Source organism: Afipia sp. Root123D2 (assembly GCF_001425835.1).
Lineage (GTDB): Bacteria > Pseudomonadota > Alphaproteobacteria > Rhizobiales > Xanthobacteraceae > Afipia.
In genome coordinates this window covers 693,977-804,951 of the sequence record NZ_LMDP01000003.1, presented here as the reverse complement: position 1 = coordinate 804,951, position 110,975 = coordinate 693,977, and the positions used below count along the sequence as shown (strand labels likewise).

Sequence of the window (110,975 nt, the reverse complement as noted above, 5' to 3'; positions counted from 1 at the left end):
GCCGCCGGATGCGAACCGGTGTTCCTGCCGACCACGCGCGACAACGGGTTCCTGCCCGATCTCGATGCGCTCGGCGACGATCTCCTCGCGCGCACGGTGGCGTTCTATATCGCCTCGCCCGCCAACCCGCAGGGCTCGGTGGCCTCAAACGCCTATTTCGCGCGGATCAAGCAACTCGCGGATCGCCACGGCTTCATCGTACTGAGCGATGAGTGCTATTCGGAAATCTACACACGGACCGCGCCGGGCAGCATCCTTGAGAATGCCGGTCCCGACTTCACCAACGTCGTCGCGTTCCAGTCGCTGTCGAAACGCTCGAACCTGCCGGGCATGCGGGTCGGCTTCGTCGCCGGCGACAAAAGTTTTCTCGCGCGCTTTCATGAACTGCGCAACGTCGCTGCGCCGCAGGTGCCGATGCCGCTGCAGCACGTCGCGATCGCGGCCTATGACGACGAGACCCATGTCGATGAGAACCGGCGGCTTTACAAGATCAAGTTCGATCTTGCCGACCAGATTCTCGGCAATCGCTTCGGCTATCAGCGCCCGGACGGCGGCTTCTGCCTGTGGCTCGACGTTTCCGCCTGCGGCGGCGACGAGCAGGCCGCGGTGAATCTGTTCAAGGACGGCGGCGTGCGAGTGCTGCCGGGAAGTTATCTGGCGCGCGTGCAGCCGGGCGCGGACAATCCCGGCGCCGGCTACATTCGCGTGGCGCTGGTGCAGGACAGCGAGACAACAGCCGAGGCATTGCACCGCATGGTTCAGGTCTTGAGTGAGCAGCGGAGCTGACCGAATGCCAGCGATCGAGCGCGTCATTCCCCTTGTCGGACAATTGTCCGATCCCATTCGCGAGATGCTGACGCGACGGCTGCGCGAACTCGCTGGGCTCGGCGTGCTGTCGCTGTCGGGCGTCGCCGCAGCCGCGCTGATGACTTGGTCGGTGCAGGATCCCAGCCTGAGCCACGCGACATCGGGCAAGATCAGAAACCTGATCGGCTGGCCGGGCGCGATCGGCTCCGATCTTCTGATGCAGATTCTCGGCCTCGGCGCGATCATGCTGATCCTGCCGGTGGCGGTGTGGGGCTGGCGTCTTTTGACTCACCGTCATTTCGATCGCGAAGCGATGCGGATCGCCTGCTGGGTGCTGTGCGCCGCGATCGCCTCGGGCTTCGCAAGCTGCTGGCCGCATGGCGGATCGTGGCCGCTGCCGACCGGCCTCGGCGGCGTCGTCGGCGATGCCATCGTGCGTGTGCCTGCAGTCGTGTTCGGCCCGCCGGGCATCATCTACCGGATCGTTCTCGGGCTTATCCTTTGCGCCGCCATGATCTTCACCTTCGCGATCGCCAGCGGCGTCGGCTCACAGGAAAAGATCGCCGAGCGCGACATCGCGCAGATCGACGACGCGGATGATGATTTCACAGAGGATGACGACGACCGCCGCGCGGTGTCGCTGGGCTTCCTGGCCCACGCCGCGATGAGCGCCAAGGCCCGCCTTGGCCGGATGCTGACCGCGCTGTTCGCTCTGGCCGTCGGACGCAGTGAATCTTCACGCGCCGCAACGTTCGAGCGCACCGAGCCGACCCTCGGCAGCCGCAAGAGTCCGTCGCTGGTGCCGCAATCCGACGCCGACCTCGAGGAAGATTACGAAGAGGAAGACGACGAGGAGGAAGAAGAAGAGGCCCCCGCGCCGCGCAAGCGCGCCGCTGCCCGCACGCCGTCGCGCAAATCGTCAGGCGCCTTCGTGCTGCCGCCGCTCTCGGTGCTCGCCGCGCCGAAGGCGTCCGACCGGATGACGCTGAGCAAGGACGAACTGGAAGAAAACTCGCGCACCCTCGAGGGCGTGCTGCAGGATTTCGGCGTTCGCGGCGAAATCACCAAGGCCAACCCCGGCCCCGTCGTCACGCTGTATGAACTGGAGCCCGCGCCGGGCATCAAGTCGTCGCGCGTCATCGGTCTGGCCGACGACATCGCCCGCTCGATGAGCGCGCTGTCCGCCCGCGTTGCCGTCGTTCCCGGACGCAACGCGATCGGCATTGAACTGCCGAACGAACACCGCGAAAAAGTCTACCTGCGTGAAATGCTCGCCGCCAAGGAAGGCGCCGAATCGTCGGCCAAGCTGCCGCTCTGCCTCGGCAAGACCATCGGCGGCACGCCGGTGATCGTCGATCTCACGCGGATGCCGCATCTGTTGATCGCTGGTACCACCGGCTCCGGCAAATCGGTCGCGATCAACACCATGATCCTCAGCCTCGTCTATCGGCTGCGTCCCGATCAGTGCCGCCTGATCATGGTCGATCCCAAAATGCTCGAACTGTCGGTCTATGACGGCATCCCGCATCTGCTGACGCCGGTCGTCACCGATCCGAAGAAGGCCGTGGTCGCACTCAAGTGGGCGGTGCGCGAGATGGAGCAGCGCTACAAGAGCATGTCCAAGCTCGGCGTCCGCAACATCGACGGCTACAACGCGCGCGTCGCCGAAGCCAAGGCCAAGGGCGAGGAACTGACCCGCACCATTCATACCGGCTTCGACAAGGAAAGCGGCAAGGCGATCTACGAGGAAGAAAAGCTCGAACTCGAACCGCTGCCGTTCATCGTCATCATCGTCGACGAAATGGCCGACCTGATGATGGTCGCCGGCAAGGACATCGAAGGCACCGTACAGCGCCTCGCGCAGATGGCGCGCGCTGCCGGCCTGCACGTGATCCTCGCCACCCAGCGTCCGTCGGTCGATGTCATCACCGGCACCATCAAGGCCAACTTCCCGACCCGCATTTCCTTCCAGGTGACGTCGAAGATCGACAGCCGCACCATTCTCGGCGAGATGGGCGCGGAACAACTGCTCGGCCAGGGCGACATGCTGTACATGGCGGGCGGCGGCCGCATCAGCCGCGTCCACGGGCCTTTTGTGTCCGACGAGGAAGTCGAGAAAATCGTTCGCCATCTCAAGTCGCAGGGCCAGCCGGAATATCTCGAAGCGGTCACCGCCGAGGAAGAGACCGAAGAAGATGGCGCGGTGTTCGACTCCACCGGGATGGGCGGCGGCGAGAGCGACCTGTTCTCGCAGGCGGTTGCGATCGTCAAACGCGACCGCAAGGCTTCGACCAGCTACATCCAGCGCCGCCTTCAGATCGGCTACAATCGCGCCGCGACGCTGATGGAGCGGATGGAACAGGAAGGCATTGTCGGCCAGCCCAACCACGCCGGAAAACGTGAGATTCTGATCCCTGAGGAAGAAGAACGTTTCTGATAGAGTGCCGGAGGCGTTTTCGGCGGAGTGCAGAAGGTTTGCCTTCCGGGAGCTTTTCGGACAGTCATTTACCGTCGTCCGCGCCATTGCGCACCAGTTCAAACAGGTTGCGATACGCAGCTTAGGATACAAAAGGCTTACGACAGACAAGGCCGTGAAATCGCCATAGCTTGCGACTACCCGACCACAGAATGGATGGCGATGACCTTCGGACAATTTGAAAGCTATTTGATGCGCGCATGGAGATTTCGACGGAATGGCTCGCGTCCGGCAATCAGACTGTCCGCAGCGCTGCTGGCGACAAGTCTTCTGACGTCACCCGTTTTCGCCGAGACCGTTCCTCTTCCGAAGCCGGCGCCGAAAGCGCGGGCAGCGGTAGAACAAGCCCCCATCGACATCACGCGGCCGGCGGCTCCCGCTACGGTCCCAGTGCCGCGAACGAGCGAACCCCCGGTGCAGGCCCAGCAACAGCAATCATCGCCGGGCCTTCCCGACCTTCGCAACCTGTTTGGACTGGGTACGCCGACCCGCGCCTTTGACGACAAGCAGCGCGCCCTGGCGAGCAAGGTCAGCGCCTACCTGTCCTCGATCCAGACCATGACCGGAAATTTCGTTCAGGTCGGTCCGGACGGCAGCCGCACCACCGGCGATTTCTACATTCAGAAGCCGGGCAAGGTGCGCTTCCAGTACAACCCTCCGAGCACGATCGCCGTCGTCTCCGACGGAACGACGATGGTGGTGCGCGACCGCAAGCTCGCCACCCAGGATGTCTATCCGCTATCGCAGACGCCGCTGCGCTTTCTGCTGTCGGATCGCATCGACCTGATGCGGGACACCAATCTGGTGAACGTCAGCGCCGACGATTCGTATGTCAGCGTCACGATCGAGGAAAAGCAGCCGCTGATCGGCACCAGCCGGCTGATGCTGATGCTCGGCGCCAAGGACAACCAGCTCAAGCAGTGGACCGTCACCGACCCGCAGGGCTACGACACCACGGTCGCGGTCTCCAATCTCGATACGTCGAAGAGGATCGATCCGAATCTGTTCAAGATCGATTTCACCAACTACCAGTCTCCACCCAACAACTAGGCTGTCCGGGGTGACACGCCGCGGCGTGGACATGGCCGCCGCATCCGGGCTAAGGATTTGGCCTGCGCCGGTTGTTGTGCGGGCGCGGCCCTCCTTGTCCGGATTCCGATGCGCTTCACTGTCACCACCTGGAATATCAACTCGGTGCGCCTGCGCATCGAGCTCGTCGCCAAGTTTCTCAAGGCGGTGCGCCCCGACGTGTTGTGCCTGCAGGAAACCAAATGTCCGGACGATGCGTTTCCGCTGAAGCGGCTGAAGCGCCTCGGCTACGAGCACATCGCGCTCAACGGCCAAAAAGGTTATCACGGCGTCGCCATCGTCTCGAAGCTGCCGCTCGAGAGCAGCGATGTCCGGACCTTCTGCAACAAGCTCGATTCGCGCCACATCGCCGCGACGTTCGGCACCGGCGCCGGCCTGTCCGAGCCGCTGACGATTCACAATTTCTATGTCCCCGCCGGCGGCGACATTCCCGATCCCGATCTCAATCCGAAGTTCGCGCACAAGCTCTCGTTCCTCGACGAGATGAAGGATTGCGCGCCGCTCCATCCCAAGGCGCGCGACCGTCACATCCTTGTCGGCGACCTCAACGTCGCGCCGCATGAGGACGATGTCTGGTCGCACAAGCAGCTTTTGAAAGTGGTGTCTCACACGCCGATCGAGTGCGAGAAGCTGATCGCGGTGAGGGATCACGGGCAATGGATCGACATCGCGCGCCAGAGAATTCCGGAGCCCGAAAAAATCTACACCTGGTGGAGCTATCGCGCCGCCGACTGGACCGCCGCCAATCGCGGGCGGCGGCTCGACCACGTCTGGGTGTCGCCGGCGCTGGGCGACAGCGTTCGCGATTTCAGGATCACCCGCGATGCCCGAAGCTGGGAGCGTCCCTCGGACCACGTTCCGGTCACGGCGACGTTCGATCTCTAGATTTTGCCTTGATGCGCTTTCTTGAAGCGAGCCGGTCCCCACACCCGGGTCGAGCCCGAGTGCATGCTTCGCTCGAAAACGCTATGAAGTGGCTCAGATCAGTTTCGGCGTGAGGCGCGAAATCGCGCTGGTGGCGCTGTTGGTGCGATCGGCCAGATCGTCGCGAAGACGGCGCGCCGCTTCCGGATGACTTTCGAGCACGCGCTGAAACAGGCTGCGGGAAATACGCACCACCGATGAGCGTTCGAGCGCCGTGGCGGTGCCCGGCCGGTCCATCTGGATCAGAAGGGCGAGTTCGCCGATCAGGCAGGCCGGATCCGCGACAATGTCCGGAATGCCGTCGGCGACGATGCGAAACGAGCCCGAGCGCACGACAAATCCGCAGTCCGCGGCATCGCCGGCACGAAACAGCTGATCGCCGTATTCGAAATCGCGTTGCTCGGCTCCGATCGCCAGCACCTGAATGGCGGACATGCCCAACAGGTTCAACGTTGGAACCCGCGAAAGCAGGGCAATATCGTCCTCAATCGACATGAAATGCCGCGCTGACCCGTGTTCTGTGCCGACTCATGGGACGAGTTTGTAGCCGCCCGATTCGGTGACCAGGATTTCCGGACAGGCTGCGTCCTTCTCGATCTTCTGGCGCAGCCGATAGATATGGGTTTCCAGCGTATGTGTGGTCACGCCGGAATTATAACCCCAGACTTCCTGCAAAAGAGTTTCGCGCGTCACCGGCTGCTGGCCGGCGCGATACAGAAAGCGCAGAATCGCGGTTTCCTTTTCCGTGAGGCGAACCTTCTTGGCGTTGGCGCCGGTCAGCATCTTTGAACCGGGCCGGAAGCTGTAGGGGCCGACCGAGAACACCGCGTCTTCACTGGCTTCATGCTGACGCAGCTGCGCGCGAATCCGCGCCAGCAGCACCGCGAACCGGAACGGCTTGGCGACGTAATCATTGGCGCCCGATTCGAGGCCGAGAATGGTATCCGAGTCAGTATCGTGGCCGGTCAGCATGATGATCGGTGCCTTGAAGCCGCCCTTGCGCAGGCTGCGCACGACTTCGCGGCCATCGGTGTCGGGCAGACCGACGTCCATCAACACCAGATCGGGTGAGTGGGTTTTGGCGGCGTGGGCGCCCTTGGCGCCGGTATCGGCAGCGGAGGCTTCGAACTCCTCATGGAGAGACAATTGCTCCATCAGGGCCTCGCGCAGATCGTTATCGTCATCCACGATCAGGATCTTGCGAGCGTTGGCCATTGTGTCCAATCCTTTGACAACCGTTTACGGCGATTATTCGGACAAACTGCCGAAAGAATATTGCCGGAATAGAGCATTTGCGGCGAAAAGCGCAAGGTGGGGTCTTCAGAGAGCATGGGAAGCGCCGTTTTTCCAATAACTTACCGCACAAGCTTCCGTGATCGGCCGCTTTCCACGATCCGGATTCGTGCTGCGCCGGGCAACCCCCGGCGCGGTTGGCTGGTCGCCGGCCACCAGATGATTCCGGTCGCGCTGGGGCGGGGCGGAATCACGACCAACAAGCGCGAGGGCGACGGTGGGACGCCGCGAGGCATCTTTCGACCTCTCCGCCTGTGGTGGCGCGCCGACCGCCATCCCAGGCCACCCAGCTTCCTGCCGATTCGCGCCATCACGCCCGCAGATGCCTGGTGCGAAAACCCCGGCGACCGGCATTACAACCAGCCGATTCGCCTGACGCAGGATACGCCCGGCGATCGCCTGACGCGCGCCGACCATCTCTATGATTTCATCATCGAGATCGATCACAACACCCGGCCGCGCATCGCCGGTCGCGGCAGCGCCGTCTTCCTTCATCTGGCGCGCGACAATTTCGCGCCGACCGCCGGATGTGTCGGCATGACGAGATCCGCAATGCTGCAACTTCTCGCGCGCATCGGACCGCAAACGCGAATCGTGATCGGGTGAAACCGATTCGATGACCTTCATGGTGAGGAGGCACGTCTTACGCGCCGTCTCGAACCATGAGACGCGTCGTCCTTTTATCTTCTTCCTCATCCTTCGAGACGCACGCAAGAGCGTGCTCCTCAGGATGAGGTCGCTATCGCTTTCCGAAAATCGCCGAGCCGACGCGAACATGGGTCGCGCCGAATTCGATCGCCACCGCGAAGTCGGCACTCATGCCCATCGACAACAGTTTCACCCCGTTGCGTGCGGCGATTTTCGCGGTCAGCGCGAAATGCGGTGCCGGCGCATCGTCCAGCGGCGGAATGCACATCAGGCCGGAAATCGTCAGCCCATAAGTGTCACGGCAGGCAGCGATAAAAGCGTCTGCCTCCAGCGGCGAAATGCCCGCCTTCTGCGGCTCCTCGCCGGTATTGAGCTGGACGAACAACAACGGATTGCGTTGCTGCGCCTTGATCTCCTTGGCGAGCGCCTCGCAAATGCTCGGCCGGTCGACGGAATGGATGGCATCGAACAGCGCCACCGCGTCTTTCGCCTTGTTGGATTGCAACGGGCCGATGAGATGAAGCGCAAGGCCGGGATGCGCGGCCGTCAGCGCCGGCCATTTCGCCTTGGCCTCCTGTACGCGATTTTCACCGAACACACGTTGTCCCGCAGCGATAACCGGTTCGATCGCGGCAGCTTCGAATGTCTTGGAGACCGCGATCAGTTCGACCGACGCACGCTCTCTCTTTGCGTCAGCGCAAGCCCGCACGATCTCGTTTTCCACTTCGACAAGTCCGTGTGGTGAATCGGACGTTACCAACGCGTTTTTTTCCGCTGTCATCGATCTGATTGTCGCTCAATGTTTGGGGATTGCTTGAATTTTAGCAAATCGAAGAAAGGCTTTTTGAACCCTTCTCCTTAGTGTCGCGGCGGGGTCAGGGGGATCCCGTTGCAATGTCACGTATTAGTTTCGGTCGTCACACCTTAAAACTCAAGGCGCTTCTGGGTATTCGTTCCCGGCTGATTCTGCTCGCCTTGATTCTCGTGGTTCCGCTGATGCTGGATCGCGTGCGGATTCTTGAGAACAGCCGCACCCAGCAGATCACGACCGCCGCGGCTGAATTGTCGCAGCTCGCGAACCATGCCGCCGACGCGCAACGCGAGATCATTTCCACCGTTCAGGCGGTTCTCAAGTCGTCGGCCTATATTTATGGCGCGGCGCATGAGGTCGGCCGCGGATGCGCCATCATGCGTGCGAGCCTTCGCGTCGACCTGCCGTGGATCCGCAGCCTGTCGGTGCTCGGACCTGACGGCAAAATCCAGTGCTCGACCAATCCGCAAATTGTCGGCATGGACCTCGGCGATCGCGGATATTTCAGACAGGCGCTGGAAACCCATGAGTTCGTGCTGAGCGACTACATCTTCAGCCGCGCCGCCAATCTGCCCACCATCCTGGCGGCCTATCCGACATCGGCTGTCGAAGGCGGCACGGATCGGGTCATCCTCGCGGCCATCGATCTCAAATGGCTGTCGCAACTGATGGCCCATCGTAGCGGCCGCGCCGGCATCTCGGCCTATCTCGTCGACGGTAACGGCGTGATCCTGGCCGGACAATCCGAAAACGCCGATCTCGTTGGGCAGCGGCTGAAGGAAACGTCGCTGCTCGAAGCGGTGGCGTTGCGCGAAATCAATCTCGACCGCGAATCCGGATCGATCTCGTTCATGTCGGCCGACGGCGAGAAGCAGGTGGTGAATTTCGCCCGCGTCTCGGGAACGCGCGCGCGCATGATCGTCAGCATCAAGGAGTCCACGCTGCTCGGCGACATCGACCGCGACATCCGGACCGCTTATGCCCAGCTTGCTCTGGTGGCTCTGATGGCGCTGCTCGGCGCATGGTTCGTCGGCGAGCGGCTGATCATCAATCCGATTCGAGTCCTGACCGGAATGGCGCGGCGATTCGGACAGGGTGACCTGTCGGCGCGCGCGTCGAACGCGCGTCTGCCGCGCGAGTTCAAGCCTCTCGCAAGGGCTTTCAACTACATGGCGGCGCAACTTTCCGAGCGCGAGCGCGATCTGGTCGCGACCAACGACCGCCTCACCGTGATGGCGTCGGTCGACATGGTGTCGGGCCTCGCCAACCGCCGCGGCTTCCAGAGCCGGCTCGAGTTCGAATGGCTCAAGGCCGAACAGGACGGCCGGGGATTGGCCCTGCTGATGATCGACGTCGATCATTTCAAGCTGTTCAACGATACCTACGGCCATCCCGAAGGCGACGCCTGTCTTGGCCGCGTCGGCGAGGCGCTGGCCTCGATCGCCAACGAGACGATCAGCTTCGCCGCGCGCTATGGCGGCGAGGAATTCTGCCTCATCATCCCCAACGCCGATTCCGACCAGGCGTTGCACGCCGGCGAACTGGTCCGCGCCACGGTCGAAAACCTCGGCATCGTGCATCAAGGAAGCGCTTTCCGGTCGGTGACCGTCAGCGTCGGCGTCGCGGCGGTCCGGCCGAGCGCCCTGTTGAGTCCGGACGATCTGGTCGAAGCCGCCGACGCCGCCCTTTACGCCGCAAAGCGTCGGGGCCGGAACCTGGTGGTTGAACATGCCCTGATGCGGGCCCCGACCGCGGCCATCTCGCTGGCCGGCTGAGGCTAATCAGCGCACAGGCAGGCCAAAGCCGGCAACGCCGGCCCCGCGCCACGCAGCCTCGGCGTTGAAAATCACGCCCCGACAGCAAGATAAGCCGCTTTTCCGGGGTTCAGGCGGTTTCAACTTCTGTGGAAAACACGTAAGAGTCGGCCGCCTTTCAACGACATGCAGACCTAAATCCACGATGAGCAACGATCGCTACAACGCCCGCGAATCCGAACCGCGCTGGCAGCGCGTATGGGATGAGCAGGCGATTTTCGCCACCCGCAACGACGACCCCCGGCCGAAATACTACGTGCTTGAGATGTTCCCCTATCCGTCGGGGCGCATCCACATGGGTCACGTGCGCAACTACACGATGGGCGACGTGGTGGCGCGCTACATGCGCGCCAAGGGCTACAACGTTCTGCATCCGATGGGATGGGATGCGTTCGGCATGCCGGCGGAAAACGCCGCGATGCAGAACAAGACCCATCCGGCGAAATGGACCTACGCCAACATCGCCACCATGAAGGCGCAGCTCAAATCGATGGGCCTGTCGCTGGACTGGAGCCGCGAGATCGCAACCTGCGATCCGAGCTACTACAAGCATCAGCAGCGGATGTTCCTCGATTTCCTCAAGGCGGGACTGGTCGAGCGCAAGCAATCGAAGGTGAACTGGGACCCTGTCGATCAGACCGTGCTCGCCAACGAGCAGGTGATCGACGGCCGCGGCTGGCGCTCCGGCGCGCTGGTCGAGCAGCGCGAGCTGACCCAGTGGTTTTTCAAGATCAGCAAATACTCCGAGGAATTGCTGGCGGCGCTCGATACGCTCGATCGCTGGCCGGACAAGGTCCGCCTGATGCAGCGCAACTGGATCGGCCGCTCGGAAGGCCTGCTGATCCGCTTCGCGCTCGATGCCGCGACCACACCGGCGCAGGAAACCGAGGTCGAGGTTTTCACCACCCGTCCCGACACGCTGTTCGGCGCGAAGTTCGTCGCGCTGTCGCCGGATCATCCGTTGGCGGCGGAAGCCGCGAAAAAGAATCCGGCGCTGGCAACCTTCATCGAGGAATGCCGCCGTCACGGAACCGCGCTGGCAGAAATCGAGACCGCCGAAAAGCAGGGCTTCGACACCGGCATCAAGGCGGTGCATCCGCTCGATCCGAGCTGGACGTTGCCGGTCTATGTCGCGAACTTCGTGCTGATGGACTACGGCACCGGCGCGATCTTCGGCTGCCCGGCGCACGACCAGCGCGACCTCGACTTCGTCAACAAATACGGCCTCGGCAACACGCCGGTGGTCTGCCCCGAAGGCCAAGACCCGAACAGCTTCGTCATCACCGACACCGCCTATGACGGCGACGGGCGGATGATCAATTCGCGTTTTCTCGACGGCATGACCATCGACCAGGCCAAGGAAGACGTTGCCAAGCGGCTGGAGAGCGCAACATTCGGCAATCGTCCGGTGGCGCAGCGCCAGGTCAACTTCCGCCTGCGCGACTGGGGTATTTCGCGACAGCGCTATTGGGGTTGCCCGATCCCGATCATCCACTGCGAAACCTGCGGCGTGGTGCCGGTGCCGATCAAGGACCTGCCGGTGAAATTGCCGGACGACATCGAGTTCGATCGCCCCGGCAATCCGCTGGATCGTCACACCAAATGGAAGACGGTCGCCTGTCCGCAATGCGGCAACGCTCATGCGCGGCGCGAAACCGACACCATGGACACCTTCGTCGATTCGTCGTGGTACTTCGCGCGCTTCACCGATCCATGGAACGAGACATCGCCGACCACGCGCAACGTCGTCGACAAGATGATGCCGGTCGATCAGTACATCGGCGGTGTCGAGCACGCGATTCTGCATCTTCTGTATTCGCGCTTCTTCACCCGCGCGATGAAGGCGACCGGCCACATCGGCATGGACGAGCCGTTCGCCGGCATGTTCACGCAAGGCATGGTGGTCCACGAAACCTACAGGAAGAACGACGGCACCTTCGCCTCGCCTGCGGAAATCAAAATCGAGAGCGACGGCGACAAGCGGCGTGCCGCGCTGCTCGACTCGAACGAGACGGTCGAGATCGGCCCGATCGAAAAAATGTCGAAGTCGAAGCGCAACACTGTCGATCCCGACGACATCATCGGCAGCTACGGCGCCGACACCGCGCGCTGGTTCATGCTGTCCGATTCACCGCCGGACCGCGACGTGATCTGGAGCGAGGAAGGCGTGCAGGGCGCCGGCCGTTTCGTGCAGCGCATCTGGCGGCTGGTGAACATCGCGGCACCGCACTTGCCGAAAGCCGGCACCGTTGCCGCGCATGGCGACAATGCCGACGCCAAGGCCCTGCGGATGGCGGCGCACCGCACGCTGGCCGATGTCTCGGCCGCAATTGAGCGGCTGCGTTTCAACACCGCGATCGCCAAGCTCTACAGCTTCGTCGGCGCCCTCGCCGAGATCGCCGACAAGCCGGAAAAATTGACAACCGACCCGGTCCTCGCTGCCGCCGCGCGCGAAGCCTTCGACATCCTGGTGCGGCTGATCTCGCCGATGATGCCGCATCTGGCCGAACAGTGCTGGACGGTGCTGGGCGGAGCAGGGCTGGTGTCTGAAGCCCAGTGGCCTGAACCGGAGGCCGCTCTGCTGGTCGATGACACAATTACGCTGCCGGTGCAGGTTAACGGCAAGAAGCGCGGCGATGTCACAGTCGCCCGGGATGCCCCCAATCCGGAAATTGAGGCTGCCGTTTTGACGCTCGATACGGTAAAACTGGCCCTGGACGGGAAGGCTCCCCGCAAGATCATCATTGTTCCGCAGAGGATCGTGAATGTCGTGGTTTAATCTCCGCATCGTGGCGCGACTGGCGGCCGTGATGGCCCTCGCCGCGCTGACGGCCGGCTGCTTTCAGCCGATGTACGCGGAAAAGGCGCCCGATGGCGGCCCGGGGCTGCGCGAGAAGCTGTCCACCGTCGAATTCCCGCCGCTGAACGTGCCGAACGGGTCGCGCGAAGCGCGGCTCGGCGTCGCGATCCGCAACGAGCTGATGTTCAAGGCCTATGGCGGCGCCACCGGCGCCCCGCCGCTCTATTCGCTCACCATGCGCCTGAGGTCGTCGCGAACGTCGGTCATTCTCGACGCGGCAACAGCCCGGCCCGACGTCGAGAACTACGGCATCGATGCAACCTACGAGCTGAAGGATATCACCACCGGCAAGACCGTGATGACTGGCAGCACCACGGCGCGGGTGTCCTACGACATTCCGGGCCAGGAGCAGCGGTTCGCGCGCGATCGCGGATTGCGTGACGCCGAGGACCGGGCGGCGAAGGAAATCGCCGACAACATCTCGACACGGCTGGCGTCGTATCTCTACTCCAAGATCTGACCGGCCGGCACTGTCGTGACAGCCCTGCGCAACAAGGATGTCGCCAGCTTTCTCGCCCGGCCGGACCCTGCCCGGCCGGTGATCCTGCTCTACGGTCCGGACGCCGGGCTGGTGCGTGAGCGCGCCGACGCCCTGATGGCATCCGCGGTCGACGATCCCAACGATCCGTTTTCACTGGTGCGCATGGACGGCGACGAGCTTGCCGCCGAGCCGTCGCTGCTGGTCGAGGAAGCGATGACGGTGCCGCTGTTCGGCGGCCGGCGCGCGATCCGCGTTCGCGCCGGCGGCAAGAATTTTTCGAGCGCGATCGATACGCTGGCGACGATGTCGCCGAAGGATTGCCGCATCGTCATCGAAGCCGGTGAACTGCGCGCCGAAGCGCCGCTGCGCAAAGCCTGCGAACGCTCCAAGGCGGCTGTCGCCATCGCCTGCTATGCCGATACCCAGCGCGACCTCGCGAGCCTGATCGACGACGAATTGCGCGCCGCGAATCTGAAAATCGCATCGGATGCGCGCGCCGCCCTCACCGCTCTGCTCGGCGGCGACCGGCAAGCCTCGCGCAACGAACTTCGCAAGCTCGCTCTGTATGCCCACGGCGCGCGTGAGATCACGCTGGCCGATGTCGCGGCGATCGTCACCGATGCGTCGGGCCTCAGCCTTGACCCGATCGTCGACGGCGCCTTCGCCGGCCGCGTCGCCGATGTCGAGACAACGTTTGCCAAGGCGATGGCGGCAGGCATCCATCCAGGGCAGATCATCATGGCGGCGCAACGTCACGCCGCGCTGCTGCACAAGGCGCGATTGTTCGTCGATGAAGGGCGCAGCGAAAGCGAAGCGGTGAAAAGCGGATTTCCGCGCCTGCATTTCTCGCGCGAAGAGCTTGTTGCGACGGCGTTGCGCAATTCGGGCTCGGACCGGCTGACGAAAATCATCGCGCAACTCGCCGACGCGGCGCTCGAGATGCGCAAGCAATCCAGCCTCGCGGCCGTGATCGCGCAGCGCGCGCTGCTGGCGGTCGCGGTCAACGCTCGGCGGCGGGGCTAGAGATCGGCGTTTAATCTCTCCCCGAGTCGTCCCCGCGCAGGCGGGGACACAGACTTTTCAAGCTCTCGCCCGAGTTGATGCGCGGATCGTTGATCGGCCCACCATGCGAAGTATCCCGCCGAGCCTTGAACGTTACTGGGTCCCCGCCTGCGCGGGGACGACATTGAATATGGCTCGCCCTTCAGGACGAATAGCCCGTTAAGGGGTCCGGAGAAGAAATCTACCGTCCGGCTTCGAGCCGCCGCAGGATGTCGTCGAGCTGATCGAGATCGCTATACTTGATCTGGACCATGCCGCCGGGATTGCGGTGATCGACGCTGACTTTCAATCCCAGAATATCGCTGATGCGTTTTTCCAGCGCGATGGTGTCGGCGTCCTTGGCCGGCTTGTCCGCACCGCCGCGAGTCTTCTGCGGCTTGCGTTGCGGCAGGCCCTCGTCATGCGCCAGTGCTTCGGTCTGGCGCACGCTGAGCCCTTCCTCGACCGCGCGCTTCGCGGCGGCGGCAGGGTCCGGCAGATTGATCAGCGCACGTGCGTGACCGGCTGACAACTTTCCTTCAGCGATATAGGCCTGCACGCTGTCCGGCAGCTTGGTGAGGCGCATCATGTTGGCGACATGGCTGCGGCTCTTGCCGACGATTTTCGCGATGTCGTCCTGGCTGCGTTTGAACTCGGCGGCAAGCGCGTGATAGCCCTGCGCTTCTTCCATCGCATTCAAATCGGAACGCTGGACGTTTTCGATGATCGCGATTTCGAGCGCGTCGCTGTCGTTAACGTCGACAGTGACGATCGGCACTTCATGCAGACCGGCGCGCTGCGATGCGCGCCAGCGCCGCTCGCCGGCGATGATTTCGAAGCGATCCTGCGCGCCCTTGACCGGCCGCACCACGATCGGCTGGATCACGCCATGCTGCTTGATCGACGCCGACAGTTCATCGAGTTCGCTATCGGAAAACATCCGGCGCGGGTTGCGCGGATTGGCCTTGAGGAATTCGATCGGCACCTTGCGCGGCGTGCGGGCCGGGCGCTCGACATGCGCGGCTTCGCCGCCGACATCGCCGATCAGGCTTGCAAGACCGCGACCCAGTCGCGAACGCGCTTCATCGGCCATCGCCGCCTCTCCCCTTGAGCTCAACGCAAGCACTCCCGCAACTCGTCATGTCAATTCACCGAACGATCTCCGCGGAGCATCGTTCGCGCCGGCTTAGTGCGCGCGCAATTCCCGCTCGCGCTGGATCACTTCGGTGGCGAGCTTGAGATAGGCTTCGCTGCCGACGCATTTCAGATCGTAGACCAGCACCGGCTTGCCGTAGGACGGCGCTTCGGAAATCCGCACGTTGCGCGGGATCATGGTGTCGTAGACTTTCTTGCCCATGAACTGGCGCACGTCGGCGACGACCTGGTTCGACAGGTTGTTGCGCGAGTCGAACATCGTCAGCACGATGCCGTGAATCGTCAGGCCCGGATTGAGTGTCGAGCGCACCTGCTCGACGGTCTGCAGCAACTGCGACAATCCTTCGAGCGCGAAGAACTCGCATTGCAGCGGCACCAGGATCGCGTGCGATGCCGCCATCGCGTTGACGGTGATGAGATTGAGCGACGGTGGGCAATCGACCAGCACATAGGTATAGTCGGTGTCTTCGGGCACATCGACATTGAGATCGGCGATGGCGTCGCGCAGGCGGAAAGCGCGATCGCGGGCGTTGCCGAGTTCAAGTTCGAGCCCGGACAGGTCCATCGTTGACGCCGCGATGTGCAGGCGCGGCACGGCGGTCGGCACGATGGCGTCGCGCAGCTTGGCCTCGCCGATCAGCACGTCATAGGTCGAGCAGTTGCGGTCGCGGCGGTCGATGCCGAGGCCGGTCGAAGCGTTGCCCTGCGGATCGAGATCGATCACCAGCACTCGTTCGCCGATCGCGGCCAGCGCGGTGCCAAGGTTGATGGCGGTGGTCGTTTTGCCGACGCCGCCCTTCTGGTTGGCCAGGGCGATGATCCGCGGCTGGCCCGGCTTGCGGTTGTCCACGCCGTTATCTCCTTGAAATATCTTATCAATTCCAAACATGGCGAACCGTCATTCCCTTCGGGCGGAGGCATCGGCACGACGCCCGATGGTCTTGATGTCAACGATCCAGCCGTCCCCGCCCGTGCGGCTGGCGTGTAATTGAGGTTCAGTTTTCCAATATTTAGTGGCTTCCGTCAATTCAGACTCTACATCTTGACCCTTGAGAAACAACGCCATTGCGCCTTTTCCGACAAGGGGTTCTGCGAAGCCCAGCAACATATGTAATGGAGCGACCGCCCGCGCGGTGACGCAATCGACCGCGTGATCCACGCTGTCCACATAATCCCCGATATCCTTCAGGTGCACCGTCCCGGCCCCGCCAGTCACCCGCAACGCCTCGCGCAGGAACGCCGCCTTCTTGGCGTTGCGCTCGACCAGATGAATCGCCGCGCCCGGCACATCGGCCAGCGCGCATGCCAGCACGATGCCGGGGAAACCGCCGCCGCTGCCGAAGTCGACCCAGATTTTGGCGTCCGGCGCCAGATCGAGAAGCTGCAGTGAATCGGCGATGTGCCGGGTCCAAAGATGCGGCAGCGTCGATGGCGCCACCAGATTGGTCTTGGCTTGCCACTCGACCAGCAACGCGACATAGCGCTCCAGCCGCTCCTCTGTTTCACGTGAAACAGGTGTCAGTGCCAGCGCCGCCCGTTTGTCGGAAGCCGAGGCCGCCAATGTCGCTGTCTTCGTCACCATTCGCTCCGGGTGCAGCGATGAGGAATCGCCGCTGCGTCAACACTCTATCAGGCCGAGGCGGCGGATGGCTTGCGCGATTGCCGCCGCAGATAGGCAGCGAGAATTCCGAGCGCCGCCGGCGTCATCGCCTCGATCCGGCTCGCCTGCCCGATGGTCCGCGGCTGCGCGGCCTGAAGTTTGTGCCGGGCTTCGTTGGACAACCCCGGCACCGCCGCATAGTCGATGCCGGTCAGGACCATGCCCTCGTCGCGGCGGAAGGCGCTGACATCGGCAGCCTGACGGGCCAGATAGACATCGTACTTGGCGTCAATCTCCAGATGGGCCGCGATCACCGGATCGATCGGCTGCAGCTCGGGCCAGACGGCTGCCACCTGCGCCCATTCGATGTCCGGATACGCCAGTAACTCGAACGCCGAGCGGCGCTGGCCGTCACGGTTGAGCGGCAGGCCGCGCTTGAGGCCTTCGGTCGGCGTGATCGCGAGATTTTTCGCCAGTGACCTGGCGCCATCGAGCGCCGCCATCTTGCTCCGGTGAAAAGCCGCGCGTTCCGCTCCGACGCAACCCAAAGCGATGCCGCGATCGGTCAGGCGCTGATCGGCGTTGTCCGCCCGCAAGGTCAGGCGATACTCGGCCCGCGAGGTGAACATCCGATACGGCTCGGTGATGCCGCGCGTCACCAGATCGTCGATCATCACCCCGAGATAGCCGTCGGCACGGTCGAAGATCGCGGGCTGTCCGCCACCGGCCATCAGCGCAGCATTGAGACCGGCGACAAGTCCCTGCGCGCCGGCTTCTTCATAGCCGGTGGTGCCGTTGATCTGACCCGCCAGGAAAAGCCCCGGCGCCCGCTTTGTCTGGAGCGTCGGCTCCAGTTCGCGCGGATCGACGTGATCGTATTCGATGGCGTAGCCGGGGCGGACCATCCGCGCCTTTTCAAGCCCCGGAATCGTGGTCAGGATCGCCTGCTGGACCTCTTCAGGCAGCGACGTCGAGATCCCGTTGGGGTAAACGGTCGTATCGTCGAGCCCTTCCGGCTCCAGGAAGATCTGGTGGCCATCGCGGTCGCCGAACCGGACGATCTTGTCCTCGATCGACGGGCAATAGCGTGGGCCGGTGCTGGTGATCTGCCCGGAATACATCGGTGAGCGGTGGACATTGGCCCTGATCACCTCATGGGTCGCCGGTGTGGTGCGGGTGATGCCGCATTCGATCTGCGGGGTCGTAATCCGCTCCGTCAGCACCGAAAACGGCTCGGCCGGATCGTCGCCCGGCTGCATCTCGACCACGGACCAGTCGATGGTGGTACCATCGAGGCGCGGCGGGGTGCCGGTCTTGAGGCGGCCGAGGGTGAAACCGGCCCGCTCGAACGACTTCGACAGCCCGAGCGCAGGCGCTTCGCCGACCCGGCCTGCCGGCCAATTCTTTTCGCCGAGATGGATCAGGCCGCGCAAAAACGTGCCGGTGGTGATGACCACCGCGCCCGCGCCGAATTCCTGCCCATTCCCGAGCCGAATCCCGGAAATCCTGCCGTCTGCCAGCAAAAGATTGTCGGCCTCGCCCTCGATCATGGTCAGGTTGGCTGTCTCGCGGATCGCGGCCTGCATCGCCTGGGCATAAAGCTTGCGGTCGATCTGGGCGCGGGGACCGCGCACCGCCGGACCCTTGCGGCGATTCAGCATCCGAAACTGGATACCGCCGGCGTCCGCCATCCGGCCCATCAGGCCATCGAGCGCGTCGATTTCGCGAACCAGATGGCCCTTGCCGAGCCCGCCGATCGCCGGATTGCACGACATCGCGCCGATGGTCGCGAACTGATGGGTGACGAGGGCGGTTTTCGCGCCCATGCGAGCTGCCGCCGCTGCCGCTTCACAGCCGGCGTGGCCTCCTCCGATCACGATCACATCGAATATTGCGCGCATGGCGAGACTTCTATCCCGAGCCGATGAAAGCGCAAGGAAAACAGTAGGGCGCGCGCTCAAATTTGTTTCACGTGAAACAGCACCGGCAACTTGGGCGCGTCATACGTCCAAACGTGCTTGCCACTGTCATGGCCGGATTTATCCGGCCATCCGACGTTTGGCTGGCTGTAGCGGGAAAGGCGTGGACGGCTGGGGCAAGCTCGGCCAAATAACAGAAGCAATCTTGTTTCACGTGAAACAAATCAAATAATGAATATAACAATGAATTCTTATTCTAAATAATGATGGTTCTCAAATACCGGAATTACTTTCCGATACAGAAATCGCGGAAAATCGCATCCAGGATATCCTCGACGTCGACCCGGCCCGTCAGACGACCCAATGAATGAATCCCAATTCTAAGTTCCTCGGCGACCAGCTCGTCGCCCTGTCCGGCCAGCTTCCCGGCCCGCGCCAGTGAATCGGCGGTTTCCTGCAGCAGCGCCCGATGGCGGGCCCGGCCGATCAGCGCCGATTCCCCTGCCCCGAAATACTCCGCGGCATAATTTCCGAGCGCCGCAACCAGCTCCCCGACCCCGTCGCCGCGCGCCGCCGAAATTCTGAACCGCGCAGGCCCGACCGATCCATTCGCCGTGGCTGCATCGACCTTGTTGGCGACCCGCCACACCGGCGCATGACCGTCGTCACCATCCGGCGACGACGCAGTATCGTCATTCGCGTCCGCGACCCACAGCACCAGGTCGGCATGACGCGCGCGCTCCTGCGCCCGGCGCACGCCCTCCTGCTCCACCGGATCGTCCGTCTCGCGCACGCCTGCACTGTCGAGCAGCGTCATCGGATAACCATCGAGATCGAGATGCACTTCGATCACGTCGCGCGTGGTGCCGGCATGCGGCGACACGATCGCGACGTCGCGGCGCGCGAGACGATTGAGCAATGTCGATTTGCCCGCGTTCGGCGGACCGGCAATGGCGACGATCAGGCCGTCGCGCAGGCGTTCACTTTGTGCCGATGCCGCTAGGGTTTCTTCAATCTCGCATCTCAGCGCGGAAATCCTCGTCAGCGCCGGCGCAAGCAATTCCTGCGGCACGTCGCCTTCGTCCGGAAAATCGATGCCCGCCTCGATCAGCGCCGACGCTGCAATGATGTCGCGCCGCCAGCGCTCGGCCTTGTCGCCGAGCAGACCTTTCATCTGCCGCAGCGCCTGACGGCGCTGCTGCTCGGTGTCGGCGTGAATCAGATCGTCGAGGCCTTCGGCTTCGGTGAGGTCGAGCTTGCCGTTCTCGAAAGCGCGGCGCGTGAACTCGCCCGGCTCCGCCAATCGCAGCGTGGGAATTTTTCCGAGCGCGTCGAGCATCGCCGCGATCACCGCGCGGCCGCCATGGACCTGGAATTCGGCGATGTCCTCGCCGGTGGCGCTGCGCGGCCCGGGAAACCACAGCGCGACGCCCTCGTCGATTGCGGTTCCATCCGGATGCTTCAACGTCGCCACCGTCGCCACCCGGCGTGCCGGTATCATGCCGCACAGGGTCTCGAGCGCCTTGTCGGCCTTGGGCCCTGACACACGAATAATGGCGATGGCCGATGGCGCGCGCCCGGAAGACAGCGCAAAGATGGTTTGCTCTCGTGAATCCATCGCCTATTTGTTCACCAGCGCCGAGACAGGCAATCGAAATCGCGTATCAGTCAGCCTCACCGCCTCCTGGTTATATGCTGCACTGCAATATGCTGCACAAAAGGCTGCAACATGAAGAATGCTGCAACGCACACAAACCGTCTTGCCGATGCCACCAGCCCCTATTTGCTCCAGCATCAGCACAACCCGGTCGACTGGTGGCCGTGGGGGCCAGAGGCGCTCGCTGAGGCCCAACGGGGGAACAAGCCGATCCTACTGTCGATCGGTTACGCCGCCTGCCACTGGTGCCATGTCATGGCCCATGAGAGCTTCGAGGACGACGCCACCGCCGCGGTGATGAACGAGCTGTTCGTCAGCATCAAGGTCGACCGCGAGGAGCGGCCGGACATCGACCAGATCTACATGGGCGCGCTGCATCAGCTTGGCGAGCAGGGCGGCTGGCCGCTGACGATGTTCCTGACCCCCGAGGGCGCGCCGTTCTGGGGCGGCACGTACTTTCCGAAGACCGCGCAATATGGCCGCGCCGGATTCACCGACGTGCTGCGGCAGGTGTCGCGCATATTCCACGAATCGCCCGAGAAGATCGCAACCAATCGCGACGCACTGATCGAACGCCTGTCCGCGCGCGCGCAAACACGCGGCGCAACCCTTGGCCTCGCGGAACTCGACAATGCCGCGATCTCGATCGCCCAGGCGACCGATCCGGTCAATGGCGGCCTGCGCAACGCGCCGAAATTTCCGCAATGCTCGATGCTCGAATTCCTGTGGCGCGCCGGCGCGCGCAGCGGCGACGAGCGCTTTTTCAACACCACGTTTCTTGCTCTCAAGCAGATGAGCCAGGGCGGCATTTACGATCATCTCGGCGGCGGCTACGCGCGCTACTCGGTGGACGATCGCTGGCTGGTGCCGCACTTCGAGAAGATGCTTTACGACAATGCGCAGATCCTCGATCTGCTCGCGCTCGATCGCGCCCGTGCCGATACGCCGCTGTTTCGCGAACGCGCCGCCGAGACTGTCGGCTGGCTAGCGCGCGAGATGACGACGAGGGAGGGCGCCTTCTCGTCATCGCTCGATGCCGACTCCGAAGGCGAGGAGGGCAAGTTCTACGTCTGGTCGCAAAGCGAGATCGAACACGTGCTCGGCACCGACGACGCGACGTTTTTCGCCGCGAAATACGACGTCACCTCCGACGGCAATTTCGAGGGTCATACGATTCTCAATCGTCTCAAGACCACCGACGACACGGCGACCGAAGCCGAACAGCTCGCGGCGAGCCGCGCGCTGTTGATGAGGGCGCGCGACAAGCGCGTGCGCCCCGGTCTCGACGACAAGGTTCTCGCCGACTGGAACGGGCTGATGATTGCGGCGCTGGTGCACGGGGCCTGCGCATTCGACAGGCCGGAGTGGCTGACGCAGGCGCGCACCGCGTTCGATTTCATCGCAACCACGATGACGCGCGGCGACCGGCTCGGCCATTCATGGCGCGGCGGCAAGCTGCTGCTGCCGGGACTCGCGTCGGACTACGCCGCGATGGTCCGCGCCGCGCTCGCTTTATTCGAGGCCACCGGCGAGGGACCATATCTCGACAAGGCGCTGGCCTGGCAACGCTCGCTCGATGCGCATTATTCCGACGCGAAGCACGGCGGCTACTATCTCACCGCCGACGACGCCGAGGGATTGATCGTGCGGCCACACTCAACCGTCGACGATGCCATTCCCAATCACACGGGGCTGATCGCGCAGAATCTGGCGCGGCTTTCGGTCCTCACCGGCGACGACCAGTGGCGGATAAAAACCACCGAGCTGTTCGCGGCGATCCTCCCGAAGGCAACCGAGAACATGTTCGGCCATCTGTCGTTGCTGAATGCGCTCGACCTGCATCTGACCGGTGTCGAGATCGTCGTGGTCGGGCAGGGCGCTGACGCCGACGCGCTTCTGACCGTCGCGCGCAAGCTGCCGCACGCGACGACCATCATCCTTCATGCGCCCAATGAAAATGCGCTGCCGGCCGAGCATCCGGCCCGCGCGAAAATCGCGGCGTCGGCGGGCGCGGCCGCCTTCGTCTGCCGCGGACAAAGCTGCTCACTGCCGGTGACGACGCCGGAGAACCTGATCGAACTGGTGAACGAGGATCTGCAAAGCTGACGGGTTGTCGATTTTTCTTCGACGACTTGTCTTGCTGCGCGCCTGACGGGACTCGGCTGTCACTCGCCGCGCGTCGCGCCGATCAGGTCGGAGAGCGAGACGCGCTGGCGGCCGTCGTCCGTGAAGTTCTCGGGCGACAGCCACTTCTCATAAGCGTGCTTCAGCATCGGCCAGTCGCTGCCGACAATCGCGAACCATGCGGTGTCGCGGCTGTGACCCTTCACCACCATGTGCTGGCGGAAAATCCCTTCGAACAGGAAACCGAGCCGCTGCGCGGTGCGGCGCGACGGCGCGTTAAAGCTGTCGCATTTCCATTCGTAGCGCCGATAGCCGAGATCGTCGAACACGTGGCGCATCATCAGGAACATCGCCTCGGTGGTGGCGGGCGTTCGCTTCAGAATGTCCGAGTAATGAATGCTGCCGACCTCGATGACGCCATGGCCGGGTTCGATCCGCATATAGGACGCCATGCCGGCGGCGCGGCCGCTCTTGAAGTCGATCAGCGCATAGGGCACTTCGGTGGTTCGCGACGCGACATCCGTCAGCCAGTTCCGGCAATCGTCATCGCTCGCGAACGGTCCAGCGAACAGATAGCGCCACGAATCCGGATCGGTCTTGCTGAACGCCGCGACCAGATCGTCGCCATGCTTCGCCACATCGAGCGGCTCGAGCCGGCAAAAGCGGCCTTCAAGAATCTTGCGCGGCGGCTGCGAACGCGGCGACCACCCCGGCAGAGCCAGCCCCAGCGGAAGTCCGGATGAAGACCGCGAATCTGACGCCATCATTCCACTCCTGCAATTTCAACCCGGCTTCGGCCACATACGAAAATGCCCGGCACAAGGCCGGGCATGATGCAGCAGAATCGTGAGCGGCGGCAACCCCGCTCAGGTGTTCATCGAATCGAAGAACTCCGAGTTGTTCTTGGTGTTGCGCAGCTTGTCGAGCAGGAAGTCGATCGCATCCATGGTGCCCATCGGGTTGAGGATGCGGCGCAGCACGTACATCTTCTTGAGCAGCTGCGGATCGGTGATGAGTTCTTCCTTGCGCGTGCCCGAGCGCGAAATATCGATCGCCGGGAAGGTGCGCTTGTCCGAGACCTTGCGGTCGAGAATGAGTTCGGAGTTGCCGGTGCCCTTGAACTCTTCGAAAATCACTTCGTCCATGCGGCTGCCGGTATCGACCAGCGCAGTCGCGATGATCGTCAGCGATCCGCCTTCCTCGATGTTGCGCGCGGCGCCGAAGAAGCGCTTGGGCCGCTGCAACGCATTGGCGTCGACACCGCCGGTCAGCACCTTGCCGGATGACGGCACCACGGTGTTGTAGGCGCGGCCGAGGCGGGTGATCGAGTCGAGCAGGATGACCACGTCGCGGCCGTGTTCAACCAGGCGCTTGGCCTTCTCGATCACCATTTCCGCGACCTGGACGTGACGCACCGCCGGTTCGTCGAAGGTCGACGAGACGACCTCGCCCTTCACCGAACGCTGCATGTCGGTGACTTCTTCCGGCCGCTCATCAATCAACAGAACGATCAGATAGCATTCCGGATGGTTCGCCGTGATCGAGTGCGCGATGTTCTGCATCAGCACAGTTTTACCCGTGCGCGGCGGCGCGACGATCAACGCGCGCTGGCCCTTGCCGATCGGCGCCACGATATCGATGACGCGTGCCGACAGATCCTTGCGGGTCGGGTCTTCCAGTTCCAGCCGGAAACGCTGGTCCGGGAACAACGGGGTCAGGTTGTCGAAATTGACCTTGTGCTTGGACTTTTCCGGGTCCTCGAAATTCAGCGTGTTGACCTTGAGCAGCGCGAAATAGCGTTCGCCTTCCTTCGGCGAGCGGATATGGCCTTCGATGGTGTCGCCGGTGCGCAGGCCGAAGCGGCGGATCTGCGATGGTGAAACGTAAATATCGTCAGGGCCGGGCAGGTAGTTGGCGTCCGACGAGCGCAGAAAGCCGAAGCCGTCCGAGAGAACCTCGACGACGCCCTCGCCGATGATGTCGGTTTCCTGAATCGCCAGCAGTTTGAGAATGGCGAACATCAGCTCCTGCTTGCGCATGGTGCTGGCATTTTCGACCCCAAGCTCCTCGGCGAACGAGACGAGCTCGGCCGGCGTTTTGGCTTTGAGGTCCTGTAGTTTCATTTCCCGCATGGGATGGTCCTGTAGAAAAGCAAGGAGGGGAGAGGGTGCAAGAGCGGTTCGGCCTGCTGAAAATGCGGACGCAGTAGTTCAACCGTGGGTCCGCAGGTCTTGAGCAGAGAAGGTGCCGGGCGGCTTCGAACCTGATGCGACGGCGGGTCTAACGAGACCAGACCACTGCCACATCCGCCTGCGTTCGGGGAGATGCATTGAATATAGAAAATCGCCGCAACCGGCGCAAGGAAATCGTCAGCGGTTTCAGCACCATCCGGCGCCTAGAACGGCTTGACGATCACCAGGATAACGATCGCGATCATTAAAACAGTCGGTACCTCATTGATAATCCGATAGAATTTCTGGCTTCGGGTGTTCCGGTCGAGGGCGAAATCACGCACCCGGCTGGTGAAAAAGCCGTGAACGGCGGACATCAGGAGGACCAGCACGAACTTGGCGTGAAACCAGCCCGATTTGTACCATCCGGCTTCCCAGACCATCCACAAACCGGCGAGCCAGGTCACGATCATCGCCGGGTTGATGATCGCCTTGAGTAGCCTGCGCTCCATCACCTTGAAGGTTTCGGATTGCTTCGAACCGGGCTCGGCCTCGCAATGATAGACGAACAGCCGCGGCAGATAGAGCATTCCCGCCATCCACGAAATGACGGCGATCACATGCAGCGCCTTGATCCATTCATACATCGCGGTCTCGATTGAGGTTCACAACTGCAGTCCAAAAGATTTTCGGTTCGGAGATTATTGCTTTCGTGCGAGCGAAAAATCTTCGCGACACCGGAACGACTCGACACCACGATCATTTCATATCCGCAGCACGATGGGCATATCCGGGATCAATTCTTTTCTTAATAAATCATTTCTAGATTCTAGGTTTGAGTCTAAGTAACCGTGAATAGTGCCCGCGCAAGTTTCTCCCGCCTCTGTCAGTCGCTCATCCACAGCGGCACGATTTATCCTCGATCACGGCGGTTCTCTGCAGGTCGGGAAAAGGGCGAACGATTCAATGGCTTGCCGCGTTGTTGCGCCGGTTTATCCCAAGACAAATCCACATACCCCCGTTACACTGATCGCGAGCACGCAACGCCATCCCGCAGTCAGGGCTGTGAACAATCGGGCGGGTTATACAGATGCGCCGTCGCAGCGCTGAAATAGGCCGTTTCTACCCACAGCGATTCACAGCAATACACAGCAGCCGAACCGGGCGAAAACTGGATTGATCGCATATGGTGACGACCACCGGCAGCTATTTCCATCTTCACATGATCTCCGATTCGACCGGTGAAACCATCATCACGGTGGCGCGCGCGGTCGCCGCGCAATACGCCAATGTGACACCGGTGGAGCATGTTTATCCGCTGGTGCGCAGCCAGAAACAGCTCGACCGCGTGCTCGCCGAAATCGAGGAAGCGCCGGGCATCGTGCTGTTCACACTGCTGGAGAAGGATCTGGTCGAGCGGCTGCAGGCGAAGTGTCAGGAGATCAATATTCCGTCGCTGTCGATCATCGATCCGGTGATGCAGTTGTTTCAGGCCTATCTTGGAACGCAGACCTCGCGCCGCGTCGGCGCCCAGCACACGCTGAACGCGGAATACTTCAAGCGGATCGACGCGCTTAATTATTCGATGATGCATGACGACGGCCAGCATGTCGAAGGACTCGAAGAGGCCGACGTGGTTCTGGTCGGCGTGTCGCGCACCTCGAAAACACCGACCTCGATCTATCTCGCCAATCGCGGCGTGCGTACCGCAAACGTGCCGCTGGTGCTGGGCATTCCGATTCCGCATCAGCTCGAGACGCTGAAGAAGCCGCTGGTGGTCAGTCTTCATGCCACGCCGGAACGGCTGATCCAGGTTCGTCAGAACCGGCTGCTGGGGATCGGTGCGCGAACCGGAGACGATGCCTATATCGATCGCCAGGCGGTGGCGGAGGAGGTCGCGTTTTCGCGGCGGCTCAGTCTGAAATATGATTGGGCGCTGCTCGACGTCACCCGCCGCTCCATCGAGGAAACCGCGGCGGCCATCATGAAACTCTATGCCGACCGGCAACGTCAGAGACCGTAACCGATGACTGTGTGGCGTGGTTCAAGACCTCTCATCCTGGCATCGCAAAGCGCTGCGCGGCAGGCGCTTCTGCGCAACGCCGGCCTTGCGTTCGAGGCGATCCCGGCAAATATTGACGAGCGCGCCATTCAGGAAAATTCCGGCCTCACCGATCCCGGCGCAATTGCCGCGCTGCTGGCCGGTGAAAAAGCCAAACATATCTCGAAGGCTCATCCGGATCGCTTTGTGATTGGCGCCGACCAGACATTGGCGCTCGGCATGCGGCTGTTCTCCAAGCCGGCCGATCGCACCGCGGCCGCCGATCAGTTGCGTCTGATGTCCGGCCACACCCACACACTCAGTTCCGCTGTCACGGTTGCGAAAGGCGGGCGAGTCTTGTTCTCGGACGTCGCGGCGGCGCACATGGTGATGCGCAAGCTCGACGATCACGCCATCGCCGCTTATCTCGACCTCACCGGTGACCGCGTGACCGCCAGCGTCGGCGCCTATCAGCTCGAAAGCGCGGGCGTGCATCTGTTCGAGCGCATAGACGGCGATTATTTTACGATCCTGGGTCTGCCGCTGCTGCCTTTGCTGACGTTCCTGCGCAGCCACGACCTCCTGACGGTGTGAAAGACAATCAGCGCATGTTTCTGCTCGGACTGACCGGCTCGATGGGAATGGGAAAATCCACCACCGCGAAACTGTTCGCGGAGGCCGGTGTTCCGGTCTACGACGCCGATGCGACAGTGCATAAGGTTTACGAAAGCGAGGCGGTTCCGGCCATCGAGGCTGCGTTTCCCGGCACGACATCGCCGGCCGGCGTCGACCGCAGGAAACTGTCGGCCGCCGTGGTCAATAACCCCGAAGCGATGAAGCGGCTGGAGACCATCGTGCATCCGATGTTGCGCAGTCATCAGCAGATGTTTCTTGCCGACGCCGAAGCCAGCGGTGCTTCGGTCGCGGTGCTCGACGTGCCTCTGCTGTTCGAGACCGGCGGCGACAAGCGGGTCGACGCGGTGGTGGTGGTGACGACGTCGCCCGAGATCCAGCGCGAGCGGATTCTGGCGCGCGACGACATGACGCCGGACAAGCTCGATGCCATCCTCGCGCGGCAGATGCCGGACGCCGACAAGCGCGCGCGGGCCGACTTTCTGGTGGATACGTCCCACGGGCTGGAGCCGGTGCGCGACAGGATCGGGGACATTCTCGCGCAGGTCGCTAAAATGCCCAGACGGCGGGTTGATTCGTAATCGCCTGCGTTGAAGGACAGCGATACAAGCAATGCGTGAGATCGTTCTCGATACCGAAACCACCGGCCTCGATCCGCTGCGCGGCGATCGTCTGGTCGAAATCGGCTGCGTCGAGATGATCAATCATATGCCGACCGGGCAGACCTATCACGTCTATCTCAATCCGGAACGCGACATGCCGCAGGAAGCGTTCGCGGTTCACGGCCTGTCGAGCGAGTTCCTGGCCGACAAGCCGCTGTTCGCGACGGTGGCGGAAGAATTCCTGAGCTTCATCGGCGATGCGCCGCTGATCATCCACAATGCCTCGTTCGACATCGGCTTCATCAACCACGAACTCGGCAAGGTGTCGCGGGGCGCGATCCCGCGCGATCGTCTCGTCGACACGCTGATGCTGGCGCGGCGCAAGCATCCCGGCGTGTCGAACCGTCTCGACGATCTGTGCTCGCGCTACGCCATCGACAATTCGAAGCGTACCAAGCACGGCGCGCTGCTCGACGCCGAACTGCTGGCCGAAGTCTATATCGACCTGATCGGCGCGCGTCAGTCGCAACTGATCCTGGCGTCGGAAACCATTCAGGCCGCCGGCTCAGGCATGATCGAGACCGCGCGCAGGCAGCGCGAAACGCCGCTCGCCCCCCGCGTCAGCGACGAGGACCGCGCAGCGCATCGCGCGTTCGTCGCCACCCTGGGCGACAAGCCGCTCTGGAACGAATTTCTCGAGAATTAAAGCACGCTTGTCCGACACGGAGACGGGACGCGTCATTGCCGTTCAGGCATCTACATTCGCAATTGTCATCACCGGGCTTGTCCCGGTGATCCCGATCAGTGATGCACCATGCTCACCTAAGCGAGATGGCCGGAATAAATCCGGCCATGACAATTCCGTGCAAACCTGAACGATTTGAGAAAGAAAGTCGGCGTCAGCTCGGTTTGATCTGTTCCGCCTGGCGCGCCATGTTCTGGCGATACAACCCGACGAAATCCACCGGATCGAGCATCAGCGGCGGGAAGCCGCCATTGCGAGTCGACGTCGAAATGATTTCGCGCGCGAACGGGAACAGCAGTCGCGGACACTCGATCATCACCAGCGGGTGCAGGTTTTCCTGCGCGACGTTCTGGATCCGGAACACACCGGCGTAAACCAGCTCGAACCCGAACAGCAGGGTTCCGTCGTTTTCGGCCTTGCCCTCGATCGAAAGCGCGACTTCATAATCGTGCTCGCCGACGCCGGTGGCGCTGACATTGATCTGGATGTTGATCTGCGGCTGCTTTTCCTGCGGGGCCAGCGAGCCGGGCGAGTTCGGATTTTCGAACGACAGATCCTTGATGTACTGCGCGAGAACGTTGAGTTGCGGAGGAGCGGTGCCCTCGGCCGGTGCGCCGTTGCCATTGGTCATGTCGGTCTCTCCTGCGGATATATTCGGGCCATCGAGGGCATTCTCGGGGCGAGTGGCTATCATAGCCCTGCCGTATTCGACAAGGACGATGGACGGCGAAACGCCGCCAAAAGGTTGGCCATGGAGCCTGGATAGGCTAGAATCGGCGTAAACCGGCACGATAAGCCGATCTTAACTCTGTCAGATTGCTCGAACGGCTCAGGATGAAGGTGTAACGCGGCAAATGGCGTTGTTGGCGCTGGCGGGTTTCATGCCTACATCAGATGCCAATCATGCAGGATGTCATCCGTTGCCGGGGTAGGCAGCCGTCCCGAGCGGTTGTCGCTGCGGCGACCGGACCGATCAGAAAGCGAAGACGACGTGGATATTTACACCATCATTTTTCTGGCTCTGGCCGTGTTTATTTTTCTGCGGCTTCGCAATGTGCTCGGCCAGCGCACCGGCAGCGAGCGGCCGCCGCTTGATCGTGTGACCCGCGATCTCGCCCGCGGCGGGCCGGATAATGTCGTGCCGATGCCGGGCAAGACCATCGATCAGGTGCCGCTGGCGCCCACCGCGGACGCCACACCCGCGCCCGATCGCTGGAAGGGAGTTGCCGAGCCGGATTCCGCGCTGGCGACGGGCCTCGATGAAGTCGCGGCCAACGATCCTTCGTTCGACGCACAGCACTTCATTACCGGCGCCAAGAGCGCGTATGAAATGATCGTGCTGGCCTTCGCCAATGGCGATCGCCGGTCGCTCAAGGACCTGCTGTCCTCCGACGTCTATGAAGGCTTCGACGCGGCGATCCGCGGCCGCGAACAGCGCGGCGAAAAGGTCACGACGCGCTTTGCCTCGATCGACAAGGCCGAGATCGTCGCCGCAGGCGTGCGCGATCGCGCGGCGCAGGTCACCGTGCGTTTCGTGTCGCAGATGATCTCGGCGACGCGGGACAAGACCGATACGGTCATCGACGGCAACCCGGACAAGCTCACCGATGTCACCGATGTCTGGACGTTCTCGCGTGATGTGTCCTCCCGCGATCCGAACTGGAAGCTGGTTGGAACGGAAAGCGGACACTGACGCTCGCGGAGCGGGGTGGCGCGGCGGCGCATCCTCCCTTGCGGCCGCGGCGTTGTCGCTTGCGATCCTTGGCGCGATCCTTGGTCTTGCCGTTGGCCCGGCCGACGCCCGCGCCAATCGCAGACACCACGCATCTCACCACCACCACCACCATCATCATCATCACCGTCATGGCCCCGTTGTCTGGCCGCTCGAGATTCCGGGCAGCCAGTACACGCCGCTGACCTGGAGCGATGTCGCGGGCTGGACGGCTGACGATCCGCTTGCGGCCTTCAAGACATTCCGTGTGAGCTGCGTGCCGATCCTGGCGGCGAAGCCGGGTCGGACGAACGGCAAGGCGATCGGCGATTCGCTGCGGGGGCCGTGCCGTGCCGCGAAGTCTGCTCATGTCGCCGACAGCGCTGCGGCGCGCGCGTTCTTCGAGCGCGAATTCGTGCCGCTGCGGATTTCGCGGATCGGCGAGGATGCCGGTTTCGTCACCGGATATTTCGAGCCCATCGTCGATGGCTCGCGCACCAGGACCGATGTCTACACCGTTCCGGTCTATCGCCGCCCGTCCAATCTTTTCGTCAAGGGCTTTTCGCAGACCTCGAATGGTTTGCCGAACAAGGGTCAGGTGTTCCGCAAGATCGGCCGCCGCAAGCTCGTGCCGTATTACGATCGCGGTGAGATCGAGGATGGCGCGATCGCCGGGCGCGGGCTGGAGGTGGTCTGGCTCAAGAGCGAAACCGATCTGCTGTTTATCCAGATCCAGGGCTCGGCGCGCGTTCGCCTCGAGGATGGAACGATGGTGCGTCTCAACTACGACGCCCATAACGGCTTTCCCTATACGCCGGTGGGCCGCGTCCTGATCGAGCGCAACATCATTCCGCGCGAGGAAATGTCGATGCAGCGCATCCGCGCTTACATGGATGAGAATCCCGACGCGGCGAAAGAACTGCGCCGCCAGAACCGGTCCTATGTGTTCTTCCGCGAAGTGAAGTTGTCGGAGAAGGATGAGGCGGTCGGCGCGCAAGGCGTGCAACTCACCGCTGGCCGTTCGATCGCCGTCGACAAGGCGCTGCATGTTTACGGCACGCCGTTCTTCATCGCGGGCCAACTGCCGATTGAATCGGAAGCGTCGAAAACGCCGTTCCAGCGTTTGATGATCGCGCAGGACACCGGCTCGGCCATCGTCGGCCCGGCCCGCGCCGATCTTTATTTCGGCGCCGGCCGCGAGGCCGGGAAGATCGCTGGACGCCTGAAGAATCCGGCGCAGTTCGTCATGCTGCTGCCGCGCGCGCTCGATCCGGTGCCGCGCGGAAAGACCATGCCGCTGCCGCAGGAGCGGCCGAAAGCCACGCCCGCGAAGGCAACCGCTGATACAACGGTCAAAACCGAATCGTCGGCCGAGCGCAAACAGCGCCGCCGTCATCACCGCCGCCATCGCCGCTGACCATGAAACGCCCGCCTCGTCTTGATCCGGAACCTGCGACACGCCGCAAGCGCGCCTTGAGTGGCGAGGAGCTGGCGTTGTGGGAGACGGTCGCCAGACAGATCAAGCCGCTGCGCAAACGCGCGCGTGTGGTGAAGGCGCAACCGGATGCCAAACCGGATCAGGATGCCGCGCCGCCGGCTGTCGCCGCCAAGGCCAAACCCGTGCGGCCGACACAGGCAGCGGCGAAGGTCGCAGCGCCGCCTCCGGCCCCTGCGCCACCGCCGCTGGTGGCGCTCGGCCGGCGCGAGCGCTCGCATCTTGCACGCGGCCGCAAGGATATCGAGGCGCGGCTCGATCTTCACGGCATGACGCAAACCCGCGCCCATCGCGCGCTGTTGAATTTTCTCGAACGCGCCAGCGCCGATGGGCTGACCTTCGTGCTGGTGATCACCGGCAAGGGCCGCGTGTCGGAGACCAATCCGGAGCGCGGCGTGTTGCGGCGTCAGGTGCCCCACTGGCTCGGGCTGGCGGAATTCCGCAGTCTGGTGATCGGCTTCGAGCAAGCCCACATCGGCCACGGCGGCGAGGGCGCGCTGTATGTCCGGGTCAGGCGCGCAAGATGATGCGTATGGTTGCTATGGAATCGTCCGGCTTTCGCCGGGACGACTCCATGGGTGTCTTGCTTACAAAATAAACCGGCTCAGATCCGTGTTCTTCGCCAGGTCGCCGATGTGCTTGTTCACATAGGCCGCATCGATGGTGACGGTTTGGCCGCCGAGATCGGGCGCGTGGAACGAGGTATCGTCGAGCACCCGCTCCATCACCGTCTGCAATCGCCGCGCACCGATGTTCTCGATGGTGCCGTTGACCGCCACCGCGACATCGGCCAGCGCATCGATGGCATCATCGGTGATGTCGAGCGTCACGCCTTCGGTCTGCATCAGCGCGACATACTGCTTGATCAGCGAGGCTTCCGGCTCCGTCAAAATCCGTCGCATGTCGTCGCGCGACAGCGCCTGCAGTTCGACGCGGATCGGCAGACGGCCCTGCAGTTCGGGCAGCAGATCGGACGGCTTGGCGATGTGGAACGCGCCCGAGGCGATGAACAGGATGTGGTCGGTCTTCACCGCGCCGTGCTTGGTGGACACGGTGGTGCCTTCGATCAGCGGCAGCAAATCGCGCTGCACGCCTTCGCGCGATACGTCGCCGCCCGAGCGGCCGTCGCGCACGCAGATCTTGTCGATCTCGTCGAGGAACACGATGCCGTTGTTCTCGACGACATGAATCGCTTCCTGCGTCAGCTGATCGTCGTCGAGCAGCTTGTCGGATTCCTCGTTGACGAGGATCTCATGCGAATCCACCACCGTGAGACGGCGGGTCTTGGTGCGGCCGCCCATCTTGCCGAAGATGTCGCCGATCGAGATCGCGCTCATCTGCGCGCCCGGCATGCCGGGAATCTCGAACATCGGCGAGCCGGATGACGCCTGGGTCTCGATCTCGATTTCCTTGTCGTTGAGTTCGCCGGCGCGCAGCTTGCGCCGGAACGAATCGCGGGTCGCGGGCCCCGAGCCGGGACCGACCAGCGCGTCGAGCACGCGCTCCTCGGCGGCGAGCTGCGCCTTGGCGCGGACGTCCTTGCGCTTGCGCTCGCGGGTTTGCGAAATCGCCACCTCGACCAGATCGCGGATGATCTGTTCGACATCGCGGCCGACATAGCCGACTTCGGTGAACTTGGTCGCTTCGACCTTGATGAAGGGCGCTGCCGCCAGCCGCGCCAGACGGCGCGCGATCTCGGTCTTGCCGACGCCGGTGGGCCCGATCATCAGGATATTTTTCGGCAGCACTTCTTCGCGCAGCGATCCGGTGAGTTGCAGCCGCCGCCAGCGGTTGCGCAAGGCGATGGCAACCGCGCGCTTGGCGTCGGCCTGGCCGACGATGAAGCGGTCGAGTTCGGAAACGATTTCACGGGGAGAAAAGTCGGACATGCTTCTTGATATCTCTGAGTTAGCGCCGTCGCCCTTCGAGGCTCGGGCGATGCCCTCGCGCCTCAGGGTGACGGCTTGTGCTCGCGTCGTCATCCTGAGGTGCGAGCTTTTGCGAGCCTCGAAGGATGATGACGCGCATGGCTTAATCGCTCGTCAGTGTTTCGATCGTCACGTTGCGATTGGTGTAGACGCAGATGTCGGCGGCGATGTCGAGCGAGCGGCGCACGATGGTCTCGGCGTCCTTTTCGGTGTCCTCCAGCGCGCGGGCGGCGGCCAGCGCATAATTGCCGCCGGAGCCGATCGCCATCACGCCATGCTCGGGCTCGAGTACGTCGCCGGTGCCGGTCAGCACCAGCGACACGTCCTTGTCGGCGACGATCATCATCGCTTCCAGCCGGCGCAAATAGCGGTCGGTGCGCCAGTCCTTCGCCAGTTCGACGCAGGCGCGGGTCAGTTGCCCCGGATACTGGTCGAGCTTGCTTTCCAGCCGCTCGAACAGGGTGAAGGCATCGGCCGTGGCGCCGGCAAAACCGCCGATCACGTCACCCTTGCCGAGCTTGCGGACCTTTTTGGCGTTGGATTTGATGACCGTCTGACCGATGGAGACTTGCCCGTCGCCGCCGATCACCACCCTGCCGCTCTTGCGGACTGTCAGAATCGTGGTGCCGTGCCAGATTTCCGGCTGTGATGCTTGCATAAGGGGACCTTTCGTTGCGCCAGATTTAGGGATCGGAGGCCGGGGATGCAATCGGGCCGGGCGGCCATGCGGATTTCGGTCACCATAGTGCGACGAAGGAGCGCGATTCGACCTTTCTCGCAGTAGCGAAGGCGTCATCGGCCTGTTAAAAGACCCCGACTTTCAGGCCCCGGAGAGCATTTTTCATGCGCACGGCGACGATCAAGCGCAAGACCAAGGAAACCGACGTCCAGGTGTCCGTCAATCTCGACGGCACCGGGGTGTCCGATGTCGTGACCGGCATCGGGTTTTTCGACCATATGCTCGATCTGCTGGCGCGCCATTCCCGGATCGACATCACCGTCAAGGCCGACGGCGATCTCCACGTCGATAATCACCACACCACAGAAGATGTCGGCATCGCGCTCGGCCAGGCGGTGAAGCAGGCGCTCGGCGACATGCGCGGCATCACCCGCTATGCCGGCGTACACATGCCGATGGACGAAACGCTGTCGCGGGTGGTCATCGACATTTCCGGCCGTCCGGTGCTGGTGTTCAGGGTCGAATTTCCGCGCGACAAGATCGGCGCGTTCGACACCGAGCTGGTGCGCGAGTGGTTCAACGCCTTCGCGATCAACGCCGGCGTGACGCTGCATGTCGAGACGCTGTACGGCGAGAACAGCCACCATATCGCCGAATCCTGCTTCAAGGGCCTGGCGCGTGCGTTGCGCGCCGCGGTCGCCATCGATCCGCAGGCCAAGGGCGAAGTGCCGTCGACCAAGGGACAGCTCGGCGGCTGATCCAGTCGCGCGCCGCGGAATCCGTTTCGCGACGTCGCGCGTTCATTGCTCGGGCAGAGCGTCGGAGACGAAACATGCCGGTGTACACAGTTCACGCGCCGTCGAGCTATGGCGTTGACGTCCGCGCCACGCCGGATCGTTTTGTGTTCGTTCGCGACGGATTTTACTTCTGGGCGTTTGTCGCCAGCATCGTCTGGCTGGCGTGGCACCGGCTGTGGCTGGTGCTGTTCGGCTATGTCGTGCTCACGGTCGCGGCGGAGGTTGCGATGTCGTGGTTCGGCATCGGCGCCGGCGCCCGCATGCTGATGATGCTGATTGTCGCCGCGCTGGTCGGGCTTGAGGCCGGCTCGCTGTGGCGCTGGACGCTGCGGCGGCGCAAGTGGCAGCAGCTCGACGTCGTCGTCGCCGATGACGAGGAAGCCGCTGAGCGGCGGTTTTTCGATCGCTGGCCGGCCGGCGTGAACGGCGAGCCCGGCCGCGCCACGCCATCGTCGCTGCCGCCGCTGCCGCGGGCTTCGCTCGGCGGAAACGATGTCATCGGATCCTTTCCCCAGCCGGGAGTACCGCGGTGAGCGTTGCCATTATCGATTACGGCTCCGGCAACCTGCACTCGGCGGCCAAGGCATTCGAGCGCGCCGCGCGGAGCATGGAGAATCCCGAAAAGATCGTGGTGACACGCGATCCCGAGATCGTGTTCCGCGCCGACCGCATCGTGTTGCCGGGCGTCGGTGCGTTCGCCGATTGCCGCAAGGGACTCGACGGGCTCGACGGCATGGTCGATGCGATGACCGAAGCGGTGCGCATCAAGGCCAGACCCTTCTTCGGCATCTGCGTCGGCATGCAGTTGCTGGCAACGCAGGGCAAGGAGTACGTCACGACGCCGGGGCTCGACTGGATCTCCGGCGATGTCGAGAAGATCGCGCCGCGCGACGAGAACCTGAAGATTCCGCACATGGGCTGGAACACGCTCGAACTGGTGCGCGAGCATCCGGTGCTGGAACGGCTGCCGCTTGGCGACAAGGGCCGTCATGCCTATTTCGTGCATTCGTATCAGCTCAAGGCCACCAACGAGGCCGACGTGCTGGCGCGCGCCGATTACGGCGGCCCGCTGACGGCCGTTGTCGGCCGCGACACGGTCATCGGTACGCAATTCCATCCCGAAAAAAGCCAGCGCTTCGGGCTCGCCCTGATTTCAAATTTTCTGAAGTGGAAGCCGTGATTCTTTTTCCCGCCATCGATCTGAAAAATGGCCAGTGCGTCCGCCTCGAGCAGGGCGACATGGCGCGCGCCACCGTGTTCAATCTCGATCCCGCTGCGCAGGCGGCGGCGTTCGAGCGTCAGGGCTTCGAGTATTTGCACGTTGTCGATCTCGACGGCGCCTTCGCCGGCAAGCCGATGAACGCGCAGGCGGTCGAAGGCATGTTGAAGACGGTGAAAATGCCGGTGCAGCTCGGCGGCGGTATCCGCGATCTGGCGACGCTGGAAGCGTGGCTCGCCAAGGGCGTCGCGCGCGTCATCATCGGCACCGCCGCAGTGCGCGATCCTGCATTCGTGAAGGAAGCCGCGAAGAAATTTCCCGGCCGCGTCGCGGTCGGCCTCGATGCCCGCGACGGCAAGGTCGCGGTCGAAGGCTGGGCGGAAACTTCGACGGTGACCGCGCTCGATATCGCGCAGCGGTTCGAGGATGCCGGTGTCGCCGCGATCATTTTCACCGATATCGCCCGCGACGGTCTGCTCAAGGGCCTCAATCTCGACGCGACCATCGCGCTCGCCGAGGCGATTTCGATTCCGGTGATCGCATCCGGCGGCCTCGCCTCGATCGCCGACATCAAGGCGATGCTGGAACCGCGCGCGAAAAAACTCGAAGGCGCGATCTCGGGCCGCGCGCTCTATGACGGCCGGATCGATCCGGCGGAAGCGCTCACTTTGATCTGCAACTCGCGCACGGCGGCATAGGCATCCGATGTTCAAGGTCCGCGTCATTCCCTGCCTCGATGTGAAAGACGGCCGCGTCGTCAAGGGTGTCAATTTCGTCGACCTGCGCGATGCCGGCGATCCGGTGGAAGCGGCGATCGCCTATGACGCCGCCGGCGCCGACGAACTGTGCTTTCTCGATATCGCCGCGACCCATGAGAACCGCGCCACCATGTTCGACGTGGTGCGGCGGACGGCGGAAGCCTGTTTCATGCCGCTGACGGTCGGTGGCGGCGTGCGCACCGTCGAGGACATCCGCACGCTGCTCAATTCCGGCGCCGACAAGGTCTCGATCAATTCGGCCGCGGTCAGCCGCCGCGAGTTCGTCAAGGAAGCCGCCGAGAAATTCGGCGACCAGTGCATTGTCGTCGCCATCGATGCCAAGCGGACGAAGTCCGACCGCTGGGAAATCTTCACCCATGGCGGGCGCAAGTCGACCGGCATCGACGCCATCGAATACGCCCAGGAAGTGGTGTCTCTCGGCGCCGGTGAGATCCTGCTGACCTCGATGGACCGCGACGGCACCCGCCAGGGCTTCGACATTCCGCTGACCCGCGCCATTGCCGACAGCGTCAATGTGCCGGTGATCGCGTCGGGCGGCGTCGGCAATCTCGATCATCTGGTCGCCGGGATTCGCGACGGCCACGCCACGGCGGTGCTGGCGGCCTCGATCTTCCACTTCGGCGAATTCACCATCCGCCAGGCTAAGGACCACATGGTAAGGGCCGGCCTGCCGATGCGGCTCGATCCATGACCCGGGGCGAAAACTTTAAACCTGTCAGCACTTTGCGCTCCCCGGCAGGGGTCCGGGATGTTACAAAGCCGTCATGACCCGTTTCACCATCCATGATCTTGCCGCCACCATCGACGCCCGCGCGGCGTCGGGCGGCGACGTGTCCTACACGCGCAAGCTGCTGGACAAGGGCGCCGAACATTGCGCCAAGAAATTCGGCGAGGAAGCGGTTGAGACCGTGATCGCCGCCATCGAAAACGACCGCGATCACCTGATCGCGGAAAGCGCCGATCTGGTGTTTCACTGGCTGGTATTGCTGAAGTCACGGGGCGTGACCTTGGCCGATGTCGAAGACGCGCTCGCCCGGCGCACGCAAATGTCCGGACTGGAGGAAAAAGCCGCGCGTAAGCGCGACTGACCTTGCTCCATCGTTTTGTTTGAGCGCCGCCGCGTCGGAAATCCGATCCGCTTTCCGGGTTGTGCTCCAGAAGAAAGGTTGGCTCATGGATATGCGAGCCGAACTGCAGCAGTACGATCCGTACCGGGCATTCACGCGGGCCGAGTGGGCCAAACTGCGCGAAGACACGCCGATGACGCTGACGGCCAGCGAGGTCGAGCGTCTTCATTCGATGCACGATCGTCTCGATATCAAGGAAGTCGAGGAAATCTACCTGCCGCTGTCGCGTCTTCTGTCGTTTTACGTCGCCTCGACCCAGCGGCTGTTCTTTGCCCAGCGCCGCTTTCTCGGCATTCAGGACCGCAAGATGCCGTATATCATCGGCGTCGCAGGATCGGTGGCGGTGGGGAAATCGACCACCGCGCGCGTGCTGCAGGCGTTGCTCGCCAGATGGTCGCCGATGCCGAAGGTCGATCTCGTCACCACCGACGGGTTTCTTTATCCGAACGCGGTGCTCGAACGCGAAGGCCTGATGCAGAAGAAAGGCTTTCCCGAAAGCTACGATCTGCGGGCGCTGCTCTCGTTCCTCAGCGACATCAAGGCCGGCCGCCACCCGGTGCGCGCGCCGGTCTATTCGCATTTGACCTACGACATCGTGCCCGGTGGCGGCATCGAGGTCGACCAGCCGGACATCCTGATCGTCGAAGGCCTCAACGTGCTGCAGACCGGCCGGCTGCCGAGCGACGGCAAGGCGGTGCCGTTCGTCTCCGACTTCTTCGACTTCTCGGTTTATATCGATGCCGACGAAACCATCCTGAGGGATTGGTACGTCGAGCGCTTTCTCACCTTGCGCGGCACGGCGTTCAGCGATCCGCGATCGTACTTCAACCGCTACGCCAAATTATCCGACGAGGAAGCGACCGAAACCGCGCTGTCGATCTGGAACACGATCAACCTCGTCAACCTGCGGGAGAACGTGTTGCCGACGCGGCCGCGCGCGACGCTGATCCTCGAAAAGGGCGCGAACCACGTCATCGAGAAGGTGTCGCTGCGGCGGCTGTGATTTTTATCTTTACAGATATTAGTCGTTGTCATGCCCGGGCTTGTCCCGGGCATCTCGCTGAGGTGGGCACGGTGCGTCCCTAAGCGGGATCACCGGGACAAGCCCGGTGATGACATCGAATTTTATCGCGCTATTTGTAGCCTCAGATCACGCCGCATGCCGCGTGGCGTCGGCGCCGAAGTGGCCGATATAGCGCGCGCTGATCGCCGAGACCGGCATCACGATCAGCACGTCGGTGGTGCCGAACTGGTGGTCGATCACCGCGCCGTCGCCGACGAAAGCGCCAACCCGGAGGTAACCCTTGATCAGCGGCGGCAGCTCGCGCAGCGCCGCCCTGGTGTCGATCGCATCCTTCGCCATCCGGTTCATCTCGACGCGGCGCGACGGTTGCGCTTGAGCGCGCCATTCTTCCGGCGCGCGGGCAAAGTGATGCAGGAACGACAGCGGCACTGCGAGACGATCCGGGTCGGTGCCGCTGAGGCTGGCGCAGCCGATCATCACATCGAGCCGGTGCCGCCGCACGTAACTCCATACGCCATGCCACAGCAGCTCGACGGTGCGCTTGGTGCGGTAGGGCGGCAGCACGCAGGACCGCCCGAGTTCGAGGAAACGCAGCGAAGCGTGACGCTCGATCAGGCTCGCGATGTCGAACTCGTCCTCGCTGTAGAAACCGCCGCTGGCTTCGGCGACATCCTGCCGGAGCAGGCGATAGGTGCCGACCACCGGCTGCTTGCCGCTCAGCGACGGCTTGGCGGCATGGTCGATCACCATCAGATGATCGCAGACCTTGTCGAAGGCATCCTTGTCGCGGCGCGCCAGCATGGTTGCGGCGTCGGCGATTGCGTTGCCGTCGCGATAGAACACCTTGTAGCGCAATTTCTGCGCGCGCTTGATGTCGCCGGGCTTGCTGGCGAGCCGGACTTCCAGCGGCCCGATGCGGCCGAGCGACGGCACCGGATCCGCGAAACCGTGAAACGGCTTGATGACGGAATCGCCGCGCAGCTGTGGCGCGAACCATGTGACTGCGGCGTTCGCCGCCGATCTGGCATTCTCCGGCTTGAGCAATTGCATCAGGCCGGGCTTTGAGCCAACGAAATCATCGCCGCGCATGAAAGTCCTCGCGCCGCGCGCACGAATCAGATCAGCGCGGCCTTCGCGCTTCAATAATCACGGGTGTTCAAAGCTTTTATGACATCGCGCGGCGCGCGTGTTTGCGACGTTTCGACGACGCGCGCGGCGCTTATGCGTTGGCGCGCGCCGGTGCGAAGCCCGCGAGTGCTTCGACAAGTTTGTCGCGATCGAGCGGCTTGACCAGGAAGCCGTCCATGCCGGCCTCGAAGCAGGCGTAGCGATCGTCCACCAGCGTGTTGGCAGTCAGTGCGAGAACGCGGCTGCGGCTCAGGCTGCGCTCGGCTTCATGGGCGCGAATTCGCCGCGTCGCTTCGATGCCGTCGAGTTCGGGCATCTGCACATCCATGAGAACGACATCATAGGGCGTGCCGGCGATTTCCGCGGCGAGCCACGAATCGAGCGCCTCGCGGCCGTTGATGGTGATCACCGGATGATGGCCGAGCCGGGTGAGCAGCGAGCGCATCAGCAGCGCGTTGATCTCGTTGTCCTCGGCGACCAGAATCGAAAGCCCTTCCGGTTTGGACGGCGCGATCGTGACATCGGCGGCGTCGCTGCCGATGTCGGGCACGAGCATCGTGGCTTCGGCCGTCAGCCGCGCGGCCAGCGATGCGGCGCGCAGCGGCTTGACCAGATAGCCGTTGAACGCGGCCATCGCCGACGGCTGCAGGTCGTGGCGCTCGGCCGGTGTGAACATCGCGATCCGATGGGTGGCGCACGCCAGCGCGGTGTTTCCGAGCCGCCGGACGTTCTCGCCGCCCAGCGCATGATCGGCAATCAATGCGTGCCACGCGCGCTCCGGCAGCAATGCACGCGCCACGGCGAGATCCGAGGTGGTGCAGGTCTGCGCGCCCCAGCGCTCCAGCCGGCGCGCGATCAGCGCCGTCTCGATGGTCTGCGGCGCCGCCAGCATGATCGATTTGCCGGCGAGATTGGGCGCGATGAATCTGTTGACCGCGCCGTCGGCGGATTCGGATGCCTTCAGCGGAATCGACACCTCGAAGGTCGCGCCTTCGCCGGGTGTGCTTTCCAGCGCGATGCGTCCGCCCATGCGCCGCACGATGCGCTCGCTGATGCTCAGTCCGAGGCCGGTGCCGCCATAGGTCCGCGCCGTGCTTTCATCCGCTTGTTCGAACTCGCGGAAAATCCGCGTCTGCGCTTCCGGCGCGATGCCGATGCCGGTGTCGCGGACCAGGAAGCTGATCTCGTTGGGCCAGATGCCGGGCTCGACGATCAGCGCGACGCCGCCGGTTGTGGTGAACTTGATCGCATTGCCGGCGAGGTTGAGCAGCACCTGCCGCAGCCGCGCCGCATCGCCCATCACTTCGAGCGGCAGCCGCTCGTCGACGTAAGACGCGATTTCGAGATTGCGCGCCTGCGCGCGCGGCGCCAGCAATTCGGTGATGTCCTCGATCAGCGCGCCGAGCATGAACGGCCGGTGTTCGAGGTCGATCTTGCCGGCTTCGATCTTGGAGAAATCCAGCAGCTCCTCGATCAGCGACAGCAGCGCGTCGCCGGAGGTTTTCACCGCCTTGACGTAGGTGGTCTGCTCCGGCGTCAGCGGCGTGTCGAGCAGCAGGCCGCTCATGCCGATGATGCCGTTCAGCGGCGTGCGGATTTCGTGCGAGGCCATCGCCAGGAACTTCGACTTGGCGCGATTGGCGGCGTCGGCATAGTCGCGGGCGTTGCCGAGCGCGCGTTCGGTCTCGGCGCGATCGGTGACATCGCGGCCGACGCATTGCAGTTCGGCAGGCTGGCCGGCGTCCGGGCGGATCAGGTTTTCGCGCCACGCGATCCAGCGCGGGCCGAGCGGGCTTGCGATTTTCTGGTCGTGAACCCGCGCGCCGTTCGGCTCGATCGCGGCTTCGCCCTGTTCAAGCACGTCGAGCGTGAAATCGGTTCCGGTCAGCTCGGTGCGGGATTTCTGCGCCAGCGTGCAATAGGCATCGTTGGCGAAGGTGATGCGGCCCTGCGCATCGCGCAGCACGATCAGGTCGCTCTGGGATTCGAACAGCCGCCGCGCATGCTGCTCGGCTTCTTTCAGTTCCCAGTTGCGGTCCATCAGCGATTCATTGTGCAGGGCGAGCGTGCGCATTTTCTTGCGCAGCCAGCGCATCCGCATGCTCAGCATCGCCAGCGCGACGCAGGCGACCGCGAACAGGAAACTCGCGCCGATCGCGAACGTGGTGGGGTTATAGCCCGAGTCGGGCGAACGGCTTCCGGCGAGAAAGCCGTAGGCCCCGCCGAACGTCGCCGAGAAAATCATGAAGGAGCGGATCGCGAATGCGATCCGCGGATGGTTGCGGTTGAAGCGGCGCCGCCTCGCCTTGATTCGCAAACCCCGCATCATATTCCGTCCCGACTCTGGATCATGCGAACCCACCGCTGTTTGGAAGGATGCTGCGCGGACGTTGCGAAGAACTTGAAGCGTGTTTGTCGTCGTCCGGTCGCGTGGTGTTATGGTTGACGGCAGGTTAAAGCGCGGCGGCGAGCTGGTGAGCCTGCGCCGGAGACGCGCCGACGATCAGCGCGGCCGCGTCCTCAGCCGTGAAGGTTTTGGAGTTCACGTAGACGCGATAATCCGCGCCGGGCTCGGCCGACAGATAGATCACCGGCTCGGACTGCGAAGCGGTCGACGATATGCCGATGTACCGGGTGGGACCGGCGGCCGAGCAGCCGGCGCCCTCCGCTGCGCTCGGATCTTGCGGATCGGCGTCATCGACCACGGAGAAATCCGCCAACTCGGGGCTGTCGACGATCTGCACCCGCACCGTCGCCGCCTTGGGATCGGTGGTGAAGGAGACATGCTGCTGGCTTTGCCACGGCGCGTGGGCGATCCGCACCGAGACGCTGGAGAGCTGGATGCAGGGCTGCGCGGCCGGGGCGAGTTGCCCGCCGGCCAGTCCGCCTGCGGCAATCAGGGGGAGGGCTGACACCAGGATACTGATACGCAACATGGGAACGCTACTCGGTACAGCCCGGCAACAGGCCGGGTTTATGGTTCTCAAAGCGTAAAGCGGGATCGTTACTTTCGCGTTTATGATGATGGCGTTTTCGAGCGAAGCTCTACGCCGCGCGTTTTGCGTCCTCGGCGAGCACGCGATAGGACAGCGCCTCGGCGAGATGAAGCCGGCCGATTTTGTCGGCGCCGTCGAGATCGGCGAGCGTGCGCGCCACCCGCAGCACGCGATGATAGCCGCGCGCCGACAGCCGCATGGTTTCGGCGGCGTCGCGCAACAGCGCCGCGCCCTGGGCATCGGGCTGTGCGACGTCTTCGAGCACCGACGCCGGCGCCTCGGCATTGGTGCGGATGTGCGGCAGGCCGATCGCGGCATAACGCGCGACCTGGATCGCGCGCGCGGCGGCGACACGCGCCGCCACTTCGGCCGAGCCTTCCGCCGGCGGCGGCAGGATCAGATCGGCGGCGGTCACGGCGGGCACCTCGATGCGCAGATCGATGCGGTCCATCAGCGGGCCGGAGATGCGGCCTTGATAGTCGGCGCCGCAGCGGTCGATGCGTCCGCGCTTGCAGGTGTAGCCGGGCTCAAAGGCATGGCCGCAGCGGCACGGATTCATCGCCGCCACCAGCATGAAGCGCGCCGGATAGGTGACGCGATGATTGGCGCGCGATACCGCGACCTCGCCGTTCTCGAGCGGCTGGCGCAGCGAATCCAGCACGCGCGCGTCGAACTCCGGCAGTTCATCGAGAAACAGCACGCCGTTATGGGCCAGCGAAATCTCGCCGGGCCTGGCGCGCATGCCGCCGCCGGTGAGCGCCGCCATGCTGGCGGAATGATGCGGCGCGCGGAACGGACGGCGCGCGGTCAGCGTGCCGTCCTCGATCTCGCCGGCGACTGACGCGATCATCGACACTTCGAGCAGTTCGGCCGGCGACAGCGGCGGCAGGATCGACGGCAGCCTCGCCGCGAGCATCGACTTGCCCGCGCCGGGCGAGCCGATCATGAGAAGGTGGTGTCCGCCGGCGGCGATTTCGAGCGCGCGCTTGGCGCTTTCCTGGCCCTTGATGTCGCGCAGGTCGAGCGGTACGAGAAAGCTAATATCGCGGACCAGCGCAAGAACATTTAGAGAACGAAAAGAGGCTCGCTCAGCTTCACGGCGTATAGGAGCCGGTGATCCATGGGGTCGGTCCCTCGACCCGGGCGCGCTCCAGCGGCGCGAGGGACACCGGTTCGGTGACCTGAACCACCGCCTCCCTGGGCCGCAGCCGAAGCCCGAACACGTGCGGAAACCGCATCAGTTCGATGTCGAAATCGGCGGTGCTCAGCGGCGCCATCGCGGCCGAGGCCTTCGGCGCATAGATCCGCCCCCAGAAATCGATCCCGGCGAATTGCGGCACCTGCGACAGCCGCAGATTGCCGATGCTGCCCTCGAACTTCAGCACCTCGCGGGCGCGGTCGTTCATCATGGTGACCCAGCCGTCGGTGGTGTGGCCGACATCGTTGACCATCGGGCAGGCGATGATCATCGCGTCCGGCGCGGTGCGGAACAGCTGGTCGTAAACTTCCATCTGGTGGCTGATCAGTTCGGAATAGATGAACAGGCAGACCGCGCCGTCGCCGATTGCGATCGGCATCACCAGCCGCTGCCAGAGCTGTCCGTTTTGCGATCGCGTGCCGGTGAAGCGGACGAAGGCCGGCTGCATCCGCTGCACGACCTGGCGGTAGACCGCCGCGAATTCCTTCGCCAGCGGGTTCTTGTTGGCCGACAGCAGCGTCCCGGTCCGGTTCTCGCCCGCGGCGTGCTGAATGGTCTCGCCGACATAGATGTAAATGAAATCGTCGCCGACGGGCATCATGTGCGCCGAGTTGGTGCGCAGCACGCAGTCCGATTCCTCGGTCAGCCGTTGCAGCGTCAGGCCGCCGGTCGCTTGCAACGTGCGCCACTTGGCCCACAGAAATTCCATAGCAGCAGTGGTGAGCTCGCGCGGAATCGACGTCCCGCTGAAAACCTCGATGGCCATGACTCAAAAACCTTGGGCAGTCTGAAAACGGTCGCAAAAACTATCACACCGGCTGCCGTAATATCCGGCGGCCGGAAATCCAGCGGCCAGATTGGCAGAAGGTGGTCAGCAATTGATTAAGGCGCGCGAACGCCGATAGCGTTTTCGAGCGATGCATGCCCCCGGACCCGGCCCCGAGGGCGGGTGCGGGTCGCGTGAAGACAACGCGGCAAACCGGAAAGAATCAGCGCCGCTTGGCTTCGATGGTGTCCCAGATGATCGCGGCGATGTCCGGCCCGCCGAGCTTGGCGACGGCGCGGATGCCGGTCGGCGAGGTGACGTTGATCTCGGTGAGATGGCCGTCGATCACGTCGATGCCGACGAACAGCAGTCCGCGTTCGCGCAGCGCCGAGCCGAGGCGCTTGCAGATCTCCTGCTCGCGCGGCGACAGGTCGGTCGCCTTCGCGGCGCCGCCGCGCACCATGTTCGAGCGCAAATCGTCGGGCGCGGGCACACGGTTGACCGCGCCGGCGAATTCGCCGTCGACCAGGATGATGCGCTTGTCGCCGTGCTTCACTTCGGGAAGGAAGCGCTGGATCACCCACGGCTCGCGGAAGGTGAGCGAGAACATGTCGTAGAGCGAACCGAAATTCATGTCCTTCGGCATGATGCGAAACACAGCCGCGCCGCCGTGGCCATAGAGCGGCTTCATCACCACGTCGCCATGCGCGGCGCGGAAATCGTTGATCTCGTCCTTGTCGCGCGAGATCAGCGTCGGCGGCATCAGGTCGGCGAACTCCATCACGAAAATCTTTTCCGGCGCGTCGCGCACGCTGGCCGGATCGTTGACCACCAGTGTCTTCGGATGAATACGCTCGAGCAAATGCGTCGTGGTGACGTAAGCGAGATCGAACGGCGGGTCCTGCCGCAGCAGCACCACGTCGAAGGATTCGAGATTGGTGCGAACCGCATCGCCGAGCGTGAAGTGATTGCCTTCCTCATCGCGCACGGTCAGCGGCTGCACGCGGGCGACGACCTCCTTGCCGGCCAGCGAGAGCGTCTCCGGCGTGTAGTAGGACAGCGCGTGGCCGCGCTTCTGCGCTTCCAGCAACAACGCGAAGGTGGAGTCGCCGCGAATGTTGATCCGCGCGATCGGGTCCATCTGGACGGCGACTTTCAATGTCATGGCAATGATCCGGAAGTTGGGAGGCGAGGGCTGCAATTTGCGTCAAACGATACGGTCTTGCCAGCGGCTTGTCAGCCGCCGGCGTCGAACGCTGCTTTCAGATGGCGCGGAAGATGCTTCGGCGCAATGAGAATAACGTCGAAGCGGCAATCCAGATTTGCATGATCGGGATGCGTCATCAGCCAGACTTGCGCCGCGGTGGCGATGCGCTGCTGCTGGCGCGGCGTCACCGCATAGGCCGCGTCGTCCAGTTCGCCGCGCGCTTTCACTTCGAGGAACACGAGACAGTTGCGGTGCCGCGCCACCACGTCGATCTCGCCATGCGGGGTGCGAAAGCGCCGTGCCAGAATCCGGTAGCCCTTGGCGATCAGATAGACGCAGGCCTTGCTCTCCGCCGAGATGCCGGTCTGGAACGCCGCGACGCGCTGCGGCGCTGGCGTGCGCAGCTTCGGCCGCAGCGGCGTGGCGTCGTCATTCTTCGCCATCGCCGTCTTCGTTCGAGAGCGCCAGCGCGCGGGCATAGATTTCGCGGCGCGAATGTCCGGAGACCTCGAGCGCCTGCGCCACCGCGTCCTTGACGCTGCCGCGCTTCAAGGCGGCGCGCAGCATGTCGTCGAGCGCTTCGGCGCTGATCACGCCGGCATCCTTCGGCGGCGGGCCGATCACCAGCACGAATTCGCCGCGAGTCTCCAGCGTGTCGGCCTGTTGCGCGAGTTCGGTCAGCGTCGCGCGCGAAATGGTTTCGTGCAGCTTGGTCATCTCGCGGCAGATCGCGGCGTCACGCGCGCCCATGATGTCGGCGAGATCGCGCAGCGAATTCTGCACCCGGGTGCCGGATTCGAACATCACCAGGGTGGCGTCGATCCGCGCCAGCTCGGTGATGCGGTTGCGCCGCGCGATTTCCTTCGACGGCAGGAATCCCTCGAAGAAAAAACGGTCGGTGGGCAATGCCGCGACCGACAGCGCGGTCAGCACCGAGGACGGGCCGGGCAGCGCGGTCACCGTGAACCCGGCGGCGCAGGCCTCGCGCACCAGCTTGTAGCCGGGATCGGAGATCAGCGGCGTACCGGCGTCCGACACCAGCGCGACGGAGGCTCCCTGCGCCAGCTTTTCGAGAATCTTCGGGCGCGCCGTGGTGGCGTTGTGCTCGTGATAGGGCGTCAGCGCCGCGGCGATCGCGAATCGCTCGAGCAGGCGGTGCGTGATTCGCGTGTCCTCGCAGGCGATCAGGTCGACACCGGCCAGCGTCTCGAGTGAGCGAATGGTAATGTCCCCGAGGTTGCCGATCGGCGTCGCCACCAGATACAATCCGGGGCGCGCTTTCGGGGCGCTCACCGGCTGGCCGGCGAGCGTGAAGGTGCGGGGAGCTGGGGCCGAGGGGTCGGCCGCGACGACGCGGGGCGGGGCTGTTTTGGGGCGCATGGCCTTAATCTAACGTCCCCGTGCTGTTAGGTCTTGGCCCTTGCGTCTTGGCTGTTACGTCTTGCGAACATATGGGGGAGCAAGCACCCACATTGAGATACCGTCACAGGCGCCCGACAGTGCCGTCAACCTTTTATTCTGGTTAACTAATCGCCGACAATATGCCTGAATCCCCCTCCAGATCCCCGGCACCAGATGCTCGCGGCCCAGTGGGGACCAAATCAATCGACAGAGGTGAAATGGCCGGTCCGACGTCCAAGCTCGACAGTTCTGCAACCACCCGCCGCACGGCCATGGGTCTGATTCTCGGCGCCCCGCTGCTGGCGGGCTGCGCCGGAGCCGGTGGCCCTGGCGGGCTGTTTTCGGGTGCCGAACAGCCGTCCGGCCCGCCGCAGCAGCCGACGTCGGTCGGGTCCGGCAAGGTCAAGGTCGGGCTGATCCTGCCGATGTCCGGTTCGGGCAATGCCGGGGTCGCCGGCAATTCGATGAAGAATGCCGCCGAACTGGCGCTGTCGGAATTCCGCAATCCCGACCTTCAGCTTCTGATCAAGGATGACGCCGGCACCGCGCAGGGCGCGCAACAGGGCGCCCAGCAGGCGCTCGACGAAGGCGCCGAGATCATTCTCGGGCCGCTGTTCGGCCTCGCGGTTCCACCGGTCGCGCAGCTCGCGCGCAACAAGGGCGTCTCGGTGATCGCCTACTCGACCGATTCGAGCGTGGCGGGCCGCGGCGTCTATCTGCTGAGCTTCCTGCCGGAATCCGACGTCAACCGCATCGTCGATTACGCCACCTCGACCGGCAAGCGTTCGTTTGCGGCGATGTTGCCGTCCAATGCCTATGGCAACGTGGTCGAGGCCGCGTTCAAGCAGGCGGTGGCGCGCAAGGGCGGACGGATCGTCGCGTTCGAGAAATATGGCCCCGATCGCGCGCAGATGCAGGCGCCGGCGCGCAACGTCGCGCAGGCGCTGTCCGGCGCCGACGCGCTGCTGCTCGCCGACGACGGCGACATGGTGGTGCAGGCCGCCGAGGCGCTCACCGCCAGCGGGGCGGACCTCAAGCGCGTGCAACTGCTCGGCACCGGCCTGTGGGACAATCCAAGCGTGTTCGCCAATGCGTCACTGCAGGGCGGCTTCTACGCCGCGCCCGATCCGTCGGGCTTCCGCGCCTTCACGGGGCGCTATCGCGCCAAGTACGGACAGGATCCGGTGCGCACCGCGACGCTGGCTTACGATTCGGTGGCGCTGGTCGCGGCACTGGCGCGCACCCAGGGCGGGCAGCGGTTCGCGGCGGAGGTGCTGACCAACCCGTCGGGCTTTGCCGGCATCGACGGGCTGTTTCGTTTCCGCGCCGACGGCATCAACGATCGCGGTCTCGCGGTGATGAAGGTCGCCTCCGGCGGCGGACAGATCGCATCGGCCTCGCCGAAGAGTTTCGGGGCTTAAGAGGCTCTAGCTTGCACTGAGTCGTCATGCCCGGGCTTGACCCGGGCATCCGCGTTTTAAAGACCCCGCAGCACAAAGACGTGGATGGCCGGAACAGGTCCGGCCATGACAAGTCAGCAAAAATAGCTCGCTCAGTTGGTGTGAGAGATTCGAACTTACGCCGCGAGATCGGCGACCACGGCGTCGAGCAGCGGGAAGCCGTCCTTGGTGACGCGCAGCCAGCCGCTGGCGTCGACCGTGATCGCGCCTTCGTCCTTCAGCAGCGCGATGCGGCGCGGGTCGAGCGCGCGGCCGGACAGCGCCTTGTAGCGCTGCGGGTCGATGCCTTCGGCGAGACGCAGTCCCATCAGCAAGAATTCGTCGGCGCGCTCCTCGCTGTTGAGGATGTCGTCGGCGATGACGCCATTGCCCTGCGCTTCGACACGCATCAGCCAGGTCTCGGGCCGCTTCTCGGTGGCGATGGCATGGCGCCGGCCGTCGATGTCGAGCCGGGCATGGGCGCCGGGTCCGACGCCGGCATATTGCTGGCCGCGCCAGTACACGAGATTGTGCCGGCACTCGGCGCCGGGCCGCGCGTGATTGGAAATCTCGTAGGACGGCAGGCCCTGCTGCGCGCAGACCTCCTGCGTCACGTCGTAAAGCGCGCGCGCCACCGCCTCGTCCGGCACTTTCAGTTTGCCGGCGGCGTGCAGTCCGAAGAACGGCGTCTCCGGCTCGATGGTCAGCTGATAGAGCGACAGATGTTCGGCGGCTTCCGAAATCGCGCGCTTGAGTTCGTCGGTCCACATCTGCGCGGTCTGGTCGGGCCGCGCGTAGATCAGGTCGAACGAATAACGATCGAAGATCGTGCGGGCGATCGCCACCGCATCGAGCGCTTCGCGCGCGGTGTGCAGGCGGCCCAATGCTTTCAACGAGACGTCGTCGAGCGCCTGGACGCCGAGCGACACGCGGTTGACGCCGGCGGTGCGATAGCCGCGAAACCGCGTCGCCTCGACGCTGGTCGGATTGGCTTCGAGCGTGACCTCGACATCCTTGGCGACATGCCAGTGCTGGCCGATGGCGTCGAGCACCGCGCCGACGGTCTGCGGCTGCATCAGCGACGGCGTGCCGCCGCCGAGAAAGATCGACGTCACTTCGCGGCCGGGCGCGCGCGCCGCGGTGGTCGCAATCTCGCGCGCGAAGGCGCGGGCGTAACGCTCCTCGTCGATCGGCGCGTGACGGACGTGGCTGTTGAAATCGCAATACGGGCACTTCGACAGGCAGAACGGCCAGTGCACGTAAACGCCGAAGGCTTCCTTGTGATCAATCGCGGTCAAGGCAGATCTCCGCGAGTTTCACGAAGGCTTTCGCGCGATGCGACAGGCCGAGACCGAGCGGCGGCAGCCCGTGCTTCTCGATGCTGGTCATCTCGCCGAAAGTTCGCGTGTGACCGTCCGGCAGGAACGCCGGGTCGTAGCCGAAGCCTGCGGTGCCGCGCGGCGGCCATACCAGCGTGCCGTCGACGCGCGCCTCGACCTCGTCGCAATGGCCGTCGGGCCACGCCACACACAACGCCGAGACGAAATGCGCTTTGCGCTGCGCGGGCTCTGTGGCGCCACGCTCCTGCAGCAGGCGCTCGAGCTGCTTCATCGCCGCAGCGAAATCCTTCGTCGGTCCGGCCCAGCGCGCCGAATAGATGCCGGGCTGTCCGTCGAGCGCATCGACCACCAGACCGGAATCGTCGGCGAATGCCGGCAGTTGCGCGGCGTTGGCGGCGGCGACGGCCTTGATCCGGGCGTTGGCTTCAAACGTCGTGCCGGTTTCGTCCGGTTCGGACAGATTCAGTTCGCCCGCCGAGATCGCCTCGATGCCATAGGGCGCAAGAAGTTCGCGCATCTCGACGAGCTTGCCGGGATTGTGGGTCGCGATCACGAGGCGGCCTGTGATTCGGCGGTGCGCGCTCATTGTCGAAAGCTATCCGTGATGTCCGATGATGACGAGGGCGAATTCACGCCATCGCCAGTTTCTGCAACTCGACCAGACGGCCGACGCCCTGTTTCGCCAGCGCCATCAGCGCCAGAAATTCGTCCTGCGTGAACGGCGTTTTTTCCGCGGTGCCCTGCACCTCGATGATGCGGCCGTCGCCGGTCATCACAAAGTTCGCGTCGGTCTCCGCTTCGGAATCTTCCGCGTAGTCGAGATCGAGCACCGGGGTGCCGTTGTAGATGCCGCATGAAATCGCGGCGACGTTGTCGCGCAACACCTTGTCGCTCTTAAGCATGTTGCGGGCCTTCATCCACGCGAGGCAATCGGCCAGCGCAACCCATGCGCCGGTGATCGAGGCGGTGCGGGTGCCGCCGTCGGCCTGGATCACGTCGCAGTCGACGGTGATCTGGCGTTCGCCGAGCGCCACCAGATCGACGGTGGTGCGCAGCGAGCGGCCGATCAGGCGCTGGATCTCGACGGTGCGGCCGCTCTGCTTGCCGGCCGAGGCTTCGCGGCGCATCCGCTCGTGGGTCGCGCGCGGCAACATGCCGTATTCGGCGGTGACCCAGCCGCGGCCCTGACCCTTGAGCCACGGCGGCAGCCGCTCCTCGAGAGTCGCGGTCACCAGCACATGGGTGTCGCCGAATTTCACCATGCAGGAACCTTCGGCGTATTTGACCACGCCGCGCTCGAGTGAAATGGCGCGCAGTTCGTCAGGCGCGCGACGGCTTGGCCGCATGGGGTTCCTCCGGAAAATCAGGGAAATGTCGATCTTGCGGTGCTTTTAGGGGTGGCCGGGTGCTGCGGCAAGGGCTGTCGCGGCCATTCAGGTAACCCAAATCCGCAATGCGGCTTGTCATTGGCCCGCGCGATGGACAAATTGGCCTTCTAAGGAGCAAGACTTGGCTCATCACGATCCGATCGGAAATCTGTTGACCGCAAAAGCCGGGCTCGCCCAGCTCAACGAACGCTCGCGCGATATTTTCAGGCAAATTGTCGAGAATTATCTCGCGACCGGCGAGCCGGCCGGCTCGCGCAACATCTCGCGGCTGATCACCGTGCCGCTGTCGCCGGCGTCGGTGCGCAATGTGATGTCCGATCTGGAACAGCTCGGGCTGATCTATGCGCCGCACACCTCCGCGGGCCGGTTGCCGACGGAACTTGGTTTGCGGTTTTTCGTCGATGCGCTGATGCAGGTCGGCGACCTGACCGAAGCCGAGCGGCAATCGATCCAGGCCCAGCTTGCGTCTGTCGGCAAGGCGCAGTCGGTCGAAGCGGCGTTGAGCGAAGCGCTGACGCGGCTGTCGGGATTGACGCGCGCGGCCGCCGTGGTGCTGACCGCGAAATCGAACGCGCGGCTCAAGCATATCGAATTCGTCCGCCTTGAGCCGGAGCAGGCGCTGGTGGTGCTGGTGGCCGAAGACGGTCAGGTGGAAAACCGCGTGCTGCCGTTGCCGCCCGGTGTTCCGGCATCGGCGCTGACCGAAGCCTCGAATTTTCTCAACGCGCGCATTCGCGGCCACACGCTGGCGGAAGCGCGCGACGATCTCGAAGCCGCGCTGACGCAGAGCCGGACCGAACTCGATCAGTTGACGCAGAAGGTGATCGAGGCCGGCATCGCGAGCTGGTCCGGCGGCGGCAGCGAAGACCGCCAGCTGATCGTGCGCGGTCACGCCAATCTGCTCGAGGATCTTCACGCCATGGAAGATCTCGAACGCGTGCGGCTGTTGTTCGACGATCTCGAAACCAAGAAGGGCGTCGTCGATCTGCTCGGCCGCGCCGAGCGCGCAGACGGCGTGCGCATTTTCATCGGCTCGGAAAACAAGCTGTTTTCGCTGTCGGGCTCATCGACGATCATCTCCCCCTATCGCGACGGCGCGGGGCAGATCGTCGGCGTGCTCGGCGTGATCGGGCCGACGCGGCTGAACTACGCGCGGGTGATTCCGATGGTGGATTATGCCGCGCGCATCGTCAGCCAGATGCTCGGCAAATGAGGCAGGCGGCCATCCGGCCCGAAACAGACGTCTCCGCGCTTGATTTTTCGGCTCCAAACAACGATATGCCAGCAAAGAGTTTTTCCAACATGATGGACGTAGCGTAAATGGCCGAAACCAACGGACAAAAAGACAACTTGGACAAGCCGGTGCAGGACACCGAGCCCAAGGTGTCGAAGCCCTACATCATGCCGGACGATCCCGAACCGGTCGTCGATCCGAACGAGCAACTCGTCAAGGAAGCCGCCGAGGCGAAGGACAAGATGCTGCGCACGCTGGCCGAGATGGAGAATCTCCGCAAGCGCACGCAGCGTGAAGTTGCCGATGCGCGCACCTACGGTATCGCCGGGTTTGCCCGTGACATTCTCGACATCGCCGACAATCTGCAGCGCGCGCTCGATGCCGTGCCCGCCGAGGCGAAGGCCTCCGCCGACGCCGGACTGATGGGTTTGATCGAAGGCGTCGAGCTGACCGAGCGTTCGCTGCACAACACGCTGGAGAAGAACGGCGTGCGCAAGTTCGATCCGGTCGGCGAGAAGTTCGACCCGAACCTGCAGCAGGCGATGTTTGAAATCCCCGATGCCTCGGTGCCGGCGGGAACCGTCGTGCAGGTCGTGCAAGCCGGCTACATGATCGGCGATCGGATCTTGCGTCCGGCGCTGGTGGGTGTCTCCAAGGGCGGCGCCAAGGCGCCACCGTCGCAGGACAAGACTGTCTGAGATTTTTTTGCGCGCCCGCGTAGCTGAATGATGAGTAAAGAAACCGCCGCGGCAGATCCTGCCGCGGCGGTTTTCATTGTGGCCTTGTTTCGAAGCCCTTGCCTAGCGCGGCTGGATGCCGTCGCGCACCTGGCGGAAGCGCGGAAACGCCTTCGGCCATTCGGTGCGCGTGGCGCTGGCGATGATCCGCAGCGATGTGCTGCCGGAGCCGAACCGCAGCCATTGCACGATCGTCACCGGCGTATCGTTCTTGCCGCTGACGGCGTCGATCCGCGTCTCGTATCCGGGCGAACCGTCGATGCGCATCGCTTCGCTGGAGGTGATGCGGGCCTCGCGCATGCCGGGAATCGACGCCGCCGACTGGCGCGCGAACCGGTCGCGATCCTCGGGCTGCGCCGGGCCGCTCGGCATCAATCCGATCACCATGTAGGGCGCGCCGTCGAGGGTGGTGTTTTCATCGCCGTCGGTCAGCAGCACCGCCGAACGCGGCGCCAGCGTGCGGACGGTTTTGAAATCGGCGAGGTCGGTGATGTTGAAGGCGAGCAGGTCGAGTTGTTCCTTGACCGGCACCTGCGCGCGTAGCGTGGTGGTGGCCAGCATCGTGCGGATCGCCTCTGCGGTGAATTTCTTGTCGGCGCCGTCGGCCACTTGGGCAATGACGTAGCCGGAGAATTTGTTGCCCGGCAGGATCAGGGAATAGTTCTGCACCTGGGTGCCGTCCTTGTCCTTGCCGCTTTCGCTGGTCAGGTAGGACTTGCCGGCGGCGGTCTGGAATTCCTCGGGCTTGATCGAGCCGTGCGGCATCGAATTGCCGCTTTTGAACGCGGCATCGACGGCATCGAATGCGCCCTCGGGAATTTCCGTCACGCCGATTTTGACTTTCTGGTCGGCGGTCTCGAAGCCGGTGAACTGGGTGGCGGCGGTCAGCCCGTCGATCGGGACCAGACCGACGTGCAATCCCGGCGGATAGACCGGATCGGCGGCGCGGGCGGGAACGGCGAGCGTGATCGAGGCAAGGAGGATCACGGCAAGACCAATCGCTGCGGCGGCGCGGAATCGGAGAATGTATTTCATGAAACCTGATTGCTGTCTCAATAAGGCCGTTCAATGGTCGGATATGGCCCTGCCCCGCATCCCGTTCAAACCCCGGCGATCAAGTTTATGGGATGGGCGCGGTCGGTGCTAGCCCGGCGGCTCGCCGAAAGCCTGAAAAATCATCGGCGATGCGATCAGCAGCGCCAGCAGGGCGGGCCGCGCACGGTCGGTCCTGATCGCGGACGCGAATCTCAGCGCCGCCATCGGCAGAAGCGCAAGCAGCGGCAGATAATAGCGCGGATAGGCGTCCATCAACCAGCCTGTCTGCACATGACGCTGGTAGCTGAACATGATGTGGGCTGCGAGCGTCAGTGCCGTCGCCAGCGCCCCGGCGGCAATGACGAGATCGGCCGGCGTGGATTCCCGCCGGACGACGGCGCGCAGCGACAGGGCCGTTCCGGCGAGCGACGTCAGCATCACGATCGCCGGGCAGATCAGGAGCACGTAGTGCAACGCGCCGCGCGGGCGAAGCGTCGGCATCCATTCCAGCAGCATCGTTTTGAGGAAGAACGCGATATAGGCGGGCAACGTCAGCCGCGGCTGATCGGCCCAGCCGGCGGCGCGTGCGGAGCTGCGCACCATCTCGGCCTGGGCCGCGGTGTCGGGCGCCGGACTGCCGTATTGCGCGAGAAAAACCAGATAGGGCGCGGCGGCGATCATCAGGCCGGCGAGCGCGATGACGAGGTGGCGGCGATGTGCCGGGTGATCGCACGCGATCATGGCCATGGTCAGCGCGAACGTCGTGCCGACAAGCAGCAGTCCGGTGAGTTTCGCGGCACTGGCGACGATCATGCCGGCGCAGGCGAGAAGCAGCGGCACGGTCGCGCGCGTCCGCGCGTAATCGTAAAGGCCAAGCATGCCGATCGCGCCGGTTGCGATGCACAGATTGTCGTTGTTCACCGCGCCCGCGAGTGGAGACAGCACCGGGACTGTCGCGATCATCACGGCGAAAGCGTAGAATTCGAGCGGAGCGAGCCGCATGCGCCGTCCGAGCACCAGCAAGGCGATCACGCCGGCCAGCGCCATCGCGACATTGATCAAACGGGCTGGCATCAGCGCGGAGGGATGCCCGGCGATGGCCGGCGCGATCGCGGCCACCACCGCGTAATAGAACGGCGGATGATTGAGGTAATTTTGTTCCGCCGTGAATTCGAAAGTCGCCGGATCGATCAAATGCATCCGCGCGAAACCGGGCCAGAACGGCCAGGGCGAGGCTTGCAGGGTGGCGGCATAGGACAGGTGCGCGACTTCGTCGAAGCCCTGGGTGACCGGCTTGCGCAGGGCGCTGCCGGTCGCGGCGAGCGTGAAAAGGGTGGCGATCACGATGGAGGCCGCGATCCATCCGCGTCTCGCCATCGGTCCGGAAGATGCGCGGGCAGCAATCATGGCCGGATGTTTGGAAGTTTCCGGTTAACATCCGCTTATATCGACGATCCGCCCCGGACCGGAGCAGGTCCGCCGCCGCCCGGCGTGGCCGGGTGCCGCAAACCCCTGATAAAATGGATCAACCGCGCAGCCGGTCCTTGCGGCCACCACCCCCCCTCCTATATGAGGCCTAGCGTCGCAGGACTGCGCGTTTGGGTTATTGGGGGTTGGGTTTTGGTGCGCCGTCAGGGCACAACCAACCTGCCGCAAAAAGAAGGATTTGAAGACCATGGGAAAGGTCATTGGGATCGATCTCGGCACGACGAACTCGTGCGTCGCCGTGATGGATGGCAAATCGCCGAAAGTTATCGAGAACGCCGAGGGCATGCGGACGACGCCCTCGATCGTCGCTTTCACCGACGGCGGAGAACGCCTCGTCGGTCAGCCGGCCAAGCGCCAGGCTGTCACCAATCCTGAAAATACCATTTTCGCCGTCAAGCGCCTCATCGGCCGCCGCTACGACGACCCGACGGTCGAAAAGGACAAGAAGCTCGTCCCCTACAAGATCGTAAAGGCCGGCAACGGCGACGCGTGGGTCGAGTCCGACAGCCAGACCTATTCGCCCTCGCAGGTCTCCGCTTTCATCCTGCAGAAGATGAAAGAGACCGCGGAAGCCCATCTCGGCCAGAAGGTCGATCAGGCGGTCATCACCGTTCCTGCCTATTTCAACGACGCCCAGCGTCAGGCCACCAAGGACGCCGGCAAGATCGCCGGCCTTGAAGTGCTGCGCATCATCAACGAGCCGACCGCGGCTGCGCTCGCCTACGGCCTCGACAAGTCGAAGCAGGGCACCATCGCGGTGTACGACCTCGGCGGCGGCACCTTCGACGTTTCGATTCTGGAAATCGGCGACGGCGTGTTCGAAGTGAAGTCCACCAACGGCGATACCTTCCTCGGCGGTGAAGACTTCGACATGCGTCTGGTCGGCTATCTTGCCGACGAATTCCAGAAGGAGCAGGGCATCAACCTGCGCAACGACAAGCTCGCTCTGCAGCGCCTGAAAGAGGCCGCGGAAAAAGCCAAGATCGAACTGTCGTCGACCACGCAGACCGAAATCAACCTGCCGTTCATCACAGCGGACGCTTCGGGACCGAAGCATCTGACGATCAAGCTCACCCGCGCGAAGCTCGAGGCGCTGGTCGACGATCTCGTCCAGAAAACCATCGAGCCGTGCCGCAAGGCGCTGAAGGACGCCGGCCTCACCGCCGGTGAAATCAGCGAGGTGGTTCTGGTCGGCGGCATGACCCGCATGCCGAAGATCCAGGAAGTGGTGAAGCAGTTCTTCGGCAAGGAGCCGCACAAGGGCGTCAACCCGGATGAAGTCGTCGCCATCGGCGCGGCGATCCAGGCCGGCGTGCTGCAGGGCGACGTCAAGGACGTGCTGCTGCTCGACGTGACGCCGCTGTCACTCGGCATCGAGACGCTGGGTGGCGTGTTCACCCGCATCATCGAGCGCAACACCACGATCCCGACCAAGAAGGGCCAGGTGTTCTCGACCGCCGAGGACAATCAGGGCGCGGTGACGATCCGCGTCTTCCAGGGCGAACGCGAAATGGCCGCGGACAACAAGATTCTCGGTCAGTTCGATCTGATGGGAATTCCGCCGGCGCCGCGCGGCATGCCGCAGATCGAGGTCACGTTCGACATCGACGCCAACGGCATCGTCAACGTGTCGGCGAAGGACAAGGCGACCAACAAGGAACAGCAGATTCGCATTCAGGCGTCCGGTGGACTGTCGGAAAGCGACATCGAGAAGATGGTCAAGGACGCCGAGGCCAACGCCGCCGAAGACAAGAAGCGCCGCGAGGCGGTCGACGCCAAGAACCATGCCGACGCGCTGGTGCACTCCACCGAGAAGGCGCTGGCCGAGCATGGCGCCAAGGTCGGCGAGCCCGAGCGCAAGGCGATCGAGGATGCTTTGGCCGACCTCAAGGAAGCCCTGAAGGGCGAAGACGCCGAGGGCATCAAGGCCAAGACCAACACGCTGGCGCAGGCGTCGATGAAGCTCGGCGAAGCGATGTACCAGCAGCAGGCTGAAAGCGATGCAGCCCGCGACGCCGCCAAGGATGCGGCGCAGGACGATGTCGTCGACGCGGAGTTCACCGAGGTCGACGATGACAAGAACAGTAAGAAGTCGGCGTAAAGACTGAGAGCGCCTGACGATGGCTCTCGATCCTCGCGAGTTTGTCGCCCCCGGGTTCAACCCGGGGGCCCATCTTCAAAGAGCGATGGATGGCCGGGCATGCGATCCGAAGGCGCACGATGCGCTTTTCCCCGGCCATGACAGTTGAGAAACTGATCCATGTCGACCAAGACTTGTTATTACGAGACGCTGGAAGTCGAGCGCAACGTCGATGAAGCCGGCCTGAAGTCGGCCTTCCGCAAGCTTGCGATGAAGTGGCACCCGGACAAGAATCCGGGCGATCCGTCATGCGAGCACAAGTTCAAGGAAATCTCCGAGGCCTACGAAATCCTCAAGGACGGCAACAAGCGCGCCGCCTATGACCGTTATGGCCACGCCGCTTTCGAGCAGGGCGGCGGCGGTGCCGGGCATGGCTTCGGCGCCGGTTTTGCCTCGTCGTTCTCCGACATTTTCGAAGACCTATTCGGCATGTCCGGGCGCGGCGGCCGTGGCGGCCGCGAGCGCGGCGCCGACCTGCGCTACAACATGGAAATCACCCTGGAAGAAGCCTTCCAGGGCAAGACCGCGCAAATCCAGATTCCGGTCGCCGTCACCTGCGAGCAATGCTCGGGCACCGGGGCCAAGACCGGCACCAAGCCGAAGGCCTGCACGATGTGCGGCGGCGCCGGGCGTGTGCGTCAGGCTCAGGGCTTCTTCACGCTGGAGCGGACCTGCCCCGGCTGTCAGGGCCGCGGCCAGATGATCGAAAGCCCGTGCCCGTCCTGTTCGGGTCAGGGCCGGGTGCAGAAGGACCGTTCGCTGTCGGTCAACATTCCGCCGGGCGTCGAGGACGGAACGCGGATTCGCCTCGCCGGCGAAGGCGAGGCCGGTGTTCAGGGCGGCCCGCCGGGCGACCTCTATATTTTCCTGTCGCTCGCGTCGCATCAGTTCTTCCAGCGCGACGGCGCCGATCTGCACTGCCGTGTGCCGGTGTCGATGGTGGCGGCGGCGGTCGGCGGCGACTTCGAGGTGCCGACGATCGACAAGGCAAAAGCCAAGGTGAAGGTGCCGGCTGGAACCCAGTCCGGCCGCCGGTTCCGGATTGCCGGAAAGGGGATGCCTGTGCTGCGGTCGCGCCAGATGGGCGACATGTACGTGCAGGTTGTCGTCGAAACGCCGCAGAATCTCACCAAGAAGCAAAAAGAGCTGTTGGCGGAGTTCGAAAAGCTGTCTTCGGGTGAAACCCAACCCGAAGCTGCGGGTTTCTTCAAGATGGTCAAAGACTTCTTCGGCACGCGCGCAAATTCATCGTGATATCGTCTTGACCGTTTTCGCTTGGGGCGATACCCATTTGTGAAGAAAATTTAAGGATCCCGCCCCGCAATCGGATCCGAATCGGTAAAAACATGCCTTTGCAATCCACCGCGCGTGCATTGAAAAAGCCTCTTCGTCTCGACGACGAAGTTCGATTCCTCCGCTCCTGGATTGAAAAGCCGCTGCACATGGGTGCGGTGATGCCGTCGGGCAAGGTTCTGGCCCGCACCGTGGCGCGTTACGTCGACATCAATTCGAAAGGCCCGGTCGTCGAACTTGGGCCCGGCACCGGCGCTATCACCGACGCGCTGATTGCCCATGGCGTCGAGCAGAAGCGGCTGGTGCTGGTGGAATTCGATCCGGGATTTTGCGCGCTGCTGCGCGAGCGCTATCCCGAAGCCAGGATCATTCAGGGCGACGCCTATCGCCTCGAAAAAACTCTCTCGGTGCTCGACGAGCCCGCCGCCGCCATGGCATCCGGCCTGCCGCTGGTGACCAAGCCGATGCTGACGCGCATGAAGCTGATGCGCGATGCCTTCCACAAGATGGCTCCCGGCGCGCCGTTCATCCAGTTCACTTACTCTGTCGTGCCGCCGATTCCGAAATCGCTGCCGGGTGTCCAGACCCAGGCCTCCGAACGGATCTGGATGAATCTGCCGCCAGCCCGGGTCTGGGTTTATCGCAAGGGCTGATGTGGCCCCTGCAGATTCGGGACCTTGCGGCAAACCGGTTTCCTCTTTGCCGCGAAATGCTCTAATCCTGATTCCATGGCTGTCCTGAAAATCCTTGTCATTCCCGGCTCACTGCGCACGGGCTCGTTCAACGCGCGGCTCGCCGCCGCTGCGGTCAAGGAACTCGCGCTGGCGAATGTCGACGTCACGCTGATCTCGCTCGGCGATTTTCCGCTGCCGATCTACGACGGCGATCTCGAGGAAAAATCCGGCATTCCGAAAAACGCCGTCGATCTCAAGCGCATGATCGAAGCGCATCATGGCGTGCTGATCGTCACGCCCGAATACAATTCCTCGGTGCCGCCGCTGGTGAAGAACACCATCGACTGGGTGACGCGGGTGCGCGACCGCAACGAGACGCTGGGTCAGGTGTTTCGCGAACGCGCGTTCGCGATCGGCGCAGCATCGGACGGCAAGTTCGGCGGCCTGCGCGTGCTGATGGCGCTGCGCCAGATTCTCGCGCTCGGCTGCGGCGCCACTGTGATTCCGCGCCAGATAGCGCTGTCCTTCGCAGGTCAGGCGTTCGACGACATGGATCGCCTGAAAGACCAGCGCGATGCCGATCAGCTTCGCTCCACGGTGCGGCAGTTGATCGACGTCGCCCAGCAAATGATGTGAGGTGTCATGGCGCAAACCATCGAGCCGCGCGACCGGCTGATCGTCGCTCTTGATATTCCGGGCGTGGCTGATGCCGAGGCGATGATCGCGCGGCTCGGCGACAGCGTGTCGTTCTACAAGATCGGTTATCAGCTCGGTTACGCCGGCGGCCTGTCGCTCGCCGCCGAACTGGCGCGCGCCGGCAAGAAAGTCTTCGTCGATCTCAAGCTACACGACATCGGCAACACCGTGGCGCGCGGCGTCGAAAGCGTCGCCAAACTCGGCGCGACCTTCCTCACCGTTCATGCCTATCCGCAGACCATGAAGGCGGCGGTGGACGCGCGTGCCGGATCGAACCTGAAGATTCTCGCGGTCACCGTGCTGACCTCCTATGACGATAACGACCTGAAGGACACCGGCTCGCGCTTCGGCGTCTCCGAGCTGGTCGCGATGCGCGCGCGTCAGGCCCAGGCCATCGGCATCGACGGGCTGGTGTGCTCGGGCGAAGAGGCTGCCAATCTGCGCGGCATCGTCGGCACCGGCATGTCTCTGGTGACGCCGGGCATCCGCCCGGCCGGCAATGCCGCCGGCGACCAGAAGCGCGTCATGACTCCGGCGCGGGCGATCGCCGCCGGCGCGGATTATCTCGTCGTCGGCCGTCCGGTGATGGAAGCCGCCGATCCGAAAGCGGCGGCGGACGCCATCGTCGCCGAAATCAAGGCAGCGCGCGGCGCGCTGTAACAACAAGGGAGGCGTCCATGGCCAAGGGTTACTGGGTTGCGCGCATCGACGTGCACGATCTTGAAGGCTACAAGCGCGATTACGTCGCCAGCAACGGCGAGGTTTTCAAGAAATACGGCGCGAAGTTTCTGGTGCGCGGCGGCGCCCATGAAGCCCATGAGGGCAAGGCCCGGTCGCGCAACGTCGTGCTCGAATTCAAGGACTACGAGACCGCGCTCGCCTGCTATCACTCGCCGGAATATCAGGATCTGATCAAGAAGCGCGCGCCTTACTCCGAAGGCGAGATCATCATTGTCGAAGGCTATGAGGGGCCGCAGCCCTAAGACTCTTATCGAGCAGCCGCCTCGCGGTACTGACAAAGCCTCGCCCGCCCGCTATACCGGCAGTTGATTTCAGAGGTTTTGATATGTCCGATATGCGGTTGATCGTGGCGGGAGCGGGCGGACGGATGGGCCGGACCCTGATCCGCGCCATTGCCGAGACGGAAGGCGTGACGCTCACCGGCGCGCTGGAAGCGCCGAGCTCCGAATTGCTCGGCGAGGATTCGGGCGTGCTGGCAGGGCTACCGCCGAACGGCGTCATGCTGTCCGGCGATTTGTGGAGCCTGTCGAAGGATGCTGACGGCATCATCGACTTCACGGTGCCGGCCGCGACCATCGCCAATATCGCGATCGCCGCCGAGCGCGGGATCGTGCATGTGATCGGCACCACCGGATTGTCGGCGTCGGACAACGCCGTGATCAAGAGCGTGACCTCGCGCGCCATCGTCGTGCAGTCGGGCAACATGAGCCTCGGCGTCAACCTGCTTGCCGCGCTGGTGAAGCAGGTGGCGAAATCGCTCGACGACGATTTCGACATCGAGATTCTCGAGATGCATCACAAGGCCAAGATTGACGCGCCCTCGGGCACGGCGTTTCTGCTCGGACAAGCCGCCGCCGAAGGCCGCGCCGTCAATCTCGATGCACGCTCGGTGCGTTCGCGCGACGGTCATACCGGCGCGCGGCATTCCGGCGACATCGGCTTTGCGACATTGCGCGGCGGCACCGTGACCGGCGATCACACCGTGATCTTCGCCGGTCCGTATGAACGTATCGAACTCACGCACAAGTCCGAGGACCGGATGATCTTCGCGCGCGGCGCGCTGAAGGCTGCGATGTGGGCGCACGGGCGCAAGCCGGGCCACTATTCGATGGCCGATGTGCTTGCCCTGAAACCGTCATAATAACAAAGTTACAGGAAGTTCACATGAGCGAACGTCTTCTCGTGCTGGTGCGTCATGGCCAGAGCGAATGGAATCTGAAAAACCTGTTCACCGGCTGGAAAGATCCGGACCTCACCGAGCTTGGCGTCAAGGAAGCGATCGCCGCCGGCGGCAAGCTGAAAGAGCAGGGGCTGTCGTTCGACATTGCCTTCACCTCGGCGCTGACGCGCGCGCAACACACGCTCGATCTCGCATTGAAAGAACTGGGTCAGAGCAACATTCCGATCATCCGCGATCAGGCCTTGAACGAGCGCGACTATGGCGATCTGTCCGGTCTCAACAAGGACGATGCGCGCAAGAAGTGGGGCGAGGAACAGGTGCTGATCTGGCGCCGCTCCTACGACGTCCCGCCGCCCGGCGGCGAAAGCCTCAAGGATACGCTGGCGCGCACGCTGCCTTACTACGTGCAGGAAATTCTGCCGTGCGTGCTGCGCGGACAGCGCACGCTGGTCGCGGCGCACGGCAACTCGCTGCGTGCGCTGATCATGGTGCTGGAGAGGCTGACGCCCGAGCAGATTCTCAAGCGCGAACTCGCGACCGGCGCGCCGGTTGTCTATCGGCTCAACGCGGATGCGACGGTGGCGTCCGTGAAGGATCTTGCGGGATAGGCTGCTTGAACTGTCATTGCCGGGCGGCATGACAGTTCACTATACGCTGCAGGCGTTACTGCCCCGCGGCTTGCCCGCTTTCCCAGCCGAGCATCGCACGCTTACGGGTGATGCCCCAGTGATAGCCGGTGAGCGCGCCGCTTTTGCCGATCACGCGATGACACGGGACCACGAACGAAATTGGATTCTTGCCCACCGCCGCGCCGACCGCGCGCGAGGCTTTCGGCGCATCGATCTTGCAGGCGACGTCGGAATAGGTGGTGGCGCGGCCCATCGGAATCTTCAGCAGCGTCTCCCATACCCGCACTTCGAAGTCAGTGCCGATCAGCACCACGCGCAGCGGCTGGTCGGCGCGCCATTGCGATGAATCGAAAACGCGGCCCGCGAGCGCAGCGGTCCCCGGATGATCCTCGACATAGGTCGCGAGCGGCCAGCGCCGCTGCATGTCCTTGAGCGCGGCGCGCTCGTCGCCTTCGTCAGCGAAAGCAAGGCCGGCCAGTCCGCGATCGCTGGCGATCACGATCGCGGTGCCGAACGGCGACGGGTGAGAGCCGTAATGCAGCGTCATGCCGGCGCCGCCCTTCTTCCATTCGCCCGGCGACATCGCTTCGTGCGTGACGAACAGGTCGTGCAACCGTCCCGGCCCGGACAGGCCTGAATCGTAGGCGGCGTCGAGCACGCTGGCGGAATCGCGCAGCAGCCGCTTGGCGTTGTCGAGCGTCAGCGCCTGCATGAAGGCCTTCGGCGTCAGGCCGGCCCAGCGCCGGAACAGATGATGCAGTTCGTCCGGCGTGACGCTGGCGGCATCGGCCATCGCCTCGATGGTCGGCTGCGTGCGCCAATGTTCGGAAATGAAGGCGATGGTCCGGCGCACGGCATCGTAGTCGCGCAGCGCGTCCTCGTCGCGCAACGGTCCCGCAAGACGCTGCGAGGTGGTTTGAAGGCTCATCGGTTCGATCTTGGACTCGATCTTGGTCATGGCGATGTTCATCATGCCATTGATGTAGGCGGTGCGGGTGATTGCAACCACCCGATTCCCGATGAGTTTCAGGTTATCGGATTGTAGGTCGGGCCGCGCCGGGCGGCTTCCAGGGCCTCAGACAAAGCTTTGGAAAAGCTTGCTTTTTCGTCCGATCCGAGAAAGTCGGCGATGACGATGCGGCGCCCGCGCGAGACCAGATACAGCTTTTCGATGCCGAACTCCGCGTGGCTTTTCTTGTCGAGGCGAACCCAGAGCGGATTGACCGACCATTCCATGCGGTGGCCGCGATGGCTGATGCGGGAGACGCGCAATTCCCACGGCGTCACGGTGATTTCCTCGCGGGCGGCAGCGCGGCGGAAATTAATCCGGAACGCCCAGTAGATCAGCAGCGCATCGAGGCAGAAAAATCCGAGCACCGGCCACGCGCCCATATGAAGAAACACCATGCCCGCAGCGAAGCTGACCGCCGTGAGTACCGTCATCAGAACAATGAAGCCGGTGCGGCTGAGCGAACGATGCGGGGTCAGTACCGCCGAGAACAGTTCGGGCGGCGTTTCCGGCCAGCTATCAAAGTCATTGCGGTCCGTCATGGTGCTTCATTATACCGGGATCATGGCGAAAAAAACGAGCGTTGCGACACCGGCGGCACGAGTTGGAAAAAAGACGGCTTCCACGCCCAAATCATTGCCTCAGCGCAAGTCCTCTTCGACCAAATCTTCCTTGTCCGCCAAATCTTCCGCGTCCGCCAAGCCTTCCTCGTCCACCAAGTCTTCGTCCAAGGCGGTGGGCCGTCCGTCCGCCAGAATCGCGCCGAAGATCAAACCATGGACTGCGGCCGAGGTGTTCGAGGCCTTTTCACGTTTCCGTGCGGCCAATCCGGATCCGAAGGGCGAACTCGAGCATCTCAACCCTTACACGTTGCTGGTCGCGGTCGCGCTGTCGGCGCAGGCGACCGACGCCGGTGTCAACAAGGCGACACGCGAGCTGTTTCCGGTCGCCGACACGCCGCAGAAAATGGTGGCGCTAGGCGAGGAGACGGTGCGCGACTTCATCAAGACCATCGGGCTCTACCGCAACAAGGCGAAGAACGTCATCGCCCTGTCGGAGCAACTGATCGCGCTGCATGGCGGCGAGGTGCCGCGCAGCCGCGAGGCGCTTGAGGCGTTGCCTGGCGTTGGCCGCAAGACCGCCAATGTGGTGCTCAACATCGCGTTCGGTGAACCGACGATTGCGGTCGACACGCACCTGTTCCGGGTCGGCAATCGCACGGGCCTTGCGCCGGGCAAGACGCCGCTCGAAGTTGAACTTGGCTTGCTCGAAGTTGTGCCGGACGAATTCATGCGCCACGCCCATCACTGGCTGATTCTGCACGGCCGCTATACATGCGTTGCGCGCAAACCTCTTTGCGGCAAGTGTATTATAAACGACTTGTGCAAATGGCCGGAGAAGTCGTTCTACACGGGCGCTTAGACCGGCACGCTGGATTTGCGCGCGGGCTGGATCAACTCCGGCCGCGGGCCAGATAGCCGCTTGTGCATGTGAACCATGAACGCCATGCCGAACACCGGCGTCGCGAGATTGACGATCGGGATCGACACGAAGGCGGCGATGAAAAGCCCGGCGGTGAACACCGTCGCGGCGTGCTGCTTGCGCATCAGCTTGGCGTCTTCCACGGACCGGAAGCGCATTGCGGCAAGCTCGAAATACTCACGCCCCAGAAGCCACGCGGTCGCGACGAAGAACGCGATGAAGCCGGCGCCGGCGATGAATACGAAGGGCAGCGCGATCAGATAAACCAGGATAGTCAGCAGCGCCGTCTTGGAGCCTTCAATGACGGCGCGGCCGACCGGCAGTGCCTGTCCGGCGCGCTCGGCGGGATAGTGCTCGCGCTCGACATGATCGGCGACGTCATCGACGAACACGCTAGCGACCAGCGATGTGATCGCCGGCATCAGGAACACCGCGCCGAACACGATGCCGAGTCCGGCGGCGATCGAGACGATCCACGCCAGAATCTCGATCGGCGTATGGAAGCCTGGCCCCAGCATCTGTTCGGCCCAGACTTCGCCGGAGCCGGCGAACCAGCTCAGCAGCCGCTGCAACCCGATGGCAGCGACCACGACCAGCACCAGCGCAAGTCCGACCGACTTCCACAGAATCGCGCGCATTGGCTGCGAAAACATCTGAGACAGCGCCTTGAGCGCGGCATCGAGCATCACGTGTTCCTCCCAAAACCCAATGAGAATTGGAGATCGCGAGGGGATTTCGCAAGGGGAATTCGCAACAGGCAAGACCAATCGATGTACGGCCAGAGTCTGCCGATGCCGAACCGGGCTCTGCATCCTTGCATGGCTCATCCGCATCTTGCGTGCGAACCATCGGCGGCTTGAGGCTTTCCTTCACATGCGGTGCCGCTCCGGGGCGTCCGCGAACCAACAACAACCATGACGGAGAGACAGCATGGCAGGTGTATTCGAGATCCAGGGCTTTGGATTCAAATCCGACTGGAATGGTGAGTTCCGGACCGGTGCGGCGCAGAGCGCGATGCAGGGGCTGGCAGCGACCGAAGCCAATGCCATTTCGATCTCGCCGCGTCTGTTTACAGCCAATCGGACGTCGAGCGATGTGATCGCCGACCCCGGCAAGACGGAAAGCGATGCCAATATTGCCGCCACCATCGCCGATGCTCATGCGCTCGGCCTCTCGGTGCTGCTGAAGCCGATGCTCACCGGCCTCGATGGAACCAATCAGGGTCAGCTTTTGCCGAGCGACACCAACGCGTTCTTTGCATCGTACAAGACTGAAATGCTCGATCTCGCCCGTGTCGCCGAGCAGTCAGGCGTCGAAATGCTGTCGGTCGGCAATGAACTCAGCAAACTGTCGGGCGATCAGTATCGCGATCACTGGGTCGACCTGATCGATTCCATCCGGTCCGTCTATCACGGCGAACTGACCTACGCCGCCGCCACCGACGAGGCGATCCATGTCAGTTTTTGGGACAAGGTCAGTGACATCGGCATCAACGCCTATCCGCCGCTGACCACAAAGACCGACCCGACCGTGGGGGAGATGGTCGCGGCTTGGAACAGCGTTTCCGCCAACGATTACTGGGCGGCCGCGATAGATCACAAATCGCCGGTCGAATTTTTCCACTCTCTGGCGGTGGATTTCGGCAAGCCGGTGCTGTTTACCGAAACCGGCTACCGCAGCGTCGACGGCACCAACATCGCGCCCGGCGGATGGAGCGGCAGCAGTACGCAGGATGTGCAGGAACAGCGCGACGCGTTTGAGGCGTTCTTCCAGGTCTGGGGATCGGAAGGCGGAAGCTGGTTCAAGGGCGCCCATATCTGGGACTGGGACCCCGACAACGCCTATTCGCCGACGGGATATTCTCCGATGGGGAAGCCGGCCGAACAGCTGATCACCGACTGGTTTGGCGGGAAAATTCATCCGCCGGGGCTGACGATCGATGGCTCACCGTCTGCCGATCTGATTGATGTCGGCGGTGGAAACGATGTGCTGTCCGGCAATGTCGGCAACGACATCATTCGCGGCGGCGCTGGCGACGATACCATCATCGGCGGTCCGGACGTAATTCCGCAGCTTGAGCATACGACCGTCACGGTGACCGGCTACAGCCCGGTGGTCGATGGCGTCGGTGCCAAAATGCAGGTGCGGGTCAATGGCGAGCAGGTTGGCGACACGGTTGAATTCCACCAGGCCGCGACATCCTCCGACTATCAAACCTACAGCTTCACGTTTTCAAATCCGGAGAGCGTCACTGATCTCGATTTCGCATTCATCAACGATGCCGTCACCGGCGGTGGCGACCGCAACCTCTACATCAAGGACATCACCGTTAACGGGGAACATCTGACAGCTTCGGATGCGATCAATCCGAGTTCGCCGGGCACCTGGAATCTCTATCAGAACAAGGCGGTGCACTACGATATGGATCACCGTCAGGATTTGTTCTTCGGATCGGCTACCGATGACGACACATTGGATGGCGGTCCCGGCCAGAACTTGATTCACGGCGGTGCCGGGAACGATCTCGTGAGTGGCGGCCCCGGGAACGATCAGCTCCATGGCGATGACGGCGACGATCATCTCACCGGCGGCGGCGGCAAGGACACCATCTATGGCGGCGCAGGCCAGGATGCGATCGAAGGCGGTTCGGCGACGGTCAAGATGTATGGCAATGACGGCAACGACACGCTCACCGGCGGCACCGGAAACGATTATCTGTTCGGCCAGAACGGCAACGATTGGCTGGCCGGAGGAGCGGGCAACGACTACCTGCACGGCGGCAACGGCAACGATGCGTTCGTGTTCGCGCCGGATTTCGGCAGGGACATCGTCGGCCAGTTTCACGACGGTGGCGGCACCGAAGATGTGCTGAAGTTCGATCGTGCTGTGTTCGCCGATTTCGAAGCGGTGCAATCACATATGAGCCAGGTCGGCACGAGCGTTGTGATCGCACCGGACGATCATAACTCTGTCGAGATCCAGAAAGCGAATCTGGCGAAGTTCGATGCTCATGATTTTTGGTTCGTGTGATCGAAAGCTGGTTTGCAAGCGGCGTCAGTCGACCGCTTCGAGTTCACGCTGTTGCTGTGCCGGACGATTGCCGTTCAGGGCGGGCTGTTGGGCCCCATGATCCGGCGCGAGCGTTGCCTCCGGGGCATCGATGTTGCCGGCGCTTTGGAAGATTCCCTCTGGAAAGGGATCCTCGTCGCCCGCCACCTCCTGAGGCGGCTTGGGTTTGTCGGCCCAGTGCAGCGTGGTGTAGTCGAACCCGCGCACGATGGTCGGTTTCACGATCTCGAAATAAGGCGAGATGTCGAAGTCGCGCGGCATATAGAGCGATGAATCACGGATGTGCAGGATCTCGCGCCTGGCCTGTCGGCTGCGGGCCTGGGTGATGCGCGGCAGAATTGGATAGCGCACCGCGCCGAACGCCTGCGCAATCAACGCCGAGCAAATGATCTTGGTGGGATCGCCTGAGCCGAGTGAGATCATACGCCGCCGCCAGCGCCGCGGAATCGGCAGCGGGATAAGATAGCGCATCAGATCGAGAATGTTCTTGGTATCGTAGCCGAAGCCGACGCGATTGATCGCGTAGCGGCACACCGTGGTGCGATCCTCGAACGACAGTCCGACCGGGCGGCAGACGCGGGTGTGATAGGGAAAATATTTCGACAACGGCGCCGTCGTCACGCCTTCGCCGACATAGGCCTCGATCAGGACGTGCGGTTCGCCGTTCGGCTCTGTTGCGCCGTCGATCGGGCCGACATAGAGCGCGGCGTGCGACCAGGTCGACTGGGTGAGATACTTGATGATGCCGGAGATGCGGTTGTTGCCCTCCACCAGCAGCACGTCGCCAGGCTCGATCAGCCCGAGCAACCGTTCCGGGTCGCTGGGCGTGAATGGCTGATATCCGGGAACTTCCTTCTGGAGGTAGCCCGCGATGATTTTTCCGGCCGTGTCGAGCACGAAGCCCATGGTATTCTCCCCGAGACGGCAACGCTTTCTGGCTGCTTGTCCTGCCTCAGTATTGTCGAAAGCAATTTCAATTTAGTTCATGCGCAAGGGCGACAAATAAATCAAGCATTCACCATGACCGTTGCGGCAAGAGGTTTGATGCGGCAAGTTCACGAACGTTCCCGATTTTGTTGAGATTTGGAAAACCATGACATGACAATTTCCCGCCGCGGATTTCTGGCCGGCTCCGCTGCCCTCGTGGCCCTCGGCACGCGGAGTGCCGGTGCGGTGAGTGCGCCATTGCCGCGCGATATCGATGTGGCGGTGATCGGTGCGGGCGCGGCGGGAATCGCAGCGGCGCGGCAGATTGCCGCCGCGGGCCGTAAAGTGATCGTGATCGAGGCGACAGGCGCGATCGGCGGACGATGCATCACCGACACCTCGACGTTCGCGGCGCCGTTCGATCGCGGCGCGCGCTGGCTTCATCTGACCGACGCCAATCCTGTCGCCAAGCTCGCGCGAGGGGCCGGCATCGATCTCGTTCCCGCGCCGCGCGGACAGCGAATCCGGATCGGGCGGCGCAACGCGCGTGCCGCGGAGACCGAGGATTTTCTGGTACGGCTGGTGCGCGCCAATCGCGCCATCGGCGATGCGGTGCGCGGCAAGGCCGATATGCCGGCTGCAGCGGCGCTGTCGAAAGATCTTGGCGAGTGGAGCGGTGCCGTTAATTTCCTGCTCGGTCCAGCCACGACCGGCAAGGATCTCAACGCGCTCTCGGCAGCGGATCTGGCGTCGATGCAGAATCGCGATCCGGCATCCGCCACGCGTCAGGGCCTCGGTACGCTGATTGCGAAGCTGGGCGAAGCGTTGCCGATCGTGCTGTCAACGCCGGTGACGCGGATCGTCTGGAGCGGGCGCAGCGAAGTGCAGATCGAAACCGCGGCAGGCACGGTGTCGGCGCGCACGGCGATCCTGACTGCATCGACCAATGTCCTTGCGTCGGGAAAGATCAAGTTTTCGCCGGACCTGCCCAAGCGGCAGTTCGATGCTGCTGAAAAGCTTAGCCTCGGCAGTTACGACCGCATTGCGCTCGCGTTCAGCGGCAACCCGCTCGGTCTCGCGCACAACGATGCGGTGATCGAGCAAAGCACGGACAATCGCACCGGTCTTCTGCTCGCTAATGTCAACGGATCGTCGCTTTGCCAGGTCGATGTTGCGGGCACATTCGGCCGCGACCTTGCGGCGCAGGGCGGTGCTGCGATGACAGCCTTCGCCATCGAATGGCTGACGAAGCTGTACGGCAGCGACATCGCCAAGGCTGTGGGAAAGACGGCGACGACGCGCTGGAATGATGCGCCCTATGTCATGGGCGCGATGTCGGCGGCGGCGCCGGGCGGACAGCCGTCACGAAAGATCCTGATGGAGCCGATGGGCAATCTGTTCTTCGCCGGCGAGGCGGCGCACGAAGCCCAATGGGGCACCGTCGGCGGCGCCTGGGAAAGCGGCGTGCGCGCCGGCGATGCGGTGCTGCGCAAGCTCGCCGGTGAGAAGGCCGCCCGCCCGTCGCGCAAGTCCCGTGGCTCCGAAGCTCACGCAGGGCCACGGCGCTGACAGCCGCCATAACCCGTAACGGATGCACGCCATGAAAGCGCTGATCTCGTGGTCGAGCGGCAAGGACTGCGCGTTTGCGCTTCATTGCGTTCGGCAGTCCGGCAAGATCGAGGTGGTCGGCGCGCTGACCACGGTTACCGAAACGTTCGGGCGCGTCTCGATCCATGGCGTGCGCGACGACATTCTCCGAGCCCAGCTCGATGCCGCCGGCTTGCCACCGCTGATCGTGCCGATTCCCTATCCATGTCCCAACGAGGTTTACGAGGCGCGGATGATCGATGCGATGGCTCACGCCAAACGCGAGAACATCACACACATCATCTTCGGCGATCTGTTCCTTGAAGACGTCCGCGCCTATCGCGCCGAAAAGCTGAAAGACACCGGCATCACGCCGCTGTTTCCGTTATGGCAGCGGCCGACGGCATCACTGGCGCGCGAGATGATCGCAAGCGGACTTGAGGCCTATCTGGCGACCGTCGATCTCGCGAAACTGCCGGCGTCCTTCGTGGGCCGCAAATTCGACGAAGCCCTGCTGGCGGATTTGCCGGCAGGCGTCGACCCCTGCGGCGAGAACGGCGAATTCCATACCTGTGTCACCGGCGGGCCGATGTTCCGGCATCGCTTGCCGGTGATGACAGGAGAGCACGTCGTGCGCGACGGCTTTGCCTATTGCGATCTGTTGCTGGCGCAACCCGGCGCGGATCGGCACGATAGATAAATCATCAACAAAAATGTCAGATACGAGTCCGGCCATCATTCGCACGTCGCGCGAAGCGTGCGTTTTATCCCCGCAGCGTACCGCCGGTTCTCTTGGTCACTTCGGCGATGATCTTCGCCGCGACGGCGTCGATCTCCTGATCGGTCAGCGTCTTGTCGCGCGGCTGCAGCGTCACGGCGATGGCCACCGACTTCTTGTCGTCGTCGATGCCCTTGCCTTCGTAGACATCGAACACCGACAGCGCGGTGATCAGCTTGCGATCGGCGCTCTGTGCCGCGCGCAGAATGTCGCCGGCCCTGACGTCGCGGCTGACGATGAAGGCGAAATCGCGCGACACCGGCTGGAACGGCGACAACTCCAGCGGCGGCCTGGCGCGCGTCGGCTTCGCCTTGGCGTCGGGAATGCGTTCGAGGATCACCTCGAATCCGACCAACGGGCCTTCGGCTTTGAGGGCTTCCAGTGCGCGCGGATGCAACTCGCCGAAATAACCCAGAACATTCTGCGGGCCGATCTGGATGGTGCCCGAGCGGCCGGGATGCAGCCACGATGGGCCACCCGGCACGACCTGCAACGCCTGCGCCGGCGCACCGGCAGCCGCGAGGAGTGCCATTGCATCGGCCTTGGCGTCGAACGCATCGACGGCCGCGCCGCCGGACCAGTGGCGGCCGGTGCCTTTCGAGGAGGCCAGCGCGCGACGCACGCCGCTTGCGGCGACAAGCTGATCTTCCGGCGCATCACCCTTGAACACCTGCCCGACCTCGAACAGCGCCACGTCGGGATAGCCGCGATCGGCATTGGCCTGCGCCGCCGCGATCAGGCCGGGCATCAGCGACGGCCGCATGTCGGACAGGTCCGACGCAATCGGATTGGCGAGCGTCAGTTCCGGCTGGCCGCCGCCGAACAGTTCGGCCTGCGGTTTCGAGACGAACGACCATGTCACGGCTTCGGTCATACCGCGCGCCGCCAGCGCGCGCTTGGCGCGGCGGGTGCGCAACTGGATCTGCGTCAGCACCGGTTTGCGCGGCGCGTCACCGCGCTCGAACGGTGTCAGCGGCACCCGGTCGACACCGACGATGCGCACGATTTCCTCGACGATGTCGGCCTTGCCGTGAACGTCACTGCGCCACGACGGCACCGCGATTTTCACCACGGGTCCGTTGCCGGCCACCATGAACCCGAGATGGGTCAGAATACGGCGCATCTCGGTCAGCGGCACCTCGATGCCGGCGAGGCGCTTCACCTCATCGAGCGGAAAATCGATGATGCGGTCGTCGCCGTGCGACTTGCCCTCGACCACGATCTCCGACGGCGTGCCGCCGCACAGATCCATCACGAGCCTGGTCGCCATTTCGAGGCCAGGCACCATGAAGGACGGATCGACGCCGCGCTCGAAGCGATAGCGAGCGTCGGAATTGATGCCGAGCTTGCGGCCGGTCTGGGCGATGTTGATCTCGTTCCACAGCGCCGATTCGATCAGCACGTCGGTGGTGTTCTCGTCGCAGCCCGAGGCTTCGCCGCCCATGATACCGGCGAGTGATTCGACACCATGATCGTCGGCGATCACGCAGATGGTTTCATCGAGCGAATAGGTCTTGCCGTCGAGCGCCAGCAGCGTCTCGCCTTCTTTGGCGCGGCGGACGGTGAGGTTGCCCTTGACCTTGGCGGCGTCGAACACGTGCAGCGGACGTGCGCGGTCGAAGGTCATGAAGTTGGTGATGTCGACGAGCGCGTTGATCGGACGCAGTCCGATCGAGGTCAGGCGCTTTTGCAGCCACTCCGGCGACGGACCGTTCTTGACGCCGCGCACGAGGCGCAGCGCGAACCCCGGACACAACGCCGGGTCTTCGATGGTCACTTTCACCGGCGAAGGGAATTCGCCCTTGACCGGCTTCGGCGCTGGATCCTTGAACTTGCCCATGTCGGCAGCGGAGAGATCGCGCGCAATGCCGTGAACGCCTGTGCAGTCTTGCCGGTTCGGCGTCAGGTTGATTTCGATGATCGGATCGCCGACGCCGGCCCACGCCGCATAGGGCGCGCCCAGCGGTGCATCCGCCGGCAATTCCATGATGCCGTCGTGATCGTCGGAGATCTGCAGTTCAGCGGCTGAGCACAGCATCCCGCGGCTTTCGACGCCGCGAATCGTGCCCACTCCTAACGTGATATCCTTGCCGGGAATGTAGGTGCCCGGCGGTGAGAACACGCTGACAAGCCCCGCGCGCGCATTCGGTGCGCCGCAGACGACCTGCACCGGTGCGCCGCCATCTCCGGTATCGACCATGCACACCCGCAGACGATCCGCGTTGGGATGCTGTTCGGCGGAAATCACCTTGGCGATGGTGAACGGCGCAAGCTGTTTCGCCTTGTCGTCGAGATGCTCGACCTCGAGCCCGATCATGGTGAGCTTGTCGGCGATTTTGTCCAGCGGCTCGTCGGTGTCGAGATGCTCTTTCAGCCAGGAGAGGGTGAACTTCACGACGACAATCCTCCCGCCAGCGTCGGCACGTCGAGCGGCTTGAAGCCGTAGTGATTGATCCAGCGCACGTCGCTCTCGAACATCTGCCGCAGATCGTTGATGCCGTATTTCAGCATCGCGATACGGTCGATGCCCATGCCCCAGGCGAAGCCCTGGTAGACGTCGGGGTCGATGCCGCAGGCGCGCAGCACGTTCGGATGAACCATGCCGCAGCCGAGAATCTCCAGCCAGTCCTCGCCCTCGCCGAAACGAATCTCGCCCTTGTCGCGGCGGCACTGGATATCGACCTCCAGCGACGGCTCGGTGAACGGGAAGAACGACGGGCGGAATTTCATGTTGACGTTGTCGACTTCGAAGAACGCCTTGCAGAACTCCGCGAGAATCCATTTCAGGTGGCCGAGGTTCGAGCCCTTGTCGATGACGAGGCCTTCGACCTGATGGAATTGCGGTGTGTGGGTCGCGTCGGAGTCGATGCGATAGGTGCGGCCCGGACAAATCACGCGGATCGGCGGCTTCTGTGACAGCATGGTGCGCACCTGCACCGGTGATGTATGCGTGCGCAGCAGCGGCCGTTCGCCATCCGTCTTGCGGTTGAAGAAGAACGTGTCGTGCATCTCCCGCGCCGGATGGCCTTCGGGAAAGTTCAGCTTGGTGAAGTTGTAATCGTCGGTCTCGATGTCCGGACCTTCGGCGATGGAGAAGCCCATGTCGGCGAAGATCGCTGTGAGTTCATCCATCACTTGGCTGAGTGGATGGATGCGGCCCTGTTCGCTCGGAGCCTCGCGCGTCGGCAGCGTAACGTCGACGGTCTCGGAGGCGAGCCGTGCGTCGAGTGCAGCATTCCTGAGAATGTCGCGGCGCGCCGTCAGCGCCTGGGTCACGGTATCCTTGGCGGCGTTGATCGCGGCGCCTTGGGTCTTGCGCTGCTCGGGCGACATCTTGCCGAGGGTAGCGAGCAGGGCCGAGATCGAGCCCTTCTTGCCGAGCGCGCCGACACGCACCGCTTCGAGCGCGGACTCATCGGCCGCGGCCGCGACGGCGGACAGGATTTCGGATTCAAGTTTGGCGAGATCGGACATCGCAAGCCCCAACGGAACGGTTTGTCAAAACCGTTCGGCGGGGATCAATCAGCCCAGCCGAACGGTGCGGGACGTTGCTACGTCCCGGTCGTGTCGGCCTCGTGCAAGAGGGGAAAGCTTAGGCCGCAAGCGCGGCTTTGGCCTTTTCAGCAATCGCCTGGAACGCCGCCGGTTCGTGGATCGCGAGATCCGACAGCACCTTGCGATCCACAACGACACCCGACTTGGCGAGGCCGTTGATGAACACGCTGTAGGTCATGCCGAACGGGCGCACGGCCGCGTTGAGGCGCTGGATCCAGAGCGCGCGGAAGGTGCGCTTCTTCAGCTTGCGGGCACGGAAGGCGTACTGGCCTGCCTTGTCCACCGCTGCCTTGGCGGCACGAATGGTGTTCTTGCGGCGGCCGCGGAAACCCTTGGCGGCCTTGTAGACTTTCTTGTGCTTGGCGTGAGCCGTCACACCGCGTTTAACGCGAGCCATGACTGATCTCCTTCATCTGAAAAGTAAAATGGTGACAGACAGCCGCGCAAGCGCGGCCTGGATGGATCAGGCGTTTGGCAAGAAGTATTTCTTGATGTTGTCGCCGTCGGTCTTGAACATGATGCGGGTGCCGCGGAGCTGACGAATCTGCTTCTTCGTCCGCTTGATCATGCCGTGGCGCTTGCCTGCATGGGCAGACACCACTTTCCCCGTTCCGGTTACCTTGAAGCGCTTTTTAGCGCCCGACTTGGTCTTCAGCTTGGGCATTTGGCTCTCCTGTTGCCGCAGAAAAACGCGCCCGAAGAGGCGCTTTTGCGGCTGAAATGCTCGTTAGAGCGTTGAAAATGCTCGACTTTTCTAGAACCAGAAATGGTCGGCATAAACATCGCCACGGCAGCCCTTATTCAGCCGGGCGATGAAGGCTGGGCTTATTGCAGAGAACGGCGAAATTGGCAACAGAGATCGGAGGTTCGCCTGTTGTCGCCGATCCTAGGGCAGGTACAGGAAGACCGGCAGGATGTGGAGCTGTTGGAGGTATTCGATCAGTTCCAGCGCCGGGATGCTGAGCAGCATCAGGGCGCTGTCAAAAAAGGTCCGCACCACCCGGTTGGGCGCCACGTTCAGGGTTGCGACATCGAGCCACAATGACGGCCGCGGCCACAGCCGGGGCACCCGGCTCGCATAATCGGTAAACGCCGTGCCGAACCGTTCGCTGAGCGCCTCTTCTTCCAGCCGGATCACGTTCTGGAAAATCAGGCCCGCGACCACGGCCATCACCAGCGCAAGAACGATGCTTGCGGTGCTGAGGCCGATTCCGATCGCACCGATACAGGAAAAAACGTACAGCGGGTTGCGAACGATCGAGTAGGGACCGCTTTTGACGAGCTCCTGCAGCTTGCGGCCGCCGATGTAGAGCGCGCACCAGGTTCGGCCGAGAACCGCGACGCCGATCAGCATCGCGCCAATATCCTCGATGAATTCGTGAGAGAAGCTCTCCGGGCTGGCCTTCGCCTGCACGAACAGCACCAGACTCGCAATCAGGATGCCGAGAGTCCACAGCATGCGCATCCGTTGGCGCTGGCGCTTGCCAAGCCGCGCGTCGGTGGTGGGGGCGGTGACAACAGGCGCAGTCATGCGGACCTCTATCGATGATGCTCAGCCCTTGAGTCGGGCGAAACGAAGTCCGCCGATACGGGCCGCTTTGAAGGTGAGGGACTTCTATGGCAGGCAGATGATCGGGAAAAGCGGATTCGCCGTGTGTCTCAATCACAAACCGTGTCGGTCGCGCGGGTTTGAACGGCAAGAAAAAGGCCTGCCGGGGTCCGGCAGGCCTTTTTGGCGGTTATTTCAGCAAAACGATCCGGGAGCGGGCATTTAGCGTGGCGCCAGGACCATGACGACCTGACGGCCTTCGAACCGGGCGTCCTGTTCGACTTTTGCGACATCGGCGACGGCGGCCTTCACCTTGTCGAGCAGCTTGGTGCCGATTTCCTGGTGGGCCATTTCACGGCCGCGATAACGCAGCGTGATCTTGACCTTGTCGCCTTCCTCGAAGAAGCGAAGCATCGCGCGCATTTTCACGTCGTAATCGTGATCGTCGATCATCGGCCGGAGCTTGATCTCCTTGATCTCGACGATCTTCTGCTTTTTGCGGGCTTCAGCGGCTTTCTTCTGCGCCGAATACTTGTACTTCCCGTAGTCCATGATCTTGCATACGGGAGGATTATTGTTGGGAGAGATCTCGACCAGATCCATCCCGGCATCCATGGCCATCTTCACCGCGACGACCGTCTCGGTCGGGCCGAGATTGACACCGTGCTGGTCGATCAGCTGGATTTGGGCATTGCGAATTTCATCGTTGGTGCGCGGCCCGTCTTTGGCGGCTACGGGCGGGGCTCTGTTGGGACGGCGAATGGGTGGTTCTCCAAGGTTGTGAATGAAGAGGCTATTTTGAAGGATGAAATGCCTTCCGGCAAGCAGGCCGGGCGTCTTGCGAGCATAAAGCGTCAAATACGCGATAATTTGGCAACGTCAGCCGCACAGCGCTGATCAGACGTAACGATGCTGTGTCGCTTTCGCAACCGTTTGCAGGCAACGGGAGGTCTGATCGGGTCGTTGACGCCTGCGATCCGGGCCCTCCATAACGTATGGCGGAACAATGAAACCTTGAGTGGTCCTAGATGAACCCCCCAGCGGACGAACAGCCGGCTTTTCTCGATGTTGGAGCCGCGGACCGGCAGCGCAGGATCGCGGTTCGCGCCCGGACCGGGGCGTCCCCCGGGCTGTTCTGGCTGGGTGGCTTCAAATCCGACATGAGGGGCACCAAGGCTGAGGCGCTGGACGCCTTCGCCGCCGAGAAGCGCCGCGCTTGTGTGCGGTTCGATTACTCCGGCCACGGCGAATCCGGCGGCGATTTCGCCGAGGGCACCATCGGTCGGTGGCACGAGGAAAGCCTCGCGGTGTTCGACGCCTTCTGCGAAGGGCCGCAGGTGGTGATCGGCTCGTCGATGGGCGGCTGGATGGCGCTTCTGCTGGCGCGCGCGCTGACACGGCGGAAAGCGGCCGCGCCGCGCGCGACCCTTGCGGGGCTGGTGCTGATCGCGCCGGCGCCGGATTTCACCGAAGATCTGATGTGGAAGAATTTCGCGCAGGACGTGCGCAACGAGATCGAAACGAAGGGCGTCTGGTATCGGCCGTCGGAATATGGCGATCCGTATCCGATCACCCGCGAACTGATCGAGGAGGGTCGCAATCATCTCCTGCTCGGCGGCGCCATCGATGTCGGTTGTCCGGTGCGCATCCTGCAGGGTGCGCAGGATCCGGACGTGCCCTGGCAGCATGCTTTTGCGCTGACCCATTGCCTGCCGAGCGACGATGTGGTGCTGACGCTCGTTCGGGACGGCGATCACCGGCTGTCGCGCCCGCAGGATATTGCGCGGATCATGGCGGCGGTGAGTGAGCTTGCCGACGCTTGACCGGAGCTGATCTCCCGTCACAATCGATGCTGCAAGGGAGACGATGATGCAGCCGGACAAGATGCTCGATGAGTTTTGCCGTGCGGTCGAGCGCCGCGACGGCGCTGCATTCGCCGCGCTGTTCACCGAAGACGGCGTCTATCATGACGTGTTCTACGGCGCGTTCACAGGCCGTGAAAAAATCGCGCAGATGATCGACGACTGGTTCTATCGCACGGCGTCGGATTTCCGCTGGGACATGCACGATCCGGTCAGTGACGGCCGCGTTCTCTATGCGCGCTATACCTTCAGCTATCGCTCGCTGCCGCCGGAAGCAAAGGGACAACGCGCGATGTTCGAGGGCGTCGCGATCATGAAACTGCGCGACGGCCTGATTGCCGAGTATGGCGAGGTCGCCAATGTCGCTACCGGTTTCGTCGACATGAACTTCGCGCCGGAGCGGATCGCAAAAATATTCGCCAAGCAAAGCGCGGCATTGAAAGCGCGGCCCGAGATGGCGCGGCATCTGATGGATTGATTGCGCCTAGACCGAGATCGGCATCGCTGCGCGCCATTCGTTGCGGACGGTTTCGTCATCGTCGTTGGCGTAGGCCGCGAGTTCGGCGAATTCGGATGGTGCCAGCAGGCGCGACAGCGCCCAGACCGCTGCGCCGCGCACCACGGCGCTGTCATCGGCGAGCAGACGCCGCGCGTCTTGCGCCAGCGACGGGTCGCCGGAGTTACCGATCGCAGTCAGCACATTGCGAATGAAGCGCTCGCGGCCGATGCGCTTGACCGGCGATTTGGTGAACAGGGCCCGGAACGACGCATCATCGAGCCGTGAAAGCTCGGCGAGCGTCGGCGCGCGCAGTTCGTCGCGCGCGGCGAGCTTGGCTTCGTGGCCCTGCTGCGCGAACTTGTTCCACGGGCAGACGGCAAGGCAGTCGTCGCAACCGTAGATGCGATTGCCGATGGCGGCGCGGAATTCGCGCGGGATTGGCCCCTTGTTCTCGATTGTCAGATACGAAATGCACTTGCGTGCATCGAGCCGGTACGGCGCAGGGAAGGCGGCGGTCGGGCAGGCATCGAGGCAGGCATGGCACGAGCCGCAGTGATCGATTTCGGCGGCGTCGCGCGGCAAAACCAGCGTCGTGAAGATCGCGCCGAGAAACAGCCACGAGCCGAATTCGCGCGACACCAGGTTGGTGTGCTTGCCCTGCCAGCCGAGCCCCGCCGTGCGCGCCAGCGGCTTTTCCATCACCGCCGCGGTGTCGACGAAAACCTTGACGTCGCCGCCGGCCTGCGCGAGCAGCGACCGCGCCAACGTCTTCAGCCGCTTCTTGATCAGTTCATGATAGTCGTCGCCGCGCGCATAGACCGAGATCGCGCCGCGGCTGCGCTGGGCGATCACGGCCATTGGATCTTCGTCGGGACCATAGTTGACGCCGAGCATGATGACCGAGCGCACCTCGCTCCACAGCACGCGCGGATCGGCGCGGCGCTCGGGGTCGCGCGCCAGCCAGTCCATGTCGCCATGCGCGCCGTCATCGAGAAAGATCTGCAGAAGCTTGCCCGCGCCGCTGATCGAGTCGGGCGCAGTAACCCCAAGTGTGTCGAAGCCGAGTGCGAGGGCCTCGCCGGTCAGCGCGGTTTTCACCTCCGCCATTCGGGCGTCGGTCGGGTCAGCGGCGGGTGAGGTCAGAAGTCCAGATCCACGTAGTGCGCCGGTGCCGGCAGGCCCGCCATCCACTCGCTGAGCAGCGGACGGAACGACGGACGGGATTTGATCCGCACGTACCATGCCTTTGCCGCGTCGTCCTCGTTCCATGGCACATCGCCCAGATAGTCGATCGCCGACAGATGCGCGGCAGCGATCAGGTCGACGTAAGTCAACCGGTCGCCGGCCAGGAAATTCCGTGTCCGCGCCAGCCAGCCGATATAGGCCAGATGATAGCGTACATTCGCCCGGGCGGCGCGCAGCACTTCGGTGGAGGGTGCGCCTCCGCCCTGATCGGCGTTCATGAAGCGCTTGTAGACGCGTTCGGTCACCAGCGGCCCCGAGACCTCGTCATAGAACTTGTCGTTGAACCACGCCATCAGCCGGCGGACCTCGACGCGCTCATTGGTGTCCTTGGGCAGCAACCGGCGTTCGCCGAGGGCATAGCCGTGGGTCTCGTCCAGATACTCGGCAATAATGAGCGCCCCGGGGATGGGAGGTGCGCCCTCGGCCAGCATCACCGGCGTGGCGGCCGCCGGGTTCATCGCCAGAAAGGCTTCCCGCCGCTCCCAGACCCGCTCCTCAACCAGCCGCGAATCGAGGCCATGCTCGCCGAGGACGAGCCGCACGAACCGCGAGCGTGGGCAAAACGGGTGGTGATACAGCGTGAACATGATGCTCCTTGATAGACCGGCGAAACTTAAGAAGAACCTTAAGAGAAGCTCTCTGGCGAAAATGAGAACAAAACTCCGCCATGATTGGTCGTCCGCCCCACGGCCCCGTGGCGGGCAACCGTCATTTGGCCGCTTTTTCATTGCGGCATATGGGCGAATAAGCGACAAGAGCGCCGTTCGCGCCCCCTCCAGCGTTGCGGATTATCCCCGATGTTATTCGATCTCTTGAAAGCCCTCGTCCTCGGCATTGTCGAGGGGGTGACGGAATTCCTGCCCGTGTCGTCCACGGGACACCTGCTGCTGGTGGAACGATTTTTCCAACTCGATCAGGACAATTTCTGGAAAACCTTCGCTGTCATGATCCAGCTTGGCGCGATTCTCGCCATTCTCGCGATCTATTTTAACCGGCTATGGCGGATCGCGCTCGGGATGTTTTCCGATCCGGCGGCGCGGCGGTTCGTCATCGGCGTGTTGCTCGCGTTCTTTCCCGCGGTGGTGCTGGGACTGTTGTTCGGCGGCTTCATCAAGGACGTGCTGTTCAATCCGTGGGTTGTCTGCTTCTCGCTGATCGCCGGCGGCGCGGTGCTGTTGTGGGTCGATCAGCAGGACCTCAAGCCGCGCTATCACGACGCCACGGGATTTTCTCTGCCGATGTATCTCGGCATCGGCGTTGCGCAATGCGCTGCGATGATTCCAGGTGTGTCGCGGTCTGGCGCCTCGATCGTGGCGGCGATGCTGTTCGGCGCCGACAAGCGCGCGGCCGCCGAGTTCTCATTCTTTCTGGCGATTCCGACCATGGTCGGTGCCTTCGTCTATGATTTCTACAAGAGCCGCGCCGACATGACGATGGACCACGGACTGGTGATCGCCGTGGGTTTCATCGTGTCCTTCATCACCGCGATCATCGTGGTCAAGACGTTCCTCGACTACGTCACGCGCCACGGCTTCGTGCTGTTCGCATGGTGGCGCGTGATCGTCGGCACACTCGGCCTGATCGCGCTCGCGCTTGGAATGTAAAAGCCGCTGCTTCAGGTGCCGTTCTGCGCGAACTGACCGGTCTTGCGGAAACGCCAGAGATAGGACGGCAGGATCGCGGCCATCGATTCCAGCGGTATGCCGAGGCCTTCCAGCGTCAGGCCGGCGGCCTTGGCCTCGCTCGACACGACGTTGTCGGTGCGCAGCAATTCGACCTGATCGGGCGTCAGCTTGAACGCGCCCGGCGCGAACTGCAGGAATAGCGATTGGAAATGGGCAAGCGGGAATGGCAACGCCACAAGGGCAGGCTTGCGTTCGGCGACGGCCACGATCAGTTCGATGATCTGGCGCATCGTCATCACTTCCGGACCACCCAGCTCATAGGTCGCGCCGGGCCGGGTTTTGCCGTCGACGGCATCGGCGATCGCGGCGGCGACGTCGCCGACATAGACCGGCTGCATTCTGGTGAGGCCGCCGCCGATCAGCGGCAGGATCGGTGAGATGCGCGCCAGTGCAGCGAAACGGTTGGTGAACTCATCCTCGGGGCCGAACACCACGGACGGCCGCATGATGGTCGCGGACGGCGCGGCGGCGAGCACGGCTTTTTCGCCGGCAGCCTTGGAGCGCGCATAGCCGGACTCGGAATTTTCGTCGGCACCGATGGCCGAGATGTGAACGACACGGGCGCCGATCCGGCTCGCCGCTTCGGCGATGGCTTGTGCGCCCTTGGCCTGCACGGCGTCGAAGGTCTGGGCGCCGCTCTCGGCCAGGATGCCGATCAGGTTGACGATGACGCTGGAGCCGCGCATCGCTGCTTCGAGCGACGCCGGATAGCGGACATTGGCCTGAACCGGGCTGATCTGGCCGACCTTGCCGAGCGGCTGAAGGTGCCCGGCCAGTTCAGGCCGCCGAACCCCGACCCGCAGCCGGTAATCGCGGCGCGCCAGCGCCCGGACCACATGCCGGCCGAGAAAACCCGATCCTCCGAAAACCGTGACGAGGGTATCGATTGGCGCTGACATGGTCTCGATCCTGAAAATGGTGCGAACCGGGCGCAGCTGCCCGGCGTTTCCGCGATACGCGATCATTTCCGGGCTGTACAGACCCTTCAGGCGCCTCTAACTGAATTTGACAAGCGCCGTCCCGATCCGTACTAACCGGCCCGGGCCCAGGTGGTGGAATTGGTAGACACGCAGGTTTCAGGTACCTGTGCTGCAAGGCGTGAAGGTTCGAGTCCTTTCCTGGGCACCATCATTCGGACGGTCGGATTTTTAGGCATTCCCTGACGTTGCCAGCCCGCTGGAAAAGCCGCGGGCTCCCATCGGCCAGCCAATCCCCTTATCGCCTCCCCCACGCTTCGTTTGTCACGCCGGCCCCAACAGCTCAGCGCTCATCGGTGCCGGATCGGCCCATGCGCACTCATAGAGCGTCACGGGTTGCGAGAGCCCCTTGAGCCGACAGTGTCCTCGTGGTCATGAAGGCGGCCATGATGCCGTCGAAGTTGAGGCCCGGACGCTCCGCTGATACACCGCAGGTCACGCGCTGTTCGAGCGATCCCGCCTCTGATCAATCCACGTTTCCCGAGGGTGTTTTCCGTGAAGCTTGCCACTGTCGTTCTGATTGCTGCGCTGGGCACTTTCCTCGCGCCAGCCATCGCGATGGATCCGCGGTTCGCCGCCAGCCTCAAGCGCCTCGATCCGGAGACGCGGCTTGAGCAGGTGTGCGATCTGGAAGCGATGAACCGGATCGGCCACGACGCCAACCCGTTTCATCCCGACCGCGCCAAGACCGACGTCATGACCCATCCCGTTCATATCGGTCATATGGTCAAGGGCACCGGCGGCGCGTTTCGCAGCGGGGGGAAATGGTATTCGTTCTCGTTCACCTGCAAAGGTTCGCCCGACCACATGCAGGTGCTGGCCTTCAGCTACAAGATCGGCAGCCTGATTCCGGAATCGAAATGGGCGTCCTACGGGCTGTGGCGCTAGGGATCGGTTTTATCGGGATGCATGTTTAGCCGTCTTGAACGTCGTCGTGGGGCTTTTGGGTTGCTTGGCGCGAATGCGCATCTGTCCACCCTCCGCTTTTTCGATCTCGAACGCGCCCGTCTTGCGGACAAGGTCACTGAGCTTGGCGGCGCCATAGGTGCGCACGTCGAAATCAGAAACGAGATTTGAAACCTGCTTTCCGACGCCGCCGAGACTGACCCATCCATCCTCGGTCTCAAATTGAGAGAGGGCTTTGTTGAGCACAGGAATCGCGGCGCTCGGAGGCTTGAGCGGCGCGGACTTCGACGGCGCGCCGGATTCGGATGGGGCGTGTGGAAGCAGGTTCTCAGTATAGACAAATCTGCGACACGCCTGCCTGAAACTTTCCGGCGTCTTTTGAGCGCCGAAACCATAAACTTCGGCCCCTTGCTCGCGCAGCCGCGATGCGAGGCGGGTAAAATCGCTGTCGGATGACACCAGACAAAACCCGTCGAAGCGACCGCTGTGCAACAAATCCATCGCGTCGATCACGAGTGCGATATCGGATGCGTTCTTTCCGGTGGTGTAGGCGAACTGCTGATAAGGGTCGATCGCGTACTTCTGAAGGACGTCGGCCCATGATTTGAGGCGCTGGTTGGAAAAATCGCCATAGATACGGCGGACGCTGGCCTCGCCGAACTTGGCAACCTCCTCGAATAGTCCCTCGGCAATCTGCGGTGAAGTGTTGTCTGCATCGATCAGAACCGCGAAGCGGGGCAAGCGTTGTTCGACAGTCATGCCCGAACCTTTCATGGCCATTTAGATCACGGTGATCTTGGGCTATTTTGTCCGGAGTTCAAATGGTGGCAGTCGGCATCTGCTCGGGTCATTGCAGGAATGGTTCGTGGTTTGCCGATAATTAACCGGTAAATTGAATCCATCCTCCCCTCGTCGGCAGGGGATTTGGGCAGTAGTTTAAATGGCATCGATTCGAGTAATTTCTGGACCGAAAGTTTTGTAAACCATGACCATCCGCCTGCATCGCGGCGACCTGCCCGATATTTCCCGCTACACGACGTCGGTTGCGATCGACACCGAAACGCTGGGTCTCAATCCGCATCGCGACAGGCTCTGCGTGGTGCAGCTTTCGAACGGCGACGGCACCGCGGACGTGGTGCAGATTCCGGCCGGCCACACCGATGCGCCGAATCTGAAAAAGCTGCTTGGCGATCCGAAGGTCACCAAGATTTTTCACTTCGCTCGTTTCGATCTCGCAGTGCTCTTTCACGCCTTCGGCGTCATGCCGCAGCCGGTCTATTGCACCAAGATCGTGTCGCGGCTGGTGCGAACCTATACCGATCGCCACGGCCTGAAGGATCTGACGCGCGAGGTTCTCGGCATCGACCTGTCCAAGCAGCAGCAGTCGAGCGACTGGGGCGCGCAAACCCTGACCGATGCGCAGCTCGCTTATGCGGCGTCCGACGTGCTGCATCTTCATGCCCTGCGCGAGAGGCTCGATTCCATGCTGGCGCGCGAGAACCGGAAGGAACTGGCACAGGCCTGCTTCCAGTTTCTGCCCTCGCGGGCAAAACTGGATTTACAGGGTTGGGAGAACGACGACATTTTCGCCCATTCGTAATGTCGTCCGGCGGGGCAAACCTCCATTTTTGCGCCAAATGATGTGGGCTGTGGCTTTCGCCCCGTTTCGGTCACACTCCTTGCCCTCTTGGGGCCCGGATCATCACCGAAACCCGCTGCAAAATGCAGCGGTCCGGCATAGAATGATCCGGCGCCTTCGCGTATCGACCGCCAGATCCAACGCCCCGGAGCGGCTTTTTGTATTCGGTTCAAGGCCAGACCTATCAAGCCGCCTCGGATGCGCGCTTCGCGATCGCCGCGCGGCACAGCCGTCGCGTCCGCATTCTGCGCAAGGCGGTGCCGGCAGCTGTCATCATCGCGCTGCTCGCCGTTCTGCTGATATCGGTTTTCAATCCGTTCCGGATTCTGGCGAAGCTGCCGCTCGAGGTTGATAATCTGGTGGTCTCGGGGACCCGAATCACGATGGAGTCGCCTCATCTCTCGGGGTTTACGCCCGATCAGCGGCCTTACGAATTGTGGGCAAAGACCGCCACACAGGATGTCACCAAGCCCACCAATGTCGAGCTTCAGGAATTGCGCGCCAAGGTGCAGATGGAGGACAAATCCGGTTTGACCATGGATGCGCGCTCGGGCCTGTTCGATACCAAATCGCAGGTCCTGAATTTGAAGGACAATATTTTCCTGCAATCCTCCACCGGTTATGAGGCGCGGCTGTCGCAGGCGCGCGTCGATATGGCGAAGGGCACGGTCACGTCGAACGAGCCCGTGGCGGTCAAGCTGTTGAATGGCACGCTCGATGCGCAGGGGCTGGAAATCACGCAGAATGGCGAGGTTGTTCGTTTTGAAGGCGGCGTGTCGATGATTCTGATTCCGGAGGAAGCGAAGCCCGCAGGCGCCAATTCCGATTCGGCCAGGCCGGAAGACGCTGACGCCGCAGGCGATGCGGCCGCCCGATGATTTTCCTCAGGATGTTTTGTTTGATGTGTGAACGTCACGCTCGCTCCATATGCCGCCTGTGGCGGCTGGCATTTTCCGCTGTACTTACCGGCATCGTCCTGCTCGGAGCCGCTGCCGCGCAAGCGCAAGGCAGTTCGGTGCAGGGTGTTCCAAACGCGATGCAGGGTTTCTCGCAGAATCGCGACAAGCCGATCCAGATCGAAGCGGCGTCGCTTGAGATGCGCGACAAGGACAAGATCGCGACGTTCTCCGGTAATGTGAAGGTGGTGCAGGGCGACACCACGATGCGTTCCAAGACCCTCGTGGTGTTCTACGACAACGATCAGGGCAAGGACGGCAAGAAGCCGGCGATGAAATCGGCATCGCCCGGTCCCGGCGGCAGTTCGTCGATCAGGCGGCTGGAGGCAAAAGGCGGCGTGATCGTGACCCAGAAAGAGCAAACCGTCACCGGCGAGACCGGCATCTTCGATATGAAGGCCAATACCGTCACGATGCTGGGCGGCGTGGTGCTGACCAAGGACAAGAATGTGCTGCGTGGCGACCGGCTGGTGGTCGACATGACCACCGGGGTGTCGCGCGTCGAGTCCAGCAGCGGCCGGGGCGTGCAGGGCATGTTCCAGTCGTCGTCGCAGGGCGGCGGTTCCCCGATGGGCGGCCTCCTTCCAGGGAGCGATAGCGGTAAGGGCGGCAAGGACAACAAGGACGGCGATAGCAAGAGCAAGACAATCCGCCCAGCCGGAAAGCCGTTGAAGCTCAATGCTTTGCCGGACAACGGCCGAACCCGAGGTTGAACCTTTGCCCGCAAGCCTGTATCACCCGGCGCCGGGACGACGGGCAGGCTCGCCGCGTTGTGCTGGGCAAAGGGCGTCCACTCACTCATGCTGATGCAAAAAGCGGCATGTTGCCCAACAGCGATCGTGTCGGGTCAGGGCAAACCCGAAGCTTTGCCGCCGCGGAATCGCGGCGCATTGCCGTGAAAGGCTGATCGAAGCAGGTATGGCTGATTTCCTGCGCATGTTTCGTCGTCGTGTCCCCGCGCGCGGTCGCCAGGGGTTCGCACGTACGCGCGCGGACATCACCTCGTTCGGCGAGCGGATGGGCGACATGTTCAAGAGCGTGATCGGCGAGACGGCGGTTCCACCGCCTGAGCCGGTGCGTGAGGTGCCGATGCCGCCGCGCGACGTGCGTCAGCCTGACCGCGTCGCGATGACGGCTGTGCCGTCGCAGGACCTGCCATCGTTCGAGCGCGATGCGCCGCCGATTCCGCGTGCCGTGTCGCGCGAGCCTGTTTCAAATCCTGTTCGCGAGGACAGGCCGCGCCCGCGCAACACCGGCAACGGCGCCGCGCCGGTTCGCGCCGCGCCGCGCGCCGGCTACCTGGCGGTCCACGGCGTCGAGAAAAGTTTCGGCACCCGCAAAGTGGTGCGCGGCGTCAGCATTTACGTGCGGCGCGGTGAAGCTGTCGGCCTGCTCGGCCCTAACGGCGCCGGCAAGACAACGGTGTTCTACATGATTACCGGCCTGATCAAGGCCGATCGCGGACGCATCGAGCTCGACGGTCACGACGTCACCAGCCTGCCGATGTATCAGCGCGCGCGGCTCGGCATCGGTTATCTGCCGCAGGAAGCCTCGATCTTTCGCGGACTTTCGGTTGAGGACAACATCCGCGCCGTGCTCGAGGTGGTCGAGCCCGACAAGCGCAAGCGCGAGCGCGAACTGGATTCGCTTCTCGAGGAATTCAACATCACGCGGCTGAGAAAGTCGCCGTCGATTGCGCTGTCGGGCGGCGAGCGCCGCCGCGTCGAAATCGCGCGCGCGCTGGCGACGCGGCCGAACTACATGCTGCTCGACGAGCCGTTCGCCGGCATCGATCCGATCGCAGTGGGCGATATTCAGGATCTGGTGCGGCACCTCACCAATCGCGGCATCGGCGTTCTCATCACCGACCACAATGTCCGCGAGACGCTGGGTCTGACCGATCGTGCCTACATCGTTTATGCCGGCGAGGTGCTGACCGAAGGCAATCCGGACGAGATCGTCAACGATCCGGATGTGCGCCGCCTGTATCTTGGCGAGGAATTCCGCCTCTAGGCCAATTTTACGGAACGTCAAGCCGTGTACTTTGCGGCGCAAACGTACTAAGCAAGAATCGGACCAAGTCTGGCCGGATCTTGCATTTATGGCACTCACCCAACGATTAGAGTTCCGCCAGTCGCAGTCGCTGGTGATGACGCCGCAGCTCATGCAGGCGATCAAGCTGCTGCAATTGTCGAATCTCGACCTCGTGACGTTCGTTGAAGAGGAGCTTGAGCGCAATCCGCTCCTTGAGCGCGCCAACGAGGAGGGCGAACCGCCGGTGCGCGGCGAGCAGACAGAGCCGGCGGTTAGCCAGGCTCAATCCTCGGGCGGACATGACGTCGATGATTTTTCCTCCACCGGCGACGGCGGTGAGGGTGGCGGCGATTCCGCCGCCGAGGAATGGATCAACCGCGATCTCGGCACCCGCGCCGAAATGGAACAGACTTTCGACACCGGACTGGAGAATGTCTTTTCGGAAGAGCCGTCGGAAGCTGCCGCGCGCACCGCGCAGGACTCGGCCCCGAGCGTCTATACCGAATGGGGCGGCGGCGCATCGAATGACGACGACTACAATCTTGAAGCCTTTGTTGCCGCGGAGGCGTCGCTGCAGGATCATCTCGCCGAGCAGCTCGCCGTTACGATCACCGACCCATCGCGGCGGCTCGTTGGAAAATACCTGATCGATCTTGTCGACGACGCAGGCTACGTGCCTGTGGATCTGGGGCAGGCCGCAGAGCGTCTCGGCACCTCCGAAAGCGAAGTCGAGGCGGTGCTCTCAATTCTTCAGACTTTCGATCCGCCCGGTATCTGCGCGCGTTCGTTGAGCGAGTGCCTCGCCATTCAGTTGCGCGAGCGCGATCGTTACGATCCGGCGATGCAAGCGCTGGTCGAGCATCTCGATCTACTCGCCAAACGCGACTTCGCATCGTTGCGGCGAATCTGCGGTGTCGACGACGAGGACATCGCCGAGATGATCGGCGAGATTCGGCACCTCGATCCAAAACCAGGATTGAAGTTTGGTTCGGCCAAGGCGCAGACGGTGGTGCCCGATGTGTATGTGCGGTCGGGCCCTGACGGCGGCTGGCTGGTCGAACTCAACAGCGACACGCTGCCGAAGGTTCTGGTCAATCAGGTTTATTATACGGAACTGTCGAAGACGATCCGCAAGGACGGCGACAAGGCCTACTTCACCGATTGCCTGCAGAACGCCACGTGGCTAGTGCGTGCACTCGATCAGCGAGCCCGCACCATCCTCAAGGTGTCGACCGAGATCGTCCGTCAACAGGACGGCTTCTTCACCCAGGGCGTCGCGCATCTGCGTCCGCTGAATCTCAGGGCGGTTGCCGATGCGATCCAGATGCATGAATCGACGGTGTCGCGTGTGACTGCCAACAAGTATATGGCGACCAGCCGTGGTATTTTCGAGCTGAAATATTTCTTCACGGCGTCGATTGCGTCGGCGGATGGCGGCGACGCCCATTCGGCAGAATCCGTGCGGCACCGCATCAAGCAACTGATCGACGCCGAAGCTCCTTCGGCGATCCTATCCGACGATACCATCGTGGAACGGCTGCGCGCGGATGGCATTGATATTGCGCGCCGCACTGTCGCCAAGTATCGCGAGGCTATGCGCATTCCCTCGTCGGTGCAACGCCGTCGCGACAAGCAGAGTATGCTTGGCAATGCGCTGACAGCAACTACATTATCTGTCGACCGGTCCCGCGACACCGCTCCCGCTTGACGTCACCGCGTTCTGTCGCGATCCTTTGTCCGGTCTGACGAGGAAGCGAGGCATGACATGACACTTCGAGTCTCCGGTAAGAGTATCAATGTCGGCGATGCAATGCGCGATCGGGTCGTCGATCGCACCAACGAGGTTTTGCGAAAATATTTCGACGGGAATTATTCCGGACACATCAGGCTGAGCAAGGACGGCTTCGGGTTCCGCACCGATTGCACGCTCCATCTCGATTCCGGAATCACACTCGAGTCGGATGCGATCGCCGCGGATGCCTACGCCAGTGCCGATCAGGCCCTGGTGTCGATTGAAAAACGGCTGCGGCGTTACAAGAGCAGACTGAAGGACCGCTCCGCGCGCAAGTCGTATGCCGAATCGGCCGCGATGAAGACCCTGGACATGCCGGGTATCGACGCATCGAATTACGTCATCGAAGGATTGAGTCAGGATGACGATGAAGAGGTGACGGCGTTCAATCCGGTGATCATTGCCGAATCAACGACGTCGTTGAAGCAACTGTCTGTGAGCGAGGCCGTGATGGAACTCGATCTGACAGGGGCGTCCGCGATGGTGTTCCAGCACGGTGGCAGCGGCCGGGTGAACGTCATCTATCGGCGCTCGGACGGCAATGTCGGGTGGGTGGATCCACCGGTATCTAACTAGTTGAGGGGCCATTGACGCCCTGCCGGAGCCTCCCTATGGTCCGCCGCCTTTGCAGGCCTCGGGTCCGGGTGGGTTCCGGCCCCCGATTCCATCGAGATTTGATAACCGGTCCAGCGGCTTAACTTCACCCTCGGAATACTCCATGACGATTACGGACCTGGTCGCTCCAGAGGCGATTCTCCCGGCGTTGAAGGTCAACAGCAAGAAGCAGGCGCTGCAGGAACTCGCGGCGCGGGCGGCTGTTCTGACCACTCAGAACGAGCGGTCGATTTTCGAGGTGTTGCTGCAACGTGAGAAGCTCGGCACCACTGCTGTCGGCTATGGCGTTGCGATTCCGCACGGCAAGCTTCCGAAGCTAGACAAGCTGTTCGGCATGTTTGCCCGTCTCGAGCGTCCGATCGATTTCGAGGCGATGGATGGCCAGCCGGTGGATCTGATGTTTTTGCTGCTTGCGCCGGAGGGTGCGGGTGCGGATCATCTCAAGGCGCTGGCGCGGGTTGCTCGCCTGCTGCGGGATCAGGACATCGCCAAGAAGTTGCGGGCATCGCGCGATGCCGAAGCGATCTATTCGGTGCTTGCGTTACCGCCGGCGACAGCGGCGTAAAAAACCTGCCGCGCTAAATCTGGAATCGCGGAAAATAAAAAAGCGGCGGCGCTCATCGCACCGCCGCTTTGTTGTGCGCAGTCTGCGAGCGAGCGTCAGTGAACGCTGACGGTCTCAAGCTCGTTACTCCATGCATTCGCGACCGCCGCTTCGCGGCTGTCAGTCAGCATGATCGGTGTGCCGTCCGCGGCATGAAGCGCGAACAGTTTCAATCCCGGCGCAAGATGCGGCGCCTGCGGAAAGAGACCCGGCACGTCTTCCGAGCGAATCTGTTTGACGTAGGCGATATGGCCTTCGCCCAGGGTGGCCAGTGCTTCCGGTGAGACAGCCGGCTCGAAAATCACGGTGTTTGCTTCAGTCATTGTCCTCGACTCCTCTACAACACTAAGCGGTCGAGTCCGCTACCAGTTCCATTATTCGTGTTCATTGATGGCTATCGTCTTAACGACCCGCTCCGGTTCCGGCCGGGCAAGATCGATGGACAACAGCCCGTTCTTCAGATCCGCGCCCAGCACGTACATGCCATCGGCGAGCACGAAGGTGCGCTGGAAATGGCGCGCCGCAATGCCGCGATGGATATATTGCCGGGCCTTGTCGTCCTGTTGGCGGCCCCTGATGACGAGTTGGTTTTCCTCAGTCGTCACATCGAGTTGTTCGCGGGTAAAACCAGCGACCGCCAGCGTGATGCGCAGGCGTTCGGGTTGGCCGCTGTCGCGGTCGCACCGCTCGATGTTGTACGGAGGATAGCCGTCGGCGCCTTTCACGACGCGATCGAGCGCACGCTCGATTTCGTCGAATCCCAAAAGGAACGGACTGGACAACGAAGGAACACGAGACATTCACAAAGTCCTCTCGAAGCGACTTTGGCAGTTAAGGCCCTTTCGGCGCCCTACCGGCGGCATGCCAGCCCCCTCCGGATGCCCACAATATGGCGATGGCTGACCGAAGGTTCAAGACGGATGGGAACGCCGAAAAGGGTGGTTTTGCCTAGCCGTCGAGGCGCTTCCGGCCGTCGGCGCTGAACACATGCAGCTTGTCGCGGGGGGCTGTCACGCGAATCCGCTCGCCGATGGCAGGGGCGTGCTGTCCGGGAACCCGGACGATGACCTCGCCCGGCGGAAGTTCGCCCGGCGTTGCGCCGACAGCCGGTGTACCGCTGCTGTGCGTGCGCGAGCCGTAGACGAAGGTTTCCGGTCCGACCCGCTCGATGGCGTCGACGACCAGTTCGAGTTCAAGCCCGCCGGCAGGCGCCGCGTCCGTCGCGATGATGAGATCCTCGGGGCGCACGCCCAGAACGGCACTCGTGGCGCCGTGGGGAAGGAGCGGTTTCAGGTCGCTCTCATTCATCGGCATCAGGTTCATCGGCGGCGCGCCGATGAAGGAGGCCACGAAAGTGGTCGCCGGCTTCTGGTAGATGTCGAGCGGCTTGCCGATCTGCTCGACAACGCCGCCATTCATCACCACCAGTATGTCGGCGAGGGTCATCGCCTCGAGCTGGTCGTGGGTGACGTAGATCGACGTCGTCTTGAGCCGGCGCTGCAGCTTGCGGATCTCGACGCGCATCGCGATGCGCAGCTTGGCGTCGAGGTTCGACAGCGGCTCGTCGAACAGGAACACTTTCGGTTGCCGCACGATGGCCCGGCCCATTGCGACGCGCTGGCGCTGACCGCCGGACAATTGCCGCGGCTTGCGATCCAGCATCGGGCCGATTTCGAGAACCTGTGCCGCGTCGCGAACGCGCTTGTCGATTTCGGGCTTGGCCATGCCGCGGTTGCGCAAGCCATAGGCCATGTTGTTGTAGACGGTCATATGCGGATAAAGCGCATAGTTCTGAAACACCATGGCGATGTCGCGATCGGCGGGCTCGATCTCGTTGACGACGCGGCCGCCGATGTCGATCTCGCCGCTGGTGATGGTTTCCAGTCCCGCCACCATCCGCAGCAGCGTGGACTTGCCGCAGCCGGATGGTCCGACCAGCACGCAGAACTGCCCGTCGCTGACTTCGAAATCGACGCCCTTGATGGCATCGACTCCGCCGGCATAGGTCTTGCGGACATTGCGCAGAACGACATTGGCCATTTCAGTTCAATTCCTACTTCTCGGTTTCGACCAGTCCGCGCACGAACAGCTTCTGCATCACGATCACGATCGCGACCGGCGGCAGCATCGCGAGCACGGCGGTCGCCATCACGATCGGCCATTCGGTCAGCGCGTCGGACGTCACGATCATTTTGCGGATGCCGACCTGGATCGTCTGCATGTCGTCGCGGGTGGTGATCAGCAGCGGCCAGATGTACTGGTTCCAGCCGTAGATGAAGAGGATCACGAACAGCGCCGCCATGTTGGTGCGCGACAGCGGCAGCAGCGTATCCTTGAAGAAGCGGAACGGCCCGGCACCGTCGATGCGCGAGGCTTCCAGCAATTCGTCGGGTACCGTCATGAAGAATTGCCGGAACAGCAGCGTCGCCGTGGCCGATGCGATCAGCGGCAGCGCGAGACCGGAATAACTGTCGAGCAGGTTGAGATCGGCGGCGATCTTGTAGGTCGGATAGATGCGGACCTCGACCGGCAGCATCAACGTGATGAAGATCAGCCAGAACACCGACATCCGGAACGGAAACCGGAAGTAGACGATGGCATAGGCGGACAGGATCGAGATGAAGATTTTTCCAAGCGCGATCGACATCGCCATGATGAATGAGTTCAACAGCATCATCGCGACCGGCTCGCGGGTGGTGCCGGTGGTGCCGATGAAGATCGTGCGATAGTAGGTCTCGATAAAATGGTTACCGGGCCACAGCGACATCTGCCCGTTGGCGATCACGGCGTTGTCCTGGGTGGAGGCGACGAACGCCAGATAGACCGGAAACGCGACGATTGCGATTCCGATCCACAGGATGCCGTGGGCGACATAGCGCCGGAAGCCCTCGCGCTCGACCATCAGTAGGTTACCTTGCGTTCGACGAAACGGAACTGGACGGCGGTGAGGACGATCACCATTCCCATCAGGATTACGGACTGGGCGGCCGAACTTCCGAGATTGCCGCCGAGCAGGCCGTCGACGTAAACCTTGTAGACCAGCGTCTGGGTGGAGTTCGCCGGGCCGCCGCGCGTCATGGTGTCGATCACGCCGAAGGTGTCGAAGAAGGCATAGACCACGTTGACGACGATCAGGAAAAAGATCGTCGGCGTCAGCAGCGGAAAGGTCACGGTCCAGAAGCGGCGCATCGGCCGCGCGCCGTCGATCGCGGCAGCTTCATGGACGCTTTGCGGGATGCTTTGCAGGCCGGCGAGGAAGAACAGGAAGTTGTACGAAATCTGCTTCCATGCCGCGGCGAGAATGACAAGTGTGGCCGCTTGATTGCCGTCGAGCAGCGGATTCCAGTCGACGCCGAGCGCGCGCAAGCCGTGGGCAAGGACGCCGAGCGAGGGGTTGAGCATGAAAATCCACAGCACACCGGCGACCGGCGGCGACACGGCATAGGGCCAGATCAGCAGGGTGCGATAGATCGCGCTGCCGCGCAGCGGCTTGTCGGCCATCACGGCCAGCAGCAGCGCCAGCGACAGCGAGGACCCGGCAATTGCGAAGGAGAATACGAAGGTGCGCACGATGGCGCTGAAATAATCAGGCTGGCTCAGCAGTTCACGGTAGTTCTCGAACCAGACGAAGGTGGTGGAAAGTCCGAAAGCATCCTGCAACAGGAATGACTGAAACACCGCCTGTGCAGCCGGCCAATAGAAGAAAATCAGGACGATCGCCAATTGCGGCGTGATCAACGCAATCGGCAGCCAGCGTGTATGGAAGACGGATTGCTTCTGCATGAATTCCTGACCGTCACCCGCCGAGCCCGGTTGCGGCGTGCAAGCCGTCCTGGCTGCACGCCGCGTCTCCGTTATCCCGGGGAGAAGATGCACTGCCGAAACAGGTCCGGCAATGCATCCTGGAGCTTAGTGTACGGCGGTGCGTTCGAACTGACGCAGCATCGTGTTGCCACGCGACACAGCGGCGTCGAGCGCTTCCTTGGCGGACTTCTTGCCGGCAAGAGCCTGCTCGATTTCTTCCGCCCAGACATCACGCAACTGCACCATGTTGCCGAGCCGCAGGCCGCGCGAATTCTCGGTCGGTGGCTTGTTGGTGAGTTCGAGCAAAGGCGTTTCGAGATAAGGCTGTTCCTTGTAGAAGCCCTCCTCCTTGGCCTTGGCATAAGCGGCCTTGGTGATCGGCAGGTAGCCCGAAGCCTTGTGGATATAGACCTGACGGTCGGGATCCGAAAGGAAGGCGAGGAACTTGGCAACGCCCTTGTACTCTTCGGGTTTTTTGCCGCCCATCACCCACAGCGAGGCGCCGCCGATGATCGAGTTCTGCGGTGCGCCCTTGACGTCCGGATAATAGGGCATCGGGGCGTTGGTCCAGTTGAACTTGGCCTGCGATTTCACGTTGCCGAAGAAGCCCGACGACGTCAGGAAGATCGGGCATTCGCCGGACGTGAAGCGGCCTTCACCGGTGTTGGTGCGGCCGGAGTAGTCGTAGGTCTTGTCCTTTTGCAGTTCGATCAGGGTTTGCAGATGCTTGATCTGCAGCGGGCCGTTGAATTCCAGCACCGTGTCGAAGCCGTCGAGACCGTTGGCCTTTGAAGCCAGCGGAACGTTATGCCAGGCCGACAACTGCTCGAGATTGACCCAGGTCGCCCACGCGTTTGAAAATCCACACGTGGTGTAGCCCGCCGCCTTGAGTTTCTTGGCGTCCTCGAACACCTGCGGCCAGGTTTTCGGAATTTCAGCGATGTTGGCTTTCTTCAGGGCGTCGAGATTGACCCACATCACCGTCGACGACGAATTGAAGGGGAAAGACAGCATCTCGCCCTTCGAAGTCGAGTAGTAACCCGTGATGGCCGGCAGATAGGCATTGGGATCGAACTTCTCGCCGGTCTCCTGCATCAGCTTGTAGACCGGCTTCACCGCGCCGGTCGCCGCCATCATGGTTGCGGTGCCGACCTCGAACACCTGGATGATGTGCGGCGCATTGCCGGCGCGGAATGCCGCGATGCCGGCATTCATCGTATCCGCATAGCCGCCCTTGTAGGTCGGGACGACCTTGTACTCGGATTGCGACGCGTTGAAATCCTCGGCGAGCTTGACGACAACCTGATTGTTGCCGCCGGTCATGGCATGCCACCACTGGATTTCGGTGACTGCCTGCGCCGGCGTAGCCAGCGCGATAAGTGTGGAAGCGGCCAAGCCAAGGCCGAGATGTCGCATCGTCGTCATTAAAGCTCCTCCCATAAACGCCGTCATCGCCAGTCGTTTGCGATTGTTGCAGCGCTATCAGCGCTGGATGACGGACGCGTGATGATCGTAATGGGGGAAGCACTTCGATGGGAAGTGGAAAATGCTTCGGCTTATCGAAAAAACCGAAACAATCGCGCCGAAAGTCGAACATGCCAGCAGGCGGTCAGGGGTGTTGCGGCCGGCCCAAGGGCCGGCCTTCCTCAGATCGCGCGGGACACCGGATCAGCGCTTGCGTTCCGGCCCGCAGACGATGCCCTTGGCACGCAGGGCGGCAATGTCGTCGGTCGAGTAGCCGAATTCCGTCAGGATTTCGTCGGCGTGCTGGCTGTAGGTCGGGGGAACCAGCCGCAGGCTCGCTTTGGTGCGATCGAAACGGATCGGTGAGGCAATCCCCTTGTACCAGTCCTTCTCGATGATATCGCCACGATGCTTGACGTGTTCGCTCGCCAGCGTCTTGTCGATCGACTGGACCGGACCTGCGGGCAGGCCTGCGGCAAGCAGTTTCCGGCACAACGGTTCGCTGTCGTGTTCCTTCAGAATCGCCTCGAGTTCCGCCCGCAGCTGGTCGCGATGCTCGATGCGGTCGCGGTTCCGTGCGAACCGCGGATCGGTGCCGAGTTCCGGCTTGCCGAGTTCGCGGCACAGCTTGCGGAAGGTCGCGTCGTTACCGACGCCCATGAAGATGTTGCCGTCACGCGCCGCGAACACCGCATAGGGCACGAGATTGGGGTGCTCGTTGCCGGTGAGTGCCGGCGGCTTGCCATGCATGAAGAAGTTCGCCGTGTGCGGATGCATGATCGCAAGACCGGTTTCGAACAGGGTTGCTTCGATGAACTGGCCGAGTCCCGACTTCTCCCGTTCGGCGAGCGCCATCAGGATGCCGGTGCAGGCATAGAGGCCGGTGGTCATGTCGACCAGCGCGACGCCGACGCGGGTCGGGCCGCTTTCGGGCGAGCCGGTCGAGGCCATGATGCCGACCATCGACTGGATGATCGCGTCATAGCCGGGGTGACCGCCGTGCGGTCCGTCGCCGCCGAAGCCGGAGATCCTGCAATGAATGAGGCGCGGAAACTTCGCGCGCAGGAAGTCGTTGCCGATGCCCCATTTGTCGAGCGTGCCCGGCTTGAAGTTCTCGATCAGGACATCGGCATCCTTGAGCATGTGCATCAGCACTTCGCGTCCGCCGTCCGAGGCGAGGTCGATGCCAATCGAACGCTTGTTGCGGTTGGTGCCGATGAAGTAGGCCGCGTCGTCGTCATGGAACGGAGGGCCCCAGTCGCGGGTCTCGTCGCCGGCCGGCGGTTCGACCTTGACGATGTCGGCGCCGTGGTCCGCCAGGATTTGCGTGCAGTAGGGGCCGCCGAGAACCCGCGACAAATCGATTACGCGCAGTCCCGCCATTGCTCCGGCCGCAGCTTGTGTCGTCATCAGGTCAACCTTCGATTGTGAATCGGAAACGGGTTCATGTCGCCGCGCGGGGCGACGGTTGCGGATCACATTGGAAGGTTTGATCGCTGTGCGTCAATATCGCCGTCGAGCAGGCCGCCTATTCCGGCGAGCGGCTTTCGTGCGCGGGTAGGCAAGGAAATACAAAGGAGGAAGGCGGGGAAGAAATGGTGGAGCCAGGCGGGATCGAACCGCCGACCTCTTGCATGCCATGCAAGCGCTCTCCCAGCTGAGCTATGGCCCCATCACGAAGCGAATCCGACACCGTCTGGTTTCGGTGCTATATCCGAATTCGCCCGATCTCAAATCAGAGAAGAACCTGAACAATCACAATTCAGGCCCGATCTCAAGTCTCTTCATCTCCGGAAACGTCACCGATGATATCGGTCACGTCCTCAGCGTCCTCTTCTTCCTCGGCGATGAATGTCGAATCATCGTCATCGTCGTCGATGCTGTCATCGGCTTCGATATCGTCCTCGGATTCGGGCAGCACCGCCTTGACCTTGCCGGAATTCTCCTCGGCATCGGCCTCTTCGAGCGACACCAACTCTTCAGCCTCTGCGGGCTCCGGCGTGGCCTCGGCAGCGGCGGAAGCGCGAGCGGCATCGCTTCGTCCACGCGGCGGCGCGACCGGTGCGATCGGCACAACTTCACCGGTATAGGGCGAGATGACCGGGTTCTTGTTGAGGTCGTAGAATTTCTTGCCCGTCGTCGGGCAAATACGCTTGGTTCCGAGATCGGCTTTTGCCACGGCTGAAGTCCTGGGGATTTCGAAAAACGGTGCTTCACTTGGCTAGTTGCGCAGCCGCTGTCAATAGCGGTTTACGCTCCATCGCGCACGGCAGGGTGACGACACCCAGCCGGCGCCGAGATCATGCGCCAATACAGGTGTTTAGCCTCGTGACGCGCTTCCGGTCCCGTGTTAGGAGCCGCGAACGAAGAGGATCGTCATTTTGAGCCATTCCGGACAGCCCACCCCGCTCGAATCCCGCGCCAGCAGTGCCCTCCGTGGCACGGTCCGGGTCCCCGGCGACAAGTCGATTTCGCACCGGGCCCTGATTCTGGGTGCCCTGGCGGTGGGAGAAACCCGGATTTCGGGGCTTTTGGAGGGGGAAGACGTTCTCAACACCGCCAAGGCGATGCAGGCGCTGGGCGCGAAGGTCGAGCGCACCAGAACCGGCATATGGTCGGTGCACGGGGTCGGGGTCGGAGGTTTCGCCGCGCCCGACAATCCGCTCGATTTCGGCAACAGCGGCACCGGCTGCCGCCTGGCGATGGGCGCGGTGGCGGGATGTCCGATCGCCGCGACCTTCGATGGCGACGCCAGTTTGCGCAGCCGGCCGATGCGGCGGATTCTCGATCCGCTCGAACTGATGGGCGCGAAAGTTTCATCGAGCGCGGACGGCGGCCGGTTGCCGATGACGCTGCAAGGTGCGCGCGATCCGCTGCCGGTGGTCTACCGCACACCCGTTGCCTCGGCTCAAATCAAGTCGGCGGTGCTGCTCGCGGGATTGTCGGCGCCCGGCGTGACCACGGTGATCGAGCAGGAGGCGAGCCGCGATCATACCGAGCTGATGATGGCACATTTCGGCGCAACCATCGTTTCGGAAAACGAAGGCCCGCACGGTCGAAAAATTTCTCTCACCGGCCAGCCCGAATTGCACGGCGCGAATGTTGTCGTCCCCGCCGATCCGTCGTCGGCTGCGTTCCCGATCGTCGCGGCATTGATCGTGCCGGGGTCGGATGTGGTGCTGACCGACGTGATGACAAACCCGTTGCGCACAGGGCTTTTCACCACGCTGCGCGAGATGGGCGCGTCGATCGAGGAAAGCGACGTGCGCGGCGACACCGGCGAGCCGATGGCGCGTTTCCGCGTGTGCGGTTCGCGCCTGCGCGGCGTCACCGTGCCGCCTGAACGCGCGCCGTCGATGATCGACGAGTATCTCGTGCTGGCTGTCGCGGCGGCCTATGCCGAGGGCGTCACGACCATGCGCGGACTGCAGGAATTGCGCGTCAAGGAATCCGACCGGCTCGAGGCGACCGCCGACATGCTGCGCGTCAACGGCGTGAAGGTCGAGATCGTGGGCGACGACATGATCGTCGAAGGCAAGGGTCATGTCGCCGGTAGCGGCCTTGTCGCGACCCATATGGATCATCGCATCGCGATGTCGGCGCTGGTGATGGGCCTGGCCGCCGATTCGCCGGTGAAGATTGACGACACGACATTCATCGCGACCAGCTTCCCCGATTTCATTCCGATGATGCGTGAACTGGGAGCGGATTTCTCATGATCATCGCCATCGACGGACCTGCGGCCTCCGGCAAGGGCACGCTCGGCAAGCGGCTGGCTGCGCACTATCACTACCGCCATCTCGACACTGGGCTGATTTACCGCGCGGTCGCCAAGGCCATGCTCGATGCCGGGGCCGATCTTGCCGATGAGGCAGTGGCTGCGGGGATTGCGCAAGCGCTCGATCCGGCGGTGTTCGGCGACGCGGCCCTGAAAACCCAGGAAGTTGGCGCGGCGGCTTCGGTGGTTTCGGCCCATCCGCAGGTGCGGCGGGAATTGCTGGCGTTCCAGCGCAATTTCGCGGCGGGTCCTCCGGGCGCGGTCCTCGACGGCCGCGACATCGGCACGGTGATCTGTCCCGAGGCCGAGGTGAAGATCTTCGTGGTGGCGAGGCCCGAGGTACGAGCCCACCGCCGCGCGCTCGAAATGCGGGCGCGGGGCGAACAGGCCGATGAGGCGGCGGTGCTGGCCGATATCCTCAAGCGCGACGAGCGCGATCGCAACCGGTCGGCGGCGCCGCTGCGGCGGGCCGATGACGCCCATGAACTCGACAATTCGGAACTCGACATCGAGGGCGGGGTGCGGGCTGCCATCGCCATTGTCGACGCGGCTCGTGCGCGGCGCTGAGCGCTGACGAACCGTTCGGGCTGGTTTTCGGCATTTCAGGAGGCCTGATGCGGGCTTGATGCCTGCCACAGGCCTGTTTTTGCTGGCCGAAGGGTTGCTCCGGCCTTCTCCCGCCGCTATATCCTCCCGGTCCGGGCCGCATCGATCCTATCGAGGCTGTCCGTGCGGGCCGGCCGGGGGCGTGATCTCCCGCCGTCATTGGAGGAACGCCCGCTGCGGTCTTGAAGACGATGCCATGAGGTCAGGACGACCTCGTTTCAGACCCCGGACCTGAACTTTACCGTATCGCTCGTGCAGGCACCCGCCGGCCCGTTTCCGCAGACCTTCGGGTTGCAGGAACGGTCGTCAGAGGTTGCGGACCTTTGGCACTGGACGCGCGATACGCTCATCAACCCCACTGCCGGCACGCCGCATTTTGGAGAACAAATGGCTTCGACTGCTACTTCTTATAATCCGTCCCGTGATGATTTTGCCGCGATGCTCGACGAGTCCTTCGCAGGCGGCAATCTGCAGGAAAGCTCCGTCATCAAGGGCAAGGTTGTTGCGATTGAAAAGGACATGGCCGTCATTGACGTCGGCCTGAAGACCGAAGGCCGCGTGGCGCTTCGCGAATTCAACGGCCCCGGCCGCGAGAACGACCTCAAGGTCGGCGATGAAGTCGAGGTGTTCCTCGACCGGATCGAGAACGCGCTGGGTGAAGCCGTGCTGTCGCGCGACAAGGCGCGCCGCGAGGAAAGCTGGGGCAAGCTCGAGAAGGCCTTCAACAACAACGAGAAGGTTCACGGCGTTATCTTCAATCAGGTCAAGGGCGGCTTCACCGTCGATCTCGACGGCGCTGTGGCGTTCCTGCCGCGCTCGCAGGTCGATATCCGCCCGATCCGCGATGTAGCGCCGCTGATGAACAACTCGCAGCCGTTCCAGATTCTCAAGATGGATCGCCGCCGCGGCAACATCGTGGTTTCGCGCCGCACGGTTCTCGAAGAGACCCGCGCCGAACAGCGTCAGGAACTGGTCCAAAATCTCGAAGAGGGTCAGGTCATCGACGGCGTGGTCAAGAACATCACCGATTACGGTGCGTTCGTTGATCTCGGCGGCATCGACGGCCTGCTGCACGTCACCGACATCGCGTGGCGCCGCGTCAACCATCCGACCGAGGTGCTCACCATCGGCCAGACGGTCAAGGTCAAGATCATCAAGATCAACCACGAGACCCACCGCATTTCGCTCGGCATGAAGCAGCTGCTGGACGATCCATGGCAGGGCATCGAGGCCAAGTATCCGCTGAACTCGCGTTTTACCGGCCGCGTCACCAACATCACCGACTACGGCGCGTTCGTCGAGCTGGAGCCGGGCATCGAGGGCCTGATCCACGTTTCGGAAATGTCGTGGACCAAGAAGAACGTGCATCCCGGCAAGATCGTGTCGACGACGCAGGAAGTCGAAGTGCAGGTTCTCGAGGTGGATTCGGTCAAGCGCCGCATCTCGCTCGGCCTCAAGCAGACCATGCGCAATCCGTGGGAAGTCTTCGTCGAGAAGTATCCCGTCGGTGCCATCGTCGAGGGCGAAGTCAAGAACAAGACCGAGTTCGGCCTGTTCCTGGGCCTCGACGGCGAAGTGGACGGTATGGTCCATCTCTCCGATCTCGACTGGAAGCAGCCGGGTGAGCAGGTCATCGACAACTTCAAGAAGGGCGACATGGTCAAGGCCATCGTCCTCGATGTCGATGTCGAGAAGGAGCGGATTTCGCTCGGCATCAAGCAGCTCGAAGGCGACCCCTTCGCGGAGCCCGGCGACGTCAAGAAGGGCGCCGTCGTGACCTGCGAGATCCTCGACGTGAAGGATACCGGCATCGAAGTTCAGATCTCCGGCACCGACTTCACCACCTTCATCAAGCGCTCTGAATTGGCCCGCGATCGCGGCGACCAGCGCGCCGAGCGCTTCGCCGTCGGCGAAAAGGTTGACGCTCGCGTCATCCAGTTCGACAAGAAGGCGCGCAAGGTGCAGGTCTCGATCAAGGCGCTGGAAGTCGCCGAGGAGAAGGAAGCCATCGCACAGTACGGTTCGTCCGATTCGGGCGCGACGCTGGGCGATATTCTCGGCAACGCGCTCAAGAAGCGGGACAAGTAAGCATTCGCAGTCCGGCTGTCGCTTTTGTGACGGCCGCGAACGACGACAATCGGGCTCCGGATATTCCGGAGCCCTTTTTGTTTGCGGGCTGCTGTGTTTTTCGGCGGCGTGGAGGCGACGGTTAGCGCTAAACTGGAATGCTCGAAACAGCGCGAGCGGTCGTGCCGCCTTCAAATTGCGTTGCAATTGATGTATTGAAGTCACCTCATATCAAGGTCGTGCCGACACAACCTTGTCGCGCGCGAATTGCGTTGCACTTCTTGAAAGTTCAAGAGTTTTCCGGACGGCCTGAAAGGCCTTCGGCGTCTTCGGGAGAATGGCCATGACGTTTGAATCCGATGTGATCATCGATCGTCGCCGGATGCGCCGCAAGCTGAGTTTCTGGCGGGTCATCGCGGCGCTGGTGGCGATCGTTGCAATCGCTGGCCTGGCGGTGCTGGCGACGCCCGGAGGGCGCAGCGCCATTACCGGCTCGGGCGAAATCGCGCGGATCAAGATCGACGGATTGATCCGCAGCGATCAGGCGCGCGTCGAAGCGCTGGAACGGCTGGAAAAATCGTCGGCCGCAGCCGTCATCGTCCATATCAATTCGCCGGGCGGCACCACCGCCGGCTCCGAGCAGCTTTACGATGCGCTGACCCGTTTGCGCGCCAAGAAGCCGGTCGTTGTGGTTGTCGAAGGCCTCGCGGCGTCGGGCGGTTATATCGCGGCACTGGCTGCGGATCGCATTATCGCCCAGCAAAGCTCGCTGGTCGGTTCGATCGGCGTGCTGTTTCAGATTCCGAATGTCTATGAGTTGCTGAAGACGGTGGGTGTGAAGATCGAGGAAGTAAAGTCCTCGCCGTTGAAAGCTGCACCCAACGGGTATGAGCCGACCAGTCCCGAAGCACGGGCGGCGCTCGATGCGCTGGTCAAGGACTCCTACGCGTGGTTTCGCGATCTGGTGAAGACCCGACGCGCCATGGATGAGGAGACCCTGCAAACAGTGGCCGATGGGCGCGTGTTTACAGGCCGTCAGGCGGTAGGTCTCAAGTTGATCGATCAACTCGGCGACGAGAAAGCCGCGGTCGCGTGGCTGGTTGCCGAGAAGAAGATCAAGCCGGATACGCCGGTGAAGAATTTCAACCTGAATCCGCGCTTCGGGGACATGACCTTCCTGCGCGCAAGTGCCGCGATGGCGCTGGATGCGCTCGGATTAGGCGCGATCGCGCGGCAGTTCGAACAAACCGGCCTCGTATCGTCGGCCGATCGTCTCGGTCTTGAAGGAATGCTGGCGTTGTGGCGTCCGGCGACGACGAATTGAATGGTTTGAATCCGGTTTCAGCCGCTCATGCGGCGGTGCGGGAATTTCGTGAAACGCGGTTCAAAGCATTTGTCACGTGATTTCGCGGTGCTGTCAGGGGATTAAGCGACTTGACAGCGCAACTCTTTTTCAAGGAAATGCGCCGTGCAAGTTCTCCGAGTATCCTAGTCGATGATAAAATCAGAACTCGTCCAGCGCATCGCCGAGCATAATCCGCATCTCTATCAGAGAGACGTGGAGAACATTGTGAATGCGATCCTCGATGAAATCGTCGCAGCGCTGTCGCGCGGAGATCGTGTTGAGCTGCGTGGTTTCGGCGCTTTCTCGGTGAAGCATCGTCCCGCGCGCGCAGGGCGCAATCCGCGCACTGGCGCGCACGTTCCTGTTGAGCAGAAGAGCGTGCCGTTCTTCAAGACCGGCAAGGAAATGCGCGAGCGGCTGAACCGCGAGAACGGCGACGACGCCGGCGCGGCGTCCTGATCCGATCGCACCCGCGCGTCGTTGGCCGCGGCGAGGAAAGATCGCGATGCGCAAACTGCTCAACACCCTGATCGTCCTTCCCCTCGCGCTGATCTTCCTCGCTTTCGCGGTTGCCAATCGTCACTTCGTGACACTGTCGTTCGACCCGTTCAATTCCACCGATCCGGCCGTGGCGTTAACGCTGCCGCTGTTCGTCGTGGTGATCGCCATGGCCGCCCTCGGGGTGATCGCCGGTGGTATTGCGACATGGTTCAGCCAGCGGCGGTGGCGGCGGGCAGCGCGGCGGCTGGAAGGGGAGCTGAGCGAGACCCGCAGCCGGCTGGCCGGCACCGAGGCGAGCCTCGCCCAGCTTCGGAACAGTGCGCAGGCGGACCCTGCCGGGCATCCCGCCGTCGGCCAAATCCCCTATCTGATGGGCATTGGGCGAGACAAGCACGGCGCGCCGTTGTAGAACCCGCCCGGTCTTCCCCATTCGCCTGGCTGTCTGTCGGAACCATGCCCCTGCTCGTCAAAATATGCGGTCTGTCTACCTCCGGGACGCTTGAAGCGGCCCTGGATGCCGGCGCCGATATGGTGGGTTTCGTATTTTTCGAGGCCTCGCCGCGGCATGTCGGCCTTGGCGCCGCGCGTGAACTCGGGCGGATCGCGAAAGGCCGCGCCGTCAAGGTTGCGCTCACCGTGGATGCGGACGACGCCACGTTCGAGAACATCATCGAGACGCTGCAGCCAGCGATCCTTCAACTGCACGGCCACGAGAGCGTGGCGCGGGTTCGCGACATCAAACAGAAATTCGGCTTGCCGGTGATGAAGGCCATTCCGGTGGCAACCGCCGGCGATCTGGCAAGCCTGCCGGGCTACGCTGCGGCAGCCGATCGCATCCTGTTCGATGCCCGCGCGCCGAAGGATGCAACGCGCCCCGGCGGTCTCGGTGTGCCGTTCGACTGGCATCTGCTGGACGGCATCAAGCTTGAGATCCCCTTCCTGGTCTCAGGCGGACTGACCATCGGCAACGTCGCGGAGGCGATCCGCGTTACCCGCGCCGGCGGCGTCGATGTTTCATCCGGCGTCGAAAGCGCGCCGGGCGTCAAGGATGCCGACATGATCCGCGCTTTCATCCGCACCGCGCGCGAGGCCGGAGAGATTTCCGCGAACACGAAAGTTGCGAGCCGCGTATGAATTCGTCCCTTCCCAATTCCTTCCGCTCCGGTCCTGATGAGCACGGTCACTTCGGCATCTTCGGCGGACGGTTCGTCGCTGAAACACTGATGCCACTGATTCTCGATCTGGAAAAAGCCTACGCCGAGGCCAAGGCCGATCCGGCGTTCCGGCGCGAGATGAACGGCTACCTCAAGGACTATGTCGGCCGGCCGTCGCCGCTGTATTTCGCCGAACGCCTCACCGAGCATCTCGGCGGCGCGAAAATCTACTTCAAGCGCGAGGAGCTGAACCACACCGGCTCGCATAAGGTCAACAACGTGCTCGGCCAGATCATGGTCGCGCGCCGCATGGGCAAGAAGCGCATTATCGCCGAGACCGGTGCCGGGCAGCATGGGGTCGCCACCGCGACGCTGTGCGCGCGCTTTGGCCTTGAGTGTATCGTCTACATGGGCGCGGTGGACGTCGAGCGTCAGCAGCCGAACGTGATCCGCATGGAAATGCTCGGCGCGAAGGTCGTGCCGGTGCAGTCCGGCTCGCGCACGCTCAAGGACGCGATGAACGATGCGCTACGTGACTGGGTCACCAATGTCGCGACCACGTTCTATTGCATTGGCACGGTGGCGGGGCCTCATCCGTATCCGATGATGGTGCGCGATTTCCAGTCGGTGATCGGCGAGGAGACCCGCGTTCAGATGCAGGAAGCCGAAGGGCGCCTGCCCGATTCGCTGGTCGCCTGCATCGGCGGCGGCTCGAACGCGATGGGTCTGTTCCATCCGTTCCTCGACGATCCGTCGGTTGAAATCTTCGGCGTCGAGGCGGCGGGCCATGGCCTGACCCAACTCCACGCGGCGTCGATCGCAGGCGGGCGTCCCGGCGTGCTGCACGGCAATCGCACCTATCTGCTGATGGACGGCGACGGCCAGATCCAGGACGCGCACTCGATCTCGGCGGGACTGGACTATCCTGGTATCGGCCCCGAACATTCATGGCTGCATGAAAGCGGCCGCGTCACCTATCTGTCAGCGACCGACGATGAGGCGTTGGCCGCGTTCCAGTTGCTGTCGCGGCTCGAAGGCATCATTCCGGCGCTGGAGCCCGCGCACGCCATCGCCAAGGTGATGGAGCTCGCGCCGAAACGGCCGAAGGATCATCTGATGGTGGTCAATCTCTCCGGCCGTGGTGACAAGGACGTGCCGCAGGTCGGCGACATTCTGAAAGGCAAGAAGAAGTGACCACGCGCATCGACACAAGGTTCGCCGAACTGCAGAAGGAAGGCCGCGCGGCATTCGTCACATTCGTGATGGCCGGCGATCCGGATCCCGCGACCTCGCTCTCGATCATCAAGGCGCTGCCGAAAGCCGGGGCGGACATCATTGAAATCGGCATGCCGTTCACCGATCCGATGGCGGACGGTCCGGCGATTCAGGCGGCCGGTCTGCGCGCATTGAAAGCCGGCATGACGCTGACAAAAACGCTCGGGCTGGTCCGCGATTTCCGCAAGGACGACGGGCGCACGCCGCTGGTGCTGATGGGTTACTACAATCCGATCTACATCTACGGCGTCGACAAGTTTCTTGCCGATGCGAAAGCCGCCGGCGTCGATGGCTTGATTATCGTTGATCTTCCGCCGGAAGAAGACACCGAACTGTGCCTGCCGGCGATGAAGGCGGGTTTGAATTTCATTCGCCTTGCAACGCCGACCACCGACGACAAGCGTTTGCCGGCGGTGCTCGCGAACACCTCGGGCTTTGTCTATTACGTGTCGATCACCGGGATCACCGGTTCGGCGTCCGCCGACACCGCGCAGGTTGCGGATGCGGTGGCGCGGATCAAGCGCCATACCAAACTGCCGGTGTGCGTCGGCTTCGGCATCCGCACGCCGGAAGCGGCGCGCGGCATCGCTCAGGCCGCCAATGGTGTGGTGGTCGGTTCGGCGCTGATCGACGCGCTGCGTGAAACGCTCGATTCAGACAATCGTGCCACGGCGAAAACGGTTTCGGCGGTGGCGGATTTGACCGCGGCGCTGGCGCAAGGCGTGCGCGGCGCGAAGCAGGCGGCAGAATAGCGCCCTGAAAACAAGGCCAATATTCAGGAATTTGCGGGTTGCCGGGGTCGGGTCCGGCGTCCATATAGAGCAGATCAGCGCAACGACGCGGAGCATCTCATGAACTGGTTGACCAACGTCGTCCGGCCGAAAATTCGCAGCATTCTGAAACGCGAGACGCCGGAGAATCTCTGGATCAAATGCCCGGATTCCGGCCAGCTCGTTTTCTACAAGGACGTCGAGCAGAACCAGTTCGTCATTCCAGGCTCGAACTATCACATGCGCATGGGCGCGGTCGCGCGCCTGAAATCGATCTTCGATAACGAAACATGGTTCGACGTCGCGCTGCCTGATGTCACCGCCGATCCGCTGAAATTCCGCGACGAGCGCAAATACGTCGACCGTATCCGCGACGCCCGCGCCAAGACCGGGATGAATGATGCGGTGAAGGTCGGTTACGGCCGGATCGAAGGTCATCCCGCAGTGGTCGCGGTGCAGGATTTCGATTTCATGGGCGGCTCGCTCGGCATGGCGGCGGGCGAGGCGGTGGTGACCGGTCTTGAACTTGCCGTCGAGAAGAAATCGCCGTTCATCATTTTCGCAGCGTCGGGTGGCGCGCGGATGCAGGAAGGCATCCTGTCGCTGATGCAACTGCCGCGCACGACGGTTGCGATCCAGATGCTGCGCGAAGCGAAGCAGCCTTACATCGTGGTGCTGACCAATCCGACCACGGGCGGCGTCACCGCGTCTTACGCGATGCTGGGCGATGTGCATATCGCCGAGCCTGGGGCGCTGATCGGATTTGCCGGTGCCCGCGTGATCGAGCAGACCATTCGCGAAAAGCTGCCGGAAGGATTCCAGCGCGCCGAGTATTTGAGAGACCACGGCATGGTGGACATGGTGGTGCATCGCCATGATCTGCGCCCGACTCTCGCAAGATTATGCCGCCTTCTGACCAAGGCACCGGTGTCGCAGATTCAGTCGCCGGTTACGCTGCCGGTCGCACCGGATGTCGAGCCGGTCACGGCTGACACGCCCCCGGCGTGAGCGCACCGCGACCCAGACCTCCGATGCCGCTTGACGACATTCTCGGGCGGCTCGCCGCACTCCATCCCAAGCG

The 110,975-nt window shown here is 63.1% G+C and carries 111 protein-coding genes, 2 tRNA genes and 1 pseudogene (2 of these 114 running past the window's edge); 64 read left to right on the top strand and 50 right to left on the bottom strand.

Going from position 1 to position 110,975, the window contains the following annotated elements; all coding sequences use genetic code 11:
- From ASC80_RS18990 to ASC80_RS18975, 4 genes are all read left to right on the top strand, one after another.
- On the top strand, positions 1 to 786 hold the 3' portion of the coding sequence (locus ASC80_RS18990; protein ID WP_056300504.1) for an aminotransferase class I/II-fold pyridoxal phosphate-dependent enzyme. The gene continues 441 nt to the left of window position 1, outside the view; the window shows 786 of its 1,227 coding nt (coding positions 442-1,227); the start codon falls outside the window, past its left edge; it ends in the stop codon at positions 784 to 786.
- A 4-nt stretch (positions 787 to 790) separates the two neighbouring features.
- Positions 791 to 3,244: a DNA translocase FtsK gene (locus ASC80_RS18985; protein WP_056300501.1), complete on the top strand. Its 2,454-nt coding sequence runs from the start codon at positions 791 to 793 to the stop codon at positions 3,242 to 3,244.
- A 231-nt stretch (positions 3,245 to 3,475) separates the two neighbouring features.
- The gene (locus ASC80_RS18980; protein WP_056301054.1) at positions 3,476 to 4,333 is read left to right on the top strand and encodes an outer membrane lipoprotein carrier protein LolA; all 858 of its coding nucleotides are present in this window, start codon (positions 3,476 to 3,478) and stop codon (positions 4,331 to 4,333) included.
- Positions 4,334 to 4,441: 108 nt separating this feature from the next.
- Positions 4,442 to 5,257, top strand: coding sequence for an exodeoxyribonuclease III (locus ASC80_RS18975; RefSeq protein ID WP_056300498.1), 816 nt, complete (start codon positions 4,442 to 4,444; stop codon positions 5,255 to 5,257).
- Between the two features lie 93 nt (positions 5,258 to 5,350).
- Here ASC80_RS18975 and ASC80_RS18970 read toward each other — a convergent pair whose 3' ends face one another.
- Together ASC80_RS18970 and ASC80_RS18965 are read right to left on the bottom strand one after the other, a co-directional pair.
- Positions 5,351 to 5,791 (bottom strand): cyclic nucleotide-binding domain-containing protein, encoded by a 441-nt coding sequence (locus tag ASC80_RS18970; protein ID WP_056300495.1) that lies wholly within the window; start codon positions 5,789 to 5,791, stop codon positions 5,351 to 5,353.
- A 33-nt stretch (positions 5,792 to 5,824) separates the two neighbouring features.
- Positions 5,825 to 6,511: a response regulator transcription factor gene (locus tag ASC80_RS18965; protein ID WP_056300493.1), complete on the bottom strand. Its 687-nt coding sequence runs from the start codon at positions 6,509 to 6,511 to the stop codon at positions 5,825 to 5,827.
- Positions 6,512 to 6,625: 114 nt separating this feature from the next.
- Here ASC80_RS18965 and ASC80_RS18960 point away from each other — a divergent pair, with 114 nt between their 5' ends.
- A complete protein-coding gene (locus tag ASC80_RS18960) occupies positions 6,626 to 7,195 on the top strand; it encodes a L,D-transpeptidase family protein (protein ID WP_056300492.1) in 570 nt (189 codons plus the stop codon).
- Positions 7,196 to 7,328: 133 nt separating this feature from the next.
- On the opposite strand, the gene ASC80_RS18955 is transcribed toward ASC80_RS18960, so the two are convergent.
- On the bottom strand, positions 7,329 to 8,018 hold the full coding sequence (locus ASC80_RS18955) for a YggS family pyridoxal phosphate-dependent enzyme (RefSeq protein WP_056300489.1): 690 nt from the start codon (positions 8,016 to 8,018) through the stop codon (positions 7,329 to 7,331).
- A gap of 113 nt (positions 8,019 to 8,131) precedes the next feature.
- Here ASC80_RS18955 and ASC80_RS18950 point away from each other — a divergent pair, with 113 nt between their 5' ends.
- From ASC80_RS18950 to holA, 4 genes are all read left to right on the top strand, one after another.
- A complete protein-coding gene (locus ASC80_RS18950; protein ID WP_056300486.1) occupies positions 8,132 to 9,823 on the top strand; it encodes a diguanylate cyclase domain-containing protein in 1,692 nt (563 codons plus the stop codon).
- A gap of 184 nt (positions 9,824 to 10,007) precedes the next feature.
- Positions 10,008 to 12,641: a leucine--tRNA ligase gene (gene leuS / locus ASC80_RS18945; RefSeq protein WP_056300484.1), complete on the top strand. Its 2,634-nt coding sequence runs from the start codon at positions 10,008 to 10,010 to the stop codon at positions 12,639 to 12,641.
- Positions 12,628 to 13,182: an LPS assembly lipoprotein LptE gene (lptE, locus tag ASC80_RS18940; protein ID WP_056300482.1), complete on the top strand. Its 555-nt coding sequence runs from the start codon at positions 12,628 to 12,630 to the stop codon at positions 13,180 to 13,182. The genes leuS and lptE overlap by 14 nt, the downstream gene beginning before the upstream one ends.
- Before the next feature lie 15 nt (positions 13,183 to 13,197).
- On the top strand, positions 13,198 to 14,226 hold the full coding sequence (holA, locus tag ASC80_RS18935; protein ID WP_056300480.1) for a DNA polymerase III subunit delta: 1,029 nt from the start codon (positions 13,198 to 13,200) through the stop codon (positions 14,224 to 14,226).
- 220 nt (positions 14,227 to 14,446) lie between these two features.
- Here holA and ASC80_RS18930 read toward each other — a convergent pair whose 3' ends face one another.
- The 5 genes from ASC80_RS18930 to mnmE form a co-directional block, all read right to left on the bottom strand.
- The gene (locus ASC80_RS18930) at positions 14,447 to 15,337 is read right to left on the bottom strand and encodes a ParB/RepB/Spo0J family partition protein (protein WP_056300477.1); all 891 of its coding nucleotides are present in this window, start codon (positions 15,335 to 15,337) and stop codon (positions 14,447 to 14,449) included.
- A gap of 93 nt (positions 15,338 to 15,430) precedes the next feature.
- On the bottom strand, positions 15,431 to 16,288 hold the full coding sequence (locus ASC80_RS18925; RefSeq protein WP_056300474.1) for a ParA family protein: 858 nt from the start codon (positions 16,286 to 16,288) through the stop codon (positions 15,431 to 15,433).
- A gap of 9 nt (positions 16,289 to 16,297) precedes the next feature.
- Positions 16,298 to 16,981 (bottom strand): 16S rRNA (guanine(527)-N(7))-methyltransferase RsmG, encoded by a 684-nt coding sequence (rsmG, locus tag ASC80_RS18920; protein WP_502690985.1) that lies wholly within the window; start codon positions 16,979 to 16,981, stop codon positions 16,298 to 16,300.
- 47 nt (positions 16,982 to 17,028) lie between these two features.
- Entirely contained in the window at positions 17,029 to 18,900 is a 1,872-nt protein-coding gene (gene mnmG, locus ASC80_RS18915) for a tRNA uridine-5-carboxymethylaminomethyl(34) synthesis enzyme MnmG (RefSeq protein ID WP_056300472.1), read from the bottom strand.
- A gap of 304 nt (positions 18,901 to 19,204) precedes the next feature.
- A complete protein-coding gene (mnmE, locus tag ASC80_RS18910; RefSeq protein WP_056300469.1) occupies positions 19,205 to 20,536 on the bottom strand; it encodes a tRNA uridine-5-carboxymethylaminomethyl(34) synthesis GTPase MnmE in 1,332 nt (443 codons plus the stop codon).
- On the opposite strand from mnmE, the gene ASC80_RS24045 reads away from it, so the two are divergent.
- Positions 20,472 to 20,651 carry a hypothetical protein gene (locus tag ASC80_RS24045; RefSeq protein WP_162244610.1) on the top strand — a complete coding sequence of 60 codons (180 nt, stop codon included), beginning with the start codon at positions 20,472 to 20,474 and terminating at the stop codon, positions 20,649 to 20,651. The two genes, mnmE and ASC80_RS24045, sit on opposite strands and share 65 nt — an antisense overlap.
- Entirely contained in the window at positions 20,648 to 22,681 is a 2,034-nt protein-coding gene (locus ASC80_RS18905) for a thioredoxin domain-containing protein (protein WP_056300466.1), read from the top strand. Before ASC80_RS24045 ends, ASC80_RS18905 begins: the two co-directional genes overlap by 4 nt.
- A gap of 59 nt (positions 22,682 to 22,740) precedes the next feature.
- Here the strand turns inward: ASC80_RS18905 and ASC80_RS18900 are convergent, their stop codons facing one another.
- From ASC80_RS18900 to hemJ, 3 genes are all read right to left on the bottom strand, one after another.
- Positions 22,741 to 23,463 (bottom strand): GNAT family N-acetyltransferase, encoded by a 723-nt coding sequence (locus tag ASC80_RS18900; protein ID WP_156464448.1) that lies wholly within the window; start codon positions 23,461 to 23,463, stop codon positions 22,741 to 22,743.
- A 102-nt stretch (positions 23,464 to 23,565) separates the two neighbouring features.
- Complete coding sequence (gene rho / locus ASC80_RS18895; RefSeq protein WP_056300460.1) at positions 23,566 to 24,831, bottom strand: transcription termination factor Rho; 1,266 nt, start codon at positions 24,829 to 24,831, stop codon at positions 23,566 to 23,568.
- A 263-nt stretch (positions 24,832 to 25,094) separates the two neighbouring features.
- The gene (hemJ, locus tag ASC80_RS18890) at positions 25,095 to 25,517 is read right to left on the bottom strand and encodes a protoporphyrinogen oxidase HemJ (RefSeq protein ID WP_056300457.1); all 423 of its coding nucleotides are present in this window, start codon (positions 25,515 to 25,517) and stop codon (positions 25,095 to 25,097) included.
- Between the two features lie 539 nt (positions 25,518 to 26,056).
- Between hemJ and ASC80_RS18885 the strand changes: the two genes are divergently transcribed.
- Genes ASC80_RS18885 through dnaQ form a run of 4 tightly spaced genes read left to right on the top strand, consistent with a single transcriptional unit; the run spans position 26,057 to position 28,852 of the window.
- Positions 26,057 to 26,893: a pyruvate, water dikinase regulatory protein gene (locus tag ASC80_RS18885; protein ID WP_082512663.1), complete on the top strand. Its 837-nt coding sequence runs from the start codon at positions 26,057 to 26,059 to the stop codon at positions 26,891 to 26,893.
- A gap of 3 nt (positions 26,894 to 26,896) precedes the next feature.
- Positions 26,897 to 27,505: a Maf family nucleotide pyrophosphatase gene (locus ASC80_RS18880; RefSeq protein WP_056300455.1), complete on the top strand. Its 609-nt coding sequence runs from the start codon at positions 26,897 to 26,899 to the stop codon at positions 27,503 to 27,505.
- A 14-nt stretch (positions 27,506 to 27,519) separates the two neighbouring features.
- A complete protein-coding gene (gene coaE, locus ASC80_RS18875) occupies positions 27,520 to 28,125 on the top strand; it encodes a dephospho-CoA kinase (protein ID WP_056301042.1) in 606 nt (201 codons plus the stop codon).
- A gap of 31 nt (positions 28,126 to 28,156) precedes the next feature.
- Positions 28,157 to 28,852, top strand: coding sequence for a DNA polymerase III subunit epsilon (gene dnaQ, locus ASC80_RS18870; RefSeq protein WP_056300451.1), 696 nt, complete (start codon positions 28,157 to 28,159; stop codon positions 28,850 to 28,852).
- A gap of 193 nt (positions 28,853 to 29,045) precedes the next feature.
- Here the strand turns inward: dnaQ and secB are convergent, their stop codons facing one another.
- The gene (gene secB / locus ASC80_RS18865; protein WP_056300449.1) at positions 29,046 to 29,522 is read right to left on the bottom strand and encodes a protein-export chaperone SecB; all 477 of its coding nucleotides are present in this window, start codon (positions 29,520 to 29,522) and stop codon (positions 29,046 to 29,048) included.
- 360 nt (positions 29,523 to 29,882) lie between these two features.
- On the opposite strand from secB, the gene ASC80_RS18860 reads away from it, so the two are divergent.
- Genes ASC80_RS18860 through ASC80_RS18850 form a run of 3 tightly spaced genes read left to right on the top strand, consistent with a single transcriptional unit; the run spans position 29,883 to position 32,624 of the window.
- The gene (locus tag ASC80_RS18860; protein WP_056300446.1) at positions 29,883 to 30,584 is read left to right on the top strand and encodes a Tim44/TimA family putative adaptor protein; all 702 of its coding nucleotides are present in this window, start codon (positions 29,883 to 29,885) and stop codon (positions 30,582 to 30,584) included.
- Positions 30,562 to 32,019 (top strand): murein transglycosylase A, encoded by a 1,458-nt coding sequence (gene mltA, locus ASC80_RS18855; protein ID WP_502690984.1) that lies wholly within the window; start codon positions 30,562 to 30,564, stop codon positions 32,017 to 32,019. The genes ASC80_RS18860 and mltA overlap by 23 nt, the downstream gene beginning before the upstream one ends.
- A 2-nt stretch (positions 32,020 to 32,021) precedes the next feature.
- A complete protein-coding gene (locus tag ASC80_RS18850) occupies positions 32,022 to 32,624 on the top strand; it encodes a Smr/MutS family protein (protein ID WP_056300443.1) in 603 nt (200 codons plus the stop codon).
- A gap of 60 nt (positions 32,625 to 32,684) precedes the next feature.
- On the opposite strand, the gene hslU is transcribed toward ASC80_RS18850, so the two are convergent.
- Both hslU and hslV read right to left on the bottom strand, forming a co-directional pair.
- Complete coding sequence (gene hslU, locus ASC80_RS18845; protein ID WP_056300440.1) at positions 32,685 to 33,986, bottom strand: ATP-dependent protease ATPase subunit HslU; 1,302 nt, start codon at positions 33,984 to 33,986, stop codon at positions 32,685 to 32,687.
- 142 nt (positions 33,987 to 34,128) lie between these two features.
- Positions 34,129 to 34,683, bottom strand: coding sequence for an ATP-dependent protease subunit HslV (gene hslV, locus ASC80_RS18840; RefSeq protein ID WP_056300437.1), 555 nt, complete (start codon positions 34,681 to 34,683; stop codon positions 34,129 to 34,131).
- 185 nt (positions 34,684 to 34,868) lie between these two features.
- On the opposite strand from hslV, the gene hisB reads away from it, so the two are divergent.
- From hisB to coaA, 7 genes are all read left to right on the top strand, one after another.
- Positions 34,869 to 35,462 (top strand): imidazoleglycerol-phosphate dehydratase HisB, encoded by a 594-nt coding sequence (hisB, locus tag ASC80_RS18835; RefSeq protein ID WP_056300434.1) that lies wholly within the window; start codon positions 34,869 to 34,871, stop codon positions 35,460 to 35,462.
- A 74-nt stretch (positions 35,463 to 35,536) separates the two neighbouring features.
- Complete coding sequence (locus ASC80_RS18830) at positions 35,537 to 36,034, top strand: DUF2628 domain-containing protein (RefSeq protein WP_056300432.1); 498 nt, start codon at positions 35,537 to 35,539, stop codon at positions 36,032 to 36,034.
- Positions 36,031 to 36,681, top strand: a complete 651-nt coding sequence (gene hisH / locus ASC80_RS18825) for an imidazole glycerol phosphate synthase subunit HisH (protein ID WP_056300431.1) — start codon at positions 36,031 to 36,033, stop codon at positions 36,679 to 36,681. Before ASC80_RS18830 ends, hisH begins: the two co-directional genes overlap by 4 nt.
- Positions 36,678 to 37,418 (top strand): 1-(5-phosphoribosyl)-5-[(5-phosphoribosylamino)methylideneamino]imidazole-4-carboxamide isomerase, encoded by a 741-nt coding sequence (gene hisA, locus ASC80_RS18820; protein WP_056301039.1) that lies wholly within the window; start codon positions 36,678 to 36,680, stop codon positions 37,416 to 37,418. The genes hisH and hisA overlap by 4 nt, the downstream gene beginning before the upstream one ends.
- A 7-nt stretch (positions 37,419 to 37,425) precedes the next feature.
- On the top strand, positions 37,426 to 38,190 hold the full coding sequence (gene hisF / locus ASC80_RS18815; protein WP_056300429.1) for an imidazole glycerol phosphate synthase subunit HisF: 765 nt from the start codon (positions 37,426 to 37,428) through the stop codon (positions 38,188 to 38,190).
- Between the two features lie 73 nt (positions 38,191 to 38,263).
- The gene (locus ASC80_RS18810) at positions 38,264 to 38,587 is read left to right on the top strand and encodes a phosphoribosyl-ATP diphosphatase (RefSeq protein ID WP_056300427.1); all 324 of its coding nucleotides are present in this window, start codon (positions 38,264 to 38,266) and stop codon (positions 38,585 to 38,587) included.
- A gap of 85 nt (positions 38,588 to 38,672) precedes the next feature.
- Complete coding sequence (gene coaA / locus ASC80_RS18805) at positions 38,673 to 39,629, top strand: type I pantothenate kinase (protein ID WP_056301036.1); 957 nt, start codon at positions 38,673 to 38,675, stop codon at positions 39,627 to 39,629.
- 147 nt (positions 39,630 to 39,776) lie between these two features.
- On the opposite strand, the gene olsB is transcribed toward coaA, so the two are convergent.
- The 8 genes and pseudogenes from olsB to rsmI all read right to left on the bottom strand — a co-directional run bounded on the left by olsB (position 39,777) and on the right by rsmI (position 48,325).
- Entirely contained in the window at positions 39,777 to 40,739 is a 963-nt protein-coding gene (gene olsB, locus ASC80_RS18800) for a l-ornithine N(alpha)-acyltransferase (RefSeq protein ID WP_056301033.1), read from the bottom strand.
- Positions 40,740 to 40,869: 130 nt separating this feature from the next.
- On the bottom strand, positions 40,870 to 43,107 hold the full coding sequence (locus ASC80_RS18795) for an ATP-binding protein (RefSeq protein ID WP_056300425.1): 2,238 nt from the start codon (positions 43,105 to 43,107) through the stop codon (positions 40,870 to 40,872).
- 124 nt (positions 43,108 to 43,231) lie between these two features.
- On the bottom strand, positions 43,232 to 43,714 hold the full coding sequence (locus ASC80_RS18790; RefSeq protein ID WP_056300423.1) for a hypothetical protein: 483 nt from the start codon (positions 43,712 to 43,714) through the stop codon (positions 43,232 to 43,234).
- Between the two features lie 109 nt (positions 43,715 to 43,823).
- Positions 43,824 to 44,798, bottom strand: a pseudogene (locus ASC80_RS18785) (YifB family Mg chelatase-like AAA ATPase); the annotation flags it as partial.
- 70 nt (positions 44,799 to 44,868) lie between these two features.
- Entirely contained in the window at positions 44,869 to 45,738 is an 870-nt protein-coding gene (locus tag ASC80_RS18780; protein WP_056300420.1) for a hypothetical protein, read from the bottom strand.
- Between the two features lie 223 nt (positions 45,739 to 45,961).
- Positions 45,962 to 46,903 carry a glutathione synthase gene (gshB, locus tag ASC80_RS18775; protein ID WP_056300417.1) on the bottom strand — a complete coding sequence of 314 codons (942 nt, stop codon included), beginning with the start codon at positions 46,901 to 46,903 and terminating at the stop codon, positions 45,962 to 45,964.
- 71 nt (positions 46,904 to 46,974) lie between these two features.
- Positions 46,975 to 47,388 (bottom strand): YraN family protein, encoded by a 414-nt coding sequence (locus ASC80_RS18770; RefSeq protein WP_056300416.1) that lies wholly within the window; start codon positions 47,386 to 47,388, stop codon positions 46,975 to 46,977.
- Positions 47,375 to 48,325, bottom strand: a complete 951-nt coding sequence (rsmI, locus tag ASC80_RS18765; RefSeq protein ID WP_056300413.1) for a 16S rRNA (cytidine(1402)-2'-O)-methyltransferase — start codon at positions 48,323 to 48,325, stop codon at positions 47,375 to 47,377. The genes ASC80_RS18770 and rsmI overlap by 14 nt, the downstream gene beginning before the upstream one ends.
- A 239-nt stretch (positions 48,326 to 48,564) precedes the next feature.
- Between rsmI and ASC80_RS18760 the strand changes: the two genes are divergently transcribed.
- Complete coding sequence (locus tag ASC80_RS18760; protein ID WP_056300410.1) at positions 48,565 to 49,767, top strand: penicillin-binding protein activator; 1,203 nt, start codon at positions 48,565 to 48,567, stop codon at positions 49,765 to 49,767.
- A 155-nt stretch (positions 49,768 to 49,922) separates the two neighbouring features.
- On the opposite strand, the gene hemW is transcribed toward ASC80_RS18760, so the two are convergent.
- Genes hemW through rph form a run of 3 tightly spaced genes read right to left on the bottom strand, consistent with a single transcriptional unit; the run spans position 49,923 to position 52,471 of the window.
- Positions 49,923 to 51,083: a radical SAM family heme chaperone HemW gene (hemW, locus tag ASC80_RS18755; protein WP_200941215.1), complete on the bottom strand. Its 1,161-nt coding sequence runs from the start codon at positions 51,081 to 51,083 to the stop codon at positions 49,923 to 49,925.
- Positions 51,070 to 51,711 carry an RdgB/HAM1 family non-canonical purine NTP pyrophosphatase gene (gene rdgB / locus ASC80_RS18750; RefSeq protein WP_056300408.1) on the bottom strand — a complete coding sequence of 214 codons (642 nt, stop codon included), beginning with the start codon at positions 51,709 to 51,711 and terminating at the stop codon, positions 51,070 to 51,072. The genes hemW and rdgB overlap by 14 nt, the downstream gene beginning before the upstream one ends.
- A gap of 43 nt (positions 51,712 to 51,754) precedes the next feature.
- On the bottom strand, positions 51,755 to 52,471 hold the full coding sequence (gene rph / locus ASC80_RS18745) for a ribonuclease PH (protein ID WP_056300404.1): 717 nt from the start codon (positions 52,469 to 52,471) through the stop codon (positions 51,755 to 51,757).
- Between the two features lie 163 nt (positions 52,472 to 52,634).
- Here rph and hrcA point away from each other — a divergent pair, with 163 nt between their 5' ends.
- Both hrcA and grpE read left to right on the top strand, forming a co-directional pair.
- Complete coding sequence (gene hrcA / locus ASC80_RS18740; protein ID WP_056300400.1) at positions 52,635 to 53,726, top strand: heat-inducible transcriptional repressor HrcA; 1,092 nt, start codon at positions 52,635 to 52,637, stop codon at positions 53,724 to 53,726.
- 107 nt (positions 53,727 to 53,833) lie between these two features.
- Entirely contained in the window at positions 53,834 to 54,445 is a 612-nt protein-coding gene (grpE, locus tag ASC80_RS18735; protein WP_056300399.1) for a nucleotide exchange factor GrpE, read from the top strand.
- 102 nt (positions 54,446 to 54,547) lie between these two features.
- Here the strand turns inward: grpE and ASC80_RS18730 are convergent, their stop codons facing one another.
- A complete protein-coding gene (locus tag ASC80_RS18730; RefSeq protein ID WP_056300396.1) occupies positions 54,548 to 55,519 on the bottom strand; it encodes a hypothetical protein in 972 nt (323 codons plus the stop codon).
- A 108-nt stretch (positions 55,520 to 55,627) separates the two neighbouring features.
- A complete protein-coding gene (locus tag ASC80_RS18725; protein WP_056300393.1) occupies positions 55,628 to 56,896 on the bottom strand; it encodes a glycosyltransferase family protein in 1,269 nt (422 codons plus the stop codon).
- Between the two features lie 298 nt (positions 56,897 to 57,194).
- Here ASC80_RS18725 and dnaK point away from each other — a divergent pair, with 298 nt between their 5' ends.
- The 8 genes from dnaK to ASC80_RS18685 all read left to right on the top strand — a co-directional run bounded on the left by dnaK (position 57,195) and on the right by ASC80_RS18685 (position 64,339).
- A complete protein-coding gene (dnaK, locus tag ASC80_RS18720; protein ID WP_056300388.1) occupies positions 57,195 to 59,108 on the top strand; it encodes a molecular chaperone DnaK in 1,914 nt (637 codons plus the stop codon).
- Between the two features lie 159 nt (positions 59,109 to 59,267).
- Positions 59,268 to 60,401, top strand: coding sequence for a molecular chaperone DnaJ (dnaJ, locus tag ASC80_RS18715; RefSeq protein WP_056300386.1), 1,134 nt, complete (start codon positions 59,268 to 59,270; stop codon positions 60,399 to 60,401).
- A 92-nt stretch (positions 60,402 to 60,493) separates the two neighbouring features.
- Positions 60,494 to 61,093, top strand: a complete 600-nt coding sequence (locus tag ASC80_RS18710; protein WP_056300384.1) for a class I SAM-dependent methyltransferase — start codon at positions 60,494 to 60,496, stop codon at positions 61,091 to 61,093.
- 75 nt (positions 61,094 to 61,168) lie between these two features.
- Positions 61,169 to 61,750, top strand: coding sequence for an NADPH-dependent FMN reductase (locus ASC80_RS18705; RefSeq protein WP_056300380.1), 582 nt, complete (start codon positions 61,169 to 61,171; stop codon positions 61,748 to 61,750).
- Between the two features lie 6 nt (positions 61,751 to 61,756).
- Positions 61,757 to 62,470, top strand: a complete 714-nt coding sequence (gene pyrF, locus ASC80_RS18700; protein WP_056300379.1) for an orotidine-5'-phosphate decarboxylase — start codon at positions 61,757 to 61,759, stop codon at positions 62,468 to 62,470.
- 17 nt (positions 62,471 to 62,487) lie between these two features.
- Complete coding sequence (locus tag ASC80_RS18695) at positions 62,488 to 62,793, top strand: DUF1330 domain-containing protein (protein ID WP_056300375.1); 306 nt, start codon at positions 62,488 to 62,490, stop codon at positions 62,791 to 62,793.
- Between the two features lie 83 nt (positions 62,794 to 62,876).
- Entirely contained in the window at positions 62,877 to 63,692 is an 816-nt protein-coding gene (dapB, locus tag ASC80_RS18690) for a 4-hydroxy-tetrahydrodipicolinate reductase (RefSeq protein ID WP_056300372.1), read from the top strand.
- Positions 63,693 to 63,715: 23 nt separating this feature from the next.
- On the top strand, positions 63,716 to 64,339 hold the full coding sequence (locus ASC80_RS18685) for a 2,3-bisphosphoglycerate-dependent phosphoglycerate mutase (RefSeq protein WP_056300369.1): 624 nt from the start codon (positions 63,716 to 63,718) through the stop codon (positions 64,337 to 64,339).
- 55 nt (positions 64,340 to 64,394) lie between these two features.
- On the opposite strand, the gene ASC80_RS18680 is transcribed toward ASC80_RS18685, so the two are convergent.
- Together ASC80_RS18680 and ASC80_RS18675 are read right to left on the bottom strand one after the other, a co-directional pair.
- Positions 64,395 to 65,288 carry a methylated-DNA--[protein]-cysteine S-methyltransferase gene (locus ASC80_RS18680; protein WP_056301027.1) on the bottom strand — a complete coding sequence of 298 codons (894 nt, stop codon included), beginning with the start codon at positions 65,286 to 65,288 and terminating at the stop codon, positions 64,395 to 64,397.
- A gap of 98 nt (positions 65,289 to 65,386) precedes the next feature.
- Positions 65,387 to 65,911 (bottom strand): DUF2244 domain-containing protein, encoded by a 525-nt coding sequence (locus ASC80_RS18675; RefSeq protein ID WP_056300366.1) that lies wholly within the window; start codon positions 65,909 to 65,911, stop codon positions 65,387 to 65,389.
- Between the two features lie 22 nt (positions 65,912 to 65,933).
- On the opposite strand from ASC80_RS18675, the gene nth reads away from it, so the two are divergent.
- Positions 65,934 to 66,791, top strand: coding sequence for an endonuclease III (nth, locus tag ASC80_RS18670; protein WP_082512683.1), 858 nt, complete (start codon positions 65,934 to 65,936; stop codon positions 66,789 to 66,791).
- On the opposite strand, the gene ASC80_RS18665 is transcribed toward nth, so the two are convergent.
- On the bottom strand, positions 66,788 to 67,537 hold the full coding sequence (locus ASC80_RS18665) for a sulfate transporter family protein (protein WP_056300363.1): 750 nt from the start codon (positions 67,535 to 67,537) through the stop codon (positions 66,788 to 66,790). The genes nth and ASC80_RS18665 overlap by 4 nt on opposite strands.
- 244 nt (positions 67,538 to 67,781) lie before the next feature.
- Between ASC80_RS18665 and ASC80_RS18660 the strand changes: the two genes are divergently transcribed.
- Positions 67,782 to 69,881, top strand: coding sequence for a glycoside hydrolase family 113 (locus ASC80_RS18660; RefSeq protein WP_056300362.1), 2,100 nt, complete (start codon positions 67,782 to 67,784; stop codon positions 69,879 to 69,881).
- A gap of 24 nt (positions 69,882 to 69,905) precedes the next feature.
- Here the strand turns inward: ASC80_RS18660 and ASC80_RS18655 are convergent, their stop codons facing one another.
- Positions 69,906 to 70,826, bottom strand: a complete 921-nt coding sequence (locus ASC80_RS18655; protein ID WP_082512661.1) for a YiiX/YebB-like N1pC/P60 family cysteine hydrolase — start codon at positions 70,824 to 70,826, stop codon at positions 69,906 to 69,908.
- Positions 70,827 to 71,018: 192 nt separating this feature from the next.
- On the opposite strand from ASC80_RS18655, the gene ASC80_RS18650 reads away from it, so the two are divergent.
- Positions 71,019 to 72,416 carry a flavin monoamine oxidase family protein gene (locus ASC80_RS18650; protein ID WP_056300360.1) on the top strand — a complete coding sequence of 466 codons (1,398 nt, stop codon included), beginning with the start codon at positions 71,019 to 71,021 and terminating at the stop codon, positions 72,414 to 72,416.
- 31 nt (positions 72,417 to 72,447) lie between these two features.
- Positions 72,448 to 73,134 (top strand): adenine nucleotide alpha hydrolase, encoded by a 687-nt coding sequence (locus ASC80_RS18645; RefSeq protein WP_244487314.1) that lies wholly within the window; start codon positions 72,448 to 72,450, stop codon positions 73,132 to 73,134.
- Positions 73,135 to 73,198: 64 nt separating this feature from the next.
- Here the strand turns inward: ASC80_RS18645 and pheT are convergent, their stop codons facing one another.
- The 6 genes from pheT to infC all read right to left on the bottom strand — a co-directional run bounded on the left by pheT (position 73,199) and on the right by infC (position 79,078).
- On the bottom strand, positions 73,199 to 75,607 hold the full coding sequence (gene pheT / locus ASC80_RS18640) for a phenylalanine--tRNA ligase subunit beta (RefSeq protein ID WP_056300357.1): 2,409 nt from the start codon (positions 75,605 to 75,607) through the stop codon (positions 73,199 to 73,201).
- Entirely contained in the window at positions 75,604 to 76,686 is a 1,083-nt protein-coding gene (gene pheS / locus ASC80_RS18635; RefSeq protein ID WP_056300355.1) for a phenylalanine--tRNA ligase subunit alpha, read from the bottom strand. Before pheS ends, pheT begins: the two co-directional genes overlap by 4 nt.
- A gap of 118 nt (positions 76,687 to 76,804) precedes the next feature.
- Entirely contained in the window at positions 76,805 to 77,164 is a 360-nt protein-coding gene (gene rplT / locus ASC80_RS18630; RefSeq protein ID WP_056300353.1) for a 50S ribosomal protein L20, read from the bottom strand.
- Positions 77,165 to 77,230: 66 nt separating this feature from the next.
- On the bottom strand, positions 77,231 to 77,431 hold the full coding sequence (rpmI, locus tag ASC80_RS18625; RefSeq protein ID WP_056300350.1) for a 50S ribosomal protein L35: 201 nt from the start codon (positions 77,429 to 77,431) through the stop codon (positions 77,231 to 77,233).
- Between the two features lie 222 nt (positions 77,432 to 77,653).
- Positions 77,654 to 78,298, bottom strand: a complete 645-nt coding sequence (locus tag ASC80_RS18620; protein ID WP_244487313.1) for a methyltransferase family protein — start codon at positions 78,296 to 78,298, stop codon at positions 77,654 to 77,656.
- A gap of 240 nt (positions 78,299 to 78,538) precedes the next feature.
- On the bottom strand, positions 78,539 to 79,078 hold the full coding sequence (infC, locus tag ASC80_RS18615) for a translation initiation factor IF-3 (RefSeq protein WP_082512682.1): 540 nt from the start codon (positions 79,076 to 79,078) through the stop codon (positions 78,539 to 78,541).
- Between infC and ASC80_RS24205 the strand changes: the two genes are divergently transcribed.
- The 3 genes from ASC80_RS24205 to ASC80_RS18605 all read left to right on the top strand — a co-directional run bounded on the left by ASC80_RS24205 (position 78,980) and on the right by ASC80_RS18605 (position 80,656).
- The gene (locus tag ASC80_RS24205) at positions 78,980 to 79,213 is read left to right on the top strand and encodes a hypothetical protein (RefSeq protein ID WP_200941220.1); all 234 of its coding nucleotides are present in this window, start codon (positions 78,980 to 78,982) and stop codon (positions 79,211 to 79,213) included. The two genes, infC and ASC80_RS24205, sit on opposite strands and share 99 nt — an antisense overlap.
- Before the next feature lie 131 nt (positions 79,214 to 79,344).
- Positions 79,345 to 80,139: an alpha/beta hydrolase gene (locus tag ASC80_RS18610; protein ID WP_056300348.1), complete on the top strand. Its 795-nt coding sequence runs from the start codon at positions 79,345 to 79,347 to the stop codon at positions 80,137 to 80,139.
- A gap of 46 nt (positions 80,140 to 80,185) precedes the next feature.
- Positions 80,186 to 80,656, top strand: coding sequence for a nuclear transport factor 2 family protein (locus tag ASC80_RS18605; RefSeq protein WP_056301019.1), 471 nt, complete (start codon positions 80,186 to 80,188; stop codon positions 80,654 to 80,656).
- A 6-nt stretch (positions 80,657 to 80,662) separates the two neighbouring features.
- Here the strand turns inward: ASC80_RS18605 and queG are convergent, their stop codons facing one another.
- On the bottom strand, positions 80,663 to 81,868 hold the full coding sequence (queG, locus tag ASC80_RS18600) for a tRNA epoxyqueuosine(34) reductase QueG (RefSeq protein ID WP_056300345.1): 1,206 nt from the start codon (positions 81,866 to 81,868) through the stop codon (positions 80,663 to 80,665).
- Entirely contained in the window at positions 81,817 to 82,509 is a 693-nt protein-coding gene (locus ASC80_RS18595) for a glutathione S-transferase family protein (protein ID WP_056300343.1), read from the bottom strand. Before ASC80_RS18595 ends, queG begins: the two co-directional genes overlap by 52 nt.
- A gap of 210 nt (positions 82,510 to 82,719) precedes the next feature.
- Here ASC80_RS18595 and ASC80_RS18590 point away from each other — a divergent pair, with 210 nt between their 5' ends.
- Positions 82,720 to 83,526: an undecaprenyl-diphosphate phosphatase gene (locus ASC80_RS18590; protein WP_056300341.1), complete on the top strand. Its 807-nt coding sequence runs from the start codon at positions 82,720 to 82,722 to the stop codon at positions 83,524 to 83,526.
- A gap of 11 nt (positions 83,527 to 83,537) precedes the next feature.
- Here the strand turns inward: ASC80_RS18590 and ASC80_RS18585 are convergent, their stop codons facing one another.
- Positions 83,538 to 84,506 carry a complex I NDUFA9 subunit family protein gene (locus ASC80_RS18585; RefSeq protein ID WP_056301015.1) on the bottom strand — a complete coding sequence of 323 codons (969 nt, stop codon included), beginning with the start codon at positions 84,504 to 84,506 and terminating at the stop codon, positions 83,538 to 83,540.
- Positions 84,507 to 84,650: 144 nt separating this feature from the next.
- On the opposite strand from ASC80_RS18585, the gene ASC80_RS18580 reads away from it, so the two are divergent.
- Together ASC80_RS18580 and ASC80_RS18575 are read left to right on the top strand one after the other, a co-directional pair.
- Positions 84,651 to 84,735, top strand: a tRNA-Leu gene (locus ASC80_RS18580).
- Positions 84,736 to 85,079: 344 nt separating this feature from the next.
- The gene (locus tag ASC80_RS18575; protein WP_056301012.1) at positions 85,080 to 85,472 is read left to right on the top strand and encodes a DUF930 domain-containing protein; all 393 of its coding nucleotides are present in this window, start codon (positions 85,080 to 85,082) and stop codon (positions 85,470 to 85,472) included.
- Between the two features lie 9 nt (positions 85,473 to 85,481).
- On the opposite strand, the gene ASC80_RS18570 is transcribed toward ASC80_RS18575, so the two are convergent.
- Positions 85,482 to 86,249 carry an NYN domain-containing protein gene (locus tag ASC80_RS18570; protein ID WP_056301009.1) on the bottom strand — a complete coding sequence of 256 codons (768 nt, stop codon included), beginning with the start codon at positions 86,247 to 86,249 and terminating at the stop codon, positions 85,482 to 85,484.
- A 226-nt stretch (positions 86,250 to 86,475) separates the two neighbouring features.
- Between ASC80_RS18570 and ASC80_RS18565 the strand changes: the two genes are divergently transcribed.
- The 7 genes from ASC80_RS18565 (at position 86,476) to ptsN (ending at position 93,091) form a co-directional block, all read left to right on the top strand.
- Positions 86,476 to 87,090 carry a ribonuclease D gene (locus ASC80_RS18565; RefSeq protein WP_056300338.1) on the top strand — a complete coding sequence of 205 codons (615 nt, stop codon included), beginning with the start codon at positions 86,476 to 86,478 and terminating at the stop codon, positions 87,088 to 87,090.
- A 197-nt stretch (positions 87,091 to 87,287) separates the two neighbouring features.
- Complete coding sequence (gene lptC / locus ASC80_RS18560; protein ID WP_056300335.1) at positions 87,288 to 88,007, top strand: LPS export ABC transporter periplasmic protein LptC; 720 nt, start codon at positions 87,288 to 87,290, stop codon at positions 88,005 to 88,007.
- A 23-nt stretch (positions 88,008 to 88,030) separates the two neighbouring features.
- On the top strand, positions 88,031 to 88,798 hold the full coding sequence (locus ASC80_RS18555; RefSeq protein ID WP_056300332.1) for an LptA/OstA family protein: 768 nt from the start codon (positions 88,031 to 88,033) through the stop codon (positions 88,796 to 88,798).
- Between the two features lie 205 nt (positions 88,799 to 89,003).
- Complete coding sequence (gene lptB, locus ASC80_RS18550) at positions 89,004 to 90,098, top strand: LPS export ABC transporter ATP-binding protein (protein ID WP_056300330.1); 1,095 nt, start codon at positions 89,004 to 89,006, stop codon at positions 90,096 to 90,098.
- An 88-nt stretch (positions 90,099 to 90,186) separates the two neighbouring features.
- Positions 90,187 to 91,827 (top strand): RNA polymerase factor sigma-54, encoded by a 1,641-nt coding sequence (rpoN, locus tag ASC80_RS18545; RefSeq protein WP_056300328.1) that lies wholly within the window; start codon positions 90,187 to 90,189, stop codon positions 91,825 to 91,827.
- Between the two features lie 57 nt (positions 91,828 to 91,884).
- Complete coding sequence (hpf, locus tag ASC80_RS18540; protein ID WP_056300326.1) at positions 91,885 to 92,487, top strand: ribosome hibernation-promoting factor, HPF/YfiA family; 603 nt, start codon at positions 91,885 to 91,887, stop codon at positions 92,485 to 92,487.
- A gap of 142 nt (positions 92,488 to 92,629) precedes the next feature.
- A complete protein-coding gene (gene ptsN, locus ASC80_RS18535) occupies positions 92,630 to 93,091 on the top strand; it encodes a PTS IIA-like nitrogen regulatory protein PtsN (protein WP_056300324.1) in 462 nt (153 codons plus the stop codon).
- Positions 93,092 to 93,186: 95 nt separating this feature from the next.
- Here the strand turns inward: ptsN and ASC80_RS18530 are convergent, their stop codons facing one another.
- The 9 genes from ASC80_RS18530 to ASC80_RS18490 form a co-directional block, all read right to left on the bottom strand.
- On the bottom strand, positions 93,187 to 93,453 hold the full coding sequence (locus tag ASC80_RS18530) for a BQ00720 family protein (protein WP_056300322.1): 267 nt from the start codon (positions 93,451 to 93,453) through the stop codon (positions 93,187 to 93,189).
- Between the two features lie 51 nt (positions 93,454 to 93,504).
- Positions 93,505 to 93,930, bottom strand: a complete 426-nt coding sequence (locus tag ASC80_RS18525; RefSeq protein ID WP_056300321.1) for an Hsp20 family protein — start codon at positions 93,928 to 93,930, stop codon at positions 93,505 to 93,507.
- Between the two features lie 148 nt (positions 93,931 to 94,078).
- Positions 94,079 to 95,170 (bottom strand): sn-glycerol-3-phosphate import ATP-binding protein UgpC, encoded by a 1,092-nt coding sequence (locus ASC80_RS18520; RefSeq protein ID WP_056300319.1) that lies wholly within the window; start codon positions 95,168 to 95,170, stop codon positions 94,079 to 94,081.
- Positions 95,171 to 95,183: 13 nt separating this feature from the next.
- On the bottom strand, positions 95,184 to 96,032 hold the full coding sequence (gene ugpE / locus ASC80_RS18515; protein ID WP_056300316.1) for a sn-glycerol-3-phosphate ABC transporter permease UgpE: 849 nt from the start codon (positions 96,030 to 96,032) through the stop codon (positions 95,184 to 95,186).
- Complete coding sequence (ugpA, locus tag ASC80_RS18510) at positions 96,032 to 96,913, bottom strand: sn-glycerol-3-phosphate ABC transporter permease UgpA (RefSeq protein ID WP_056300314.1); 882 nt, start codon at positions 96,911 to 96,913, stop codon at positions 96,032 to 96,034. Before ugpA ends, ugpE begins: the two co-directional genes overlap by 1 nt.
- Before the next feature lie 126 nt (positions 96,914 to 97,039).
- The gene (ugpB, locus tag ASC80_RS18505) at positions 97,040 to 98,359 is read right to left on the bottom strand and encodes a sn-glycerol-3-phosphate ABC transporter substrate-binding protein UgpB (RefSeq protein ID WP_082512659.1); all 1,320 of its coding nucleotides are present in this window, start codon (positions 98,357 to 98,359) and stop codon (positions 97,040 to 97,042) included.
- Between the two features lie 243 nt (positions 98,360 to 98,602).
- Positions 98,603 to 99,808 carry a CaiB/BaiF CoA transferase family protein gene (locus ASC80_RS18500; protein ID WP_056300311.1) on the bottom strand — a complete coding sequence of 402 codons (1,206 nt, stop codon included), beginning with the start codon at positions 99,806 to 99,808 and terminating at the stop codon, positions 98,603 to 98,605.
- 186 nt (positions 99,809 to 99,994) lie between these two features.
- Positions 99,995 to 100,070, bottom strand: a tRNA-Ala gene (locus ASC80_RS18495).
- Positions 100,071 to 100,172: 102 nt separating this feature from the next.
- The gene (locus ASC80_RS18490) at positions 100,173 to 100,577 is read right to left on the bottom strand and encodes a TIGR02300 family protein (RefSeq protein ID WP_056300309.1); all 405 of its coding nucleotides are present in this window, start codon (positions 100,575 to 100,577) and stop codon (positions 100,173 to 100,175) included.
- Positions 100,578 to 100,779: 202 nt separating this feature from the next.
- Here ASC80_RS18490 and aroA point away from each other — a divergent pair, with 202 nt between their 5' ends.
- The 11 genes from aroA to ASC80_RS18435 form a co-directional block, all read left to right on the top strand.
- Complete coding sequence (gene aroA, locus ASC80_RS18485) at positions 100,780 to 102,117, top strand: 3-phosphoshikimate 1-carboxyvinyltransferase (RefSeq protein WP_056300305.1); 1,338 nt, start codon at positions 100,780 to 100,782, stop codon at positions 102,115 to 102,117.
- A complete protein-coding gene (gene cmk, locus ASC80_RS18480; protein ID WP_056300301.1) occupies positions 102,114 to 102,743 on the top strand; it encodes a (d)CMP kinase in 630 nt (209 codons plus the stop codon). The genes aroA and cmk overlap by 4 nt, the downstream gene beginning before the upstream one ends.
- 426 nt (positions 102,744 to 103,169) lie before the next feature.
- Positions 103,170 to 104,870: a 30S ribosomal protein S1 gene (gene rpsA / locus ASC80_RS18475; protein ID WP_056301003.1), complete on the top strand. Its 1,701-nt coding sequence runs from the start codon at positions 103,170 to 103,172 to the stop codon at positions 104,868 to 104,870.
- A gap of 322 nt (positions 104,871 to 105,192) precedes the next feature.
- Positions 105,193 to 106,173, top strand: a complete 981-nt coding sequence (gene sppA, locus ASC80_RS18470; protein WP_056301000.1) for a signal peptide peptidase SppA — start codon at positions 105,193 to 105,195, stop codon at positions 106,171 to 106,173.
- 171 nt (positions 106,174 to 106,344) lie between these two features.
- On the top strand, positions 106,345 to 106,653 hold the full coding sequence (locus ASC80_RS18465; protein ID WP_056300299.1) for an integration host factor subunit beta: 309 nt from the start codon (positions 106,345 to 106,347) through the stop codon (positions 106,651 to 106,653).
- Between the two features lie 46 nt (positions 106,654 to 106,699).
- Complete coding sequence (locus ASC80_RS18460; protein WP_056300298.1) at positions 106,700 to 107,104, top strand: lipopolysaccharide assembly protein LapA domain-containing protein; 405 nt, start codon at positions 106,700 to 106,702, stop codon at positions 107,102 to 107,104.
- A gap of 44 nt (positions 107,105 to 107,148) precedes the next feature.
- Entirely contained in the window at positions 107,149 to 107,829 is a 681-nt protein-coding gene (locus tag ASC80_RS18455; RefSeq protein WP_056300295.1) for a phosphoribosylanthranilate isomerase, read from the top strand.
- A complete protein-coding gene (gene trpB, locus ASC80_RS18450) occupies positions 107,826 to 109,043 on the top strand; it encodes a tryptophan synthase subunit beta (protein ID WP_056300294.1) in 1,218 nt (405 codons plus the stop codon). The genes ASC80_RS18455 and trpB overlap by 4 nt, the downstream gene beginning before the upstream one ends.
- Complete coding sequence (gene trpA / locus ASC80_RS18445; protein WP_056300291.1) at positions 109,040 to 109,876, top strand: tryptophan synthase subunit alpha; 837 nt, start codon at positions 109,040 to 109,042, stop codon at positions 109,874 to 109,876. The genes trpB and trpA overlap by 4 nt, the downstream gene beginning before the upstream one ends.
- A 99-nt stretch (positions 109,877 to 109,975) precedes the next feature.
- Complete coding sequence (gene accD / locus ASC80_RS18440; protein ID WP_056300288.1) at positions 109,976 to 110,902, top strand: acetyl-CoA carboxylase, carboxyltransferase subunit beta; 927 nt, start codon at positions 109,976 to 109,978, stop codon at positions 110,900 to 110,902.
- 23 nt (positions 110,903 to 110,925) lie between these two features.
- A protein-coding gene (locus ASC80_RS18435) for a bifunctional folylpolyglutamate synthase/dihydrofolate synthase (protein WP_056300286.1) crosses the window boundary here: on the top strand, positions 110,926 to 110,975 show its beginning. The gene runs 1,267 nt beyond the window's last position; 50 of the gene's 1,317 nt are visible here — the first part of the coding sequence; it begins with the start codon at positions 110,926 to 110,928; the stop codon falls past the right edge of the window.

What these genes read in the sequence shown, in the direction of transcription:
- ASC80_RS18985 (WP_056300501.1), top strand. Translation starts at nt 791, where the DNA reads ATGCCAGCGATCGAGCGCGTCATTCCCCTTGTCGGACAATTGTCCGAT.
- ASC80_RS18980 (WP_056301054.1), top strand. Translation starts at nt 3,476, where the DNA reads ATGCGCGCATGGAGATTTCGACGGAATGGCTCGCGTCCGGCAATCAGA.
- ASC80_RS18975 (WP_056300498.1), top strand. Translation starts at nt 4,442, where the DNA reads ATGCGCTTCACTGTCACCACCTGGAATATCAACTCGGTGCGCCTGCGC.
- ASC80_RS18970 (WP_056300495.1), bottom strand. Translation starts at nt 5,791, where the DNA reads ATGTCGATTGAGGACGATATTGCCCTGCTTTCGCGGGTTCCAACGTTG.
- ASC80_RS18965 (WP_056300493.1), bottom strand. Translation starts at nt 6,511, where the DNA reads ATGGCCAACGCTCGCAAGATCCTGATCGTGGATGACGATAACGATCTG.
- ASC80_RS18960 (WP_056300492.1), top strand. Translation starts at nt 6,626, where the DNA reads ATGGGAAGCGCCGTTTTTCCAATAACTTACCGCACAAGCTTCCGTGAT.
- ASC80_RS18955 (WP_056300489.1), bottom strand. Translation starts at nt 8,018, where the DNA reads ATGACAGCGGAAAAAAACGCGTTGGTAACGTCCGATTCACCACACGGA.
- ASC80_RS18950 (WP_056300486.1), top strand. Translation starts at nt 8,132, where the DNA reads ATGTCACGTATTAGTTTCGGTCGTCACACCTTAAAACTCAAGGCGCTT.
- leuS (WP_056300484.1), top strand. Translation starts at nt 10,008, where the DNA reads ATGAGCAACGATCGCTACAACGCCCGCGAATCCGAACCGCGCTGGCAG.
- lptE (WP_056300482.1), top strand. Translation starts at nt 12,628, where the DNA reads ATGTCGTGGTTTAATCTCCGCATCGTGGCGCGACTGGCGGCCGTGATG.
- ASC80_RS18930 (WP_056300477.1), bottom strand. Translation starts at nt 15,337, where the DNA reads ATGGCCGATGAAGCGCGTTCGCGACTGGGTCGCGGTCTTGCAAGCCTG.
- ASC80_RS18925 (WP_056300474.1), bottom strand. Translation starts at nt 16,288, where the DNA reads ATGTTTGGAATTGATAAGATATTTCAAGGAGATAACGGCGTGGACAAC.
- rsmG (WP_502690985.1), bottom strand. Translation starts at nt 16,981, where the DNA reads ATGGTGACGAAGACAGCGACATTGGCGGCCTCGGCTTCCGACAAACGG.
- mnmG (WP_056300472.1), bottom strand. Translation starts at nt 18,900, where the DNA reads ATGCGCGCAATATTCGATGTGATCGTGATCGGAGGAGGCCACGCCGGC.
- ASC80_RS24045 (WP_162244610.1), top strand. Translation starts at nt 20,472, where the DNA reads ATGGCGATGGCCGATGGCGCGCGCCCGGAAGACAGCGCAAAGATGGTT.
- mnmE (WP_056300469.1), bottom strand. Translation starts at nt 20,536, where the DNA reads ATGGATTCACGAGAGCAAACCATCTTTGCGCTGTCTTCCGGGCGCGCG.
- ASC80_RS18905 (WP_056300466.1), top strand. Translation starts at nt 20,648, where the DNA reads ATGAAGAATGCTGCAACGCACACAAACCGTCTTGCCGATGCCACCAGC.
- ASC80_RS18900 (WP_156464448.1), bottom strand. Translation starts at nt 23,463, where the DNA reads ATGGCGTCAGATTCGCGGTCTTCATCCGGACTTCCGCTGGGGCTGGCT.
- rho (WP_056300460.1), bottom strand. Translation starts at nt 24,831, where the DNA reads ATGCGGGAAATGAAACTACAGGACCTCAAAGCCAAAACGCCGGCCGAG.
- hemJ (WP_056300457.1), bottom strand. Translation starts at nt 25,517, where the DNA reads ATGTATGAATGGATCAAGGCGCTGCATGTGATCGCCGTCATTTCGTGG.
- ASC80_RS18885 (WP_082512663.1), top strand. Translation starts at nt 26,057, where the DNA reads ATGGTGACGACCACCGGCAGCTATTTCCATCTTCACATGATCTCCGAT.
- ASC80_RS18880 (WP_056300455.1), top strand. Translation starts at nt 26,897, where the DNA reads ATGACTGTGTGGCGTGGTTCAAGACCTCTCATCCTGGCATCGCAAAGC.
- coaE (WP_056301042.1), top strand. Translation starts at nt 27,520, where the DNA reads ATGTTTCTGCTCGGACTGACCGGCTCGATGGGAATGGGAAAATCCACC.
- dnaQ (WP_056300451.1), top strand. Translation starts at nt 28,157, where the DNA reads ATGCGTGAGATCGTTCTCGATACCGAAACCACCGGCCTCGATCCGCTG.
- secB (WP_056300449.1), bottom strand. Translation starts at nt 29,522, where the DNA reads ATGACCAATGGCAACGGCGCACCGGCCGAGGGCACCGCTCCTCCGCAA.
- ASC80_RS18850 (WP_056300443.1), top strand. Translation starts at nt 32,022, where the DNA reads ATGAAACGCCCGCCTCGTCTTGATCCGGAACCTGCGACACGCCGCAAG.
- hslU (WP_056300440.1), bottom strand. Translation starts at nt 33,986, where the DNA reads ATGTCCGACTTTTCTCCCCGTGAAATCGTTTCCGAACTCGACCGCTTC.
- hslV (WP_056300437.1), bottom strand. Translation starts at nt 34,683, where the DNA reads ATGCAAGCATCACAGCCGGAAATCTGGCACGGCACCACGATTCTGACA.
- hisB (WP_056300434.1), top strand. Translation starts at nt 34,869, where the DNA reads ATGCGCACGGCGACGATCAAGCGCAAGACCAAGGAAACCGACGTCCAG.
- ASC80_RS18830 (WP_056300432.1), top strand. Translation starts at nt 35,537, where the DNA reads ATGCCGGTGTACACAGTTCACGCGCCGTCGAGCTATGGCGTTGACGTC.
- hisF (WP_056300429.1), top strand. Translation starts at nt 37,426, where the DNA reads ATGTTCAAGGTCCGCGTCATTCCCTGCCTCGATGTGAAAGACGGCCGC.
- ASC80_RS18810 (WP_056300427.1), top strand. Translation starts at nt 38,264, where the DNA reads ATGACCCGTTTCACCATCCATGATCTTGCCGCCACCATCGACGCCCGC.
- coaA (WP_056301036.1), top strand. Translation starts at nt 38,673, where the DNA reads ATGGATATGCGAGCCGAACTGCAGCAGTACGATCCGTACCGGGCATTC.
- olsB (WP_056301033.1), bottom strand. Translation starts at nt 40,739, where the DNA reads ATGCGCGGCGATGATTTCGTTGGCTCAAAGCCCGGCCTGATGCAATTG.
- ASC80_RS18795 (WP_056300425.1), bottom strand. Translation starts at nt 43,107, where the DNA reads ATGATGCGGGGTTTGCGAATCAAGGCGAGGCGGCGCCGCTTCAACCGC.
- ASC80_RS18790 (WP_056300423.1), bottom strand. Translation starts at nt 43,714, where the DNA reads ATGTTGCGTATCAGTATCCTGGTGTCAGCCCTCCCCCTGATTGCCGCA.
- ASC80_RS18780 (WP_056300420.1), bottom strand. Translation starts at nt 45,738, where the DNA reads ATGGCCATCGAGGTTTTCAGCGGGACGTCGATTCCGCGCGAGCTCACC.
- gshB (WP_056300417.1), bottom strand. Translation starts at nt 46,903, where the DNA reads ATGACATTGAAAGTCGCCGTCCAGATGGACCCGATCGCGCGGATCAAC.
- ASC80_RS18770 (WP_056300416.1), bottom strand. Translation starts at nt 47,388, where the DNA reads ATGGCGAAGAATGACGACGCCACGCCGCTGCGGCCGAAGCTGCGCACG.
- rsmI (WP_056300413.1), bottom strand. Translation starts at nt 48,325, where the DNA reads ATGCGCCCCAAAACAGCCCCGCCCCGCGTCGTCGCGGCCGACCCCTCG.
- ASC80_RS18760 (WP_056300410.1), top strand. Translation starts at nt 48,565, where the DNA reads ATGGCCGGTCCGACGTCCAAGCTCGACAGTTCTGCAACCACCCGCCGC.
- rdgB (WP_056300408.1), bottom strand. Translation starts at nt 51,711, where the DNA reads ATGAGCGCGCACCGCCGAATCACAGGCCGCCTCGTGATCGCGACCCAC.
- rph (WP_056300404.1), bottom strand. Translation starts at nt 52,471, where the DNA reads ATGCGGCCAAGCCGTCGCGCGCCTGACGAACTGCGCGCCATTTCACTC.
- grpE (WP_056300399.1), top strand. Translation starts at nt 53,834, where the DNA reads ATGGCCGAAACCAACGGACAAAAAGACAACTTGGACAAGCCGGTGCAG.
- ASC80_RS18730 (WP_056300396.1), bottom strand. Translation starts at nt 55,519, where the DNA reads ATGAAATACATTCTCCGATTCCGCGCCGCCGCAGCGATTGGTCTTGCC.
- ASC80_RS18725 (WP_056300393.1), bottom strand. Translation starts at nt 56,896, where the DNA reads ATGGCGAGACGCGGATGGATCGCGGCCTCCATCGTGATCGCCACCCTT.
- dnaK (WP_056300388.1), top strand. Translation starts at nt 57,195, where the DNA reads ATGGGAAAGGTCATTGGGATCGATCTCGGCACGACGAACTCGTGCGTC.
- dnaJ (WP_056300386.1), top strand. Translation starts at nt 59,268, where the DNA reads ATGTCGACCAAGACTTGTTATTACGAGACGCTGGAAGTCGAGCGCAAC.
- ASC80_RS18710 (WP_056300384.1), top strand. Translation starts at nt 60,494, where the DNA reads ATGCCTTTGCAATCCACCGCGCGTGCATTGAAAAAGCCTCTTCGTCTC.
- ASC80_RS18705 (WP_056300380.1), top strand. Translation starts at nt 61,169, where the DNA reads ATGGCTGTCCTGAAAATCCTTGTCATTCCCGGCTCACTGCGCACGGGC.
- pyrF (WP_056300379.1), top strand. Translation starts at nt 61,757, where the DNA reads ATGGCGCAAACCATCGAGCCGCGCGACCGGCTGATCGTCGCTCTTGAT.
- ASC80_RS18695 (WP_056300375.1), top strand. Translation starts at nt 62,488, where the DNA reads ATGGCCAAGGGTTACTGGGTTGCGCGCATCGACGTGCACGATCTTGAA.
- dapB (WP_056300372.1), top strand. Translation starts at nt 62,877, where the DNA reads ATGTCCGATATGCGGTTGATCGTGGCGGGAGCGGGCGGACGGATGGGC.
- ASC80_RS18685 (WP_056300369.1), top strand. Translation starts at nt 63,716, where the DNA reads ATGAGCGAACGTCTTCTCGTGCTGGTGCGTCATGGCCAGAGCGAATGG.
- ASC80_RS18680 (WP_056301027.1), bottom strand. Translation starts at nt 65,288, where the DNA reads ATGAGCCTTCAAACCACCTCGCAGCGTCTTGCGGGACCGTTGCGCGAC.
- ASC80_RS18675 (WP_056300366.1), bottom strand. Translation starts at nt 65,911, where the DNA reads ATGACGGACCGCAATGACTTTGATAGCTGGCCGGAAACGCCGCCCGAA.
- nth (WP_082512683.1), top strand. Translation starts at nt 65,934, where the DNA reads ATGGCGAAAAAAACGAGCGTTGCGACACCGGCGGCACGAGTTGGAAAA.
- ASC80_RS18665 (WP_056300363.1), bottom strand. Translation starts at nt 67,537, where the DNA reads ATGCTCGATGCCGCGCTCAAGGCGCTGTCTCAGATGTTTTCGCAGCCA.
- ASC80_RS18660 (WP_056300362.1), top strand. Translation starts at nt 67,782, where the DNA reads ATGGCAGGTGTATTCGAGATCCAGGGCTTTGGATTCAAATCCGACTGG.
- ASC80_RS18655 (WP_082512661.1), bottom strand. Translation starts at nt 70,826, where the DNA reads ATGGGCTTCGTGCTCGACACGGCCGGAAAAATCATCGCGGGCTACCTC.
- ASC80_RS18650 (WP_056300360.1), top strand. Translation starts at nt 71,019, where the DNA reads ATGACAATTTCCCGCCGCGGATTTCTGGCCGGCTCCGCTGCCCTCGTG.
- ASC80_RS18645 (WP_244487314.1), top strand. Translation starts at nt 72,448, where the DNA reads ATGAAAGCGCTGATCTCGTGGTCGAGCGGCAAGGACTGCGCGTTTGCG.
- pheS (WP_056300355.1), bottom strand. Translation starts at nt 76,686, where the DNA reads ATGTCCGATCTCGCCAAACTTGAATCCGAAATCCTGTCCGCCGTCGCG.
- rplT (WP_056300353.1), bottom strand. Translation starts at nt 77,164, where the DNA reads ATGGCTCGCGTTAAACGCGGTGTGACGGCTCACGCCAAGCACAAGAAA.
- rpmI (WP_056300350.1), bottom strand. Translation starts at nt 77,431, where the DNA reads ATGCCCAAGCTGAAGACCAAGTCGGGCGCTAAAAAGCGCTTCAAGGTA.
- ASC80_RS18620 (WP_244487313.1), bottom strand. Translation starts at nt 78,298, where the DNA reads ATGACTGCGCCTGTTGTCACCGCCCCCACCACCGACGCGCGGCTTGGC.
- ASC80_RS18610 (WP_056300348.1), top strand. Translation starts at nt 79,345, where the DNA reads ATGAACCCCCCAGCGGACGAACAGCCGGCTTTTCTCGATGTTGGAGCC.
- ASC80_RS18605 (WP_056301019.1), top strand. Translation starts at nt 80,186, where the DNA reads ATGCAGCCGGACAAGATGCTCGATGAGTTTTGCCGTGCGGTCGAGCGC.
- ASC80_RS18595 (WP_056300343.1), bottom strand. Translation starts at nt 82,509, where the DNA reads ATGTTCACGCTGTATCACCACCCGTTTTGCCCACGCTCGCGGTTCGTG.
- ASC80_RS18590 (WP_056300341.1), top strand. Translation starts at nt 82,720, where the DNA reads ATGTTATTCGATCTCTTGAAAGCCCTCGTCCTCGGCATTGTCGAGGGG.
- ASC80_RS18585 (WP_056301015.1), bottom strand. Translation starts at nt 84,506, where the DNA reads ATGTCAGCGCCAATCGATACCCTCGTCACGGTTTTCGGAGGATCGGGT.
- ASC80_RS18570 (WP_056301009.1), bottom strand. Translation starts at nt 86,249, where the DNA reads ATGACTGTCGAACAACGCTTGCCCCGCTTCGCGGTTCTGATCGATGCA.
- ASC80_RS18565 (WP_056300338.1), top strand. Translation starts at nt 86,476, where the DNA reads ATGACCATCCGCCTGCATCGCGGCGACCTGCCCGATATTTCCCGCTAC.
- ASC80_RS18555 (WP_056300332.1), top strand. Translation starts at nt 88,031, where the DNA reads ATGTGTGAACGTCACGCTCGCTCCATATGCCGCCTGTGGCGGCTGGCA.
- lptB (WP_056300330.1), top strand. Translation starts at nt 89,004, where the DNA reads ATGGCTGATTTCCTGCGCATGTTTCGTCGTCGTGTCCCCGCGCGCGGT.
- rpoN (WP_056300328.1), top strand. Translation starts at nt 90,187, where the DNA reads ATGGCACTCACCCAACGATTAGAGTTCCGCCAGTCGCAGTCGCTGGTG.
- hpf (WP_056300326.1), top strand. Translation starts at nt 91,885, where the DNA reads ATGACACTTCGAGTCTCCGGTAAGAGTATCAATGTCGGCGATGCAATG.
- ptsN (WP_056300324.1), top strand. Translation starts at nt 92,630, where the DNA reads ATGACGATTACGGACCTGGTCGCTCCAGAGGCGATTCTCCCGGCGTTG.
- ASC80_RS18530 (WP_056300322.1), bottom strand. Translation starts at nt 93,453, where the DNA reads ATGACTGAAGCAAACACCGTGATTTTCGAGCCGGCTGTCTCACCGGAA.
- ASC80_RS18525 (WP_056300321.1), bottom strand. Translation starts at nt 93,930, where the DNA reads ATGTCTCGTGTTCCTTCGTTGTCCAGTCCGTTCCTTTTGGGATTCGAC.
- ASC80_RS18520 (WP_056300319.1), bottom strand. Translation starts at nt 95,170, where the DNA reads ATGGCCAATGTCGTTCTGCGCAATGTCCGCAAGACCTATGCCGGCGGA.
- ugpE (WP_056300316.1), bottom strand. Translation starts at nt 96,032, where the DNA reads ATGGTCGAGCGCGAGGGCTTCCGGCGCTATGTCGCCCACGGCATCCTG.
- ugpA (WP_056300314.1), bottom strand. Translation starts at nt 96,913, where the DNA reads ATGCAGAAGCAATCCGTCTTCCATACACGCTGGCTGCCGATTGCGTTG.
- ugpB (WP_082512659.1), bottom strand. Translation starts at nt 98,359, where the DNA reads ATGACGACGATGCGACATCTCGGCCTTGGCTTGGCCGCTTCCACACTT.
- ASC80_RS18500 (WP_056300311.1), bottom strand. Translation starts at nt 99,808, where the DNA reads ATGACGACACAAGCTGCGGCCGGAGCAATGGCGGGACTGCGCGTAATC.
- cmk (WP_056300301.1), top strand. Translation starts at nt 102,114, where the DNA reads ATGATCATCGCCATCGACGGACCTGCGGCCTCCGGCAAGGGCACGCTC.
- rpsA (WP_056301003.1), top strand. Translation starts at nt 103,170, where the DNA reads ATGGCTTCGACTGCTACTTCTTATAATCCGTCCCGTGATGATTTTGCC.
- sppA (WP_056301000.1), top strand. Translation starts at nt 105,193, where the DNA reads ATGACGTTTGAATCCGATGTGATCATCGATCGTCGCCGGATGCGCCGC.
- ASC80_RS18465 (WP_056300299.1), top strand. Translation starts at nt 106,345, where the DNA reads ATGATAAAATCAGAACTCGTCCAGCGCATCGCCGAGCATAATCCGCAT.
- ASC80_RS18460 (WP_056300298.1), top strand. Translation starts at nt 106,700, where the DNA reads ATGCGCAAACTGCTCAACACCCTGATCGTCCTTCCCCTCGCGCTGATC.
- ASC80_RS18455 (WP_056300295.1), top strand. Translation starts at nt 107,149, where the DNA reads ATGCCCCTGCTCGTCAAAATATGCGGTCTGTCTACCTCCGGGACGCTT.
- trpB (WP_056300294.1), top strand. Translation starts at nt 107,826, where the DNA reads ATGAATTCGTCCCTTCCCAATTCCTTCCGCTCCGGTCCTGATGAGCAC.
- accD (WP_056300288.1), top strand. Translation starts at nt 109,976, where the DNA reads ATGAACTGGTTGACCAACGTCGTCCGGCCGAAAATTCGCAGCATTCTG.